The organism is Legionella santicrucis (assembly GCF_001468135.1).
Taxonomy (GTDB): Bacteria; Pseudomonadota; Gammaproteobacteria; order Legionellales; family Legionellaceae; genus Legionella; species Legionella santicrucis.
In genome coordinates, this window is record NZ_LNYU01000024.1 from 258,239 (window position 1) to 373,581 (window position 115,343).

Consider the following 115,343-nt stretch of genomic DNA (forward strand, 5'->3'; position numbering starts at 1 on the left):
TTTAAGGCGGCGATTAGTGGCGCAGGTACAGGCAATATTTGGGGAAATTATGGGGTGGATCAATATACACTTCAATACGAATTAGAGTTAGGAAAACCTTGGTCAAATCCTCAAATTTATATGAAACTCAGTTATCCTTTAATGAAGGCGAATCGTATTAAAACACCGACATTATTTATGTGTGCCAGAATGGATTTTAATGTGCCTTGTATCGGCTCTGAACAGTTATACCAAGCCTTAAGATCACAAAATATCCCTACGGAACTCGTTATTTATCCTCAACAATGTCATTCACTAGACAGGTATGATTTCGAAATGGATCGTTTGCAAAGAATTAAAGATTGGATAGGTTTTTATGTAAAATAAGTCGTGATTTGTTTTTATAATGAGAATCATTGTTACTGACCGTTCAGCCTGGGAAGCACAGCCATTGATTAAGGGTTTTGTCATGTTCGCGAAAGCGGAAATCCCTTTCTATAGGAGCATTGTGTCTTCATCAAAAACATGGGCTCCCGCTTTCGCGAGGATGACTATAATTCATTAAGTCAATGGCGGTTTTTTTTAGCCGAACGATCCAAGAATAGACTCCAGTACTTATAGATTAGTAACCATAATGCACTGTTCCTCCCTCTATAGGTGGGTATAATAATTCATCTTGAGAGGGAGCGGAGGGGAAATAGGCTACTGTATTTGTGTTACCAAAGAAATTACTGTTGCCACTGTAAGATGTTGATACACCCTGTGCTTTATTTAATACAAGACTCATTACATGTTGCTGCTCTTTCACTTTTTGATCCAGCTCAACCAAATATTTTTCTGATTTTTCTATCTTAGTGTTTAGCTCAGTCATTGTAGTTAAACTTAATTCATTAGTCTTTTTCCAATCTTTCATGAGCATGACATCATTTTTCTCAATGACCTGGCTATTTTGTTGCATTTGAATCTCACTGACGTATTTTTGATACTGATATCCTAGGGCAACTACTAGAGCAACAAGCGAAAGCATGGCTAGAGCTCCTGGAATAGTAAAAAATACAGGGCTAATAATTAATGTACTCACTATGCCACTACTTAATAAACTACTGGCACCACTAAAAAAAGAGACATAAAGTGCACTTCTTTTGTAACTTGCTGCGGATTCACTTTTTAGTTGTAAACGCATATTGTCTTCATTAAGTTCTTTATTCTGTTTTATCAGATGAGGTTTAGCAGTAAGATAGTTTTGTAGTTGTCGCGTGCACTCCAGCAAGCTTTTTTGCAATGAGCGTAGATTATGTTGCTCTTCATCTAATGAATGGATTAATACTTTTTCTTTTTCTGCCATTTCTGTTAGATTTTTCATCATGCCTACAATCATCTTTAACGCTGTTTGCTCATTGAACATCATTTGAGTGCTGTTTTCCGAGTGTTGCAATGCTAATTCCAGTTGAGTTAAATAAGTCTTATAACTCATTTCTGCTGCTTCACTCATTAATTGGGTACGTTGATTATCTAATTCACGAGCTTGGATTTCGATTTGTTGTTTCAATGCTTCAAGGCTTTTAGGAGATAATTGCTGAAGGTGGGGATCATAGGCATTTCTTGCTCTGTTTCTGGTGAGTCGCTCTTCGTTCCTTAGATGACGTTGTTGTTCATTTTCAGGGAAAACAATCTCCATTTGATGTTTTATTTCCTGATAACGTCTTTCTGACTCTTTTCTCTCTTGAAGGTACTGAGTTAAATTTTGTTCTTCTTTGGTTCGTTCGCTTTCTTTTGAATTAAGAAGATAAGCCAGTCTTTGACGCTCTTCAACCAGTCTATTTTCTTCTTGTAAAAGCCTATCCCATGTTTGTTGATCCTGTAATGGTGTCATCATAGCCGTGTGAGTATGAATGTTACCCTCTGGATATCGTATTTGGCGCTCATTACGGACTCTATCCAGATTGCTATTAATTCGGGAAATGCTTATTTTAAATTCATTATATTGTCTATTTATTTGGTTATAGTAGTGCTCTTGTTGTGCACATTTTGTTTCAAGTTGCTGAAGTGTGTTTTCTAAATTATATAACTCTCTATCATAATTGATTTTTAGAGTGCTTTCATTTTCCTGCTCTTGTTCATCGTTTATAGCTTCTTGAGAATCATGATTTATTTGTGATTCACAGGCGAGCTGAGTTAAGTAATTTATCATTGCTTGTTTATCGGAGTTACAGTGCTCGAAAAGTAAGGAGCTAATTGGATTAAGTACTCTTAATAGGGGTTTTCTTTCTAGAAGGTATTGCCGAAGAAGGTGGTAATTGGATTCGCTAATGACTGCTTTTGTTTGAGATTGAACTATATCATTGATAACGACTTCTGATAACGCCATGACTCGTGACTCCTCAGTAATAATATTATTAATACTAATTTTTGAAGCGACTGCTCAGGATGTGTTCACCTGATAATACGATGTATTTGTTGTGTCAGTGATAGGCCTCCTTTTAAGTTTGATGTTTAAAATTGAGGGCATTATGACAGACAAATGTTAAGGAATTGTTAAGTAATCGTTAAGAAATTGTTAATTTATTGTTAAGGAAGAACTTCATTTTGACTCATGCCATTATGAGTTAATGGGAAATCAAGTGGCTTATTAACGAGATACAGACATCTATAATCGAAGTTGTCTTATCAATGCTATAAGTTATAATCGAACGTTAGAATGATTAATAAGAGTTTAAAAATGAATAAAAACATTCTTAGTTGTTTTTTTGGTGGTATTTGTTTTTTTATATTGCAATTGTTACCTGGGATTACTTTTGCAGGGCAATCCGCCCATTACATTTCTTTATTAAAAGAAATGTTTGCCAAAGTCACTGTCGCAAAGAATGATAATGCTATTCCTTTATATTACGACAAGGATTTTAAATTATACTCCAATGGAAATACTATGGAGTACCAAGAGTTTTTGCAACTTCATCAGGCAATCTATAAAACACCTATTCAATATAAAATTCGATATGATGAGAAATCATTTGTAGAACAAGGGAATAAAGTTGCTGGGCGATTGTTTATCGCGACTAAAAAGCCCAATGAACCCGAACGAGAAATCGAAGTTATTTTAATCGCCGAATATAAAAAGAATAAGCTTCATCGTGTCTGGGAGCTTACTTATCCAGACTGGTCAAAAATGAAGCGTTTTAAAAAGAACGCTTAAATAATGAAGCGGAACATCTATCTCTAATCAGCATAAAGCATGTGCTTATGCCACATATCGATAATATCTATAGCGTCCCCACTAAATACTAGACAAGACACAAGTAAAGTGAGGTGAAGGAATGTACTCAAGTACATGGCTGAGCCGGACGAGCGTACAATGATGAATAGAACTTAGTAGTGCTGTATTAAATTTTTACTTAGAGTCTGTTGACAATTTGTCTTCCAATACCCCTACGTGCGGCGGCTTGTCCGCAAGATCCAGTAATCTTGATGAATATATATAAGTTTATTGCTCAAACGCAGATCTTTCTGGATTCCGCGGACAAGCCACAGGGTATTGGGCACTGAATTGTCAACAGCCCCAACCTTCGATAAAAAATTTATAAAGGTAATTTTTCTAGAGTTGCGTGTTTATTTCAACCTGTTTTATCAAAAATAGAATAAAAATAGTTTCTTTTTGTTGCAAATGAGAATCATTATCGTTTATATTGAAATGATAATTATTCTCATTTGAGTCCATCAGGGTAATGCAATGAGCCATTCATTATGATGAATAACAACTTAAACAGAAAACAAATGGAAGGATGGTGTATCTATGATTTTATCTAATTCCCACTTTAATGAGTTACGCTACCAATTACATTCATTATTATTGGAGATAGGCCTTCCTTTATCGTCCAAACAAATGGGTCGTTTCCTTCTTGTGTCTTATCAGCAGTGTTTTAATCGGTTACAAAGAGTAGCTCTTTTAGAGGGTTTAATTGATAAAGAAATAACAAGTCAATCGCTTACTTCTTATCTTGATTTTTTGCAGATTCATTCTAAAAATCAAAAAAACTATGGCAAACATTGGCACTTATTATATGAAGAATTAAATGAAAGTATTGCGAATCAAGCGCTGGCCCTTGCTTACCAATATCAATGGGATAAAGCGATTAAGCAGCATGCAACAAGACATTCAAATTTGTGGTCGTGGTTAATTGAACAGTTTAATCAGCAGCAGATACTTCATTTTTTAGAGCAATGGGGGTGTATAGGGCATCCCTCTCATCCTAATTTCCGTGCCAAAATAGGTTTCAATCGTAAAGAAGTGATGCAATATTCTCCTGAATTTAATTCTGAAGTGAGTATTTGTTGGGCAGCAGTCCATCATTCGCGTGCATTTACTTCCACGACTAAGACTGCTTTTCATTGGATATTTAGCAATCATTTTCCCAAGGAATATGGCTTGTGGAGTGATGCACTTCGAGCAAAGCAACTAAACCCGGACGATTATTACCCATTTCCGATGCACCCTTGGCAATGGAAAAATAAATTAAAAATGCTTGCTAAACCTTTGCTTGATACACATCAATTTGTGGTTAACTCTGTATATCAACCTACAAAACCCTCCATGTCGTTTCGTACTATGATGCCACTAACAAAACATGGCCCTCATCTTAAATTAGCTGTCGGTGTGCATACCACTTCCTCTTTGTGTACCGTTTCCCCAGCTTCTGTAAGTAACTCTGCCATACTTTCACAATGGATTAATGAATTACTTGCACAAAATCAATACTATAAGGGGCAATTATTTTTAGCACGTGATTTCGCGGGTATTAATACCTCAGATCCATCAATTCCGGATGATGAAAAGAAACATTTGGCGCTTATTGTACGTGAAAATCCTTTACAATGGATTAGACTAAACCAGAAACTTATACCTCTGGCAGCTCTCTTTAAACGTTCGCCACTAAGCAAAAAATCGTTATTGAGTGAACTTATAGCACTTAGTCATGGCAATCCCGTGGATTATTTTGTGGACTATTGTCGTTGTGTTTTGGCAAGCCAACTGCATTTATCATTATGTTATGGGATTGCCTTTGAAGCCCATCAACAAAACACCTTGGTTATTTTTCAAGCCAATCGCCCTTCAGGTCTGGTGATCCGTGATTTAAGAGGTGTTAAAATTTGCAGTCATTCCCTGTATGACAAGGTGAGCAAACCTACACTTCATCCTGATTCAACAATCATTCGTCCTGAGCTTGCTGAACTAACCAATAAATTTGTTGATAGCAATTTGCTCAGTAATTTAGCTTATGGAATTCATTGCTTAGCGGTAGATCATCATCTTACAAAGCCCTTCCTTTGGCAGAAAGTAAGACAAGTTTTAGATCAACTGTTAGACGAACTTAGGAGTGAATCTGAGCCACACATTCATCATTGGCATAGACAGCAATTGTTGACACAGCCTTGGCAACAAAAATGTTTGCTTACCTCGCGATTCCATGAAGACAAAAGCCAGGACTTATTTTCTATAATTAGAAATCCTTTAAGTAGAAGTTAACCCTAGGTTAGCTTCACTTAATGAGTTTTGTATTTGTTTTGTTGAAGGTAATGTAATTACTTTCTTTTTCCCTGCCAGCGCTTAATACTATCGATATCAATATCAAATAAATCGAGAACACGTCCTATACTATGGGTTACAATGTCATCGATTGTTTGTGGATTATTGTAAAATGCCGGTGTAGGGGGGGCAATAATGGCACCTATTTCTGTTGCTCGTTTCATATTTTCAATATGGCCAAGATGTAATGGTGTTTCTCGAACCATCAATACGAGCCGTCTGCGTTCTTTCAAAATAACATCTGCAGCACGAGTCAATAAATTTGAGGTTGTGCCACAAGCAATTTCTGCCAGCGTTCGCATGGAGCAAGGTGCGATAATCATTCCTGCAGTAATATAAGATCCACTCGAAATACATGCAGAGATGTCGTAAATTGGGTAATGTTTATCAGCAAGCTCAGCAAGATCAGTTGCAGAAAGTTCGGATTCACAAGCACGCGTTTGTTGGGCGGCTTTTGAAACAATGAGGTGGGTTTCATATTCTGTGTTCGCCAACAATTCAAGTAGCCGTATCCCATAAATAATTCCTGAAGCTCCAGTGATGCCAATGATAATACGTTTTTTTTTCATGCTTTAACTCGATATAAAATGCAGATGGATCTGATCATGTACTAAATGCAAGCAAGTTTTAAATCCTCAGATAGACTAGCAATGTTTTTCTTTTTTTCGTTAGAGAACAAGCCTGCCCCAGTTGCTAATAATCCCAAACCTCCCGTTGCCGTAGCTCCAGATGCTAAAAGCCCCACACCAGTTAATGCAAAAGAAACTCCTGCAATCATGACTGCTAACCCCAAAATCATCATTGCAAAACCCAAAGACTGCAACAATGGATTATTATTTTTGGAAAGTACATGAGCATTTTTTTGATATTCAAGTGCAAGTGCATGACGCTTGGGGCCTGGGGACATGGTTAATAGTTGCGTGGTTTGGAAGAGATGTTTGGTCAATGTTTCTGATTTTTCCCCTTGTGCATAAAGATCAAGAATTTTTTCTTTAACGGCAATGGCCTTGGCACGAAGTTCTGGATGAGTCATTCTGATGATGGTTTCATTAAGTTGACCTAATTCAGAATTAAAAGAATCATTTGCCTCTTCAAGTACTTTATAGAGTTCTTGATTGTATTCAGCGACGTAGCAGTATATTCCCAGCTTTTCTAACTCTGGATAATAATATTTGATGGCACTGATAAATTGAGCCGCGCTTTGTTTTTCTGGATTATTAAAAGCACCACATCCTGGCATGACAAAAACGGCAGCCACAGCTTGGTTGATTCCTTGCTCCTTAAAGTATTTTGCTCGGTTAATTGCTGTTTGACATTGAACGGCAATGCCTTTGGTCAATAAGATTCCTAGGGTGCCTTCTGCTTCAGGATGTTGTAAGACTTTATTGGATGTTGCGCGGGCATCCAAAGGAGAGGTTTCTACTTTCCGCAAATCAGGAGCTGCATAGTGCACAATAGTCATTGGCGTTCTTTCATTTTTTTGCAGCTGTTCTACTGTTTTTTCTACAGTGGTTAATCCGGTTGTATCGGTGAACCAATGTGAAGAAACAGAATCCCCTGCAACGGGTACTTCATAGACATTATTTTGCATATCAAAGTAGATGGGTAGTTCATTTTGTGGATTTGGATATGATTTTAATAAATCATTGAAGAACTCTTCTGATTCCAGATAGATTTCTTTTTTTTCAATCAATTTGGCACAAATAGTGAGTACCATTTTTAAATATCGCTTTTGGTAGTCCACAACATCAATTGGGAGGGGTGTATCCGAAAAAGCATATTGATTATTTTCGATATTACGCTGATGGACATTGCAAAAGTGCAACACCATTTTTAAAGCAGAATCAGTATAGCGAGAAAATAATTCTTCTACTGAACCACTCGAATATTTTGCTGCTCCATCTCGATGTGAGTTTGGTGCATTATCAGTGATCACGATGACTCCCTTATCATGCAATTGTTTGATTAACTGCAAGACATCCCCGTGAAATAATTGTATCCCCGATTGAAAGGAAGATTCGGATGTATTTGATTGAAGGTGGGTGGTTTCGATGAGTTCAACGTCGTATTCCAGAAGATTTAAGAATTTGGTCAAATTGCTTGTATCATCTAGGGCAGAAATCAATTGATTGATTGTTTCAAGTAAGGCAGACTCAGATGCAACGGAAACAGGTAATTGAGTTATTTCTTGGATCGTTGCTGAATTATTTTTTATTAACTGCCCCAAAAAGTAAATTTGACTGCACCAATACTGTTTTCTTGCTAAGTTTTGATGGGGTTTATAGTGAAGATTTGCGGCAAAATCAGCGAATGCATAATAACGACTTTTTTGAGCAGCATACATCTCATCTTGTGTTTTGGACGGGCCCAAGATAAGTGCTTCTGCTGTATTAAAACCTGCTTTAATGGCTCCAGAAAAAAATTGAAACATAGAAAGGATCCCTGCTCTCTGTAAAAAAGATTAAATATATCAAAAAATATACTAAAAGGTCAAATTTTAATATTTTGGATGACTATTAAGAAGCAAAATAAATCTGAGTGCGAAAGTCACTTAATCTGGCACAGCGCTCTTAAAAAATAATTGGCAGGGGGTTGGACTATGTGCTTTTTTGTGCACTTGCAGATATTATGAAGCCATGCAATGTTAAATGCGATGGGGCCCATCCATTAGTTAGATGAAAAAATTTGTTTCTGAGCCGCTTGTTCGTCGGCTTTAATAGTTTCTTTTTTCATTTGTTGCATTATACCTTTAAACATAGTTATGGATTCTGTTTTTTTAATGATGCCTAATTCTATAGCTGTTTTCTTAACCTCAGTATAAGATGTTGCTTCGCGAAAATTGAATCCGGTATTTACATGTAAAGCAGGTTCTAATGCATGAAAAAGTTGTGCACATTTTTTCTTGTCATTTAACGGTGGATTTGCGGAGCTTATTTCTTTTGTTATTAGGCCGTAAGCATGAGCTAAATCGGCTGTTTTTTTCACTGATTTAGCGTCCGTTCTTACCTCAAGCCTCAAAATTTCTGATTTAATTTTATCTTTTAAAATCTCATATGAATCTTTTTCTTTAGGCTCAATTAAAGCATTTTGTATTTTAAGGCGAGCTTCAGTATTATTTTGCGCTAAAATAGATAGCCCTTGAGTGAGTTGCCCGATAGTCATATTACGATCAATTACAGCATTATTTGAACCATCTTTAGAAAGAGGTAGTGTTCTTTCAGGCATAATACCCCAAAGATCGCGTAATAATTCAGTGGGTATCAGTTTATTCTTATTTTCTAATAAGCGCGCTTTATCCTCTGCGGAAAATACATAGAATGTTTTATTCTCTATATCTTCATTTTCGGGGAATAAGTTATTTACTGTAAAATTAAGTATTGTTTCATGTAAGTTAGAACTTTCTGTAGACATCACTTGAGCATCAACAGCTTTGGAAGCATAAAAGTCATCTAGATTTAAGAGTGCTTGCACTGCAGATACAGGGCAAATTTTATCCCTTAACGAGCATGCTTCATTATATACCGTTTTAGGATTAGTCGTGGTAAATCCTTTTGCAGGAGCGACTTCCGACACTACCCCATCTCTACCTGCCTTGAGTATAGTTAAAGCAGTACTCGAACAATTATGAGTATATAAGTCATAATGATACCCAGAATTCACTATTTTCCTCATTTGTGCGAGCATAGCAGCAGCATTAAGTTCGTTTGCTCCAGTTCCTAATGGAAGCTGTATTTCTGCGTCAGCTGGCCTACCACGACATAAGTAATCGTCTTGAGTACTAAAAAAGTAAAGACTATCCGTGGTAATTTGATTATTTTCATTTTGATATTGTTGGCATAAATTCTTTAATTTGGCTTTTAATTCCTCTAATTCGTTTGAGTCGGTTAAGATGAGAAGCTCATCTTTTATATTTTGAGGAATTTTTAGCTTCTCTATCTCTGTGGGCAAAATGCCAGGGTTAGAATCATTAACTTTTTCTAAAACAGATTTCAGTGCCTCTATTAACTGTATATTTTCGTCTGTCTTATCTTTTTGTAGCACTTTCTCTTTCAGAACTGATTGTTCTAATTTTAATTGGGCAACTTGCTCTTGTACTCTTTTTTTAATTTCAGACATATTAAGGATGTCATCTAGCTGTTCCCTAGAAAATTCTCCATTAGGTAGAACTATTCCTATTCTGTTAGCCGCAATCAAAATCGTTTTATTATCTGGGTGATAAAAATCAATGTGCTCCTTACCTCCTTTTAAAGCCTCACATTTTTTCTCTAATAGTTCCGCTGTTTTTAGTAAGTCTTCTCGATTTTCAATTTCCTTAACTTTAAGAATATACTGACCCTTAGAGGTAGAAAAATCTAGGGAGCGTCCTTTTTCGGTTAATGAGCAAGCTGGAAATACACGAATAATTCTTTTACTCGCTCTTCTTTCTTCAAGCTCTGAAACTTCTAGATAATGACTGTCTGTAGTATGATGTCCAGCTCTCTCATAACTCGTATCATCTTTATAAGAATAATTTAGAGAGAATGGGGCATTATTACTTGGTATGAAGCTAAATCTAATTACATACTCCATTTCTTCAGTGCCATCACTTTTTTTCTGTTTCTTTATTTCAACGGGAATTTGCGGATCTTTATAGCAAAACTCATTTACAAGTGCGACGTTGTCTGGACTACCTGGAAGCCTCATTTCAAGAGAAGCGTGCCCGATATTTTCTTTACGATAGCGAGCATCTAAAAAATTCATTAATCCAGAATTAGCGTCAGGATATGTTCCCCAGGTTTGCACTTTTACATGAGCTTGAGAACGATCAAATTTAGGCATAATTTTCTCCTAATAACAACTGTATTTATACTGATCATATTGGGTTGATATTAAGATAGCCTGTCATTCTAAGTGCAAGTTTAGTATAGGTTATGCTTAGATTGAATAAAGTCCATGTAGAAGGGTAAGTAGATAGAGAATTGAATAGTTAAATAATAGGCTCTTCTAAATTGGCTTTTATGCCTGAAAAAAAAGCATTTGGTAAGTAATGGATATTCTTTGTAGAATTTTCATAAGATAATTACTTTCTTTTAATCATTTTGTATTTTTATTACTCCAATCATTTATTACCATTTTCCATCCTCTGGCATTAGGTTATGGATAAAAGAGTCGTAGCTTATACGTCTATGCTTAAATAAACAGAACCATCACCAACATAAGAATAGTACTGTTGCTGATGTACATGATGTTTTTATTGTAGTCATATAGCGGCTTTCGCCGCTGTTATGTTTCATTATTTACCTTCCTATCAGGCAAATTGAAGAGGGGCAAGTTGATCATCATATTCTAAATACGCTTCAGCTTGAGATTTAAATTTAGAAAATTCATTTGTTCTTATCGCATATAAAGCTTTCATAGCATCTAGTCCAGTATGACCACCATATACCCCAAAGGATGCACTTGCGCCAAATTGGTTCTCGCCTTTATTTATCATAAAATCAATACCTAATTTAGAGTCTTTAGCAAACCAATCTTCATCTTTGCGTGTCTCGTGATTATAAAATTTCGTACTGGATTGCGGCCTGGAGGTAAATGGTGGCGGAGGATTCCAATGAAAATCCCTAGAGCAATATTCATAGACAACATGCATTGGAAGCTTTCTTTGAACCCCACCAACACCTTCTATCCATTGCTTCTTACTAGCCTCCCAATCTACCTCTGGTAAGTTTAAAGAATCCCATTGGATTTGTAGCTCTTTTATGATAGTGCCCTGAAAATCAAAATGATTCTCGGTAATTGTTTTCCCATCAAGATTATAAGTTACACCGTCTGTACAGACTTTATCATATTGAAAAAGTAACTCTGCTAATACTTTTTTCCCTTCTTCATCTTTAGGTATGCTCTCAAGCATCATTGTCCACATATGTTTATCTAAAGCCCAAAGTGCATATTCGAAGCCACTTATAGACTGAAATTCTCGACCGGAGCAGTCGACTACTCTTTCTCTTTTGAGCATTAAATTTATATCATTTTTTAATAGCTCTTTAACCTCATCATACTGGCTACGTACGACATAGTGCAGTAGTTTGTAAACATCAGCCAGCGGCTTAAATAAAGTCTGGTGTTTGTTTGAAACCATAGAAAGGTTCACCCAATCAGCGGTTGATAATCTTTGTGATGGATTAAGATGAAAATCCACAAGATTTAATGCATCAGGAGTTAATAAATCGTGTACTGATTCATTTTTGATTTCTTGTGGCGATTCATCAAAAGAGTTAATTTTATTTTCCATATTTTTCTCGCTGTTTGATGCTAAAATAGCGTGTATCCCTATTTGAAACCAGAATTCGACGATATAAAAGCTATGTGGATATGAGATAAAGAGGATTTTTACTAAAAAAAGCAATAAAATCAAATGCTTTATCCTTTTATTAAGAACTTTAAGCCTGTTAGCCAAAATTCTAGCCCTGGCCAGATGAAATTGAACTAAAGTGATGGTTTATTTTCAGAAAGCTCCTGAATTGATTTCAAAGAAACTTCATAACAATCGATTTTAGGGTACCGCAAAATGTGAACCTACATGTTAAATTTCTAAAAATCCAAGTTCATTTGATATCAACATGATTCATAATAAATACTTTTTGATTTTATCTTGTTGTAAAAGTATTGCATAAGCCAATTTGATCGTATAAATTACATTTTAGGTCAAATAATAACTAAAGGAATAATATTATGCCAACCTATTTCGATCCGATTATGCAAGAAGATACGTTACTGGACGAAAATACCTGCGTCTATTTGGTGAAGCTCGGTGATACTACATTCAGTATTAAAGGAGTTTCGTCTGGGTTAGAAAAATTGCCCAGTGATCCAACGACTCAAGCAACTGAGTATTGGCCGGTTCCAATAAAAACGTTAATGGGACTTCTAGAGGAGCAAGCTCTCTTTGAAGGCGATAAATTAACTACAAAACCTTTGTCACTAGAACAAGTTATAAAATTTTTTGATTTTGATCCTAATAAGGTAAAGCCTAATTCATTTAATAATGCTATTAAAGAGGAGTTAAAAAATGAATGGGCTGAACAGACAATGCGAGATTTACTAAGACAAGAAGGAGCAATTCCCCATACTTTTTTCTACCGTCCTATATTGATTCAAGAGTTTCGTGCCAATCATGTTCCTCAGGAAGAACAGATCCCCAGTCAACTCATTCCTGCTATTGCAGTATTCCATATGATACCGCAGTCAGTTGGTGATGAAGGTGAGCCAACTCAAGTATTTTTACAGATGTTCATCATGCTTATGAATCAAGAAGAAGATGCATCTGATGAACATGAAGAAGTAAATACTCATCAGTTACATTAAATTGAGAAAAAGTATCAATGAGATCCAACATATGATCATTGGTTTTGATATGTATTTTATGATTTGTGAAGCCATTGTTTTCTTATTTTATATCGAACTGATTTTATTTAGAACTGGCTCCCTTATAAATACGGCGCATTTTATGGGATAACGTTCATTTAGCGACGTCAAAACCTGGAAATGTCTTGACGTTGGACTCACGTTTATAAAATTTCAAGATAGACAGATAATCCTCTAGCATGTGCTCCACAGTTTGTGGATAGGAGAAGTAGGCTTGAATTTGACCTTGAGGATTAATTAGCACTAGATCCATACTGTGATTTAATGGGTTTTGTGAATTAGTATTTAAATGTAATATTTTTTGTAAATGAAGCACTTCATCTATATTGGTACGAGCTCCAATAAAGGCTGGATTGAACGCATGAACAAAAGTTTTAATTTTATTTATCGTGTCGTTTTTAGGATCAACGGAAATAAAAATAACCATTGGTCGTTTTGTAGTTGGTATTTGCTGATATAATTTATTTAACTGAGATAGTGTTGTAGGGCAAATTGACTGGCAACTGGTAAATCCGAAATAAAGAAGTGACCAATGACCTATAAGCCGTTTTTGAGTTAATAACTGCTGCTGTGTGTCTATTAATTTAAAATCATTTAACGCCAAGGCATGAGGCAAATAAACACCATGGATTTGAATGTTGGCAGTGTTTCTATAAAAACCAAAGTAATAAACTAGAGCAATAATTAATATAAAATCAATAAAAAGAAATAAGAAAAATTTTCTTATTAAAGTTCTTTTATTTATCATGTGCTTAAGTTAATAACATAGGCATGAAACATACTATGCTATGATAGTTCTAAGTCAATGACAAGCATTAAAAAAGCAATTAAAGAGATTGTAATGTGTTGTTATTGATAGTACTTATATGGTTAAGGTGAGTTTCGTATTAGAGCACATGATTTTACTACGAGTTGTTTTAGAGGGAGACTGGATCTAAATAGATTCTTTAGCCGAAACTTACGTTAAGATTAGGGAATAGAAGACTACTGAGGACTTATGCTAGAGAATTATTTTCAGCTCACCTCTTCGCCTGCCAATGAGTTATTTGGCAATTATGATTGGCGATTAGTTGCTTTATCATACATCGTAGCAGTTTTTGCTTCTTATATTGCACTGGACTTTACGGATAGATTACGTGATGTAGGTAATACTCGTTTTTCCTCAATGCTGTGGCTACTGGGTGGTTCAATTGCGATGGGCGCTGGAATTTGGGCCATGCATTTTGTCGGGATGTTGTCATTCAGTATTCCTGGCGTGACGCTACGATATGATTTGTTTTGGACAGTGATATCGCTATTGGTTGCGATCTCAGCTTCTGGATTTGCATTATTTTTATTAAAACGCTCTATATTAAATGCCATACACATTATTGCTGGAGGGGTGGTTTTGGGATTAGCTATCGCTTCCATGCATTATACAGGCATGGAAGCGATGTTAATTTCATTAGATATTCGCTATTTGCCCAACATTTTCCTTATATCGATCTTGATTGCTATTATTGCTTCACTTGCGGCTATTTTATTAGCGATTCAAAGCAGTAGATCCATTTTGAGATTGCGATATCGAATTAAAATCATTAGCGCCATTATTATGGGAGTTGCGATTTCTGGAATGCATTATACAGCAATGGCTGCTTCTATTTTCACCCCACTTTGTGAGCCAGTTTTAAATGTTTCTGGAGGCTTAGATCCGGCCTTATTATCTATGGCTGTTGCTTCAGTGACACTGCTGATCTTATGTGTGGCATTTTTTGCATCAAGCTATAAAGAATCTCTCAATCAGCAACAGTATGAACGTGCACGTGAATTAGGTATGGCAGAAATTTCCTCAAGCGTCTTACATAATGTAGGTAATGTATTAAACAGCGTTAATATTTCAGCAGATAGGCTTATTGAAACAATAACTGGATCCCCCATGATTGGGATAGAAAAAATAGCTCATTTATTAAATGAACATAAGGAACATTTAGGCGAGTATGTTACTCAGGATCCACGTGGAGTCTATACGTTAGAATTTATTAATCAGTTGGCTGACTCCTATCAAACAGAAAGAACAATGATTGCTACTGAACTCAATGATTTAAAAAACAGTATCTTGCTTATAAAAAATATTATTTCCACTCAGCAGGACTTATCAAGAACAATAGAATTGAGTCAAATGCTCTCTGTAAACGAGCTTTTAGACGAAGCATTATTAATTACGGGTGTTAATTTAAAAGAAATTCATGTAATTAAAAAATATGAAAAGATAAAGTTGGGCTTGTTTGATAAGGTTAAATTATTACAATTATTTGTTAATTTAGTTCAGAATGCAAAAAACGCATTACTGGAAGCGGAAACCAAGAAAAAAATCCTTACCATTAAAACAAGGCATATGAGTAGTAGGACGATTGCAATAGAATTTAGCGATACTGGGATTGGTATTCGTCCAGAACATATCAATCGAATTTTTAATTTTGGATTTACAACGAGAGAAAATGGACATGGCTTTGGATTGCATACCAGCGCTCTTGCTATTCATGATTTAGGTGGAAAAATTAGTGTTAAAAGCGAAGGAATCAACCAAGGAGCGACGTTTATTGTAGAATTACCTTTACATGTTTGAGCTATTTAAAGTTCATTATTTTTGATTTTTTTAAGCAAAGTCTCCATTTTTTTAGCACTTATAGGATGGCTAAAATAATATCCTTGGAGTTTATCGCAATGCTGAGTTTTTAAAAAATTGACTTGAAGAAGGTTCTCAACGCCTTCTGCTACTACATCAAATGATAAGCTGTTTGCAAGAGAAATGATTGCTTTCACTATAATGGCATCGTTTTGATTTTCATTAATATCTTGCATAAATGATTGATCAATTTTTAATTGGTCAATTGGAAGTGCACGTAAATAACCTAAACAGGAGTTTCCAGTACCAAAATCATCTAATACAATTTTAATGCCTAAGTTTTTTAATTCTTTAATCGATTCGGCTACCGTAGCATTTCTGATAAGGACATTTTCAGTCACTTCAATTTCTAGATATTCCGGTAAAAGTCCGGATTCATTTAGGATTCTTTTTACCATTTGAACAAAATCTGGCTGCATAAATTGTTTCGTTGCGACATTTACTGCTATAGAAAATGGAGGAAAGCCCTTGTCTTGCCATGCTTTATTTTGAATACAGGCTGTTCTTAACACCCATTCTCCAATAGGGACAATTAAGCCAGTATCTTCAGCTAATGGAATGAAATCCATAGGGAGCAAAATACCTTCTCTGGGATGTTGCCATCGAATTAAGGCTTCGACAGCAATTAATTGCTCTGTTTTAACATCATATTGGGGTTGGTATTCTAAGTAAAGCTCATTGGAAAGTAATGCTTTTCGTAATGCCGATTCTTTCTCTAATCTCTCGAGAGATTGCTGGTTTAGCTTCGCAGAATAAAATTGGTATTGATTTCCCCCTAAGGCTTTTGCGTTATACATTGCTAAATCAGCATTGCGGATCAGTTCTTCTACGTTCGAACCATCTTGTGGATAAATACTAATACCCATGCTTGCAGTAATCAAAATTTCTCTATTAGTTATAGTAATTGCTTTTGTAATTGCCGCTAATATTTTGTCGCATATTGTCATGATATCTTCAGGCTTTTTTAGCGACTCAGATAGTAAAATGAAAATAAACTCATCACCACTTAAGCGTGCAATCGTATCTTCTTCGCGCATGATTTCTTTTAATCGCGAAGAAATTTCCTTGAGTAATGAGTCTCCTGCTGCATGACTAAAACTATCATTTATTAGCTTAAACCGATCTAAATCAATAAATATCACTGCGAATAAACTATTTATTCGTTGCGCATGGTTCATGGCATGACGAATTCTGTCAAAAAGGAGCAGGCGATTGGGTAATTCAGTTAATGCATCATGGGTAGCCTGGAATTCCAATTTCGCGGTCAAACTGATTCTTTCACTGATGTCTTGAAAGGACCAAACTCTGCCGACTATTTTTTTATTCATTTTCTGTAGTTGTGAATAGCATTCAAAAAATCGACCATCTTTCAGTTGTAAGGTGGTTGTTTCAGTGGTTTCTGGATTTAGCTGGATTTTTTGAATTTGTTCTTGAAATTTATTAGCGTCAAGTAATTTATCCTGAATATATATTTGGATCTTATCATAGTCTTTACCATCAATGAGTTCGCGAGATAATGACCACATATCTATGAAGTTTTGATTCCAATCAACAACTTTATTTTCATTATTTACTACAACAATCCCATTGATGGAGGATTCCAAAGTAGCTCGGGTTAGTGAGAGTGATTTCTGTAGCATAATGGTGCGATCTTTGACTGTTTTTTCGAGTACATTCATATTGGCTTTAATGTTTTGCATTAATTCCCATTTCTTGGTGAGTGCATAAGTCAATTGTCGAACAGCTACCGAATCAAATGGTTTTTTTAGAATTAACAAACTGTCAGTCATACCTAATTTTTCAATCGTTTCTTCCCAAGAATAATCTGAATAGGCTGTGCAGATTACAATTTGAATATCCTTATCTAATGCCCAAATATGTTTAATGGTTTCAATACCATCCCAACCAGGCGGCATGCGGATATCGACAAACGCAAGTGCATATGGGGTCCCTTGAGCAAGCGCTTTTTCAATTCTTTCGACACCTTCATGTCCTTGTGATGCCATATCAATCTGGAACGTAGGAAATTTAGGGTGCACTTTTTTTAAGTTATTACCAAACAATATCTTATTTAATTTATCTAACTTAGAGCTAGGTTGCTCGAAAGTCAGTATTTTTTTGAAGTCTTGATGAATCGCTAAGTTATCATCAATAACCATTATTCTTAAAGCATTATTACTCTCTCCCCGCATTTTATTGTCCTTTACTACATCAATATAAACTACTCACTGGATTCTTTTATTATGGTTCATTTTTTTGAAATTTTCCTATGCGATCTTGATGTATCTTGATTAGGATATAGGATAGGCTTCATTAAATTCAGATATGAATCCATATAACAATGCTATTTTTGAAGAGCACTAAAAAATTGCAGTATCTGTTGAGGAGTTAATAGTGGTTACAAGAGTAGCTATTGCTTGACAATTTATTGTCTAATACTACTTACTAAGTTCTATACATTGCTGCAAGCTTGCTTGGCTGAGTACTTCTTCACCTCACTTTACTTGCGCTTTGTCTAGAACTTAGTGGAGTATGCTATACTTTTACAACGATTTTTCCAATTTGTTCATTAGATTCCATATAGTGATGTGCCTCAACGATTTGATCTAAAGAAAAAGTACGCGCAATACTAGGCTTAAAATCTCCTTGTTTAATATGCTCAAAAATGTATTTTTCTGCTTCTTTCCTTAAATGGGGATCAGTACTGAGTTCAAACAAAGTATAACCACGTATTGTAAGACCTTTGCTTAAAGCAGCAAAAAGAGGGTAAGGCATAGGTTCGTTGGACAAATTACCATAAACAAAAATAATTCCCTTGTCTGCTGCTGCTTCTGCAAGCTTTTCGATATCCTTTCCGGCAACAGGATCAAAAATGATTCGTGCCCCTTGACCTTTAGTAATTTCTTTTACACGAGAGGGTAAATCTTCATCATTTGTAACAATCACATAATCAGCCCCAAGCTTGAGTAATTCTTCTTTTTTTGCTTGAGTTCTGGTTGTTGCAATACTTATTGCTCCTTGGGCACGTGTAATCTCAATTGCCGCTATGCCAACACTACTACTGGCTGCTGTAATTAAAACATAGTCTCCTTTCGAAACTTTACCATAGTGAATAAGAGCGCCATAGGCGGTCATGTATTGCATCCAAATAGAAGTTGCTTCGACGAAAGAAAGTTTTTCAGGATAAGCTGCAAGGGCATAAGCAGGTAATATAGCTACTTCACCATAAACACCGTATTTTCCTAAATCAAAACAAGGTACAGAACTCAATTTCATGCCGAGCATCTTCTGATCAACACCAGGTCCTACAGCTTCAACAATACCTGATGCTTCATAACCAATTTTAGAGGGGAATTTAGGTGTAACCAGATATTGTCCGAGACGAAACATGACTTCTGCTCGATTTAAACCAATTGCATGTACGCGTAATCGTACTTCTCCATTATCAGGTTCTGGTAAAGCCATTTCTTCTAGTTTTAATACTTCTGGATTACCTGTTTGATGAAAACGTACTATTTTTGCGGTTGTATTTGACATCATATTTCCTTATATCAATAAATAGAATAATTGGATACTGAATTGATTTGAATAAAGTTGGATTATATCTCAAATTAAGTAAATAGGATCTTTTCTTTTTTGTTTCTATTATGAAAGATGGATCTTTTAAAATGGACATTAATAGTTAATTATTTGATCAAGTTGAAATGATTTAAATCTTTTCTTATACTAACCAGAGGCATAAATCCATTGGTTTTTTTGTATTTATACATTGCTAATAGTGCTTAATTTTATAAAAATGAATAAACAATAAGCAACTTTAGAGCGAAAGTAATGAAAATTTGTTGATTTAGATCTCATCTTATGTAAACCTTGTGCCCCTATGAGTAGGAAATTAATTTACACAATATGCGGTATTAGTTGTCTTACGATAAGTTTCGTTGGGCTGTCGCTTTATAAGCATAATAGGCTTCAAGTTCAAGAGAAACCGCTGAATCCTAAAAAAGTGATTATTAAAACCGAACCTGTCAAGACAGCCGAACTCGTCAAAACAGCTTTGGTGGAAAATAATGCGCTTAAGAGTGCTAAAAAGATTGTTGAAAGCACTCCGTATAAGCACGCCTTAAAAAAAGTTAGCATCGAAAAGACTGATTCGAAAACTGTTACTTCGAAAAAGGTAATTATAAAAAGAAAAAATATAGCTTTAACAAAAGTATCTTTTGAAGAATTACCTGGTTGGGATCAGGCAGATGTTAAAAAATCTTTATTAGCATTTCAAACCTCATGCAAAGTGTTTTTGAAGCAGGAACCTTCTCATCCAATTGGTACCCGACATATCAATTTAAAAGCTCGAGATTGGTATCCAGTGTGTAAAGCTGCTTTGGCACTTGATTCTACCTCGGAAGATTCAGCAAAAATATTTTTTGAAAAATGGTTTCATCCTATTGAATTGAAACAGAGAAAATCTTCTCAAAGTTTATTTACGGGCTATTATATGCCACAAATAAAGGGAAACTTAAAGAAAAGCCCTAAGTACAATACACCCATTTATGGACTGCCTAAAGAAGGTTCAACCTCATATACTCGTGCACAAATAGATAATGGTGCTCTTAAAAAGAAAGCACCGGTGATTGCGTGGATTCATAGCCCTGCTGAGCGGCTTTTTTTAGAAATCGAAGGTGCGGGTGTTATCCAACTGCCTAATGGCGAGAACATCTATTTGGGGTATGCTGGCGAGAATGGTGCTCCTTATACGTCAATTGCCAAGATAATGATAAACCAAGGGCTTATGTCTCGAGATACCGCATCGAAAGCAGCGATTATACGCTATTTGGAGGAACATCCTGAAAAAGCAAAAAATATTCTCCATAAAAATAAATCTTTTGTTTTTTTTGAAGATGTAAAGAAACCTATGGCTCTTGGAGTCCAAGGAATGGCTCTTACACCAGGTTACTCTTTAGCGGTGGATAGAAAATGGATCCCGCTTGGTGCGCCTTTATGGTTAGATACAACTCGACCTGATAAAAATCAAGAGGATGAAAAACAATTGCAACGCCTTATGATTGCTCAAGACACAGGTGGTGCGATTCGCGGATTTATGCGAGGCGATATTTATTGGGGTTCAGGAAAACTTGCCACATTTCTAGGTGAGCATATGAAGAATGAAGGTCAATATTGGTTATTATTGCCTAAATATATTTTCAATCGACTCGCTAAAAAATCAGTTTAAAAGTATTTTTAGGTTAGGTTTGTTTACAAACCTTAAAATCAAACAGAAAAATGCTTTTATATGCCTTCTTTATAAAGTATAAATTCTGGTTTTATCCTTTAAATTCAATGAGATTTTTTACTTATTTTTGTAATTCGTAATTTTTCTGTAAAGACGTTATTTGTTAATTAATCCTTAAGCTTTGTTGTCTTAAACTGAAAAAAAGCCAAGAGGAGACTACTATGTCAAACAAAAAACTAACCGAGCGTTTGAACAGAGAGCTAGATGAACTTGGTGTCCCTGCCTTAATGACAGAGCGAGTTCATGTATGTGCTACACTATTTCAAGTTCCAAAATTTAAAATTGAAGCTTTATTAAATGGTGTTGTTGTTTTAGATCCTGAGTCTATGCAAAAAATCGCTAATGAATTAGAGGTAAGTATGGGCTGGTTAATGGGTGAGGAAGAAAGAACAACAACCCATTAATCAGTATCAATGAACCTATTAGCTGGCAATATGACTCTGTTCTAATAAAATAGTTCGATATAAGATATTATATCGAACTTATATAAATTCAGATTAAGAAGAGCTTCACAAAATACATCAATTACTTTTAAGGATCTGGATTTCTTGAGAGGGTTCTTTAACCCAAAGTAATAAAAGAGAACCTACTAATAAATAAACAGGCAATAGTGCTAGAGCCATGTGATAACTAGAGAGAGAAAACTGATGGATACCATTAACGGTATGGCCATCCCATCCCATATCCAATAATTTTCCGATAAGAGGCTCTGTTAGGGCATCAAAAAGAGCATCACTGGTATTGATCATGGCAATAACCGTCGCTGTCAATGCCACAGAGTTTATTTCTTTTCCCATGGCAAAAACCAGCATAAACGCGCCAAGTCCAAAACCAAATATAAATAACAGTACACTTAAAGTTGCAGTGGATAATGTCTGGCTATATAGAACTAATATTAGGGCCGCAGTTGATGCTAAGGTACTAAACAACATGACATAACGTCGATTGCCTAAACGATCGGATAACATTCCTAGGATAGGACTTCCCAGACCTAAACCTACAAAAACTAGTGATAACAGAGAGGATGATTGTGTTTTACTTAAGTGATAAGCTTCTTCTAAAAATGGGTTTCCCCAAAGCCCACCAAATACAGCAACAGGTGAGAAAGCAAGCCCACTGTATAAGGTCAGCAGCCAATTTTGTTTGCTCTTAAGCACCTGAACTACATCTTTAAATGAAATTGGTGTTTTGGGGGTTGTTATTTTTAAAGAGCTTGGGCGATCGCGTACTACCATAAAAAAGAAACAGGATAGGATAACTCCAGAAATTCCTACACTGAATAAGCAGTGACGCCAGCCAAAATGATCAATAAGCCAAGCCAAAGGGGCTTGACCAAAAACCGCACCGGCCATAGCTGCTGTGGCTAAAAGTCCGCTTACGAAGGCATATTGTTGAGGAGAAAACCAGTCCGCTGCGAGTTTCATATAAGAGACTGTCGCAAAGGCAACCCCAACGCCCATTAATGCACGAGCTATAATTGCTACAGATAAGGTTTCTGCGGTTGAAAATAAAAGCACACCTATGGCACAGCAAAAAATAGCAGCTGATGTAAAACGACGAGTACTGTACTTATCTAGCAAAATACCGACAAACAATTGAGTAACCATATAGGAATAATAAAAAGTGGCAGCTAAGTTTCCAAGTCCTGCGCCTGTCAAATGAAATTGCTTCATTAATGGTTCAGTGATAATGCTGGGAAAAATTTGTAAAACATATTTATAAAAAAGAAAACCTGCGGCTAAACTGATAACAACAATAGGGTAGGCTAAAACAGACTTTGCATTGTTCTTTTCTAAAGACATTAACATAATTATCTCTCTTTAATAGGGTTAAAGTGTTCGCTGAATGAAAAGACTTACTGAGCGAGCGTGGTCTTGGAGAGATCCTGCCTTAACGGGCTTATATGGTATTGTTCGCTCACCGTTAAGACAGGCGAATAATGTTAATATTTTGAATAATGTTTTTAAAAAAAGAGGGGAAAAGAGGAGAAATCACAGCACACCAGTCGTTACTGGTACAAGACAACGTTGTGGTGCTGTTTACATTTGTCATTGAGAACTCGATTACAATTCAAAAATATGAACCTTGAAAAATCCTAACACATGAATAAATAGTTTACAACTATTGTTTTTTTTCTTCATTTTGTTTTTGTATGAAAAATACGAGAAATCTGTGGCAACAGTTCATTATCTGCATGTTGCAGATGGAAATGTTGAGTTGCAAAATGCAACTCAACTCTCACCTTTCTCAAGAGCAAAATTGAACACAAGATTTATGGTACTTATACCAAACTGCGAAGTGCTGCCGTTATTGTTATTATTACTCATCATGGTCGAAACGTAGCGAAAATCCAGACCCATGGTTGTAAAGTCATCCAGGTAATAATTAAAGCCTACTATTCCTTGTAGGGCAAAACCACCTTGTGAGTTATTGGAGGTGAATTGGATTGCAGGATCAATTCCAGAATACTCCGTGGATTCGATATTGCCTTGATTTCTGATGAGTGCAGCTCCCAGGCCGAATCCTAAGTAAGGAACAAAACTAATATCAGGATTAGAGGACATAAAATCATAAAAGGCATTGAATAGTCCATAAAAACCCATAGTGTTACCATTGAAGCCTAGTCCAGTCTCTTGAACGTATGCAGGGCATCCTTCATAGCGGCCAACGACATTAGGACTAATGAGTGTACAGGTGCCTACTTGAAATTCTCCATAGTTGTTTATATTGTAGAGAAACTCCGTTTCAAGCCTGAAGTTTTGTATTTTATAACCAATAGAGGCCCCCACTCCTCCACCAACTGGCCCTAAGGTTACTTGTCCAGTATAAGGCACGTTGTTAATAGTAAAAGTAAGATCTGTGTTAGGTGTATGACTAATTTGACCTAATAAACCAAAGTAAAACCCCTGCACGGGTTCTAAACTAAAAGCACTGTTACTTAGAAAGCTTAAAATAAATCCAAATTTAATTATCTGTTTCATTCCATATCCTAAATTAATCCAATGATAAATGGTTGTTTTTCTGTGCTAATGGAGAAACTATATGAAACCATCCTTGGATGCAAATTTTTTTTAATTTCAACTCGACATAAGATGGAACGTATATTAATGAAATGATTGAAAAATACCTATGCAGATACATTATGCTACTTACAAAATTCATCTAGTGAATTTTGTAAGTAAGGTGTTGGCTAGAAATATTCTGAAATATCTCCATATCGGTTTTAGCCCTTAATAGGAAGTCAACGACAATTATTATAACCCCTTTTCAATACAATTAATTATCTCATTCCAAACTTTCATGCGGCATATCAATTACTCTTGCAAATATCATATGGCTTTAATCTGCATCATACAAACTTATAGTTAAGAAGATATGAAGGAGTATGAAAATGCCTAAAAAACGATTAAACAACTATTTCCCAAATCAAGAAAAACAAAGAATACAAGGCGCATTGGATCAAAAATTACTACAAATCGAAGAATGGGGTAGGGAACAACTTAAAACGGCAGGAAAAAAAAATCATCTCTCTAGTGGCGTTATTCATGCAGTAAAAGAGGCTGTTGTAGTCCCAGAAAGAGTAAATGCTGATATGCAACATCTGAAAAATATGTTAATTACATTATCAGGAAACAGTCCAATAACTGATAACGAAGAAAAAATTATTGATAAGTACATCGAAAAAATTGATAAATTATTGGGCTTGTACGCTGATTTAAATGAGCATCATCCATTAATTAATGATAACAACATAAGTCCAGAAGAAGTAATACTAGGATTGAATCAAAAATACAACGATCCTCAATTTTATGAAATGATGGAAACGCTTGCAAGCTTAGAATTTGACAAAGAAAGAATTAATTCTATAGCTGCAAAATATGAAGATGCTTTGAAAAGAAAAAATGCTGCATACAATGAAGCAAGAACCATTTTGACTCCCATGTCAAATCCAGAGAATCCCGCAAGAGGAACTCAAACAAGAGATATCGCTTTTCTTACAAGCATGCCGATGCAAAATTTACCTAGAGTTTCTATGGTGATTAGAGCAATTGATGATCAAATTAAAAAATTTAGAGATACTGATCCAGCACCTGATTACCACGTTGAACAACAAGCACCCAACACACCCAATGCAGCCATTGCCGATTTATTTACACAGACTGCTGGATGTCTTGAACGTTCAGGACCTAAAAACTCTGAACTGCAAAAAAAGATTGGTGAGAAAACAGTTGCAAATCAAACGGAAGCTTTATATTCCAGTAAGGGGTCGGGATCCAGTGCTGAACAGAAACAGGCTTTTTTCTTGCGAGAAATTTTAAATCTTAATTTAAACACACCAAAAGCAAAGAGTGATGAGGCTCGAGTTAAAGATTTTCCAGCTTATTTGGAGGCGGTATTAGTTAAATGCTATCCGGAAACTTTTGCACTTAATGCAAGAGAGGAGCTTTTAATAAAAGCAGGTGCGAATGCTACGAATTATATTAATATTCATAATGCCCTTGATGTTCCTATAATAGGTGAAACGAATAAAATAAAATTAAATCCAGCTCAATTTGATGCTGCAATGTTGGATGAATTATACAATTCAGAGCAAAATGCACTTTGGTTGGTTTTAAAAAGTACCAAACCAATTGATGCCAATTTTACTGCTGAAAATAAAGTAAAAACTTATATTGAATTGGCACAGGCATATAAAGCTCAAAAAATTGGTGACACCGAGAAATATTTAGGTGCTTACAATATGGCACAAGCGGCGCTTGCAATAGCTCAAGAACATCCTGAGTGTCAAGAGTTAGTTCACAATGCTTTTGGTCCTAAAAGCGAGTTAGGACAATGGATCATTTCAAAACACTCCAAGCAGGATCAAGCAAAAATAGGTGAAAACTTATCTCAATACGCACATGCTCAATATCTAAAAAGTGTGGAACCCCCCACCTTTAAAAAACAGGTGATTTCTCCATCACAAGCACTGCTTCTATTAATCGATCATTATCAAGCTCAGCGTGACAAATTAGCTGCTGCCAACGTAGATCCTGAAAAAGTAAAAGCAGCTGTTGAGAAAGTAGCTGAATTGAAAAAACTTTATTTACTGGGTGTGAGAGTAGGAGAAGGTCAAGCGACCGCTAGAAAATTTGACGTAAACGAGAATGATTTAAAAAAGATGGCGCATTATTTGGCTGATCCTTATTTATCATCCTATGAGGTTTCAAAGGACAAAAAAATAATAAACAATGATCCTTCTCGAAGATATTTTGAAACACATCTTGCTTATGAAACAGTCAAAAATCAAATCGATAGCATGGATAAAGATCTTTTACAAACGCACGTGAATAAGTTAACTGAAGCATTAGGTTCACATGAAAAAGAGGCGGAAACTTGCGCGAAGGTATTTTCTAATACGTATGAAGGTGAGAGCCCACTGCACAAGGAATATGCAAATTATATTGCCAAAATTACAAGCAAGGAACTTTATAGCGAGTTAAATGATGAGCAACGAGAAAAAGTACTTTTGGTGGTAAAGAGTTCTTTATTAGGCGTTGCGAATGCATTAGTCAGAGGTGCAGAATTACCTATTAATATTTATAACTCAGCACCACTTTATGGGAATTGGAGAGGAAAAGAATCTATTAAGGAGCAGGATAAAACTGCCAATGCTCATATGGGATTAATGAAAGGATACATGCCTGTTGCTCAGGATGATATTGCTACATCAACCAAGTCTGCACCTCCTGTTAAACCCTCAGATCAAGCTACTTATAAGGAAGAAAAAGGGGAATATATTAAATGGGTAGAAATGAATTTTGCAGGACTTGTGCACCCCTTTTCCAATTCCATATCCGGAACAATGCTTTGTCAATTAAGAAATATGGCTGAACAAAAAAATGGAGATGCAACTAAGGCATCAGGAATAACTGATTCAGCATTTGAAATTGAAAAGTATGCCCGAGTATTTATTGCGGCAATGCTTTATGGCAGTGGTGGCCATACGCTTAATGAATATTCTTTTCCCTTTCAGTTAGAAGAGGTGCAGAATGAATTTGCTGGAGTTGATGGATTTAAAAATATTAATTTAGAGACTTTATTTTTGGATAATAATGATATGGCGCTCAATAAGGCAATAAATGAAGCTATAACATATAACGCACATTTTTTACAAAAACAGAGAATAAATCAAGATGTCAAATTTGTCAGTTCACACCATGATAAACTTGAACTAGCGCAAGCCATTGTTCCTGTAGTCCAAAAGATAGAAAAATATGAGAGTGATGTCGAAAAAATGTTTTTCTCCCAATATAGAACTGCGAGTGAGAAAGTTGACATAATGAAGCCCGCGATCGAACAAATTATCGATGTATTAAAAGAAGGAAAGGTGAAAGATGCGCTAGAGATGTCTGATAGGCTCATGAAGAGGTTAGAACATGACTATGGGACAAAAGGGTTTACTGGGGGTGAAAAAAAATCCTACCAAATTGCTAAAGAAATACATGAAATAATTTCAGAATTAGACAGCAAGTTATTATCAAGAAAAGAAAACATAGCTAGTGCTAATCTTAGTTTTAAAGAACGATTACAACAGTTTAAAGCGCAAGAAAGACCACTAGAAGCAATTTCCGAATCAGAAAACGCATTGCCACGTGGGAATCACTTATCTCAGGTGATTTCAAACTTTAAAGTGCAGATTGCACAGTTCAAAAAAGAAGTGAATGAACATCAAGAAGAGGAAGAAAATAATTGGGATAGGAGCTTATAACTGATGGATTTATTTAAAACGAAATTTTGTTCAAGATCTAACGGTTGTATTGTAAATTCACAAAATGATCTTTACGTACATTTTGTGAATTATTGCCAATAACGAGGAAATAGTTAATGGGCGTTAATCAAGTAGTTCTAGAACTTTTTCAGGCGGACGACCTATTACTGCTTTGTCTTTGCATGTGATAATTGGTCGTTGCATTAAAATAGGTTCTTTCAACATTGCCTGTAGCACGTCATCTTCATTATCCAGGGAGAGTCCCAATTCTTTAAAAATAGGTTCATTGGCGCGCACAAAGTCTTTGAGGGTAAAGTGAGCACGTAATACTTTCAACTGCTGCATATTTAATGGTGTTTTAAGATATTCAATAATGATGGGTGTGATTCCTTTATTTTGAAGTAATTCCAATGTTTGTCTTGATTTAGAGCAGCGAGGATTATGATAAATTGTAATTTTTTGCATGTTTTCTTTTAAAGTGTTCGCTTAAGATTTAACTATAACATTAAAATCAAAAACAAATAAACCCGGATTAGTTGAGATTAATACGGGATTTATTCTATAGACTTTATTTGCTGCAATTTGGGAGAGATGATAGATACATAATGATTGACACCACAAAAAATAAGGTTTAACTCAATCTTAAATTTGTTTGCATTTCTGATAACTCACGTTCATCAAGAGGAAAATTCACAGTCCAGGGTTTTATAGGTTTAGGTAACACTGTTTCAGTACAGTGAATTTTTAATTCATCGGCTGAAATATGATGAATGCCAAACTCTTCAGCTAATATTTGACTTCCTTCTGCAAAATTACTTAATACTTTTTGTATATGGTCTTTTCCATTTTGTTTTGAAAATTTCAATTGTTTCGATGAAACATCCCAAGTTAATGACTTGCGGCCATATTCCGTAATTATTCCGATTACAGTTTTAGTATCGCGAAATGGCAATAGGTGATGGATGAAATCCTAGTTTCAGTAAATTCATTTGCGCATTTTTTGCATTTAATAGAGTAAAATCTGTTTGCATCAAACGAAGCCAGCCTTGGCTTGTTTTTTTCTCAAGAACAGAAACATTATCTGCGGGATAAAATTTGAATACATCTTCATTTTGTACAATAGGCTCATTGACGCCTGTGATCAATATTGGAAACCGAGGAGCTGATGCACCCAAACCCGGATCAAGTAAGAATTTTTTATTATCTATTGCGACTGTTACTATAAAATGTGTAGGTGGTAACGCGAGTATTTCTGGTGCATTAATTGCTGCACCTAAAAGAACTCGTGCTGCACATAACGAGACCTCATAACCTAATTGAGATAACGCATCATAAAGTAATTCTGAGGTTTGAAAACAATAGCCATCATGCTCAGAAGATAATAATGTCTGATAGCTAAAAAAAGACAAAGAACCTCTGCTAAGTGGATGTTGTTTCGCTATTTCACGCAGCTTAAAATTCGAATACGGGAATGTTTTGACGTGAGAAAAATAAATCTCTTTTAGATAATCAATTTTTTCTTCTGTTGTTAAATGTTCTGGAGAATGGTAAGCAGTTTTTATCTTTAAAAGATAATGTTGTAAATTTATTTTCATAAATCCAGTCGAATATATTTTTGTTTATAGCTATATGGTCATATATCGAAAAAATAAATTCAAGTGCACAACCGCGGCAACAGAGCCTAATCAACTGCTTGAAAATCTAGTTCTAGCCTGCTTTAATAGAAGTCTTTGATAAGATAATGTAAAATATGAGCTTAACTCAACCAAGAAGAACGGTCTGCTGTATATTATGTATCGTAATTAAGTAATTATAGCGTTTATTAATTCCTAAGTTTTATAAGCTCAATGATCTTTTAGGAGCAACAAGAAGTATGGAAGGTGCTTTATTCTGCTTAATTCTACTTTTTTTAACAGTATTATCTGGGGTTATTACACGTATTGTCCCTAGGTTACCCCTACCATTGCTTCAAATAGCTTTGGGATGTGTTATTGCCTTTTTATTACCCAATATTCATGTCAAATTAAATCCCGAACTTTTTATGTTGTTGTTTATTCCTCCTTTGCTATTTAACGACAGTTGGCATTTTCCTAAACGCGAATTTTTACTTTATACTAGACCCATAGTGACTTTATCCATTGGATTGGTTTTTTTTACGGTAGCGGGAGTTGGCTACTTAGTGCACTGGTTAGTTCCTGTTATACCATTGCCTGCTGCTTTTGCATTGGCAGCAGCTCTTTCACCAACAGATGCAGTGGCACTTAGATCAATGACTAAAGGAGTGCGCATTCCTGAGCGAATTATGCATATTCTCCAAGGCGAAGCCCTATTAAACGATGCCTCTGGCTTGGTCTCATTTAAATTAGCTGTTGCTGCGATGTTAACAGGTATTTTTTCATTCAAAAGTGCTCTATTGAGCCTTATATTAGTTGGTTTAGGAGGTATGGCTGTTGGGGCAATTCTTACCTATGCCTTTATTTCAATTCTCGGAAAATTGACTCATAACAGCACTCATGAAACGACTACTGAAAATTTATTATTATTGCTGCTTCCTTTTACTGTGTATCTTGCTGCTGAAAAGTTAGGGTTTTCAGGAATATTAGCTGCTGTTTCTGCGGGTTTTACTATTGATCGGGCTGGTTTTTTGGACAGAACTTTAGCCACAATGCGTATTGAAGGTCATTTTGTCTGGGGTGTTTTAGACATCACTTTAAATGGGATTATTTTTATCCTTTTAGGATTGTACTTACCTAAATCAATCAAATTACTTGCGGACACAGGCTATAGTCTATCAGAGTGTATTATAATTGCGGTGATTATCACTGTGACATTGATATTGTTGCGTACATTATGGATTTATTTAACTTTGCCTTTTGAAGCGTTAATTTCTAAGCGTAATCAAGCTTCCTGGCATTTTCCGAGCTTAAAAATAATCAGTACAGTCTCTTTGGGTGGGGTGCGCGGTGCTATCGCTTTAGCTGCAATTTTATCTGTACCTCATTACCTACATGATGGGAGTCCTTTTCCAGCACGACACTTACTCATTATTCTTGTTATAGGTGTTGTTCTTTGTTCTTTATTAATAAGTAGTATTATTTTGCCTTTAATTACTCCTAGTTTGAAAAAACTCATCCATAAACCAAGTCAAGACGAAGAAAAGGAAGCAGTTATTGCATTAACATTTGCTGCTGTGGAGGCGATTCAAACCAAAATGAAAGTTTTATGTGATGAATTAAGTGAAAAAGAAAAGGAACTTTGCCACCAAGTAGCACATAAACTCATGGATACTTTTAACCAGTTTATCATATCGAACCATGGTACAGAAAGTGAAAGGTTGGAAAGCATTTCCGCTTTAACCTTTGAGCGACAATTACGGTTTGCGGCTTTAGAGGGTGCACATCAAGAATTACGCACACTAAGAAAACAAAGAAAAATTAATAATACGACGATGATGAAAATTATTGCCAGATTAGATTTACGACATATCGCTTTGCTCAACGAACATCAGACCATGCTTGAAAAGTAAAAGTTGAGAAAAAGCGTGAAAGGTGCTGGCCTATTAGAAAGTTGAGTATCTATTCTGAGTTGATTTATTGCCGGGGTTTTCTTGAAATCCCTGCATCTTTGATCATTTGCTCATAAATTAAGACCAATGCTGCGCCTTGATGGGCCTCTAAAATAACTTCTGGTAATCGGGTGCGATTAAAACATGAGGTTTTACCTGGAAACGAAAGCTGAGAGCAGTGGAGCTCCCATTGCAAGCCATGTGAAGAAAGGATTGCTGTTGGCATCCCTAGTAACGAAATTTTTGTTTGAACAGGCAATAAAAAATTTTGTTGGGATTTTTCTCTGAGCACAAAACCTCTGACAGGTGGTGAATATAAAAGACAATTCGTTGTCATAAAGATATTAATATTATTGAGTATATGATCCAAAAAACCACCGTTTACTCCTACAATGATCGCGGGTAGTAAGTTATTATCGCTTAAGTAATGCATGGCTTTTTGATAATCACTACTTTCTTGATCGGGCAAATGCAGAAAAGGGTAGCTTTCTAAAATAGGGGTGTTGATAGAATCTAAATCTCCAATAATTAATTGAGGATGAACACCTAATTCAAATAAACGGTTGGCTGCTCCATCAGCTGCAATGATGGGTAAATTCATCGCGATGAAAAAATCGGGCTTGGGTAAATCACCATTGAGGCATAAAATTGACCGATACCCTTTTAAATTAATTACATCGGGCATCATAATGTCGTTTTAGTAGAATAAGCAGCAAACTGATAATCAAGCCTACTATATTAGAACTGATTACAAAAAAAGAATTCGTACTACTTCCATAAATAATCCATGCTAAAGAACAGACCAAGTAATTAATCAACATCATCATAGAAAGGTCTTGAGTTGATCGAGTTTTTAAAGATTTAACAATTTGCGGTAATAAACCAATAAAAGAAGTAATAAAAGCAACAATACCTGAAAGCATAACAATAGACACATTTTCCTCCGCTCAGACTAATGAGATCAGGTTCAAGGGTTGGTGGATCCTCTCAGCCAAAATAGTGAAGCAGGCACCCCTAATGTATAATTATTATTCTACCATGAAAGGGGCTAACAGCAAATGGGGAATCGGTGAATGATAGGGTTAATTCAATAAACATTACTGTTTCTCACATTCATCATTCTTGTTTGCTGGACATAATGCTGCATCAAATACCTCACTGACATCTTTTGCAAAGATAAATTTCATTTCTTTGCGGACTTTGTCAGGTAGATCCTCTAAGTCTTTGTCATTACGTTGAGGAATAATTACTGTTTTTAAACCAGCTCGATGAGCAGCAAGGACTTTTTCTTTAATACCGCCAACAGGGAGCACTCGACCTCTTAACGTGATTTCTCCTGTCATTCCAACATCGCTTTTGATTAAACGATTGGTCATTAATGAGGCAAGTGCTGTTGCCATTGTAACACCAGCACTGGGACCATCTTTGGGAATTGCCCCTACCGGAACATGAAGATGAATATCGCTTTTTTCAAAAATTTTATCCTCTATTCCCAATTGATGTGCTTTGGCTCGGACATAAGAAAGTGCTGCCTGAGCAGATTCTTTCATTACTGTGCCTAATTGACCTGTCACTGTAAAACCTTTGGAACCTGGCATTTTTGTTGCTTCAATAAATAAAATATCGCCTCCCCCTATCGTTACTGCAAGACCGATTGCAACTCCTGGAATGGTGGTTCGCTCTGCAATTTCAGAATAATACTTGGGTTTGCCAAGTAACTCTACAACCTTATCCTTTGTAATTGCGACTGATGTAATTTTCTTCTCTGCAATAAGTGTTGCTACTTTACGGCAAATGGCACCAATCTCACGTTCTAAATTGCGGACACCTGCTTCGCGTGTATAATCATGAGTCATTAATAGGATCGCATCATGCTCAAATTGAATTTCTTCTGGCATTAACCCATTTTCCTTAATCTGGCGAGAGATGAGGTATTTTGTTGCGATGCGTAGCTTTTCATCATCTGTATAGCCAGGAAGAGTAATAATTTCCATGCGATCGCGTAGCGCCGGCTGAATGGGATCAAGTTGATTCGCTGTACAGATGAAAATGACTTGTGACAGATCAAAATCCACATCAAGATAATGATCCGAAAAGGTTTTATTTTGTGCAGGATCAAGGACCTCAAGTAAGGCTGATGAAGGATCGCCGCGAAAATCAGCGCCTACTTTATCTACCTCATCCAGCATCATTACGGGATTACGTGATTCGACACGCTTAATGGACTGAATAATTCTACCAGGTAAGGCACCAATATAAGTACGTCGATGTCCGCGAATTTCTCCTTCATCATGCATTCCACCTAATGAAATTCTGATAAATTTCCGACCAAGTGCTCGTGCAATAGATTGTCCAAGAGAAGTTTTACCTACACCAGGTGGCCCAACAAAGCAAAGAATAGATCCTGTATGTGATTGATATTTATCCTTACGCTCAAGACGAAGTTTGTGTACTGCCAGATATTCAAGAATTCGCTCTTTCACTTCTTTCAAATCATAATGATCTTCATCAAGGATTTTTCTGGCGCTATTGATATCAAGATTATCTTCAGTTGCTTTATTCCAAGGTAATTCAACTAACCAATCTAAATAGGTTTTAATTACTTGATATTCGGCGGCAGAAGTGGGCATTGTTTTCATGCGATTGAGTTCATGTATTGCTTCTTTTTCGGCTTCTTCCGACATCTTTGTTTGGACAATTTTATTTTCATATTCTTTGATTTCAAGATCCTCTTCGTTTTCTTCACCAAGTTCTTTTTTAATCTGTTTTAGTTGTTCTCGAAGCATGAAATAGCGTTCGGTTTTATCGAGTTCATTTTGTGCTTGGGATTGGATTTTTTTTCCTAATTCAATAATTTCTACCTCTCTAGTTAAAAACATATTGAGCTTTATAAGCTTGTCCTCGACTTTATCCAATTCCAATAGCTCCTGTGCGTCTTTTAATTCCAATCTAAAATTTGCGGCAATAAGATATACAAGTTGGCGCGGATCATTTGTATTCAGTGCGAGGGTTAATAAATCTTCCGATAAATGCGGTGTTAATGAAATTAAATGACGTAATAATTCAATAGTATTTCGCATTAAGGCCTCAATTTGTTTGTTTTTAGTATATTGTTCACTTGCAATTTCAATATGTGCTTTGAAATAAGGTTCAACGGAAGTAAATTCTTTAATACAAATTCTCTCTATGCCTCGTACGATCAATTGTACGGAGTTGTCTGATAAGTGAATAAGTCTATGTATTATTGAGGCAGTGCCAATTGTATAAATATCGATAGGACCTGGTTCTTCAACAGTATTATTTTTAATAGCCATGATTCCTATGAAACGAGAAGAACTAATTGTTACGTCATGAGCTAGTTTAATGGAGCGCGACTGGCCTATATTAAGTGGCATTACAGTCATAGGATAGATAACGCTTCCCCGTAATGCTAAAATAGGTAATTCGGAGGGGATGCTCAGTTCCTCAGCTTGCGGTTCTGTTTTTTCCTTGTTTGCTTGAATCTCCATAGAGACTCCTTATTTATTCCTTCTATTATTGGATTTTAGGATAATTATTAGACAAATTTTAGTGAATATAGGGTTATTACTTATTTTTTATTTGAAATTAAATAAAAAGTGGGGATTGACTAGCTGCCGATGTATTTATTATGAATCGATTTGGCTAATTGAGGCATCCTGTTTTTTAGATTTAGGAAGAAGAACATATAAGTAGCCATTTTCATAATTTACTGTGATATGATCTATGTCATATAATCCTTGTATCAGAATTCGTACCTGAAAATTGCCATATGGAATTTCAAGGCAATGATAATTCAATTTGGCTTCAGTATCTATTCTTGTTCCTTGAATTGTTAGGACTTGATCAACAAATGAAATATTAAAATCATCAAGTTTTACCCCGGCGATTTCAGTTTTTACAATTACAGCCCCATCCGTTTCATAGACATCCGTTGATGGGTGCCATAGGTTAGAGCAAGAATAAGGTTGTGAAAAGCTCATGATATCGAGGACTCGAGATATTTGTTGTCTGAATGCTTCAAATTCTTGATCTGACTCTTCACTGGAGTTGCGACGCGCCATAAAGTCACTCCTGAAAAAATATTAAGTAGGAACAAAATCTCATTTGAATATACCCTTTTGACAGTATAGTATTTCATTGAAATTTTTCCTAAAAAAGATAAGAGTAAATGGCTTTATCTAAGATAAATGGAAAACCAGGGCCATTGCTTTCGTCTTATTAGATCATTTATTGGTTGTCAGCTCATGATTAAAAGCACAGTAAAAAATACTTATTCTACTTTCCTATATTGAAAGGGGAGATCATGTTTTATGAAATTTGATACTGTTGTACTTGGTGGGGGAATTGTTGGCGTATCGGTTGCAATTCATTTGCAAATGCGAGGGCGCGAGGTAGCATTGGTGGATTTGACCTCACCAGGAAATGAAACGTCATTTGGTAATGCGGGATTAATTCAACGTGAAGGAGTATACCCCTATGCATTTCCGAGAGATATCACTTCTCTCATGAAATATGCTTTAAATTGCTCACCTGAAGCAAGGTATCACTTCGCATCGTTATTAAGACTTACCCCTTTTTTGTGGAAATATTGGTTTCATTCGCATTCATCTCGACATGCAGAAATAGCTCGTTCCTATGCAACGTTGATCCAACATAGCGTCACGGAGCATCATTTACTTGCTGAAGCAGCTGGAGTTAGACACTTATTGCGTTCAGGAGGATGGCTTAAGGTGTTTCGGACAGCAAAAAAACAAGAAGCAGAAATACGATTTGCTGAAAAATGCAGGGCTGAATACGGTATTCAATTTAAAACTCTGGATGCTGCTTTGTTACATCATACCGAACCTGATCTTGATCTGTCTTTGTTGGGAGCTCTTCATTATACGGAATCCGAAGCGGTTAATGATCCGGGGGCATTAGTTGCCGCGTATGTACGTTATTTTGAGCATCTCGGCGGTCGTTTTTTCTTTGGAGATGCGCTTACATTATCGGGGCAATGGACGATTAAGACAGAGCAGGGACCAATTAATAGTGATTCCGTGGTCATTGCTTTAGGTCCCTGGTCAGATGTTTTATGTTCTCGTTTGGGATATAATTTTCCACTAGCAGTTAAGCGTGGCTATCATATGCATTATGGCGTGAAAGAGAATGCCAGACTTATGCATCCAATACTTGATTTTGAGAAAGGTTACCTCATTGCTCCTATGGTACGTGGCGTTCGCTTAACTACAGGAGTTGAATTCGCAAGACGAGATTCGCAAAAAACCCCAGTGCAACTCAATCAGGTAGAGCCTATTGCACGCACACTTTTTCCCATCACCGAACGACTTGATAAATTTCCTTGGATGGGATGCAGGCCTTGTATGCCAGACATGCTTCCAATTATCGGCCAAGCGCCACGTCATCATGGTCTTTGGTTTGCATTCGGACATGGACATCATGGTTTAACTTTGGGGCCTGTTACTGGGCGTTTGCTTGCTGAGATGATGACTGGAGAACATTTAATAGTAGATCCATTACCATTTAGTGCCAGCCGATTTAGTTGATTTGGAACTCGTATTTCTTAATTAAAAAACTCTCTCTCATCTGAGAGAGAGTTTTTTTTGCAATTAATCTTATTGATAATATAAAAAAGCTATTTCTAGCCACTAGTATAAACGGTACCAGTAGGACCAGCAGTCTCACCTCCACTTGAGCCGAACATGGTTGTTCCGGTGATTCCTAAAATAGAAGGCAGGAATAATAAAGCAGCAGAAATAAACACTAAGGCAATTGGTGTTCCAATTGGAATTTGGGTTGGGTTATCTTTGTGCTGTTTAAATTTCATAATCGCACCAATAGAAAACGCTAAACCAGCTAAATAAGATCCTGCAGTTATTAGCTTAGTCAGGTTGGTAAATGAGGAGGTAATTTGTGATGCCATGGCACCTACACTCATATCTCCTGCAGCTGCATTTTGACTGACTAAAGCCAATACCCCCAAACAAACAATACTGGATAACCATTGTTTATAACTTGATTTACTAATGACTTTATTTTTCACTTTTGTCTCCTCAATTTAATTTACCACCATATTCTTCAATCCATTGATATGTTGTGCCATTAATGGATGATTTCAATATAAATCAACCATGACCAACATCCCCTCCCAAAACTGTTAAGAAATTGATTGTTCACTTGTTTGGATTTCTTGAATACCTAATGTTTGGATTGTTGCTCTATAAGATTGTTTACTACTTAAGTCACTAGACTGATTAGGTTCATTCGCGTTTTTTACAGACATGATCCGCTCTTAATGTTTGTGCTTATTTAAATCATAGCACTTAAATATAAAATCATTAGGATATTTTAATTCCAATTTTGTATAGGGCATTCCTTTAAGTCATAATCCTTTAAGCTACATATTTATTAATAAGGGTTAGAAATGATAAACTGCCGAGTAACGCTTTAAATAAATGGTTATAAAATATGGATATAGTTGAAATAAAATCATTTCTTGCAGTCATTGAATTCCGGTCTTTCACGCTTGCTGCTAAGAGAGTTCATATTACTCAATCTGCAATGAGCAAACGTATTCAAAAAATGGAAAATGAGTTGGGAGTGCGTTTATTTATTGTCGAAGGCTCAAAAATAACATTGACTGACGCTGCAAGTCATTTTGTTCCCTATGCAAGACAAATGTTAGCGACATATAACAGCGCATTAAAATCGTTTAAAGACGATGCGCAAATGTTACAACATCATATAATCGTCGGGGCTTCTGTATTTGTTTCTCATTATATCTTGCCGAATTTCCTCAGTTATCTGAAAACGGTAGATTCTTCGCTTATAATTCACATCAGAGCAATGGGGGAAAATGATATCGAAGATTATTTAAACAGAGGAACAGTAGATGTTGTAATTTGCCCAGAACGGGAGCTTTCTTCCAAAGTGATTACAACTCAATTATGGCAAGAAAGATATTATTTTGTGGTCAATAAAAGCCATGAATTATCTCAAATCAATAGGCTAGTATCGCTTACAGACTTTGTAAACCATCCAGCTATTTTTACTCAAAAAGGTGGTGTAATCCGAGATAAGGTAGAAAAAGCCTTTCATAAGAATCAATTAAACTTAAATGTGAGTTTGGAGATTAGTACGCTTGATGCGATTAAAAGTCTAGTGGAATTTAATTTAGGTTGGAGTGTTTTACCCAGTAAATTGCTTTCTGATCAATTAAAGGTTCTAAATGTTGATACGAAAGATATACTCCTTAATTTTGATGCCTTTTACCTTAAAAAAAGAATGGAAGAGCGTGCAATTACTGATTTTTTACATATTTTTGATAAATGGCAAAGTCAAAATTCTATAGATGAAAAAGCTTCTTAATGAGCAAATTATGAATTATATGACTTGGATTATTATTTTTATCAATTAGGGCACATGAGCAATGATTGATTATGCAAGACTCCTAAGGTAGTTACGCCTTGTTCTCTTAGCCAAAGATTTACTTGTTCGGGATCTGAATAAATTGTTAAGTCATTACGCATGGCTGATTGACGTATGTTCTGTATTATTTCTGGGGATAGGAAATACTTAGGATAGTTCTTCTTTAGATAACATTTCAATCGTTTTCCTTTGCAGGATTGCCAAAACCCTCCGCCGATGGAGGCAGAAATACATGCTTTCTCAATATCTCCAAAACGTGAAAAACTAATCAACTTGTGTATTGAATGTTTACGTACATAATGACAAACATTTGAACCAAAAAAACGAGTTTTATTATAATGTTCTTCAGCTAATGATTTTGGTTTAATAAACCAACCTCGTGCATGATGGTTGGTTTTTGTTTCTAAAATACCCCCAAAAAAGAACCAGGTACCTTCATAACCGGAGTTTCTGCCGGTAGATTGATACCATGGATAACTATTAATTACAGTAATGCGACGATAAGAGGTTCTATTAGGGAAGTTGAAGACAATCATTGTATTATTAGAGAGGATATTTTTATCAGACTCTGTAGAAATCATAGCATATAAAAAATCTTAAATAATATGGGTTCACAATAAATCGATCGTAGACGGGTTGCAATGGGATCTGATTGATTTGCAGAGTATATTTAATGCGTACTGTTATTAATTTTTATAATTTAATGGGACAAATATGGTATTATTTTCTTTTCAACGAACGCTTGTATCCATATATGAAAAGAAAAAGCGTCTTATGCTTCTTATTTGTGAGTATGCAGGTAATCGCTGCTCCTCATTTTGTTCCTGCTGAACCATTACCCGCCTATCATTATGAAATCAATGGTCCTGCTTTGTGTGCGACAGCCAAAGAAACCCTGGCCTATTTAAATAAAGGCAGCAATTATGATCCTCATGTTATTCATGCAGGAAAAGTGTTGCAAATACCACTTGCACAGGTTAAAGCAACTTTAATATTTATTTGCCAACATCAAAATGAACTGAATGATCCCGCTTTTGTTAAAAAACATTTTGATTTTGTACGTTGGTATCCGGATATGGAGCAGGCTAAATTACTTAAGTCAAGTAAATCGTTGGTTGCTCATTTACCTAAAGATGAGATTTTAATGACTAAATATTACGTTCATCGTGCTCAAGTATCAAACAAATTAACGCCAGCTCATCCATTCGCACTTTATGCTTTACCACCAGATGAAGAGTCTTTGACCCTGGAAGAAGCAGATGTAAAACCCGGATTGATTCGCTTTCAATATGGAAAACAAGCAATATTAAAAGGGGCTCTCACTCATAAAAAAGTCCCGGTTTTAGCTTATTTGAGTCGAGATGACTTAGAAGCAGCTTTAATGCAAGGCACTGTGGTTGCAGACTTTGGGAATTCTTCTCATCAGGTAAAAATCTTTAATGTCCATCGTTGCAATAATATTCCTTACAACAAAGCACAAAACCCATATCAACAAGAACGCTATTGGTATTTTAAACCCGTAAATGGCATCAAAGGTTATGGAAAGGATGCTGATCATAAAATTACGGTAAACCCAGAAGTTACTTTTGCGGCTGATCTTGAGCAATTTGGCTTGGGTAAGTTGCTTATGGTGCAATATCCCAATCAGCAAGGAAAAATAGTGACACGCGCAGGTATTTTCGCCGATACTGGGGGTGCATTTGCAAATAATCTTTATCAAGTGGATTTTTTGGCAGGAACTTATGCGGGCAAAGATGCTTTTTATCGTGCAACACGCCATTTACCCAATTATGTGACAGCCTATTTTATGGTATTAAAAAAATAAAATGAAATTACTTTTATTCTGTTTATTTTTTATCAGTGCTCAGGTGCATGCATTTTCGTGCTGTACGCCACAGAAAATTCATCAAGCACCAATCCAATTTAATGAGGAACGGATAGCCTTAACTCGTCAATATCAATTAGTTCATTATGGAATTGATTCAAAATCAATTGAAATTGAACCGAGAATGATTGTATTGCACTGGACTTGTATCCCTACTTTTAAGGCAACTTTTCGTGTTTTTAATTCCCCCACTTTTCCAAAAAATTCACCTCGCATTAAAGAATTGCCCGGGAATTTAAATGTGTCGAGTCACTTCTTAGTCGATCGTGATGGAAGTATTTATCAACTCATGCCAGAAAAATGGATGGCAAGACATGTTATAGGCTTAAATCATTATGCAATTGGCATTGAAAATGTTGGTGGTATAAATGGCAAGGATGATTTAACTGAAGCTCAGGCTAGAGCAAATGCATTCTTAGTGTGTTATTTAAAAAGAAAATATCCGCAGATTAAATATGTTATTGGGCATAATGATTATTTAAATTTTAAAAATACTTCTTTATGGCTTGAACGAGATCCAAATTATCAAACTGATAAAGAAGACCCCGGCCCGTTTTTTCTTCAAAGAGTAATGAAGTTGATCGATGACAATAAAAAAGGGAAATAACAATGGTAATTAAATATTGGGATCAGTGGTAGATCATTAAAATCTTAATGAACATGGAGTGAATATGTCTGATCAGTTATTCGATGTACTTATAGTGGGTGCTGGGCCAGTTGGTTTATTTTGCGCTAATGAGTTAACACGCCAAGGATTAAGTTGTCGAATAATCGATAAAAAGGCACAGCTTAGTGATAAATCTAAGGCATTGGCTCTGCATATTCGAACGCTTGATCTTCTTAGTGATTGTGGCTTTCTTAATGAAATTCTCGATAAAGGACTCAAGGTTGAGGGCGTTTTATTTAAATCTAAAGGGAAAGAATTAATTCATGCAACTTTTGCTAATCTTGAAGCCAATCGCCATTTCCTTATCGATCTTCCTCAAGATAAAACAGAGCGTGTATTTTATAAAGGATTAATTGATAAAGGACTTAATGTTGAATGGCAGACTGAACTTACTGCAATAGAGGAAACATCAAATCATATAGTGTCTACTCTAAAACTCGCAAATGGGCAAAATGAAACCATTCAGTCAAGCTGGGTCATTGCTTGTGATGGGTCACACAGTACGTTAAGAAAGCTTGTTCATGCTGAATTCATAGGTGCTTCTATTAAACAAACTTGGTGGCTTGCTGATTTAATGATTGATTGGGCATTACCCGAAAATAAATTGATTCTTTATGTAAGTGATAAAGGTCCGCTGGCTTGTTTTCCCATGGGAGAAAAGCGCTACCGTGTTGTAATGACTGCGCCAGAAAGAATCATGCATAAAGAGCCTTCAATGGAGGATATAGAGCGAGCTTTTAAATTACGATGCTCCGATAAAGCAACTCTATCAGATCCACTTTGGATTAGTCCGTTTGGAATTGATCACAAACAAATCCAAAAATATCGTTATGGGCGGGTATTTTTTGCAGGTGACGCCGCTCATGTCCACAGTCCTATGGGGGGACAAGGACTGAATACAGGGTTGCAAGATATTTATAACTTGTCTTGGAAATTGGCTCTGGTTCAGAAAGGATTTGCCAAAGATTATTTGTTGGATAGTTATCATAGCGAGCGCCATCCTATTGCCGCTACTGTATTAAAAAAGACAGGATTAATGACTTATATGATCATGATCCAAAATCCGGTGCTTATTTATTTGCGTAATTTTATCATGCATGTGGCTATTTCTTTTGATTTTATTAAAACTGCAGTACTTTATGATCTTGCTGAATTATCAGTAAGTTATTCTAACAGCCCTATAGTAAAAACTTTAGGCAGAAAAACGAATTTCAAAATAGGTGAGTTTCTTAACGATTTTCCTTTAATTGATGCTAAAACAGAAGAAAAGAAAGAATTGCATCAAATTACTCAGGGAACAATGCATCATTTATTGTTATTTACTGGAACTACTGGAAATCAACTCACTCTTCTGATTGAAATAGCTAAGGTAATCGAACAACGATTTGATGGATTGCTCAAAGCACATATCGTGCTTTCACAATCTGAAACACTACTTTCTTCTGATAATATATCAGTGTTTATTGATGAACATCAAAAAATGCATCAACATTTTTCAATCAATCAAAGCATTGCTGTACTGATACGCCCAGATAAATATTTAGGCCTAACCCAAGAGCCTGTGAATAGGGATGAATTATTGAATTATATGGAAAATAGTTATTTGAATAATATTAAAAATAATAATGAATAATGGATTAATACTTTATGAAAATAAAATTATTAACGCAATTTGTAGATGCTTCCAAAATAAAAAATAGCTTACAGTGGATTTTCTTAGGTTTAATCTATTCACTGGATTGTTTTGCTGCTCATAATAGCGATATAGAGCTTTCAAAAAGAATTAATGCTATTGAAAAAAATTCACGTACGGTAATGGGAGTTACTGCTATTCATATCGAGAAAAATAAAATAATCTCTCACAACAGTAACCAACGCTTTTTTATGGCTAGCACCGTTAAGTTACCTATCGCATTAGCTTTTTTGCACCGTGTTGATGAAAATAAAGAGTCTTTGGACCGTGTTATTAAAATGGACACAAAAAATTCTGTGCCAGGTTCTGGAACCTTACATTATTTGTTTGAAAAGAAAAAAATTAATATGTCGTTGAAGCAAGTGCTTATTCACATGATGAGAAACAGTGATAACAGTGCCAGTGACACCATATTAAAAGTGACTAATGGACCAAAATATGTGGCAAGTCGCATGAGTGCATTGGGATTTAAAAATATTTTTGTAAATCGTTCTATCTTGGAAATGTTTTTGGATACCAATCATGTGAATCATTCCTATTTAAAAAAAACACAACCTGTATTTTCATGGCAAAAAGTATTTAATCATGTTCCTCTGGAGGAAAAAAAATTGGCTTGGCAACGTTTCCAAAACGATATGCGTGATACAACTACTTCTGATGATATGGCCAAATTACTTGTAAAATTATATAAAAAACAAGCTCTTTCAGAATCCAATACTAAATTACTTATCGATATTATGGAAAAATGTCGAACAGGACGAAGTAGAATTAAAGGATTACTGCCTGCCCACGTAAAAGTAGCACATAAAACAGGAACTTGGTCTATCTATGAACAAGATTATTTAAGATATCCTGGCTCTAAGAATCTTTATCGTTTTGTGAGTGATGTTGGGATTATTACATTACCTAATAATAAAGGACATATAGCGCTTGCGGTTTATGTTAAATCTCAATCAGCCAGTGATTATCCACGAAGTCGGGCAATAGCATTGGCAAGCCGTGCCATTTATGATCATTTTATGAAGTCGTCGAATGCATAATCTTATTCAATAAATATGCCCAAGAGTGACTATCTACATCCTGTGGGCTTATCTGCAGAATCTCCTTGTACTTGACTTTATTGGATTTGAATACATGCTCAAAAAATATTAGAGCCTGTTGACAATTAAGCCCCTCAGTCTAAGTGTTGTCGCGCTTTATGCGCGATATTTAGCTTTGCTGGAAGACTCATACTGCTTGGATCCTAAGACTTAGAGGTACTATGAATTGTCAACAATCCCTAGAAATGCTTATTCATTTCGTATACCCTGTCACAAAAATATCTTAATAACAAGGAGAGTTTTAATGCAACGCTGTTGGGCTTTAATTCTTAGCGGATTTCTCTGTCTTATGAGTTTTGGTGTGTATGCTCAGTTACCATGCAATTATCAGAACTTATCTTCTGAAGAGAAAAGAGACTTATTATGGGATGAAATTGTTAAGAGTCATGAAGAGGATCCCTTACCGCAACTCACAGGGAATAGTTTCAATGAAGTACTTGCAAAACTTAAAGGTCTGTTCAATTTAAAGCCTACTTTTGACCATGCAAGCGATGAGTTGCCTGAGGGACGAGTAAAGATCATTCATGCCAATGGTTCAGTAGGCAAAATAGCTTTTGTTCCTGCAGCAGGCCACCCATTTACTGGAATTTATCAAACTGGAGGAATTGGTGTAGCACGTCTTTCTCTAGCTACACCTCCTTCTGATGATAACTATATTCCTGGTATGGCGATTAAAATCTTAATCTCGAATCAACCTTCGCTCAATTTACAAGTGATGAATTTGCTTGAGGGACAAAAGGAGAATTGGAATTATTTTGCTAAGGATTTTTCGAATCACATCCCGCATCCAACAGGTTGGACATTGTCAGCTATTGAGAAAATATTTGAATGGACTCGAGATCCCGCAAATAATCTTCCTTTATGGCATTTGGCTGCTTGGACAAGTGAGGGGAGAATAAATGGTATTCCAGTATTCCCTGAACGCATTTATTTCAGGCCTACCAGCGTGGTAAAAGATTTGATTCCTGAAAATTCACGCGAAGACTTCAGAACTTCTTTTTTACAAGTGCCTATGGGACCAATTTATGAAGTATTTGGAGAATACCAAGGAACAGAATATCATGTAGGAACATTAATGCTTGAAAGCCAGTTATTAGCTTCAAATTATGGTGATAAGCACTTATTTTTTCAGCACCAACGATAAAATAATTTTATTTGAATTAAGGAATTAATTTCTTAAAATTAATTCCTTAACTTTTGTCCATAAATAAAATTTTACACGGATTTTAATAAATCATTTCAGTTATTATCAGAGCTTGATGTGGTAATTAAGAAGTTTAGTACGTAAACAAAGCTGATAAAGACTCATTTAGGTTCTATAGATTATCTTCCATTAAAATAAATTTAATAATATGATTTTATTCATTTTTTATTGATCATATTGGAGAAGTAAATGGAAGTATCACACGAATTACCAATCAAACATCACCGTACTATTAAAAGAAATTTTTGGGTTGCTTTAGGCGGGCTTGTTTTTGCCAGTACATCTTATGCAAATACTCATTGCCCAGATTTAAATATTGAAGCATTTTGTCACAATGGTACATGGCAAATAACGATCACTCCTAACGCCCCATACTGGGAATTAATGGGAGACAGTGTTAACGGAAGTCAATGTACTAGCAATGAACAAGCCAATGATGTTCGATGGAATTATGCTTTTTCCTCAGCACGAATGGGAATCGTGGGATGTAATTACAAATTGTTTGATAACACGTTCAATCAAATAGGTCTCATTCAAATTAAGTCAACACAATACATTCGTACAGGAAACAATTGGGAAAAAGAAAGTTATCCGGGTAATTGGACTTGTCATGAATCACAAGAAACATGCTTATTTCGTTAGCCCATGTTGTGACACGGATGTGGCTTATTCTTTGGTTATGTAAGTATTTAAATTAAGGACAAAACTCGTCAAAGTAAGAAGTAAAACGAGTTTGCATCTACCTAGCTCCGTTCGGTTCTGTTTTATTCCTGTAAAAATGGATAAAACAGAGTCCGAACGTGCCGGGTAACCTGCCGCAAACACGGCTTAGTTCCTCTATATGCGGGGTTCTTCATAACTTGTATGTATTATATCGTCATTAATAGCATCCTGATCTATTATTGAACCTCTCAAAGTTGAAGATACTTTAGCCTTGCTAATCGCTTCTTTTAAAGTCTCATTTTCAAATTGCGCAAGCTTTTCCTGTATTGTTACAGGTAAACTCTCTCTCTCTTTAACTTTTTCTAATTGAGAGGAAAGAGCTTCAAGTTCAGTTAATTTTTCTTTAACAGATATTTCACCGGCAGCAATTAGAACCATCGCATTAGCTACTTTTATGAGTAGTTCACTGTGTTTCGAATTCTCCAGTATCTCAAGATCGCTTGACCATGCCATTATGTTGTTTACGGTAAAGAATTCTGGGCGAATTTTATCAGTTAATGCACTGATATTTTGATATGCTTCTTGAAGGATAATTCCTTTCTCTTTTAATTGATCCAATAACTTTTGATTCTCCTCTTTGAAGAGATTTGGAATCTCTTTAGATAAGAGAGTGTCTTTATTTAAAGAACTATTAAAATCAAGATAATGGAGATGGATATAACTTGCCACCTTTATAGCTTCTTGAGAAGACAAAGTTTTGAAAAAATCAATCGCTGAATCTGCATGACAATAGGCAGGCAAATCCTTGACTATTTCTCTAACTTCTTCATTATCTATTTGTGCCAGTTGTTTATTAATTTCTCGAGAAATTTCATTCTGTATTTTATCGGATTCAAAATTAAGTTCGGAATCACATAATACTTGTAACTCAGTACGAAAAGTACGAATTTTCATTTGCAGGCCACTCTTCATCCAATTTCTTTCTCCTGAGATTTCCTTATCAATGCGATCTAATACACTGATTGATTTGACTATTTTATCCAGTACCTCTTCTTTGGATATTTCCTCATTGCAAAGAAGTTTTTTTATTTCAGTAGAAATTTTTAGCAAATCTTCACACTGTTGTTTTCGCGAAGTATTTTGTTTGAACCATTTAAGGAATCTGTGACCTCGGCCTTCGCCCTGTCTGTTATTGTAATTTGTTACTGTATCTTCCAATCCTTTTGCAATTTTACCTAACTCTATATCGACAAGTGATTTTTTTGAATGTTTTTCCCAAGTAATAACAAGCCTATTTTCTGTAGTGACATTTTCTGGAGAAAGTAACCGAGTAAGATAATTTTTTTCAGGCTGAAGGATACCTTCCGATGCTTTTATTTGTTTTTCAATCATGGGCCAATGCTTGCTGAATGCAATAGCGTTTTGTGAATCTAATGAAAGCATTGAGTAATTGGGTATATTAGAAGGGGATTTTGCACTTAAGAAGTCTACTAATTTTTCTGGTTCTTTATTCAGCAATTGCAACACATTTAATTTAAATCGCTCGATATTATCATGCCCATGAACAACTATATTATTTTTATGAGCTAATTTGGCTGATGGAGATTCTAGCTGGAGGGCTTTTGAATAACTTTCAAACTCTTTAGGTAATGGACATTCCTCGTTCGTCTGTTGAATAAAGAAATCTAAAAAGTGGCAACTTATTCTTCTTAAATGTGAATATATAGTATCTGATTTACTTTGATCCAATATGAAGAATTCGTCAAAATGTGGAGAAGATTTAATTTCGTTATAATCTATAACAAATTTCTCAATTATTGCTTTTTGATGTTCTTCCGTTAAGGGCACACTTAAACCAAGTGTTTCCTGATTTTCATTGATGTATTTAAACAAAATAGGTTCAATTGCATCACCTTTGCCAAGCGCATCTATTATTAGTTCAGAAACTTTTGAAGCATGAGGCTCGGTGTCAAAGAACGTACCAAAATTCTGATCTGATAATCCGTGTGATTTACAATAAATATTAATTTGTCCTAACAACAATTGAGTTTTTATACTCATGTAGCCTATGAATCTCTCTTTTTCTAGATCGGCTCTTGCTTCGCCATTTTCTTTGCCATCCACTTTAATTTGAGCATAGTCTGGATCGGTTTTCTCAAAGAAAGTATTCGCTTTGGTTTCTAGATTATCCCATTGCTCAGGCTCAGTGATGCAATCAACAAGCGATTGGATCCATTCTTCTAATTTTGTTTCTTCGTTAGGCATTAAAACCGAATCAACAAATTCTAAATTGATTTTTGCTACCTCGCCATTACTGGCTTTCTTAGCATTTACAGTAATATCTATTTTAAGTTCGATTAGAGCTTCTTCTACACGCTTTTTTAGTTTATTGAAGTTTTCTTCATTACCTTGAACCTTAAAGTTTTCAGCATCTTCCACTTGGGATAAAACTTTTTCTACGAGTTGTTCCTGGGGGGTTTTTGTATTAACTAATTTATTATTTGTTTTAATTTTTTCTAAACTCTGGGTTCGAAATTGATGTCCAAAGCCCTCGGTGATTCGTTTAAAACCACCTAAATGTCTTTCATATTTAGATTGGTTTCTTTTTAAACTAAATAAGGGCTTATCAAAACGTGTAAACGAATCAGGATCATCTGGTGATAAACGAACAGCAAACGCATTTTTAGAGTTTTCAATGACCTTACATACCCCAGAAGGGAGTTCTGGAGCAAATTTTTTATTTAGTCCACCTATTTTTCCATCGTTGTCATATTTTTGTTTTATTATTTCAACTAATTTGATGTACTCTTCGATTTGAGTCAGTCGATGTTTTTTCTCATTCTGAAGATCTTTATAGGCTAATGGCGATAGTTCTTTTTGCATGTCTATAGCCAAAATGTCTTCTTCGAGTTGTTTTTTATAATATGTAAGTTCTTCTATAGCTGATTTTCTTTGTATGCCCTCTTCAAAGAAACCATGAAAAAAACATCTTAATTCAAGCCCGGTTTCGCATGTATTATCAGTTCCAACTCCATCTCCCCCCACAATAGGCATCATTAAATGCACTTTGTTTTGGCTGTCAACATATACATAGTTACAAGCATCTGGTTCTTTAAATTTTAAGTGTTTAGGCATCTCATTGACTCTCAATCAACTATTTTCTCCCCAATAGTATAACTTTTATATATTAAGCTGATATTAAGAAGTACGTAATGACTTAAAAAAGTGTTTTTTGATCAAAAAACAGGATAGCATTCCGTACAAATAAATGTTATTTATATGAAATTGAAATTATTTTTATTTATATGACCTTTTTTTTCAAAAAATAATAAATGTATTTTCATATTGAATAATAATTGATCTTATTGTAAGATATTGAAGATTCTGCTTAGCTTATAAGGAATGCCTAAATGCCCATAACCCTTGATCCCGAAGTACTGAAAGTAGCTGAATATGTTTATGAAAACCTGTTGTCACAGCCTTATACCGAAGTAGGCCCAGAATGGGAATTCAATTATAAGAATCCTACAGCAACTAGAGCACTTGGTGATGGGCATAATTTACAGCGTTCCATTCAAGTAGAGGGTAAAACACTCAATCGCCCTATTCATGGACTTGCTCATACGATGCGTACACTGATGTACAGCCAATTAATGTATGAATCTACACTAAGACAGCTAGAGCCGCATATATGTCACGATGGGCGCACAATTGCAGATCTAACTCCTTTAGATCTTAAAAAGCTGAATATTGCGCAATTGTTTTTTGTTGCAGGTCGTGCGAGTGAAGCTTCATATGGAGATGCTTATCACCGTTATCATCGTTATGGTGCGAAACATTTCGAATCATACGCGCGTCATCATTTGCCTCATTTATTCTCTGAGCAAGAAATTGAACTTTATGCTCGTTGCATCGAAGATCGTGAGGGAGATTATTTTGATTCTACGGCTGAGGGCTACCTCATTCATCTTTCTCATATGATCGATTTAATGCGTTGTAAAAGCCCCGTTGAGGTATTTATAGGCCACTCGCAAGGCAGTAGAGGAATTGTGCCTACATTGATTGATTTGTTTGGGCACGATGATGGTTTGGCTATTCTTCACTATGCCAGAGGATTGTTTGCTGCTACAGGCGAAGGAGTTCCTTATATTGATTCTGCAGAATGGCCTCATTTGGGCATTGAGAATCAGCGAGTTGAAAGAGCACAAAGACTTATTGGTTTTCTTCAAGTAGATGGTCAAGAGGCCGATGCTAAGAAAACGGGACAGGCTGGATTTTCAGTCGAAGGATGTTATGAAGCATTAAAAACTGTAGATACTCCGAGTTGGTATCACCAGAAAGCTATCAAGGATAAAAAAGTTCAAGAGAGTTTTGATATAAAAGAAACGAAGGATGAAGTTATTATTCATTTTCCGCCGCAACAGGAAACCTCAGTTGAAAAAGTGCAAGAAGTTACAGTAACAAGAGAAAAGTCATCTAAAGAGAACGATGGTTGTTTGTCACGATTTTTGAAACAATTGTTTTGGAATGATCCGACTATCAAAACAGATCTTGAGAAGCAAGTTGTTCCTGATTATACGAATATCCTTTAAGGAAATTGGAACGGAGGACTGCTTTATCTTCTAGAACATTAAGGATGTGTTATGTTTGAGTTTTTAAAAAAATTAATCAGTGATTATTTTCAAGGTGTTGTTCTTGAGATTGAAGAGAGCAGGGCCTTGAAGAATGAAGACTTTATAGAAGACTTTGAAAAGCAGGAACGTAGTGACCCTACTGCCCCTGTTCGACAAAAGCAAGTAATAAATACAACTGAAAAAACTATAAAACAAGAGCATCTAAAAAGGGATAAATTAGAGCAGCCCGTAAAGCCCAAGCTCCAAATGAACCACCTAAAAACACCCAATAAAACTGTAAGAAAATTTCGTTTTGCGAGTATGGGAGAAACCGATACTCATGATAAGTCTTTACTACCAGCATCTAAGCTGGTAGGTGGGCGAGCAATTCCATTAAAAGAAATTCCATTTGAAACAACAAGAAGTGAATTGATCCAAATTTATCTTCTATCCATAGATAAATGTATTAAAGCAAACAAATTAAAGGAAATTTCTCCGCAAGCTCTTTCTGGACATTATCTTTTAATTAAATCTTTAGCTGCCGTTGCACAAAATCCAACAGAAAAAAGACAATTACTTGCTTTAGAAAAGCCTTTTGTTAACTATCTTAAGAGTAAAGAATCGAGCATATGGTCTATTGTTAATGATTATACTCGGGACAGTGAATTTCCCATTGTACAATGGTTAAAAAATCAATCATCAAATTCTAATTTTATGGTTTCATTTATTATTGATAGTAATAAGGGAACGTTAACGCGCAATCAAAATGCGTTTATCCAACAATTCAAAGATTCGCCGGCTTTTTTCTTTCCTAATTCGATTTATATGTCATGGATTACTCATGGTTATGAAAAAGATTCAAGTATAAATCCCATGTATAATATCAGTAAAAAAACGCACTATTATCATGCAACTATTACTGATAATTTATTGCTGCGAACTCAACCTAAGCAAGTAACGTTTGCACCAAAACATTATTATGAAAAAGGGAAAGGGATTGTTGACACCGATTTTCGCTATACGATGCATCAAAGTAATTTATTGCGAATACAAGGTAGAACCTTGCTTTTTACTGATGAGTCAGGAGAGTTGATTGCTGTAAAAGTACAAAAAAAAGGTGAGCCTAAATCAAATCTCACTGAAGAGTTTCAAATGGCGGATTATTTGCAAAAACACCAGAGACGTTTAGATTTACAAAGCCAGTTACCAAGACCACTTGGACAATATTCTGTTAAAAGAACAGAGATTCTAGAGCAATGTGTCAGCTCACCTCATTATAAACAGTTTTTGGATCTTATCGGTGATACGAAAGATCTTGAAGTTTATGTCTATAAAGCACCGGTTTCGTATTTTACTTATTTACATGATGAGCATCAGTCCTTTAGAGACTTTACTGCATCAGTTAAAAGAAATGTTCATGATCTTTTTGTACTGCTTAGAGAGGGAATTGTATTTTCTCAATTAGCAGATATATTTCATACTCATTCTGATGAGGAAGAGCGAATAGATAAGGGAAGATATCAAGCATTAGTGCAACTCCTAAGTGTTTTTCAATCGCAATTAGGACGACTTGATAAATGGCAAAAAGCAGTAGAGTTTGTCAATCTACGCGCTAGTGGAATTGCTGATCTTGGTGATAGTCTTCCAATAACGAGTTTACTTACCGGTTCGGAATTTACTAGGAAATACTTTTCAGAATTACTGACTGGTGGATATCATCAAACCTTTTTTGATTCGTCAAGTGGTACGGCAAGCTCCCTTTATACGAGCAAGCGAAAGCTATTTGGTAATTACTTATACCTTAATACCATTGCTGAGTATTTACTAGTCATACAATTAGTACTAGGTACTTATGGAGATAAGGTGACTCGAAAAATAGATGATCCGTCTATAAAACAACATATGTGGCAGCAATTAGCGGAATTGATGTTTGATAGTTGTGCCGAAGCAGTTACTTTAATGACAGGGATTCCCCATTCCAGGGCACTTTCACTATTGCATCAGCGTGCAAAAATAGACAATCATGTGCAACAAACCCAATTTTGGATGACTCCTGATTATGCAGATCTGGATGAAACAGCGATGAGAATGCAACAGTATGTACTTTATCCTGGTGAAGCAGGTTATGAAGTAAATGGTGAAATAATTCCTGGCATCGGTTTATCAGTTGATGGGATTAATCAAGATTTAGGTGGATACAATCAAGAGCTTCCTTTGAAAGAATTAGAAAAGCTCTTGTATGCTACTGTGACTCTTGTTGAAGGAACGATGCAGCTTGATAAAGAGTTTTTCAAGCAGATAGAACAAACTGATGCATTAATTATGAGTAATTGCGGTGCTGAAGATTGCTACCAGGCTGCAGCAAAATTACTGGATCTGGCTAGACCTGGATGTCATTTCCAAAAGAGACTCGCACTCTCATATTATGAGGAAATTAAGCTTAAATATCCTTCTTCATCACAAACAGATATTGATACGCGCTTTGAAAAAGTCGAAAAATATTCTGCGGCAAAGACCATACAAAATTTTTGGCGAAATTATCTAGCACATAAAAAGTTAGTGTCAGGAGAACATACTCTTGCTCCTGCTCATGATGATTCTACAGTAAAAGAGAGCCCATTAAGAGCCTGTTAACAATGTATTCTCATTCGTTTTATCATCTCAAAAACTGCGAGTTTACAGATTTATATGCATCATTTACCCCTAAGCAGTATTTGACAACCCCTTTATGCATTCCATATTAGGAGTTGTCAAAAAGCTCGGGCGTTCATTTTTGATTTCCTGGATGGCTATCCTTCAAACGCCCCACTTTGGGAAGGGTTACTCCAATCATAGTGTCGCGTGTCACTAATGTTTGCAGTTGTTCTTCAGTCCAATTTTCAGTACCTTCAGGACGCATTGGTAAAATCATATAACGCGTTTTTTGATTTGAATCATGAACTCTTACTTCTACATCTTCAGGTATAATTGTACCGAATTCAGCAAGAAGTTGGCGTGGCCAACGGACCATTCTGCGACGATAATTCATGCGTTCATACCATGCTGGTGATGTGCCTAATAAGGGTCTTGGGTAACAAGAACATAGAGTACAAACCATAGTATGATGAATTTTGGGTGTATTCTCGCATACAAGTAAAAAAGTATAGTCACTTGGTGTTCCTTCGCCAGTGGGTTTTAACCAATCGATACCTAATTCAAGGCACGCTGCCACACCATCCTTGAGCAGTCTTTTTTTAAATTCAGGATCAACCCAGGCATGAGCAACGACGCGAGCTCCTCCCATAGGGCCTATACTTTCATACCACTCTACAAAACGTCGATGATCATCGGCTGTAAATAAACCCTTCTCAATACACAGTTCGCGAACAGCCGCTTCTAAAATAGTAAATTCAACAGCTTCCTGACGTTCTTTTATCGGATGCAGGTCGACATACTCATCGCCATGACTGTGTTCATGAAGATGATCGTGTTCCTCACAATAAGTTGAATTTTTAGATTTCTTTGTCATAAAATTCTCCAAATAAATAAACCTTTATATTTGCTCTATCCATCGTTCAGATAATTCTGTATCCAACGTATCAATGGCGGGACCGCCGTAGTCTTCCCACAGCTCCGTCATTTTAAAACGAACCATATAAAATGGTTCCCTACGACCCTCGTATCTGCCCCATGCTTCATCTTCAGGAATAACCCAAGAAGGTCTTATCATGACGACCTCTCCTGTTTTTCCGCGGGTATATCCCTGAGTGCGTGTATGAAATAATGAGGGTAAATCGATAACTTTTACTTTATCACCTACTTTATATTTAGTGCTCATTTACAAGCCTCCTCACGTTTCTTTATTTGATCTAATTTCAACATCAATTCATCAGGGGTTATCAAGCCTTTATCAAGTAACATTTTTGTAGCAGCCAATAACCATCGAGCATAATAAGGTGTTCCACAATAGAGGGTAACGCCCAAGTCATTTTCACGCCGCCTACGTTCCTCTGATACCCAATATCCTCTCCAAGCGAGGCATTCAGAAGTTGCATGCGTAAACATTTCCCAAAGTTCTGTTTCATGGAGCGACTTATCTAGAGGTCCATCAGGTTGACCGCCAATATCATGTACTACATGTAATATGGCTTGGGCATCCTCTGTACTTAATGAAAAGGGTAAATCCATCTCTTGCCGCGACACGGGCACAAGCTTTCTTATTATCTCCACTAAAGATGTGTAATTTTCAGATGTATGAGACATACTAATATCCTCCTATTTCTAAATTATTTTATTCTGTTTTTCATCAACAACTCTTTGCTCCAAAACCTCAAAATTCATCCATTTATAAATAAAAATAGAGACAACCCAGCTCAGAATGAAAAACAAAATAATAAAAAAACCGATACTGTTAAATCGTTCGCTCTGTTGATTGATGAAAACCCAGAACGGACCTTTGAAATTGGATTTTTCTGCAATTAAATTTAACGCTTCGATTCCTCCTATTAAAAAAGCAACCAGAGCTGATGCGAGCGTAATCGTTAAATTGTAATAAAGCTTTCTTACTGGATTTAAAAAAGCCCATCCATAAGCACCGAGCATTAAAACACCATCACTTGTATCAATAAGAATCATTCCTGCTGTAAAAAGAGCTGGAAATAGAAGTATGGACCACATTGAGATCCCCTCTGCTGCTTGTGATGCGGATAATCCAAGAAGTCCTACTTCAGTTGCAGTATCAAAACCAATTCCAAAGAGAAGTCCAAGAGGGAACATTTGCCAGCTATGTGAAATAAGATTTATAAGGCGACGAAAACGTTTAACAAGAAATCCTTGTTGATCAATCAGTTCATTAGTGTCTTGTTCTGTTAATATCTTACCTTGGCGAATTTGTTTGAAAAGCTTGTAGATAACAAAAAAAATCATAATGTTGATTAAGGCAATAAATAAAAGAAATATCGCGGAGCAAGAGGTACATACTATACTCCCTAGTTCATGCCATTTAGCCCAATCGGACTGCATAAATGCTTTAGTCGACAAGGCAATGATTACAGTGGCTATAAGCACAACGGAAGAATGACCTAAAGAGAAAAAGAAGCCTACGCCAATCGGTTGTTTTCCTTCTTGCAACAATTTACGGGTAACATTATCAATGGCAGCAATATGATCAGCATCTACCGCATGACGCAAGCCAAAACTATAAGCCATCACTGCAGCCCCAAATAATAAAGATGAATTATAGAAAGCATAAAAAGCCCAAAACCATACTACAACATTAAATAAAATCAAAAACAGATACATCATTGCTATTTTCTGTCGCAGGTTTTCTTTATGATCACCAAAATTTTTTAAATAACGTCTCACTTAGTTCCTTATAATTATGCGCACCTTATTGTATAATTATGGACCAATTAGAGTATGTTTATTGCATTAAGGTCTTTTTTTCTTGGCCCCGCAGCATTTTTATTGAAAGATAGGATATTTGAACCATCTTGGTTCTGCTTGAACCATAGCCAATGTTTCACTATTCTGTAACTATGACCTTAAAAATTAATGACTATGACTCCATCCATTACCTTTATTACTCTCTATTCTTTAATGCCTGCTGCGTTGATGTTAATTGGCGGTGGAATTGCCAGTTTTTATCAGCCGGGTAATCGGATAACAAGCGCTACCCAACATTTTGCTGCAGGAGTTGTTTTTGCTGCAGTAGCGAAAGAACTGCTACCCAAAATTGGTGCTTACCACGATCCCATTGCTCTTGTAATTGGTTTTTCATTAGGTGTTATTGGAATGTTGTTCTTAAAATGGTTGAGCAGCAGGTTGGAGGATTTTGAGCAACAAAAAACGGGTATATCATGGGGATTATTAACCGCAGTTGGAATTGATTTATTAGTCGATGGTATTTTGATTGGTGTCTCTTTTCTAGCGGGCGAAAAAGGAGGAATTTTGATTGCTATAGCCCTCTCAATTGAAATTTTCTTCTTAGGGTTATCGACCACTTCAACTCTAGGGGTAAGGCAAGTCAGCGCCCCTATTCGTTTGTTATCAAGTTTTATATTAGCCATATTGATACCAATTGGCGCGGGTCTTGGTGCAAGTTTGTTAATTCATTTACCTCAAACGGTGACTAATGTCATTTTATCTTTTGGTGTTGCTGCATTACTTTATCTCGTTACCGAAGAACTATTAGTTGAAGCTCATGAAGTTCGAGAAACACCTTCCATTACTTTATGCTTTTTCGTTGGATTTTTGTTAATTTTATTATTAGAAGGATTGGCAGCCTAACCGGCTGTTCAAAATATTTTTAGTGATGAAGCGCATTTCCTTTTTAATAAGAATTATAATTCAGTTTCTCATCCATATCCCATGCTTTATTATATAGCACCACCCACTAAGTTCTATATGTCATTGCAAGTTCGTTTGGCTCAGTCATGTACTGTGTACGCTCTTTACCTCACTTTACTTACTCCTTGTTGAGAACTTAGTGGATGACGCTATAAAAGATAAATTACAACTCAATTGTTTTTTGGAGTTCTTCCTTAACAACATGTTGCATGGCTGTTTGATTAAGCGCTACTAATACGTCATCGCTTAATTTTGCACGTTCTTCTATTTTAGCGACAAACGTTGTGCTGTGACTTAGATTCTTTAAGAGCGCATGGAGTTTTACAGCACTTTCTGTAGGGATGCCAATTACTTCTTCCAACTCATCAGGACTTCTCTTCGCTAAGATATTAATAAGTTCTTGTATGTTATATTTATCATTATTTAAATCTTTCTTAAACTTATCTAATAATTTTCCTTTCTTAGCTAGGGCGGGCCGTTCATCTGTAGTCAGTCCTATAAGATCAGTAAGTCCTTGCAGCATCCAACGATTTTCAGTTTTTATTTTTCTTGATTTTGCCGAATTAACATGATGAGCTTCGCATAATTCACGTAACTGTATGATTAAGGCCTCACTCTTGAAGTGCAATTGCATCATTGCAGGATAAGCTTTTTGTTTCTCCACAAAGAACTCATTTAATTTCACGATTTCCGCTTTGTGTTTTTGTGATGTATCAGAATCATCCAATGTTTTTGCGAGTTTATCGAGGAGCTGTAAATTGTGTTGCGCTTCTTTCGTTTGTGCGTCAAACGTTGTTACTTCCATTTGATTGAGGGAGACTCTTATATTGCTTATCAACGCTTTAGTTAAGAATTGATTTACCTTTTGTAATCGATCCTTTAATCCATCAACATCGGACAGATTAAGGGGGGCTTTTGATGTCCCGTGTTTTCTTATCTTTTCTTGACGTAACTGTTCCACTTCAGCAAGTTGCTCATTAAAACTAGAAATCATTTCTTTTACAGCGGTCAGATTTTTAGGTTTTTTGTCTTCAAGTAGGTCAATCTTTTCTGTTACCTTAACGACATAGGCATCATATAACTTGTTATGAATGGTTCGTAGTTGTTCTTCTAATTTTTCGACATCAGCAAAGTCAACGGTATCGGTCTCAGAATATAACCGCACTTTTTCATTGCGCAGCACTCTTACTTCTTCGTGTAGGGCATTAGAATTAAATAGTTCCTTCTTAATGCTGGTTACATCATCGAGTTTGGCGGTGTCTAGAGCCGTAGTGCGCTGGGTTATATTCGTTATAAGTGTTTCATAACGTTTTCTTACTTGCTCGGTATCAATGAGCAGGGGAGTAATGGTGGCATGTTGTAACGGCTTCAAGTTTTCGGCCATCTCTTGTTTTGTACGTTGAATTTGTTCCTTTAAGCTGCTGCTTATCGATGATATATTGCTCATGTCATTATCTGAAGGCATGCTTTCAAGTGTTTTTAAAGCCTCAGTGAGTTGTTGTTTTTCCAGAGTATCTTGGCATTTCATTAATGGTGAAAGTTGACGTTGCAGCGCTATTTTCTTTTCAATAAGTGGTCTTAGGTTATCCATTTCCATTTTAGCTGTTTTTGCTGCACCTGATGTAAAGTGAGACCATTTTTTATCTGAGGGAAAGTTTGCTAAAGCACGTTGCAACATATCCATATTATTTAATCTAAGCGCATTATGACATTCCCGTAATTTAGGAATCACTTTTTCATTAAGAAAAATTTTTCGTTCCAGTGATATCTTTTGATCGTCTTTTCCCGAAAAGTAGTGGAGTATTTTATCTAAAAATCCACCTCTAATGGGTAAATGAGATTGCTCTACCATTTTAAGCTGTAACGTAAATAGTTTTTCCTCTAAGTCTTCGGGCACCTCTGTTTTTATGGCGTTTATTGTTTCCACCACTTTTGCGTTTTGTATCTTAATCAAGGAGTTAACGGCAAAACCACTTTCATGCCTTTGAATAAAATCAGGACTTTTAATCGTCGTAAACGTGATAATATATCGATCCGCTCCAGTAGATGTTTTACCATCAAGAGTCACTTTGGTAGGAACTAAAGCGACATCATCAGGCAAATAAAATGAAAATTCATCCTCAGAATCTAGTACATGAGTACCTACCTGTTTTGCTTGCAATAACCCTTCAGGATCATTAATTTCAAAGACGGTATTCGAATCAAAAATTGTTCTTGGAACCTCAATATTTACAGAATTACTCGCGTTTGTTCTGGCGGATATCTTACTTAAGTCATTTAACTTGATTTGCATAAAATCTTGTGCAGACAGATCAGTAAAGAGATGTTTTGCCGAATTTGCAATTATAGTATTGGCTTGATTAACCAGTTTATTTTGAAAGTCTTCTGAAAAACTTAATCCTCGATAGAGTAATTTCGGTGAAGAAGCTCTCCCATGTGTATCCACCAGTGCCTTACTGGTCAGAGGGGTAAGTAATGCAGTAAACATTACTTCTTTAAATGTTGATCCTTTGTCTCTATTTTGGGCAATTGCATTGACGCGGCTGTAGTACCAGGCATCATTTTGCATGAGAAAAATTAAATCATATTTAATCTTATCCCTATATTCGCTCCCTTTTTTTCTAATTTCTTCATTCCAGGTTTCCCCAATTTTAACCGGAACCGCTTTGGGATCAGTTGAATGAAATTCCGTATCTTTTTCATGTTGCATTAAACGATCGATATTATTAATATCGGTATTATTTAATAGAGATCCTACAACGGCCATATCGCATTTAGCCAACAAGTCACGGAAAAATTGTTCTTCCAATTTTTGGCCATTTAAAAGAACATGATCGTCTTGAATCACATCAGGATTAGCCATGATTTGGCGGATAATCTGAGCTGCGGCAATTTCATCTATATTGGCTTGTTTTCTTTTTTTATCTGAAGAAGTTTGTAAAACCTCTTTAACTGCGTTTAGTTTTATTTGTTGGCGAGTTTCTTTGATGGCTCCTAGACATACTGAGGGTTTCTGCTCACATGTTCTTGCAAAATCAGTTGCGGGACTTTCTGTTAATTGGGTATTATAACCAGGAAATTTATTTTGTATCTCAGGAAGGCTATAATATTCTTTTATAGTTACGAGCCGCTCATCTTCTGTTATAAGACTTTTCGAGTTTATAGCTCGAATGTCATTTATAGAATTTAGATCTTTGCCTTTTTTTATAGCGTATTTTTCACCACTATAAGGATTTTCATAAGCACCTCCTTCCTTAAATAATTTTTTAGCTTCCTCAGAATGAATATTATTTTCCTCAATAGTAATATGTTCTCTTATCGTTACAAAACGCTCATTATCATTTAGACGATAATTGGAGGCTACTCGTCGTGCTTCCTCTAACGTATTGATCGTTTTACCTTTTTCTACAACGTATTTTTGAGAAACCATATTCTCATAAGGTTCTTCTGCTCTGAGGTTCTCTTTTGCTTGAGGATTAAATGAAGGGACAGCTGATCCAGTGGCCAAGAAAAATTCTCGATGAGTTCTGAGAACAACTTCGGCTCCTAGAGAACCTACCGAATTTTTAAGCGTATTGTAGGCGCGTTCTACCACTACTTCGGAAGGGGATTTGACTCTCATTAAATCGACCATATGACCTTGATTTATCAGGATATGTGCCGGGGTTTGATCCCAACTATGCCTTTCGTCTAGAACAATCGCAGCATAGAGATCGACCTCTTTTTGATCTTTGAAGATTTTGCCAATGAGCTTATTCTCTTCAACATATTTCCTGAATGCCTGTTCGCTTTTCTTATGATATTCCTCATAAAAATTTCTCTTAAGCTTATCATCATATCCTGAGCGCTCATCATCTCTTCCTACCACAAAAAACGCTTGGGCGATGAGAGTTTTTTTCAGCTCTTCAGGAGTAACATCGGCCAATGTCCGTCCATCTTGTGCTTTCCCTAGTTTTTCTCCTCTGAATTTTGCTTTACGCGCTTCTTCGACCATCACTTCAGCACAGGCCATAGTCCGTATGGTATGTGCAAGGCCATGGGTTGTTCGATCAGGTCCTTCGTTTGGTTGTAGCCGTCCTTCGGTGGGAGCTTTGGGGTTTTTTAATGGCCCAGGGTAAGGGTATCTTAAATATTCTTTATGGACATAATTTACAACACCGTGAACATCGACATCATTATCCAATATGGTACTGTTTAGAATAGTGGAGGGTACTGTTTGGGATACCGTAGAAATGGGTACTTCTTTAGTAGTTGTCGTTTTTCCAGTAAAAATAAGAGTGGGACTGTCTATCTGTAACTCTTTTTCAGTGGCGCGTCTTAAAGCAGTTGCATCAGTTTTTACATCACCTACTGGAAAGTCATTGGCAACGGCCTGTAACCAACCAGCAATTTCCCCGTAACCATTCCCATCGAGTTCATTTTGCATTTCTTGAGTGATGGTTTGGCCTAGATTTTCTAGAGTTGGGGGATTATCACCTGTTAATGCCGTATGTGCTCTTACTCCTGCAGAGGCAACCCAATAGCCGCATAAGCCCATGTTTAATCCAGCACCATTGGGAATCACAGAAAGTGTAGCACCTTGAGGGAGTTTTTTGGTTAGGATGTTTTTATACCCTTTTCCTGAACCTTCACCCAGTGGGTCAAAAAGATAGTATTGATTGCCTTGGCCTTTAATGAGCATGATCCAGTGGCCAGATTCCTGTGTTGGATTTACCCCTGTTAATATGGGCATAAATCCTTGCTGATTCAGGACATCTATTCGTATGTCAGGATTGCCATTGTAAATAATACCGCTGGTAATATCTTGTCCCATGCGTTCAAAAATAGCATGCATGCCATCTTGGGTTAATTCTACCCCTTTTACGTATTTAGGCATTTTGGCTCTCCTCAAAGAATACGAGCAATTAACTTATGTTATGCTGCAAAGATAGGCACTGCGTGTAATTATAACCCAAACTTCATTAAGCTAACGTTAAGTTAATTAAAAAGTCATTTCTCAAAATATCTATTACCTGCTTGATACTTTATGCATCGTATTTTTAGATTTAAATCTCCTTTTTCCATAAAATAGAAGGTTCTGTTTTGGTGTTATACTACTTGGCCTGCAGCCCAACCTGATGACCATGCCCATTGAAAATTATATCCTCCCAACCAACCTGTTACATCCAGGGCTTCGCCGATAAAATAAAGGCCAGATATTTCATGAGACTCCATGGTTTTTGATGAAATGGAATTACAGTCTACTCCACCAATTGTTACTTCTGCAGTTCGATATCCTTCAGTTCCATTGGGTTTTACGGCCCAGGAATTAAATTGTTTTGCTACAGATTCTAGGTCTCGATTGGGTAGTTCAGCCAATTTTTTTTCTGCAATTTCTTGTTTGATAAAAACTTCAATGACGCGCTTAGGTAAGAGCGTGGACAATATTGAATTTAATTGTTTTTGTGGTTTATTGACTCGAGCGGTTTTTAAATATTCAAAAAGATTAATTTCAGGTAATAAATTGATACAAATAGTTTGGCCAACACTCCAATAGGAAGATAATTGTAAGATTGCAGGACCACTCAAACCTCGATGAGTAAATAATGTATGCTCGCGAAATTCGATACAAGCATTTTTAACTAAACTATCAACTCCAATTCCTGAAAGTAATGCGATTTTTTCTTTTTCGACTACATCTAGGGTTAAAGGAACCAGTCCTGCTCGTGTTGGCCATACTTTAATCCCAAATTGTTCAGCAATCTTATAGGCAAAAGGACTCGCTCCCATGGTAGGTATAGATAACCCACCACTGGCAATAACTACGGATTGGCAATGAAAAGCCCCTTTAGTGGTTTGTATTTTGAAACTTTGCGTTTTATGAATTTTTTCAATGCTCGTGTTTAATTGTATTGTAACCCCGGCAACGTCACATTCTTTAAGCAGCATGGAAACAATATCTATTGATTTATTATCACAAAAGAGTTGTCCTAGAGTTTTCTCATGGAAAGGAATCTTATGTCTTTTTACCAGCTCGATAAAATCCCATTGGGTATAGCGGGTTAAAGCCGATTTAAAAAAATGAGGATTATTGGATTTATATTTTTCGGGCTCTATATAATAATTGGTGAAATTACAACGCCCTCCACCAGACATCAAAATTTTTTTACCCACTTTATTGGCATGATCAAGTACTAAAACTTTACGACCGCGTTTGCTTGCTTCAATAGCACACATTAAGCCTGCGGCACCTGCACCAATAATAATAACATCAACTTCTTCCATAATAGGAGCAACTTGTTTTAAACAAAATCAAATATAAGGGTATCATGTGTCATACTCAATTCAAAATAAAAATAAGATCTCTTGACAATTGATCCCCAAGTGCTTTATATGCGGCACCATAATATTGGTTCAAATAGATTCAAATGTTGGGGTGACTGAGTTGCCAAAAAAACTGGTTTGATATTGAAAATTACGATACTTTTTATATTAAACTTACGTCCAACATATTTTTATGTATGTTTTAGAACGTCTCTTAGCAATTTTTTTAGGCATTGTAGCCTTGCCATTACGTGTATTTGCACAACATGCTTTTTATGCAATTATTGCTCTTCTTGTTGGGATTTGTGCTATCCCAGGTTTACCTTTATCACTTGCTTTGACTTTGAATCATGAAGGTATTTCTAAAGCGATTAATATATTAGTGACTCTTTTTCTTGTTTTTCCAATTACGGCAGTAATCATAACCGGTGCCCTTGCTCTTTTAACTGTATTTTTATTGTGTAGTACAATAGTCCATATGGCTGAGGCATTAGGCCTTGGTTTTATAAATAGTCTTCTCTATGGAATGGATGGTTTTTGGAGTACTTTAAGTACGCAACAAATCCTTAGTCAAACTCTTTGGAATTCAATTAAAGCTTTTGTAGGATTTGCCAATACGAATCAATTAAATAGTGATGCTGGCGATCAACGAATTATTGATGGGTTGCAACATTTTGAGATCGTGCATGAAGATTTCGAGATCCCAGATTTACAAAATAAAGAACCACGAGAGCCCCCTATTTTATTTGATGAAACTGAATTAAAAAGAATTGAAGGACTTCTCGCTCACTTAACAAATGTCAAAGAGCCTTTAGCACGGCAAACAAAAGAACAATTAACTATTTTAAAAATCTTATATACTCAATATAAAGATCTTTTTTCCAAATTAGAAGAGGTACATTTGGCATTGCTGAGTAACGAAAAAAGTCAAATTAAGGATGAGCTTATCGCCTACAATAAAGTAAGAATACCTATATTATTAGTCAAACAATATAAAAAAGGGGAGTGCTGGTATCATGTCCCTGCTGCAAGTTATGTTACGGATAGAGACAGTTTCTTGCACTTATTGAAAAAAAACTCTAAGCATCCTTTAAATAGAGATCTCTTTAAAAAGCCAAGATCTTACAATCAAATGGAAACAAGATATCTTTGGTATGAACTAACAGAAAATTATTGTTCTTCCCAGGAATTGAGTGATGGTGTTGTTGAAATCCGTGTTTTGGTGGATGAATTGTTTCAATTAAATGAAATACAAAGAATGAATTTTAGCATGGGTGCTTTTTCTCCAGCATTTTTTGGACCAGCAATTAAAAATAATCCGTATTCTCAGACATTGCAACTGGAGCATAAGAATGGACTACAGCTTTGAGGGTATTCGATAATTTGAGACGTTAACTTTCTTTTTCATAGGATAATTTAAGCTTATACTATAAATAAGCATAAAAATGACTTAATAACGTATGTTTCAGATAAACGAGTGGAATCATTCTCTTGATTCATTCGGGTTGAGGCCGAAACTGACGCTTATTTATAAGGACAGCCATCATGAATGAAGTTGATATTTTAGGTTTATTTTATGATGTAATGAAAGTTCAGGGAGTCACTCGAGATCAAGTCTTTTTAAATATGGAAGATGAATCTGCAGCAATTCTTTCTCAAAAATTAAAAGAGCCTGTTTCATTGCAGCAATTGCAAAAATTAACGGATGTTTGCATCGCTAATGAATGGTTAGAACGAACAACTGCGGATCCAAATTATAAATATTTATCGTTAACTGAAGCAGGTCTTCAAGTTGTTTTAGCTAATCTATACACATAATTGTAAGTCAAGGGTATAAACTTTAAGCAAAACTCGGTAAAATATGTCACTTTATCTTTTTTTGTTGTTACCATGCCAAAACGAACCGATATTAAATCCATTCTTATTCTTGGGGCAGGTCCTATAGTAATAGGGCAAGCTTGTGAATTTGACTACTCTGGCACTCAGGCTGTACGTGCTCTAAAGGAAGAAGGATATAGAGTGATCCTCGTAAACTCTAATCCCGCAACTATAATGACCGATCCAGAACTTGCAGATGCGACCTATATTGAGCCTGTTTCTTGGAAGGAAGTGGCTCGAATCATTGAAATTGAGCGTCCAGATGCTCTTTTGCCTACCATGGGGGGGCAAACTGCTTTGAATTGTGCATTAGATCTGGTACGTGAAGGGATCTTGGCAAAATATAATGTTGAAATGATAGGCGCGACACGGGAAGCAATTGATCGTGCTGAAGATAGGGAAAAATTTCGACAACTGATGATTAAAATTGGTTTGGAGATGCCGCGATCAGCTATTGCGCACAGCATGGAAGAGGCGATACAAGTGCAAGCGCGCTTGGGTTATCCGGCGATTATCCGACCTTCATTTACTATGGGGGGCAGTGGCGGTGGAATTGCTTATAACCGTGAAGAGTTTGAAGAAATTTGTATGCGCGGTTTAGAATTGTCGCCAACCCATGAATTGTTAATCGATGAATCAGTATTAGGTTGGAAAGAGTTTGAAATGGAAGTAGTACGCGACAAAAATGATAATTGTATTATTATCTGTACTATTGAAAACTTTGATCCTATGGGAGTACATACAGGCGATTCAATTACAGTTGCTCCAGCACAAACGCTCACTGATAAAGAATACCAACGTATGCGTGATGCTGCAATTAAGGTATTAAGAGCTGTTGGGGTTGATACTGGGGGTTCCAATGTGCAATTTGCCATTAATCCTGAAGATGGGCGCATGCTTGTGGTAGAAATGAACCCGAGAGTTTCTCGAAGTTCTGCATTAGCTTCTAAGGCAACAGGTTTTCCAATTGCAAAAATCGCGGCGAAGCTTGCTGTAGGATATACTCTTGATGAGTTAAAAAATGAAATTACTGGAGGTAAGACTCCTGCTTCATTTGAGCCAAGCATTGATTATGTAGTGACTAAAATACCTAGATTTAACTTCGATAAATTTCCTCAAACTTCAGATACCCTAACGACACAAATGAAATCTGTTGGTGAAGTTATGGCCATAGGCTCTAATTTTCAGGAGTCCTTACAAAAAGCGATTCGTGGGTTAGAGATAGGTCGTTGCGGCTTACATCCATTGTTTTTAAAAGGTGATTTAGCACGCTTAAGGGGGAATTTGCGTGAGCCTACTCCAGATAGACTCTGGTATATTGCCGATGCTTTCCGGAAAAATATGTCTCTTGAGGAAATTCACCAGGAAAGTCGGGTAGATCCATGGTTTTTGGCACAAATTGAAGAATTGATTACCTTAGAACGTTCTGTTACTGATAAGACATTAAATAATATTGATGCAGCAATGCTGCGCTTATTGAAAAAGCGGGGGTTTGCAGATGCTTATTTAGCCAAGATTTGGTCGTGTACTGAAGAAGAGGTTCGCAAAAAACGCAAGGAATTAGGAATCTTTCCTGTCTATAAGCGCATTGATTCTTGTGCGGGTGAATTTCCCAGTGCTACAGCGTATATGTATTCATGTTATGAAAGTAGTTGTGAGGCTAATCCTGATTTAGACAAGAAAAAGATTATGATACTTGGTGGAGGCCCCAATCGAATTGGTCAAGGAATTGAATTTGATTATTGCTGCGTACACGCAGCTATGGCGCTTAGGGACGCAGGTTGTCAAACCATCATGGTAAATTGTAATCCGGAGACAGTGTCTACTGATTTTGATACCTCGGATCGTTTGTATTTTGAACCAGTGACTTTAGAGGATGTTTTAGCCATTGCTGAAGTAGAAAAACCTGATGGGGTAATTGTGCATTATGGTGGCCAAACCCCGTTAAAATTAGCTCGTGCTTTAGAAGCTAATGGCGTGAAAATAATAGGAACTTCCCCAGATGCAATTGATAGAGCAGAAGATAGGGACCGTTTCCAAAAATTAGTCACTGAATTGAAATTACACCAGCCTGACAATGGCACAGTTCGTAGTGAAGAAGAGGCTATTGCCTTAGCAAATAAAATTGGTTATCCCTTGGTTGTTAGGCCATCTTACGTGCTTGGCGGGCGTGCTATGGAAGTTGTTTATCAGGAAGAAGATTTGCGCCATTATTTGTCCCATGCTGTTGCTGTCTCTAATGATTCGCCAGTATTGTTAGATAAATTTTTAAATGATGCGATTGAAGTGGATATTGATGCAGTTTGTGATGGCAAGGAAGTATTAATCGGAGCCGTAATGGAGCATATAGAACAGGCGGGTATTCATTCAGGAGACTCTGCGTGTACTTTACCTCCTTTTAGTCTTAGTGTTGTTGTACAACAGGACTTAATGGAGCAAATGCGTCAAATGGCATTGAAGTTAGGTGTGGTAGGTTTAATTAATGCTCAATTTGCAATTCAGGCTGATGATATTTATGTTTTAGAAGTTAATCCAAGAGCTTCAAGGACTGTACCTTTTGTATCTAAAGCTACCGGGCTTCCTTTAGCTAAAATTGCTGCTCTTTGTAAATTAGGTGTTAGTCTAAAAGAGCAAGGATTGAGTCAGAATCATCACATGCCATCGTTTTATTCAATTAAGTTGCCTGTATTTCCCTTTATTAAGTTTTCTGGAGTAGATTCTATTCTTGGTCCAGAAATGAAGTCTACTGGCGAAGTAATGGGTATTGCAAGACGTTTTGGACAGGCTTATGCTAAAGCACAATTGGGAGCAGGCAGTAATATTCCCAAACGTCGTCGCGCTTTTGTTTCTGTTCGAGATGCGGATAAAACGCGAGTAGGAGAGATTTCTAAGCGCTTAATTGAATTAGGGTTTGAAATCATAGCAACACGTGGTACTGCTTTGGCTTTGCAAGCGGCTGGAGTTGATTGCCGAAGAGTGTTTAAGGTCAACGAAGGAAGACCACATGTTTTAGACTTTATAAAAAATAATGAAATTGATTTCATTGTAAATACAACAGAAGGAAAGCAAGCTATTGCTGATTCTTTTGCAATTAGACGCAATGCATTGCAACATAAGGTGAGCTACACTACGACCTTGTCAGGTGCTGAGGCTGCTTGTCTTGCAATGAAATATGAAGACAGAGAAACTGTAACACGATTACAGGATTTACATTAAGAAAGGAATTATATTGAGGTAGATATGAGCAAATATCCTATGACAGTACATGGTGCAGAAGCATTAAAAGAAGAATTACACCGATTAAAATTTGTTGATAGACCTCGCATTGTGGATGCGATTGCCACGGCTAGAGCACATGGTGACTTAAAAGAAAATGCGGAATACCATGCTGCTCGTGAACAGCAGAGTTTTAATGAAGGGCGTATTCAGGAGTTAGAAGCAAAATTATCTCATGCTCAAATTATTGATATCAGTAAATTGCCCAACAATGGCAAAGTAGTATTTGGCTGTACCGTGACTATTTGTCATGTGGCCAATGATACAAAATTAACTTATCAAATTGTGGGTGAAGATGAAGCAGATATTAAACAGAATAAAATCTCTTACAGCTCACCTATAGGGCGCGGATTAATTGGCAAAGAGTTAGATGATTCTGTGACAGTAAATACCCCTGGAGGGATGGTCGAATACGAAATTATTGATGTTCAATATATCTAAATAAGAAATACCTATCTAGCGAGGTCTGCTCTATGCTTCGCTTCTATCGCTGAGCGCGCTATGGCGCGCAAATTTATTTCACTTTTGTGATAATTCGCTAGCCCTCTTCTTTGAGTTTGGAAAAAGAGAGTAATTTCTCAATAAGTCCGAGAAAGGGGGGGGACCTCGCATTAATGTAATAATATTTCTGAGTACTCTTTTTTTGGGGGCAATTTAAAATCACCTAATGTTTTCAATTAATTTAAGTATAATTCTTCTTAAATTGTCCCCAGTGAATAGAATTAAGGTGAAAGTATGCAACCCGAATTCGAGAAGTTTAATGAATTGCCACCAGCACTTAAAATGGAAACCGCTCAAAATTTATCAAACCATGATTTAGTAAACTTAGCTCAGACATCAAAATATCATTCGGGGGCGTCTCTCGTTGCCGAAGGGCTTGGGGGCGCGCGGGGTTCGCTGGCGGGGGCTCACGATTTGGACGCCATGACGGCATTATGTAAAGTAAGAACAAACGATTTTATCGATCTCAAATCGTAACTTGAAGCCCAGATGACGCTAGATAATTATCACCAAGTATCTCATATTTGACCGAATTGACATTATGTCGATGAAGAAGCTAGGCGGTGTAAGCTGCTACATGCTCATCCCCGCACCTGAAAAAGCATTTGCTGTTTGCTCCTTGTCTCTTGGCCATAAGTTAAAATTTGGGAAAGTGAGATTTTGGATTCTGTGGACAAGCTAGAATGTAGATGCCCCTTTGCTGTCCAGGCTTATTGAGATGCTATAAAAGAGATATATAACGCTTTGATATGACATATAAACATAATCAATTGGATTGTTTTTGCTCTATATGGCTAAATAATAAATTATGAGTTGATGATTGAGAATGTTGAGATAATAATGACTAGTTTCCCCAAAAAATTCATTTCTGAAGTCGAAGACTTTGAAAGACGATTGCAAAAGTTAAACGAGTTAATGAAAGAAATGGAAGAGAGAGGGCAGACTCAGGGTGAGGAGTTTAAACAAGCTAAGTTATTAAAGACTTATGTTGAGGATAATAGAAACAAAAAAGACTTACTAACTCCTTCCAGGCAAGAAGGTGGCATTCCGGCAAATCTAAAAGCTGATAAAACTAATATCTTGGATGCTTTTGTGAGACATTTTAAGCCATTCATACAAACAATTGGCAATTGTATTAAAAAAATAGGCAAAATTAATACGTCTTTACCCGAAACGATTACAAAACTTAGAGAAACACGAGGAGAATTGAAATGCTCACAACAAAAATTAAAAACGATGGTAGCATATTTAATAAATGCTAGGGAGGAACTAGCTAAGCAGTGTACAACCCTTATAGGTGCGGTGGCGGCGCATCATCAAGAAGGTAACGAGATACAAAAGCAGCGGGCACTTCTACAAAAAATACAATCACCTAATTACTTAATTAAAGACAAAACAATTAATGGTCGAGTAATAAAAGGCGAGGTAATTAAAGACGAAACAATTAAAACGTTGAAAAATAATATCTCAAAGTTACAGAAAAAACATCATGAATTTGGATGTAGTATAAAGGAAAAAGAGCGTCAGTTAAAAGATGCTACTGCAAACTTAAACCTTGCCTATGAAGGTTTGAAAGAGGCTATACTCTTGCATAGAGCAGCAGTCAAAAGTGTAGATAAAGCCATTAAAAATGTGGAACAAGCCACTAAATACGAGGAACAGTGTATCGACAAACAACAACGAATAAAAGAAGTACTTTTAAAGGTCAAAGCAGAATCGGAAGAAGCTAAAGAACTCACGAAATTAACTGAAGAACTATTGGAACCCTCTTATCCAAGGCGGTAGTACCTATCCGAAATTGCTTCTATCTTATATAATTTAAATAAGGCACTTGATGCTTTAAATAAATTAAATTCCAGCGGTTGCGATTACAGGACGTAATAATGAGCAAATTTTCTGAATGGTTTCAAACAACTCCTATTCCAGCAGATGTAATACCTGGCTATTATGATTTGAAGTTAGTAGTTTTGTCTTACGTAATAGCTGTTTTTGCATCTTATGTTGCGTTAAATCTTGTCGGTCGCCTTCGTTCTGAAAAAAATAGTCAAATTCGGTTTTATTGGCTTGCCGGTGGTGCTTTTGCCATGGGTTCAGGAATATGGTCAATGCATTTTGTTGGAATGTTAGCTTTTATCATGCCTATGCCTATGGAGTATGATGTAAGTTGGACAGCCGCTTCATTAATTGTTGCTGTACTCGCCTCTGTATTAGCTTTATTTATTTTACAGAAAAAAGATTACTCCATTTTTCATTTTGCGTTAGGTGGATTAATTGTTGGTCTTGCTATTTCTACCATGCATTATATGGGCATGGAAGCAATGAAGATCCATGTGAACATTCACTATTTGCCCGGCTTGTTTTTTCTTTCAATTGCTATCGGAGTTGCTGCTGCAGAAACTGCAATTTGGCTTGCTTTGCAAAGCAATTATGGTTCAAAGAAAAGACAATTTAATTTGAAAATCATAAGCTCTTTTCTCATGGGATTGGCTATTTGTGGCATGCATTATACAGGTATGGCTGCCGCTGTGTTTACACCCAATTTATCACATAGCATGGTACACGAAAATTCGGCAATAGCACCAAGTTACTTGGCCTATTTTATTACAGGATTCAGTATCTTGATTTTTACAATTGCACTCACCGCATCTGGTTATTACCAGAAAATGATTCTTGCTATAGAAAATGAGAAAGAATTTCTTAACGCAATGCTTGATAATTTAGAAGATGGAATCATAGCGTGTAATGCGGCAGGTAGAATTACTGTATTAAACCATACGATTCAAAAGTATATCAATTCAGACAAGATAAACAAAAATATTAATAATATATTGGATTATTTGAATCTTTTTACTCTAAATAATACGCCAATCAGTTCAGATGAATTTCCACTTAAGCGGGCTCTGAGAGGGGAGCTTGTTCGTGGGGTTGAATTAATGATGCATACTAAAAATGATGGGGTACGGCAGGTAGTGATCGATGGACAAAAAATTATTAATTCAGAGAAAAGCAATTTAGGTGCTGTTATTGTCATCCATGATGTTACTGATCTCAAACAAACTGAGAGATTAAAAGATGAGTTTGTTTCTACCGTAAGCCATGAATTACGCACCCCTCTTACTTCCATACGTGGTTCTTTGGGATTATTAGTGAGTGGGATCATGGGGGCGTTTCCTGAAAAAGCAAAAAAATTGCTTGAAATAGCGAATAACAATTGTGAACGGTTACTTTTATTGATTAATGACATTCTAGATATTGAAAAAATTGAAGCAGGGAAAATGGATTTTGAATTAAAAGTGATCGAATTAAATCAAATAGTTAAAGAGTCAGTAGACATTAATAAAATGTACGCAGAAAAATTTGGCGTAAGCATTGATTTAATCCCCAATGATGAAGAATATTTGGTTTCAGTAGATTCTGGTCGGTTAATGCAAGTTTTAGCAAATCTAATCTCCAATGCGTGTAAGTTTTCTTATGAAAATGAAAAAGTTACTGTTGCAGTAAAACAAATGGACTCATCAGTTCGAGTATCCATTGCAAATAGAGGTATAGGCATATCAACCGAATTTCAATCACGTATTTTTCAAAAGTTTTCTCAAGGAGACTCTTCAAACACTCGAGGAAAAGGTGGAACAGGTTTGGGATTGAATATTAGTAAAACAATTATTGAAAAACTGGGTGGAACGTTACATTTTGAGAGCAAGCCTAATGATCTAACGACTTTCTATTTTGATTTACCGCTAATACAGCAACCACTTGTTTCTCATGAAGAAAATAAACTATTAACTTTAGAAACGAGCAAAAGATTGCTGATTTGTGAAGATGATAGTGATCAGGCCAATTATCTAAAATTACTTTTAGAGTCTGCTGATTTTATTGTTGATGTGGCTATTAATGCTGCTGATGCACGAAAGTTATTAGAAAATCATGAGTATCATGCGCTTTTGTTGGATTTAATATTACCTGATCAAGATGGAATTTCATTCATTAGAGAGTTGCGTACCAATCAAAATACCATGAATTTGCCGGTTATAGTACTTTCAGTTATTGCTCAGACAGGAAAAGAATTATCTAATGGAGATGCTGTTTCAATAATAGATTGGTTAGATAAGCCTATTGATTTTAATAAATTACTTACGGCAATTAATAAAATACAGAAAAAAGATTCTCAAGATTTTCCTCATATATTACATGTTGAAGATAATAAGGATACCCAAGAAATTGTAGAAGCGCTTCTTGAAAAACATGCGAAGGTAACTACAGCAAATAATTTAAAAGAAGCAAAAGAAATGCTGAAAAAAGATAAATATAATTTGATCATCTTAGACTTATTATTGCCAGATGGAAATGGAATAGAAATTTTGCCGATGATCTCGAAATATCATGCACCTGTTCTCGTATTTTCTGATACCAATTTAAATAAGGATTATTCTAGGTTTGTAAGTCAAGCGTTGCTTAAATCCAATTCTTCGAATGAAATTTTACTTAATACGATTAAAAAACTTCTTTAACTAATTAATTAAAGGGATAGAAAATGCCTAAAGAACTTAAAAAGATTTTATATGCAGAAGATGAAGAGGACATAAGAGCAATTGCACAAATCGCCTTGGAGGATATTGGTGATTTTACAGTGAGGTATTGTTCTAATGGTAAAGAGGTTATTGATGCAGCGAAGGAGTTTATTCCCGATTTACTTTTATTAGATGTAATGATGCCTGAACAGGATGGACCAACCACTTTATGTGAATTACGGAAAAATCCTGAGTTTATGGAAATACCTGCTATATTTATGACGGCTAAAATACAAAGTGATGAAATAGCAGAGTATAAGTCTATAGGAGCAATTGATGTTATTAAAAAACCTTTTGATCCTTTGACTCTTGCGATTTCAATAAACAATGCTTGGTTAAAATATCATGGATGAGAAGATACAGAAAAAATTACATAATCTTTTTATGCGCTACCGTAAGCAGCTTCCTGAGCGAATTTATAGTTTAGAGTTGCAATGGCAAGCTCAACTCAAACAATGGGATTTAGCGGGTTTCCAAGAATTCCATCGCAATGTACATAGCTTATGTGGTTCTGCTGGAACCTATGGTTATTTGGAGTTGGGTAAGACTGCTCGGCAGATGGAAATATTATTAAAAAATATACTTGCTAATGGGAAATTAACAGAGGACGATCGAGAAAAAATTACTTCATATTTTAATCAATTAAAAGGCGTATTGGCCCATGAAGACTCGCCACAGTCACTCGTTTTTATCGCTGAGAAAAAATCGGCAGATAATAAATTAGTCTATATTCTGGAACAAGAAACAGCATTAGTCAACGAGTTAAGGGCTAGCCTGCAACAGGCTGGATATGATACACAGCATATAAAAGATATGACATCACTACAGAATTTAATTCAGAAAAATCAACCGATTGCGTTAATTATTGATACTGATTATTTAGATAAATCCTCTATTGAATACCTAACTACTGTAGAAAAACATCAGAAAGGGCTCATTCAATTATTTTGTATTGTTCCTAATGCAGATTTATTACCTCGGCTCACAGCGATACGTGCTGGTTGTGTTGCTTTTTTTCAAAAGCCGCTTGATGTTTCTTATATGATACAAGAAATAAATTTAAATTGTACTTCACCTATTAATGAAGCATACCGAATTTTAATTTTGGATGATTCACAATCATTAGCGGAATTTTATTCGTTGATTTTAAAACAAGCGGATATGATTACTCGAGCTATTACAAAACCTTTGGACTTATTAAAAGAGCTCGAAACATTCCAGCCGGATTTAATTTTGATGGATATTTATATGCCGGAGTGCTCAGGTTTGGAGCTTGCAACGTTACTTAGAAAAGATAGGCGATACACAAAAATCCCCATTATTTTTCTATCTACAGAAGATGATAAAAATAAGAAATTAGCGGCAATTAGTTTAGGTGGAGATGATTTTCTCACCAAACCTGTTTCGCCACAAGATTTAGTTTCCGCAGTAAGATCGCGATCCAATCGTGCGAGTATCTTAAATTATTACATGACCACAGATAGTTTGACTGGTTTATTAAATCATTCCAGTGTTTTAAATCGTTTAAATATTGAAATTTCCAGAGCAAAACAACAGCAGTCATCGCTTTCTTTTGTGATGATTGACATTGATAATTTTAAATTAATTAATGATACCTATGGCCATCCTTTTGGTGATACGGTGATTAAAAAGCTTGCTTCTATGCTGATGATGGGGTTACGTAATCAAGATATTATTGGACGGTATGGTGGAGAGGAATTTGTACTAATATTGCCTGGTGCCAATCTTGAAAACAGCCAAAAAATTTGTAATAACTTGCGCCTTCAATTTTCTAATCATGCTTTTACAATAAATGAGCAACAAGTGCATGTAACGATTAGTATTGGAATTTCGAGTTTGACTCACAGTCATGATTTTAATGATATTGTAAATTATGCAGATCAAGCGTTATATAAAGCAAAGCAAAATGGGAAAAATCAGGTGGTTGTCTATTCTGAACATTTAATCTTAAATTAAATTCTGTTGATGAGTATTGTTATAAGACCTCTTGGCAAACTATGAGAATAATCAATGATAATCCTATTACAGGGCGGATTCTTGTCAAGTCAGTGGAAATATATCTTCGCTTAATAGATAAAAAAATGCATTATAAATAATCATCATGATATTATTTATCCTTTTGTTTAAAAGAGGGTATTATGAGTCAAGAAAAAAGAGCGCAAAAAACTCTTTGGGATGCTTATTCTTTTAGTATGGGATACACAATTTTTACAACATGTATAGGTCATCCAGCAGAAAGATTAAAAGTTGCAATTCAAACAAATCTTGCTCAAAGTTCTTATTCAGTTATAAAACAATTTGCTGGCTTGGAATTAAAGCATTTTTCTACAGGATTTTTATCATGTGTTATTCGTCAACTTGGAAAAGTAGCATATAGACCATTATTGATTACTCATATGCCAAAAGAAATTGATAAGCTCCAGCTTCCTATGCTTTCTGGAGGTGTGCTAAAAGGAGCGATCGCAAGTGTTTTTGATACTGTAGTTGTTAGTCCAATTGAAAACATCAAAACAGTACAAATGAGAACTATTGCAAGTCATACTAAACCTATAACACCTTTCCAAGCAATGAATACTATTTATCAACAAAGAGGTTTGCCTGGCTTTTTTTCTGGAAGTGTTCCTACGTTAGGAAAAGCGTTTCCTAGTTGGTTTTATTTATTTATGACATACAATGCAATTAAAACCAAACGCGAAAAACAAACATTTTTATCAACCATTTTATGGGCAACGGGTGCCTCAGCCCCAGTTGCTTTTGCAACTACGCCTCTTGATGTATTGAAAAGCCAGAAGCAAGCGGGTACGGGTAATAACGCACATCAATCATTAGGACAGCTTGCTTCTCAAATTTATAAAAATCATGGTGTTAGTGCTTTTTTTAGAGGATTCAATTGTCGATTAATGCATAAATCATTGTCTACAGCTGGTGCCTATATGATTTTAGATATGGCACATAAGATGTAATTTTAGGATAAAGATAAATTAACACCTTAACGAAGATAGCGAACTTAGGATTTCACACCAATTGAGTCCATATACGTTGCCTAATAACAGACAACAAAACTTTTTGATTGATTTTAGAGAGTAGTGCCTAAAATCAATCATGAGTCAAAGGGTACTATAAATAAATCAAGGTCCAAAATTAACATACGGTGTTTTGTTTATTGAAATAGACTATTTGTAATTTTCATATGTCTTATAAAAATAATTAATTGGATTTAAATTGTATTTTTTGCTTGAATATTATTCTTTTTGATGTATTTCAATGAGTATGCCAGATAGAAAACGATGATTGCATTAATTGGGATTTCTTAATGAAAATATCTATTCTGCTGAAACTTGTCGAAATAATAAATTAGAAGATAATGACGAACCGAGAATTTGGTGAGTTATAAATTATTTATGAGTAACTAATATGAATGCAGAAGATATAAGACTATTTTTTCAAACCTACTACACCAATCATTTTAATAATCCCCTGCTGTTTGAATCCAGGAATCAAGAAAGAGGCGATGCACTTCAAATTGTTTCATCTGCTTTGAGTAAAAATGATGCAGAACAAGTCGCTAAATATATTAAAATGTTTCTACCCTTAGCTGAGAGCGAGGTAGTTGCATCTAGGAATATAAGAAACCAATTTCGTGCAATCATTTATAATCCTGTAAAAGTGTTTGAAGCATATCTTCAGAATGAAGATAAGATAAGAATATTTTTGCAAACATTATATAATAAGAACACGAATAATCAGTTACAATTTGAATGTCGAACCGTATTAAATAGTATTGGAAAAAAAGAACTTCGAATTGTATCACCTGCTTTGAGCGAAGATGATGCGCAACAGATTGCGACTCATCTTAAAAAACTGTTACCCGCAGCAGCCATAGTAAATGTAGTTAATTCTCTCAAAACTCCAGGGCAATGTCGTGCCATAATTATTAATAGTGAAGAGGTTTTTGGTGTATATGTAAAAAAAATGGTGGACATGCTTAATCGATTTCATCCAATTCCAAGTGATCCACAACGTTTTGGCATGACTCACTTTTGGACCAACCCTTGTAATACAGTCATTGGGTATAAAACCAATATAGCCTCGCTCTATCATAGTGATAGTATGGATCCCAATATACGGAGGCAAGCTCTCGAAGAACTTCATAAGTTTAATGCGGATATAGAAAAATTTTACCCTGGATGCGAAATTAGAACGGAGCATCATAAACATGGGGATGCTTATTTGATTGATGCTTTTTCTTATGTCAATTATGTTTCATTGCAACACCAATTAAAATTAAAGGACTTAGGGGTTTTGTTTTTTTCTAAAAATCAAGATAAGTATAAAAATTCTAAAGCAGAGTTAACAGAGGATCTTCAAAAGGATATTGAGTTTATGGATAAGTCTCGTAAAGTGAATGACTAATACTTTAAGCAAAGGGAGTGTCTTTATTCTAAAATGGGGATTCACTAGAAATCCCCATATTTTGATTTAGAGCACGTAAAGTCTTAAGGTTGGAATACTTCCTGTTGCACACCACCAACAACCCATTGAGAACTATTAGGAAACTGACGGAAATGCCAAATTTCATCGAGCTGATTTATAGGCTCATCATTTTCTTTAACAGAGCCTGTAAAGCGGACACTTGCAATCAATGAGTTAGATTGCTTTGAAACATCCAGTAATTCTGCATCCAAAGTAATCACCTCTGTTTTATTAGGCATGTCGCCTCGCTCATCTAATTGCATTTTAATTTCTGCAAATACTTCCGGTGCGGTAAATTCACTCAAATCTTGAAGATTTTTTTGATCGTATGCAGCTTGTAAACGATTAAAAGTTACTTTAGCTTCACGCAAAAAAGTTTCAGGAGCAAAACCAATGGGGTATCCGGAAGCATTATTGTTACTTCCCATGGAACTATTACTAAATGATTGAGTAAAATTATTTAAAGGATTTTGATTAAAAGGGCTGGATTGTCCTGTTTGAAAACCAGGCTGCATTTTTTTGCGAAAGAATCCAACGATAAAGAAAAGAACTGCGCCTAAAATTAACCAAGATAAAATTCCACTGGTAACGCCATGTCCCATAAATAAACTGGTTAATAAACCACCGATTAATAAGCCACTTAATAGACCACCCCATCTACTCGAGCTTTTAGTGCTTTGCCCAATAACACTCGATTTTTGTGTTTTATTGGTTGAAAATAAACTACTTTGTGAGCGTTGAACACCAAAGCTTCTACCCCCACCAAAGCGTTTAGCAGATGCTTCGTGCACTAGTAGCCCAAAACTTAATAATGCAATAAGTAAATATGAAATAAACGTACGCATAGAAATAACCTTTTTTATTTAAGAACTCTTAGTATATATGAATCAGAGGGAATCTGTCTCTTTGTGTTTTAAATATATACTATTTTTTAGAAAATTATTCGTTTTTTAACTTTGGGGGTACGCGTAAGAATTGTTGGTTACATGCAGTTACTTTCCCAAATAGAAGAAATCATTAGTCCTCTAATAAGCCAGTGTTCACCGAGTAATGTCATTCTTTAATGAGCTAGAGGGTAAAATAGCCATCATTGTGAGCGCTTACCTTTAATAAGAAAACACTCCCTTTTTAAGGGAAAAAGATAATAATCATCAATGATTAAACAATATATTCTTCCAAGTTAAAGCCATTTAAAATCCCGGGTGTAAAGGGGTTCACCTGATTATTTGTTTTTAATAAATAACGTCCTGAATTGCTGTTCACTTCAAAAAGAATTTGTAAGTTGGAGCTATCTTGTTCATCAATAAGTACATTTACCTTTTCTAGAAGTTTGAATAAGGCCCATATTCCTTGTTCAGCGAGTTCGTAATGGTTCCCTTCAATAGAGTCAAGAGCAAGTTTTGCATTGGTTTGAGGCCAGGTAAAGTGAGTCATCGAGTCACTGCCTTGGTTATCCGATAATTTAGTTTGACCAATTTGTAACTCCAAGTTTGCAACTACAGGGTCAAGACTGATTTTCTGCAAACTGAAGTTGATTTTGCTTTCTTCGCCACGGTCGGGGAAAAACATATTTGTAATAATATTGGCCCGTATTAGTGCATCTAATGTTTCTGGGGTGATTGGTAATACAGTATCATTAACCGCTTTTGGTTTCCATTCTGCACTAGAAATATCTAAGAAAGGTTTTACATAGTTTTCAGTAAATGTGTTTAATGTTCCATGAGTGGAGAAAAAACGATTAAAATCATGAATCGCTATTTCCTCACGTTGTGATGAATCAAACGGATAACGTTGTGCAATGGTGGTTTGGAAGTCTCGATAGACGGTTTGTTTCCATTGTTGGTTAATATATTGGCGACTGTCTTTGATTAAAATACTCCAGGCATCACTTGCTAATTGTTTTGACCAAATACTTAAAGGTGTAGGTAACAGTTTTGCTTGATTATAAAGTAGACTTACTGGATCAGATGCGTTGTCACTAGCGAACCGTGTTCTTGTGATATTAAATGCAGTTTTTCCCTCATCATTTATCATGGATAAAGTAGAAATAAAACGTTCTAAATCAACGATTTTTAAGCTAAGCTCTTGAGTGCTAGAATGACTCATCAAATTCAAATCAGTAAATTGACTCGCAATAAACTGATTAAAAGGTGACGAGTTGTTAGTCAAGTCTGCCTTAGTTTCTTGTTGAATTAAGCCTATTATTTTACTTAAAGCATGGGACTGCTCTAAATTTTTAACGACTTGTCGCCCAGCTTGATAATCTTGATAATGAAACGGTTGCGATTTGCGCATAAAGGTTTGCCACCAGGTGACATAATCAAAGCAATAGGCTTGAATCAGCATCTCTTGTAATTGACCTAAATCATTGCGTGCAAGTACCCAATTTTCTTTTTGCAACGCATGGTTAATCTCAGGCATTTTCTGTATCACATCATCAAAACCAGTTCGAGTGAAATAAACAGGTAATTCATTTGTAGCTAAAACAAATCCATTAATCGCAATTTGTTGTTTCATTGTAGGAAAAAACTCTTTGGCAATAGAGTAATACAGATAACTTGTAGGCAAAGCATTAAGATAATTGCGAGCATCGGTAATGATTTGTTGTTTGATTATTATATTTTTTGGTGGTTTATTTAAGAGCCGTTTTAATAGAGTCAAATGCTTTTTTAAGGTGATTTCTGGTTGACTTTTCCAATGAGCAGCAAACCAATCATGTACTTGTATTGTTGAGAAATGTTCTGGTTGGCTAAGCATTAAGTAAATTTTCAACGCATTATATCGAGTAATTGGCGTATTACTTGGGTTATTAATAACTTCTTCGATTTCATTCGTTAGAGAAGATAAAAAATCACCATATAGGCGGTTGTCGGTACTATTTTGCAAATTATTTTTTAGTTGATGTACTGTTGGCAGTGATAAAGAATTACTTGGAATATGGCTCATTGTTTGTGCAGCATTCGATAAATGATAAAGAGCCTGTTTTTGTTTATCCTGTTGATTATTGAGTACGTCATAGGCAAGTAACTCTTTGCTTGCTTCATCCAGCAAGTGCGCTGTTTTATAATAATTGTAACTTAAAATCAGTAGAGCAATTCCAGCAATACTCGCTGTTACTGAAATAATGGTTTTTTGTGAAAACTTTCGTAGCTGTGGAATTTGGCTGCAATGTTCTTGGACTGTCTTTAAGGCACCCTCAACAAAATAGGCTCTGAAATTGGTTGCCTGAGGAAAAGTATCTTGAACGACTAATGCATATTCGTGTTGAATTTTTTTATTGAGACGATCAATACTGATCCCTCCTTGCTCAGCACTCGTAAAATAAATTGAATGCAAATGAAATAGCTTTGTTGAAACTCCATGTATTACTGCATGAATTGGGGTACAGAGGCTTGCCACCTGTAAGGGGAATTCACGAATTAAACTACGTCTCATTGTGGAGCGCGCAGGATGCATCTTATGAATGACTTGTTGATTTAGTTGCTCTATCAGTTGATTAAATTGTAACGCATAAGCTTCTTTCTTTTTTTTAGGCTCATTCATGCAATCAAGAGAAAATCCAAGAGGTTTTGCTAAATCGGTCGCATGTTCTGATTGATAAAACTCAGTAAAACCGGCTAAAGTATCCATTTTGGTAAAAATCAGAGCAAGCTCCACAGGATAACCCAAATTAATACCAAATCGTTCTAACAACTGTAGGTGCGCTTTTTTTTGTTCAGCAAATTGTGTGGGATCAGCAATAAGCAGGTCGTTTACATCAATACATAACACTATGCCGGTAATTTTTAGATATGAGTTACAACGATTTAACTGTTTTAGTGTATTGAGTAAGAGGCTTTTACTGTTGTTTAACCAATTTTCCCCCAACTCAATCATGATCCCTTGCTGATTAAAATAGACTTTTGCATGTTGCTCGCTAAAGACAGGTATTTCCTCCATGTTACCTTGTTTCAATAAGGCAGACTTTCCTTGTGCATTTTTTCCCGTAATCACTATAAACGAGAGTGGGTGGCTTTGGGGCTTTAATTGGGAAAGTATTTTTTTTATAGCATCACACAATGCGCGTAAAGAGTTGTCCATTAGCTCTCCAGAAGAGCGAGTTGTGAATGACCAAATAAAACTGATTTTGCTTTATTCTCTAATAAATATTGGCTAGTAAAAAAAGCAAAGGCTACTAAAGTTACAGCTGTAACCAGAGTGACTATGACTGTCTTATAACTTTTCTTAATAGTTTTAGGCAACGGGTTTTCGTTAAATAAACGGCGTGGCTGGTGAAAACGATTTTGCTGTATTATCTGATAGAGATCCTCGATGTAGTTGTCTAAAGCTTGTCGTCCATCAGGTTTAAGATGATAATGTCCCTCAAAGCCTACAATTAGAAAAAAATAAACCAATTCAATGAGATCGAGATATTGATTGGGTCGCTCTTTAATGTAATTAAGAATTTCAAAAAAACGATATTGAGGTTGAGCATCGCCATTGGTTAGTGGTGTAAAAGCCTTGAATTCGGCATTTATTTGATAAACACGCATGTAATTTTTACCAATGAGTTCATCTATGGTTGCCGTTATTAAATAATGAGCAATGATAATAAAATCCATGGGATACTTAGAAGCATCCATTTTGCTTTGAAACGCAAGCAGTTCGTGCTCAATGTTATCTCTAATATTTTCAATAGGGGGTAGTGAAGGGCTTAAACAAAGTCTTTCCAATAATGATAAAAGAGGGCCTGCTGCAGCAACCAGAGCATTAGTAGAAAAAGGAGCGATAAATAATTTAGAACGATAGTATCCCTGCGGGATAAGTGAAGTTCCCGAGTTGAGGTGATTGTTGACGAGCGAGACCGGATAATGCTCAGCTGTCATGGTCTTGCTCCTAATGAATCTTTGTTCCATGAAGTCAAAGTGCAAATATTCTTAACCCAATAAGGAAGATAATACGTTATGTACTACCTATAGTTCAAGTAGGCCAAGATTTATAATCTGGCCAAAATGATACGTTGCTTACTTTTATAACCACAGACGATTTGATATCTATCCATTCTGTTTACTTTAATGAAAGAATGGGAGGGAGATGGATATAACTTGTGAGAAATGGGCACTTTGAGGAGTGCAGAAACAAAATCTTTCGATTATTTTATTTGCATCACTCCTTAACAATAAGGTACTATTCCTGTTCGCCAGATATAGAACCGTTTTAGTACTATATTTATAGTATGGATAAATTAATAAATCTGGATTTTATCTTTAATTAATATGAGTTCGACCTAAAAAATAAAGTGGTTTTTTATATCGAACTGATTGTATTTAGAGTTGGATAACGTTCGTTTATCGACATCAACGGTGTTTTTATGCCTTTTATGTCGAGCTCACGTTAATTAAGACTTAATTAGTACTAGATTATTCGATTTTGAGGTGTTATGCTGCGCATCAGCAAATTGGCCGATTATGGAACAGTAGTGATGGTTTATCTCGCCAGACACGCGCAAGAATTATGTAATGCTCGTGATATTGCTTTGCATACTCATTTGACTGTACCTACGGTAAGTAAAATTTTAAAACGTTTGACCAGTGCAGGGTTGTTAACCTCGGTGCGCGGAGTAACTGGAGGATACCAATTGCGACATCCTGCTACTGAAATTTCTGTGTCGCAAATAATTTTTGCATTGGAAGAACATCGTGGCTTCACAGAGTGCAGTGCACACCCTAATGGCTGTTCGTTACAAGATGTTTGTACTATTCAGGGTAATTGGCGATTAATTAGCCAAGCAATTGAAACAGCTCTGGATAGTGTGAGTTTAGCTACATTAGCTAAACCCACTTTGCTTGCACGTGATGTGGAGCGGGTTCGACAATTAGCAAGTGGAGTTAATCGTGGCTAAAAGCAGTGAGCAAATTAATTCTCTGCTCGATAGAGAATATCAACATGGTTTTACGACCGACATTGAGGTAGACACTTTTGCACCTGGATTGGACGAAGAGGTTATTCGGCGATTATCAGCTGTTAAAGGTGAACCAGAGTTTTTACTCGAGTGGCGTTTAAAAGCCTACCGACATTGGTTAACTATGTCTCCTCCTCAATGGTCTAGCGTTCATTATCCGCCAGTGGATTTTCAGGATATTTCTTATTATTCAGCGCCCAAGCAGAAAAAAGATGCGCCAAAAAGTCTTGATGAGGTCGATCCCGAATTACTAAGAACTTATGAAAAGCTTGGTATTCCTTTAAGAGAGCAAGAAATGCTTGCTGGTGTGGCTGTAGATGCTGTTTTTGATAGTGTTTCTGTAGCGACCACTTTTAAAGCAAAATTGGCTGAAAAGGGGGTTATTTTTTGCCCAATTTCTGAAGCAGTGCATCAATATCCTGAATTGTTAATGCAATATTTAGGCTCAGTTGTTTCTTATCGCGATAATTTTTATGCTGCTCTGAATTCGGCTGTTTTTAGCGATGGCTCTTTTGTTTATATTCCCAAAGGGGTACGTTGTCCTATGGAGCTATCCACCTATTTTCGGATTAATGCGGCCTCTACAGGACAGTTTGAACGCACATTAATTGTTGCTGATGTTGACAGTTATGTATCTTACCTTGAGGGATGTACTGCGCCCATGCGTGACGAAAATCAATTGCATGCTGCTGTTGTTGAATTGGTTGCTTTGGATGGGGCTCAAATTAAATATTCAACCGTACAAAATTGGTACCCTGGCGATAAAGAAGGAAAAGGGGGTATTTATAATTTTGTGACTAAGCGAGGGGCATGTCGTGGCAAACGCTCTAAAATTTCTTGGACGCAAATCGAAACTGGCTCAGCTATTACCTGGAAATATCCAAGTGTGATTTTGCAAGGTGATGATTCTGTGGGTGAGTTTTATTCAGTTGCTTTGACCAATAATTACCAACAAGCAGATACCGGTACTAAAATGATTCATATCGGTAAAAATACACGATCAACGATTATTTCCAAAGGAATTAGCGCTGGCAAAGCACATAATGCTTATCGTGGTCTAGTTCGTATTGCGCCCACGGCAATCAATGCGCGTAATTATACTCAATGTGATTCAATGCTTATGGGGTCTGAATGTTCTGCACACACGTTCCCTTACATAGAGGTTAAAAATCCGACGGCGCAAGTAGAACATGAAGCAACTACTTCAAAAATTAGTGAAGAACAATTGTTTTATTGTCAACAACGCGGAATTGATACAGAAGATGCTGTGTCAATGATTGTTAATGGTTTTTGTAAGCAGGTATTAAAAGAATTGCCCATGGAGTTTGCGGTGGAAGCAACTAAATTATTGGGCTTAAGTTTAGAAGGGGCAGTAGGTTAGTATGTTAAAAATTAAAGACTTAAATGTTTCGGTAAATGGACAAGCCATTTTAAAAGGTATTGATCTTCAAGTAAATGCTGGTGAAGTTCATGCAATTATGGGCCCAAATGGTTCTGGTAAAAGTACTTTGTCTAAAGTTTTAGCTGGCCATCCTTCTTATCAAGTCACTGATGGAGCGATCTCTTATTTAGAACAAGATTTAAATCCCTTGTCTCCAGAGGAAAGAGCGCGATCTGGGATTTTTCTATCTTTTCAATATCCAGTGGAAATACCTGGAGTGACCAATATTAATTTTCTAAAAGCCTCTGTGAATGCAGTACGTAAAGGCCAAGGGAAAAATACGCTTGATGCTATTGAGTTTTTAACGTTCATTCGTGAAAAATGCCAGTTGCTTGAGATGGATGAGAGCTTTTTATATCGCAGTATTAATGAGGGATTTTCTGGAGGAGAAAAAAAGCGTAATGAAATTTTACAGATGGCTGCTTTAGAGCCTAAGCTTGCAATCCTTGATGAAACAGATTCAGGTTTAGATATTGATGCATTGCGTATTATTTCTCATGGTGTGAATGCGATGCGTTCACCAGAACGTTCCATTATTTTAGTGACCCATTACCAACGGTTACTTGATTATATTGAACCAGATTTTATTCATGTGCTGGTTAATGGGCGTATCATTCTTTCAGGTGATAAATCCCTTGCACTTGAATTAGAGAAAAAAGGGTACAGCTGGCTTGAGGAAACGGTGCAGTGATGAGCGAGATTTTGGATTTTTATCAACAACAAGCAAAAACAAGTTTATCCCCTTTGCCTTGGCTTGCTCAATTACAAACTAAAGCATTAAAGGATTTACATCGTCGTGGTTTTCCGACACGCCATGATGAGGATTGGAAATACACCAGTGTTGATGCTTTATTAAATCAATCTTTTCTGCCTGTGAGTGATTTGGCATGTGCAGCAAAGTCTCGGCATCATGAAATAAAATTTGATTTGCCAATAACAAAACATTTGTTGTTCCAAAATGGGTCTTATTTCAGTGATGAACAGCTTACACGCTCCTTACCTAAGGGAGTGATTGTTCTTCCATTATCAGTTGCAATCATTCAGTATCCTGAATTACTTAAGTCTTATCTGGGAAGTATTTTAAAACAAGAGCATGGCTTTCATTATTTGAATACGGCTATGATTCATTGTGGGATGATGATTTATATCCCAGAGGGAGTTATTCTAGAGGAGCCTATCGCTTTAAGTCATGTGCAAACACACATGAATCAAGCGGTTTATTTACGACATGTTATTGTTGCCGAGGCAAACAGTCGCGCTACGATAATCGAAGATTATCAAGGCTTACCCGATTGTAGTTATTTAACGAATACAGTTACCGAAATTTTAGTTGGTGCTAATGCTCAAATAACTCACTATAAGATTCAACGAGAAAGTAAATCTGCTTATCATGTGGGGCATTTAGCTGTAAAACAATTAGCAGGTAGTGAATTTGCCAATCATTCATTGAGTCTAGGTGGGCAATGGGTACGCTCTGATATTAGTTTGTATTTACATGAAGAAAAGGCTCATTCTTTGATGAATGGTATTTATGCGCCTACAGATGGACAACATGTAGATCATCACACTATGGTGCAGCATTTAGTGCCTAATTGCAGCAGTGAACAAGATTATAAAGGTATTTTAACGGGACGCTCACGTGCCGTATTTAATGGCAAAGTGTTCGTTGCCAAAGATGCGCAACACACTGATGCCAAACAACAAAATAAAAACCTATTACTTTCAGCAAATGCAGAGGTGGACACCAAACCACAGTTGGAAATTTTTGCTGATGATGTATTGTGTTCCCATGGAGCTACAGTTGGACAACTTGATGAAGAAGCATTATTTTATTTAGCAACTCGTGGAATTGATCGACTTGAAGCATCGCATTATTTAATCCATGCTTTTGCTAGTGATAATTTAAGGCTTGTTCCACATCGTGAGTTGGCAGCCTACATGGGTCATTTATTAACAAAACAGTTGGGGTAAGACTAATGGACGCTTTGGATATTGAGGCAATTCGTAGAGATTTCCCTATACTTAATCAAAAAGTGAATGATTTTGATTTAATTTATTTTGATAATGCAGCAACAACGCAAAAGCCTAAAGCCGTAATTGAGGCTATTTCTCGTTATTACGAGCATGATAATGCGAATGTACATCGTGGTGTTCATACTTTAAGTGTTAGGTCTACTGAACTTTATGAAGCTGTTCGCTCCAAAGTGAAACGTTTTATTAATGCTTATTCGCCACGAGAGTGTATTTTTGTGCGTGGAACAACAGAGGCAATTAACCTTGTTGCTCAAAGTTTGGTTGCGCCACGTATTTTGCCTGATGAGGAAATATTAATTACACATATGGAGCACCATTCGAATATCGTACCTTGGCAGATGGTATGCAAAAAAACAGGTGCAAAATTACAAGTAGCACCTATTTCGCTTGATGGTGAAATCTTATTGGATGAATTTGCGAAAAAATTAAATAAGAATACTAAACTGGTGGCAATCAATTATGTTTCCAATGCCTTAGGTACGGTTAACCCAGTGAAAAAAATGATTGAGATGGCACATGAGTATGGCGCAAAGGTTTTATTAGATGGAGCCCAAGCTACAGCCCATTTACCTGTAGATGTTCAGGATTTAGGTTGTGACTTTTATGCTTTTTCAGGCCATAAAATGTATGGTCCAACAGGTATAGGTATCTTGTGGGGTAGAGAAGAACTTTTGGATGCCATGTCCCCCTATCAAGGAGGGGGCGAGATGATCAATTATGTGACTTTTGAAGCAACAGAATATGCACCACTACCTCAAAAATTTGAAGCAGGAACTCCTAATATTGCTGGAGTTGTAGGCCTAGGTGCCGCTATTGATTATTTAGGATCTTTGGATTTAGACGCAATTGCTGCTTATGAAACAAAGTTACTGAACTATGCAACCGCTGCTGTTAAATCAGTAAGTGGATTTAGTATCATAGGTACAGCGAAGCAAAAAGTTCCTATTATTTCTTTTGTGCATGGAACAATTCATGCTCATGATATTGGCACTATTTTGGATAGTGAAGGAATTGCTTTGCGCAGCGGCCATCATTGTACTATGCCATTGATGGACTTTTATAATGTTGCGGCTACTTCACGTATTTCTTTATCATTTTATAACACAACCCATGAAATTGATTCGTGTGTACAAGCATTACATAAAGTTAAAGAGGTATTTGCATGAGTGCTGAATTGCGAGAGTTATATCAGGAAATTATTATTGATCATAATCGGAATCCTCGTCATCACTATGCAATGCAGGATGCAACGCATCAGGCTAATGGTTTTAATCCTTTGTGTGGCGATAAATTAACCGTTTATGCCAAGATTGAAAATGATTTGATTACTGAATTGAGCTTTTTAGGATGTGGCTGTGCGATATCTCAAGCCTCCGCTTCCTTGATGACTGATTCTTTAAAGGGAAAAACAGTGGAAGACGCTCATGAACTATTTCATCGTTTTCACCATATGCTGACTCAAAATGAAGAAGGTCAATTACAGTATATGGATAAATTGACTGTGCTTGCTGGAGTTAAGGCTTATCCGGCGCGCGTAAAATGTGCTACTTTAGCTTGGCATACGTTGGAAGCAGCATTAAATAAAGAAAGTAATGTGGTAAAAACAGAATAGAAATAGTGAACGCTGTAGTTCGTAGTATAGGGATAATGATCACGAATTTGCCTTCATCCAGGCTACAAAAATAGGTAGGTTTATGTTTGGTTTTAAGAAAAAACAGGATCCTGAATTATTGAAAGAGGCCATTATCAATGCCCTTCGAGGTATTTATGATCCGGAGATTCCTGTTAATATTTATGATTTGGGCCTAATTTATGATGTATCTATAGACGATAATGCCCATGTCTTAATTCAAATGACTTTAACTACTCCTGGATGTCCAGTTGCACAAACTTTTCCAGGAACTGTAGAACAAGCAGTCAATCAAGTTGACGGGGTTAGTGATTGTACTGTTGAATTAGTTTGGGAGCCACCTTGGTCTCAAGAACGGATGACTGAGGCAGCACGTCTTGAGCTGGGAATTTTTTATTAATGTGGGAACCGTCTGCATCCATTGAATTATTACGTCAACGTGCTGAATTATTAAAAAAGATACGTTATTTTTTTACGGAACGTGGTTATTGGGAGGTAGAAACACCAATAATGGCACGTTACGGTACAACAGATGTTTACTTAAGTAATATTGAAGCGCTGTTTCGAGGTGAAACCTATTACCTACAAACCTCTCCTGAATACCATATGAAACGTCTTCTTGCTGCAGGTAGTGGTCCTATTTTCCAAATTGCACGTGTATTTCGCGATGATGAATTAGGTCGTTGGCATAATCCGGAGTTTACTTTATTAGAATGGTATCAATTGGGTATTGATCACCATACTTTGATGGAGGAAATGGATTTATTCTTACAAATGATCTTGCGATCTAAACCCATGCTTAAGAAAACCTACCAACAGGCTTTTCTTGAGGCATGTAATGTTGATCCTTTTTGTGCAACGTTGGAAGAGCTTCGGCAGGTATTAGAGTGTTTTAATTTGGATAAAGTGTTGCCTGCGAATGAAGAAGATAAAGACCAGTATTTATTTTTACTGATGAGCCATATAGTGGAACCTTTTTTAGCGAAGGAGAGTGTTCCTGTTGCTTTATATGATTTTCCGGAGTCGCAAGCTGCTTTAGCTAAAATTAATGAGGGAGTTGCTGAACGCTTTGAAGTTTATTATCAAGGGGTTGAATTAGCAAATGGATTTCATGAGCTAACTGATGCTGCTGCACAAAAAAAGCGTTTTGCTCTGGATCAACATCTAAGAAATGAAAAAGGTCTTCGTACTGCTAAGGCAGATCAATACCTTTTAAACGCGTTGGAGCATGGGTTACCGCCGTGCAGTGGTGTGGCTTTAGGGGTGGATAGGCTCCTGGCTTTAGCTCTAAGAAAATCTGAAATAGCGAACGTCATTGCATTTGATTTTTTAAGGGCTTAGGAACGTGTACGTTATTTCGTGCACGTTCCTTAGTGCAATTAGACATCCCCTTACATGGGTATGTTTTGTAGCGGCGCATTATGGCTTTCTTTTTGAAATTGAATATATTTCCATTTTTCCTTTGTATCCATAGATTGAAATTCATTTATTTTAGCAGTAATCCTCTGTATGAGAATTTTTTTGTACTCAGCATAATCCGCAGCTAATTTTACAAAATCTTGCGGGTTATTCAAACAGTAGCTTATATAATTAGGTTGTTCTTTAGTTGCATGAGGAAGAGTGGGTTTTGGAGAGGCTCTAAAAAAGCAGTTTCTTATTGCCTTAGAGAAAGACCAGCTAATCATATCGTGCAATTCTTCGGCGATGAATTTAAATTCTGCTGGTTGCGCTACAGGAATATGATCCAATTCACCGTTAATCATTTCAACGTAATCTGCGACTAATTTTGTGGAAAAAGGCATGTGGTCAACTCATTGATTATATTAATTGCTCGAAGTATAAAATTTTTAATCATAAAATGACAAGAGTCAAGAGATGTAAAATTTGTTTCATCATAGCCACAGTCTTTAGTGATAAAGCGCTAATTGGTCATGACAAACCCACTTGGCTTCAGCAATGATAGAGTACACTTCATTATCACCAATGATGATATGATCCAACAAGCGCACATCAACTAACTCTAAAGCCTCTCGCATACGCTCTGTTACAGCTATATCTTGAGGGCTGGGATCAGATACACCTGATGGATGATTATGAGCAAGTATTAACGCTGCTGCATTAAGCTTAAGGACACGCTCAATAATTGGCCTAGGATGAATCGTTGCAGTATTAATAGTTCCGAAAAAAAGTTCGTCATAAGCAATGATGCGATGTTGGTTATCAAGAAACAAAGCAACAAAAGTTTCATTTTTACAATCACGTAAACGTTTTTTTAAATAGGCATATGTTTGTTTACTGTTCGTAATTTGGGTTTCCTTTTGGATCTGAATAAAATCACTACGTCTGCATATTTCTTTAACAGCTTGTAATTGGACATACTGAACTTCCCCTAATCCTTGTACTTGTTTGAAGCTTTCTGTGTCAGCATTAAGAACAGCACGTAAATCACCTAAATGAATGAGAAGATCACAAGCCAATTGCATGCAGGATTTTTTTTTACTGTCTGAATTGATAAAAATAGCGAGTAATTCTGTATCTGAAAGGTTCTGAGGACCATAAGTGAGTAATTTATCACGCAGATCGAACTGCCATGTTTGGGCGTTTGTCATTTTATATTCCTTTATTGCGAAGTTTATGCTTTGATCGGTGCTATTCTTATCAAAAAAGGTTCGTTATGCAAGATTTTATTGGTAGAAAAATTCTTCTTGGAGTTTGTGGTGGGGTCGGTGCATATAAGTCTGCTTTTCTTGTTAGAGAACTAACTCGAGTGGGTGCCGATGTTAAAGTTGTAATGACCCGATCGGCACAGGAGTTTGTGAGTCCTTTATTAATGCAAGCATTATCGGGTAACGATGTGCGTACGGAGTTATTTGATGCTCAAGCAGAGCGTGCGATGGGGCATATTGAATTAGCGCGTTGGGCAGATTGTTTGGTTATAGCTCCTGCTTCTGCAAATTGTCTTGCTAAAATAACACAAGGCATCGCAGATGACTTGCTGTCTACTTTATATCTTGTTGCAGAAACTCCTATTATCGTTTGTCCTGCTATGAATCGTAGCATGTGGGCTCATCCAGCGACGCAGGCAAACTGTAAGATCTTGCAAGACAGAGGGGTTATTTTTGTTGGGCCAGAAGAAGGTTCCCAGGCTTGCGGTGAATACGGTTTGGGACGAGTCAGTGAGGCAGAACAAATTATCAATGCCATACGTTTACACGAGGTACATCGATTACTACTTGGTAAAAAAGTAGTAGTCACTGCAGGACCTACTCGTGAATCTATAGATCCAGTACGTTATATAAGTAACTATAGTTCTGGTAAAATGGGTTATGCTATGGCAGAAGCAGCAGCAATGGCTGGAGCGCAGGTTACTTTAATTAGTGGACCAAGTACATTAAATGTTGCGACTGCCATTAAGCGGATTCAGGTTGAATCTGCTCAAGAAATGCTGAATGCAGTGATGCAGGAAATGCTGGAGGGGGCAATATTTATAGGAACAGCTGCTGTTGCAGATTATGGGGTTGAGTCGCCCGCACTTGAAAAAATTAAGAAAAAAAATCAGGATGAGCTAACACTTAAACTGGTGAAAAACCCGGATATTCTAAGTCAAGTTGCTGATTCAGCCAAAGCTTCTTATATTGTCGGATTTGCTGCTGAGACTACAAATGTTATACCTTATGCCACAGAAAAATTGCACCGTAAAAAACTGGACATGATAGTAGCTAATTCAGTCGGAAAAGGAATTGGATTTGATAGTGAAGTGAATCAAGTCACTGTAATTACAAAAAGCAAACAAATCGAATTACCGTTAACCCATAAAACACGCTTAGCAGGTCAAATTATTGCAATCCTTGCTGCAAGTCTGCAAAATGAGGCGCATTAAAATTAATAGGAAAAATCATGACCCAGGCTATTCAATTAAAGATTCTTGATTCGAGAATAGGTGATACTATTCCTTTACCTACTTATGCGACTCATGGTTCAGCAGGTTTGGATTTACGTGTTTGCATTAACGAACCTATCCAAATTGCCCCTCAAGAAACAGTATTACTGCCTACAGGCATATCGATTTATATTGCCGATCCTAAACTAGCAGCGGTTATTTTACCTCGTTCAGGCCTAGGCCATAAAAATGGTATTGTTTTAGGAAATTTGGTGGGATTAATTGATTCAGACTATCAAGGTGAGCTCAAGATTTCTTGTTGGAATAGAGGCGTCGAACATTTTACAATAAATCCCGGGGAACGTATTGCGCAATTAGTTTTTATTCCTGTTATCCAAGCTGCTTTTGAAATTGTAGATGATTTTACCGAAAGTGGACGAGGTGAAGGTGGATTTGGTAGTTCTGGGAGGCATTAAGATGAACAATTATCAACAAAAGCAAATTTCTCGTTCTGTTTTTCGTGCTTATGATATTAGAGGCATCATCGGAGAAGAATTGGATGAGCATTCTTTTTATAGTATTGGATTAGCAATAGCCTATCATTTACATGATTTAAAAAAACAACAAATTTTCTTAGCACGTGATGGACGTCTTACCAGCTTAGCCATGGCCTCGGCTTTGAAACAAGGGTTACTGGATAGTGGCATTGATGTACTGGATTTGGGTGAGGTTGCTACACCAGTGATGTATTTTTCTGTGTATACCCAAGGAGTTGATTGTGGTTTGATGGTTACGGGCAGCCATAATCCAGCCAATTATAATGGCATTAAAATGGTTTTATGCGGAAAAACTTTACTGCAGGAAGACATAGATATTCTGTATCGTCTAGTAGCGAAGGGTGAACGAGTTTTTGGTCATGGTAAAGAGAGTACATTTGATATTATACCTAAGTACAAACAACGAATAATGAGTGATATAACAATTAAACGCCCATTAAAAGTTGTAGTTGATTGTGGGAATGGTGTTGCGGGTCCGATAATTCCGCAAGTGCTTCGTGAACTAGGATGTGACGTTATTGGTTTATATTGCGATGTTGATGGTCGCTTCCCCAATCATCATCCTGATCCGACAATTGAAGCAAATTTAGAGGATTTAAAAGCTGCTGTGGCAAGTCATCAGGCAGATTTAGGTTTGGCATTTGATGGCGATGCGGATCGATTGGGTTTAGTGACCAATCAAGGAGAAATGATCTGGCCTGATCGTCTAATGATGCTTTATTCACGTGAGTTGTTAAATAGACTTCCAGGAGCTACGATAGTTTTCGATGTAAAATGCTCCAGTCATTTAGAGTCGGTGATCAAACAGGCAGGTGGTATACCCAAAATGTGTCCTACAGGTCATTCTATAGTCAAACATGTGATGAAAAAAGAGCAAGCTGTTCTGGCTGGTGAGATGAGTGGGCATTTGTTCTTTAAAGATCGCTGGTATGGATTTGATGATGCGTTATATAGTGCCTGCCGTTTACTGGAAATTATTAGTGCATCAGATATGAGCGTAAGCGAACAATTTGCCTCAATTCCTAATAGTGTAAATACTCCTGAATTGAAGATTGCTATTGCTGATGAAGCGAAGTTTCAGTTTATGGAACAATTTAGTGGGATAGCTGATTTTTCAAAAGCACGCATTATTTCTATTGATGGTTTACGTGTTGAATTTGAAAAGGGGTGGGGATTATTACGCGCATCGAATACCACCCCTTGTCTTGTTGCTCGTTTTGAAGCAGATGATGAAAATTATTTGGAGCAAATAAAACAGTTATTTAAAGTACAAATGAAACGGTTGGATGCTACATTGGAGTTACCATTTTAGTGAGGCTGAGTAATCATTTATCTCCTTTTACAAAGGTTGTGATTAATGGCGTCAACTTAAGCCTAGATTAAACGCGGTCGTAATCCGGGAGTTTTGCACTACACCCTCCCTCGGATTACGGCCTTGTCTAATCTAGGCTATAGAAAAATAGGAATCAGGCTTTCCTTAAGTTGGCCCCCTTTCCTGAACAATTATAAAAAAGTCAGTTAATCCGCATTTGGTTATATTCTTCCTCAGTTTTCTCCACTTCATTTATTTCCTCTTGAATTTTTTCCTTATAATTTGTAAATTTCTCATTAAGTGTATCTTTACCAACCAGCTTCTCTTTATCAGCGTGAAGTTCATCATGTAAATAACGAGTAAATGAGTTCGCATTAATACCTGAAGTATTAACTATTTCATGCGTTGCTTTTAATATTTCGACCATAGGCTTGTCCTGCTCAATCATTTTTATTAATTTGTCCGCTTGGTCCCTTCCATAAGAACCATAAGACAAATTAGTGAGTCGCCAGCCTGAAGCGTTTACGCTAGACCATTGTAAGTATTTTTCTGCAGCTGTTTTTACTTTCTCTATGGTTTTGCCGATTTTTTCCTTTTCTGTAAATATTTCTTCAATTTTTAGTCTTTTCTCGTTAATCTTTTGTTGAAGTACAATTTTATCTTCTTCCTTAACCAAGGTATTTTTCTGATTCTCAAGCTTTCTTAATTCTTCGAGTAGATCCTTCTTGCATTCTTTGACCTCTGTCATTGTTTTAGATTTTGCTATTTGTTCAGGTTTGATGGCATTACATTTTTTAGTCAAAAACTCAAAAGCTTGTTTTTCTCTTATTGCAAATGCAGATTCAATTTGTATTCTTGCCTCATCAATCTTTTGTTGAAATTTTTCTTTGAATTCGTTATTAGGGAGGGTACCTTTTTTATTCTCAAGTTTTTTTAACTCTTCCAGTGAGTTGATTGTGAGCTGAATGATTTCTGGGAAGTTGGTAGATGTTCTGATTTGCTCGAGCTTAATAGCATCATTTAATTCTTGATTTAACTTCACAAAGGGATGAAAACCAGTACCCACGATTGCGAGAGCTACTTCTCTTTGTTGTCTTGCTTCTTCTGCTAATTTAGCCAATGCACTTTCATAATTAATTTTATCTGCTCCTGTCAAATTTCTAATCACTTGTTGAATTTCATTATCTGTGCCCTTTTTTAATTGTTCCTCCTCTACTTTTTTTAATATTTTTTCTTCAGCTTCAGATAATCCTGGTCCAGGTACTTTTTTTAGTGCTTCGTTTACCAGTTTAACGGTTTCTATGGCCATTAATACTTGTGGCGTATTGGCTATTGAATCGGGAAAAGGCTTTTCTTTATTCTCAGACCCAGAAGCTATGGCGATTAGTTGACCATAGGTGTACCCATCTACTTTAACTCGCCCGATCTCATTTCCCCTAAATGGACTTCCTTCACATCCAGGTTGAAACGATTGACCCTCCATACCTACCTCATCTACGACGGCGATACCGCCACGATTAATGAAAGTATCATACGATCTATTATTTGTATGGTCTTCGATCCACATATGCTCCGGAACTATATCATCATGTCGGAAACCTCCACAAAGGAACATCTTATCCACAGGTAATACAGTCTCGTATGTTTTAAGTTTAAGAATTTCCCCCATGTTGAACATACGTTCTTGACGTATCTCTTCTGGTGTTGGATTTGGAAACGGCTTTTCGATATATTGGGGATCTAGTTGCTTTTTTCGCCTCTCGGCCAACTCAAATCTATCCTGTTGCTCCATGCGTTCCATTAATTTATCGGTGCCTATATTTGCATACTGTGTGTTCACTGTAGCTCTTGTCTCCCAACTAGGTGAACTAACTACGGCAAATACGTGACAGGACTGCCCCGTATCAACTCTTGGACGAGTTTGATTATACCGATTTAATACAACTAAAGGAGAGGAGTGTTCTTGAAACAGGGCATTGTACGTTGGGGTTGTTCTATCTGATTTAGGCATGATTAGACCTCTGTGATGAATTTAACAACTATTTTTTTAATTATAGATACATATTTATTTTTTTTTGATGCATGAATAAAAAATTTGTAAAATATTGAATTGAGTCAAAACTTAAAATAACCAAAAATCTTCAATGCGCCTTTAGATTAGCTGAGTATCAATCAATTTTGAGTTCCTGTAGTCCATACCGATCTAATATGTGTTGACTAATACTTTGAGCTAATTCCACTTCACTGACAAAATAGGTTCCTTTAATTTCTTGATTTAACAACATTGTTTCTTCTTCATTTTGTGCTCGAATGACTAGTTCAATTCTGGGATTTAATTGTTGAGCTTCCTTTAACGTCTGCCTGATATCAAAAACATCAAAAGTCGTTACAATGAGCATCCCTGCTTGCGCGATATGGGCTTGAATCAGTACTGAAGGATCAGTACTATTTCCAACTACTGCAGTTATTTTTTGGATTCTCAATTGCTCTATAAGTTCACGATTTTGATCAATGACTACATAGTGTATATTATGATTGGTTAATATTGTTCCAATAAGTTTTCCAAGCTGGTTATATCCAACCAGCACCACATGCCCCGACAGATATTTTTCATCGTCAGTAGTTGATAGCTCCATTAACGGATCTTCAGCGTGTTCAAAATTACGAGCCCAGGACGATTTTGCATATATCCATGTTTGTAATGGTTTGACTGCTCTAAATAAGAAGGGATTTAGGGCAATAGAAATTAAAGCGCCGGCAAGAATTAAGTCTTGTCCCTCTATGGATAATAATTTTAGTTGTACTCCATAGGCAGAAAGAATAAATGAAAACTCTCCTATTTGCGCTAAGCTTGCTGCAACCGTCAGGGCGGTATTTAATGGATAACGAAAAACTAATACCAACAAAGCTGCGGAGATAGATTTTCCAATAATAATAATGCTCACTATAATAAGTACGCGTAATGGCTCTTCAATAAAGATATATGGATTAAATAACATCCCCACCGACACAAAAAATAAAACGGCAAAAGCATCCCGTAATGGAAGAGATTCTTCTGCAGCACGGCGACTAAATTTAGACTCTTGAATAATCATTCCTGAAAAAAATGCACCCAAGGATAATGAGAGTCCAAACAATTTTGACGCTCCAAAAGCAATACTAACTGCAGCGGCTATGACACATAAAGTAAAGAGTTCTCTTGAGCCTGTGCGTGCAATTTGCCAAAGCAATTTAGGGAGTATCCAACGGCCAATCAGCAGCATGACAACAATAAAAGATGAGATTTTAAATAGCGCACTTCCTAAGATAAGCCATAAATTGTTATTTTCGCTTCCTGTAGCTGTGTTATCGAACCAATATGTCATGAGTGGTAAAAATAAAAGTGCAATAATCATGGCAATATCTTCAACAATTAACCACCCAACCGCAATTTGCCCATTAATAGAATGTACTATTTTTTGAGCTTCCAATGCTCTTATTAATACCACAGTACTGGCAACAGATAATGCAAGGCCAAAACTATTGAACCCATTAAATTCCAGCCCCATTAGGTAGCAACGCATGCCCCTAGAAAGGTTGTCACAATAATCTGGAGTAAGGCTCCAGGCAAAGCAATTTTTCGGGTTTCAAGCAAGTTATCTACTGAAAAATGAAGGCCAACACCAAACATTAATAAGATTATGCCTATTTCAGCAAGTTCTGCGGCAATGTGTGGATTTGCTACCAAGCCAGGGGTAAATGGACCAATTATTATACCTGCTAATAAGTATCCTACTAATGCTGGAAGTTTAAGTTTTATGGCAATGAGTCCCATTACCAACGCTAAACCAAGAGCTGTTGCAAGAGTCGTAACTAAAGGTAAACTATGGTTCATCTATAAAGTGTTCCCTTTTAAGTGACAGTTTATATTTTTTCCACATTTTTGAATTATAGGCACAGTTTTTATATGGATGCTTATATTTCTTACAGTTAAGTAAGAAAAATAGAGCAAGTGAGTGTTTAAGTTTCAGATCATGGAACGATTTAATAAATACGTCCTAGGTAAATTTATTATTTTCTTATCTATTTTCGATACAGCATAACTTTCAAATACGGCCAACAAACGGAGCAACAAAAGGGAGTTTTTGAAAGAAAAATTAACGTATTTAAAAATCAGTATCATATGACTACCGATACAAGTGAAAATCTTAATCTCAGTTTTTTAGAGATAAACCTGAAGAAGTAAAAAAGGCATTTTGAAGTGCAAACTAAATTGAATGAAGGATTGTATTTTGCAAAAGGGAGGCAACCACAAATCTTCCTGAATTAGAAGAAACGACTCCTGCTCTAGGAATGTAGTTTCTCATTCCAGTTAGAGGCTGGTATTAAATGAGTGCATTCCCCGCTTTTACTTAGATAAAGTTGTCCTGTTGATGATAAATTATCACCAACATCATTAGATCTATTGTTTGTTACAATTGGTTGCGAATAAGAGGTATCTGTAATGCAGCGGCAATTAACTCTGCTCGATTATGGCAGTGGAGTTTATTTTTAGCGGCATTAAGATGATCTTCAACTGTTCTTGGGGACAAATTTAATTGTTGACCAATTTGTTTGATGGTCATTCCTTTGACTAAATAATAGAGGCAATCTATTTGTTTTGCGGTGAGTTGATTGTTTAAGTTTCGAATAGGTAACTGCGCATTTTCAATAATGTTGGGCGTCATAAATGGAATAGTCTCTTGTAAAGCGGTAAGCAATGAAATATCACTATCAATTTGAAAAGAGATTCCTACGATGCCTATAAGCTTTCCATCTCGCGTGCGTAAGGGTGCTTTACGACTCAGGTAGTAGAGTGGACCACTATCGAGTTGGACTGGTTCAATGAATGTTTTCACTTTGTTTTGTTCGATAATCTGTGCATCATTCCTCATCAGTACGGGGGCTTGCTCTCTCCACATCAAGTCAGTGTCTATTTTTCCTTTTACATCATCTATTTGCATTTTAATAGCAGAGGACATGTTATGGTTGCAGTCCAAATAGAGTCCTGTTTTATCTTTTACATATACATTTGCTAACGTAGTATCCAAAATGTCATCTACATTAGTAGTTACAGCATCGTCTGTACACATAAAGCGAGCAAGATTGCGAGTGATCATACTACCTCGACAATAAAGAGTAGCTTTTTATTATAAAGCAATGATTAAATTATGTACATAAATTTACTGATATTAAAGCAAACTTACTCGCGATTGCTCAAAATTATTGACGATCACAGACAAAGTACTTCCTAAACTCCACATACAGCTAAGACAGATAAATGAAAATGCGATCTGAGTAATTGACATATTACTGAAATAAAATATTTGCAGGAACACTGAAAAACAGGTTAAAACCACGCCAAATAAAGTGATATACAAGAGTCCTAAGCGCCCAATTGGTTTTCCTACAAAAAAGGCCAATAAAATAATGTATATTGGAATAGCCACTAGGATGATATCAGACTTATGCGTGATAAGAGTTAAATTGACTGTGGCGAAATCTAAGCAGCGTCCTAAAAACAACAAGAAAACTCCCATAAAAACATACCATTTAATTTGAGATTCATGCATGTGGTCAGTTTTTAAAATTTGTTACAGCATTTTTATTATTTTGCAAATAATTCACAATTTTTGATACCGTATTAATCACGGTGTGTGTTTGTTTTTGCAATTAAAAGCAGTACCTTTATAAAAAAACGTGTCCCATTAAACCATCACATTGAAAAAGATGAAGGGCTGCAAAATTATTCAGTTTAACCATGTGGCATTTTTTAAAATATAAAGCATGACTTCAAGAGGCTGATTATTTTGTTTTCGTGCTGGAATTTTTTCCTGTTTTATCAACTGAAAGTCATGTTGCTCCGCTAACTGACTAATATAATCCGGATGATGACTAAAGCGTGCGCTTGTTTCGAGATGCCAAGGAGTTGATGTACTGATTTCTGCAGTAAAAATAAAATAACCCTGGCGTTTTAAGTGTAAATGAATGGAATGAAATAAGGTATCAAGTTCACCAAAATAGGGGAGAACATCAGCAGCCACAATTAAATCATAAGAGTTTTTGTTTTGCAGAAGAAATTGATTTATTTCTGACTCGAATAAATTGTCATAAATTTCTTTTTCTTTAGCCTGAGCCAACATTTTTGCTGCAATATCGACACCAACTAAATATTTACTCACTTCGCGAAGCACAACACCAGTTAATCCAGTCCCGCAACCAAGGTCTAAAGTATGAGTATTGATTGATAATTCCAATTGATGGATTATGCGAGCAATATGTTGAGGTATGGAGTAATGCAATGTGCCTTTCATATGTTGATCATAATAAAGCGCATAATTATTAAATAAGTTATGCGCATATTCAGGGGTAGTTTGTGCCTGTTCATTCCCTTTAAGGGCGTGGAGCATATGGGCGCTAATTGTATCTTTAGGATTAATTTCTAGAGCGCGCTCTAAATATTCTTGTGCTTTTTCTTTCTGATCCATTTTAATATAAATTGCGGCCAAGTTATTTAAAGTAGATGCATGCTTGCTTTCTAACTGAGTAATATGCTCAAAATGAAGAATTGCTTCATTCAAATGTCCTAAGGCCATTTGAGCCACACCCGAATTATATAAATATTCGAGATTATCAGGATCCTTTTGCAATAAAACATCATAATGCATTAGAGCATTTTCAAACCGGTCGTGATGCATAAATGTTGCTGCCAGATTATTACGCGCTTCGGTATTGTCATTGTCTAGAGCTAATGCTCTACTGAAAAAATCGACTGCTAATTGATTTTGGTGTCTTTTTAATGCAATTACGCCTAAATTTGAAAGTGCCTCTATTTGTTTATCATCCTGTTTCAAAACATTTTGAAAAGCATTTTCGGCTTCAGACAGAGCATTTTTTTCTAAATGCAGGACTCCTAAATAGAAAAGAGCTTCTGTATGTAACGGATTTAAAGAGATAACATTCTTGAATTGAGTTTTTGCTGCTTCTAATTGATTATTTTGGAGCAATAATAAACCTAAATTAAAGTGTGCGGCACTAAAATCGGGTTCAGCATGAACCGCTTTAGTATAGTGAAATAATGCTTTTGAATAGTTATTTTGCATTGCATAAACTGTTGCCAGATTATTGTGAGCTTGCGCATACTCTGGATCGAGTTGGATTGCACGCTGATAATATTCAATTGCCTTATCCAATAGATGTGTTTTTTTATAGGCATTCGCTAGATTATTAAGCAAGCTGACATCATTGGGGTTGATTGCAAAGGCTTGTAATAAGTAGAGAATGGCATTATCCATGTCACTTAACTGAGCATAAATAAGCCCTAAAAAATGTAAGCTATTCAGATGGTTAGGTTCTTGAGCTAATATTTGCTCATAAAGGCTGATGGCTTGGGGGAGTTGTCCTTCATATTGGAGTTTGTATGCTTGCGCAAAAAGTGTTTCTGTATTCATGTGTTCACGCCCCATTCACTGAAAGGTTTGTATGCGCACATCTTGCGTGAAAACAATCTCGGAAATCTTTTACGTTGATTTTAATCAGCATTATTTTTCACGAACCTGAGCTAAATTAACCTTCCATCAAGATTTAAATATACCCTCTGAACAGATACGTGTTCATTATAAATTTTGAATATAGTTACGCAATTGTTTCAAAGCTTGTGCACGATGACTGATATTATTTTTAAGTTTAGCAGGTAATTGCGCCATCGTGCATTGATATTCAGGAAGATAAAATATGGGATCATAACCAAAACCACCTTCACCAACCGGCATTTTATGAATAAATCCCTTACAAATTCCAGTTGCGATGATTGGTGTAGGATCTTTTGCATGTTGGACTAAAGCAATCGCACAATAAAACCATGCTTCTCGCTGTTCATTAGTTAGATAAATCATGTTTTCTAATAAAAGATTGATGTTTTCAACATCGGTTGCATGGCTGCCGGCATAGCGAGCAGAATAAATGCCAGGAGCCCCATCTAAAGCGGGTACTACTAAACCTGAATCATCAGCTAAAGCAGGTTCGCTTGCGTGCAAACTAGCATGACGCGCTTTGATTAGGGCATTTTCTATGAAGCTTAAGCCGTTTTCTACTGCATCTGAAATTCCTAAAGTGGTTTGAGGAATACATTCAATAGGATCTAGTAAAGTATTTAACTCTTTAATTTTACCGGGGTTACTTGTAGCAAGAACAATTTTTTTCATTATTTTTGGCCGTAAAAGTATAAAGATATAGCTGAAAATGAAGGGGCGAGTCTTGAAAGACGAGTTGTCAACAGCCCTTACTAAAAAGTCAATTTTAACGTGCCTAAAAGAAAATAGAAATTAAATTTCTACGAATTTTTCTGGATCCATAATATTAGGGCTCTACCTGTAATTTACTCCAGCATTGATTTCCGATAATGTGCTATATTTACTTTTTTTGAACACAATTGTGAGCAAAAATTACTCTATCTTAATGGCTTTATTGCAGTTTATAGACTAAAATATTGATTTTATTGAGGAGCATGATGATGCCTCTTAAACATCTGTTATTAGCTCTCTTAGTCGTTTTAATTTGGGGGGTAAATTTTCTCTTTGTTTCCTTTGGGCTGGAAGAAATTTCTCCTTTGTTGCTCTGTGCCTTGCGTTTTTTATTGTCGAGTGTTCCTGCTATATTTTTTGTTAAATTACCGAGTTCTTCCTTCAAAATGATTGCCTTATATGGTTTTATTATGTTTGCTTTACAATTTTCATTTCTATTTATTGGAATGAATGCAGGTATGCCAGCAGGAATGGCGTCTTTACTCATGCAATCCCAGGTTTTTTTCAGTATGTTTTTTGCAATAATTTTTTTGGGTGAGCAGCCGAATATAGCACAGATTATAGGTGCATTGGTTGCTTTTACTGGCATTGGTTTGGTAGCGATGCATTTTGATAGTGATATGTCTGTAGTCGGATTTTTGTGTATTCTTGCAGCTGCTGCAACTTGGGGATTTGGTAATCTCATTACTAAAAAAATTAAAGGAAACAGTAATCATATGATGGCTACTATTGCATGGGGTAGTTTTCTTGCTTGTCTCCCTATGTTTCTTCTTTCTTGGATATTTGAAGGACCTTCCAGTTTTGCGTATACCTATGAAAATTTAAGTTGGCGTGGAACAGTTTCATTATTTTATATAGTCTTTGCTTCAACTTGGATTGGTTATGGGGTGTGGAATTGGTTAATTGCTCGTTATCCAGTAGGTATGGTTGCGCCATTTACTTTGTTGGTTCCTATTGTGGCGATTTTAAGTTCTGTTGTGGTACTGGGAGAGCCATTTCAACTTTGGAAGTTAGCTGCTGGATTGTTGGTTATAGGCGGTTTGTGTATTAGTACACTTGGAGCTCGTTTTTTTGTTCCTAAAGAGCAATCTGAAATAGCCTGATTTTAAAAAGCCAATCTATCAGCTCTTTATAAAGCAGAAATGAGATATGATACGTATATATTGCAATAATTTGGTGATTCATCGTGATTGAATCGAAAACCGTAGTGTTGTGCGCGGATGATTTTGGTTTGAATTCTGGAGTCTCAGAAGGAATTTTAAAATTAGTACGTAAAAAACGCCTATCAGCGGTAAGTTGTATGACCAATATGCCTGATTTTGTTTCTTATGGACAACAATTACTTTCCTTAAAGAATCAGGTTAAGATTGGTTTGCATTTTAATCTAACTGAGGGAAACTTAATCGTTCATCCGCAAAGAAAATGTTTTAATCTCAGCGAGTTATTGATTAAATCACATATGCATTCAGTGAGGTTATCTTTTATTGCCCAAGAGTTTTTAGCACAATTGGAACAATTTATAAAAATCATGCAGCGGTTACCTGATTTTATTGATGGTCATCAACATGTGCATCAATTTCCCGTGATTAGGAAAGTTATTTTAGATCTTTATGATCGACGATTAAAAGATAATGGAACCTCTATTCGTTCCGTATGGCCATCCATTAATTTGCCTCAATATCGATTAAAAGCAAAAGTGCTCCATTTAACTGGTGGTAAAGCTTTAGCTCATCAATTAATCAAATTCAAGATACCTCATAACAGTTACTTTTCAGGCATTTATGATTTTGCAGTACATGCGAATTATCGAGATTTATTTAGAAAATGGCTGTGTTTTGCAAAGGAAAATACATTAATTATGTGCCATCCAGGGGAGGGAATAAATACTGCAGATACTATCGCTCTCGCCCGTTTCAAGGAACTGAATTATTTTTTAAGCGATGAGTTTTTAAGCGATTGCAATGAATATCACGTGCGCCTTGCATATCAATATCAAGAAGATTAGCTTCCATTTTTTTTATGTATTATCATTTTAGGTAGGTATCTGGATTAACGAAAGGAGACGTCCTTGAATGATATTTTTTGGATCTCTTGCGGAGCGATTATTGGTGCTAATTTACGTTATTTAGTGAATCATTTTTCTATTAAGTATTTGTCGGCAGATATCCCCTATGGAACTTTTCTCGTTAATCTTACAGGCAGCTTTATTCTCGGCTTCTTTCTTGTTTGGACTTTGGAACGCGTAGACGTTGACCCAAGATGGAGATCATTTGTTGCTGTTGGCTTTTGTGGTGCTTATACAACGTTTTCAAGTTTCAGTTATGAAACGTATCGACTTATAGAACAAAGTGATTATGCACTTGCTGCACTAAATTTTATTTGCAATAATCTTTTTTCTTTACTTGCAGTTATTGCGGGCATAGTGCTCGCTCGGGCAATTTAATATGAACCATGTAAAAGTTTCTGTCTACATTAATGAAGGAGATAAATGGCAGCATCGCCCTTTACATCTTGAATTATTAAATATGCTTGATGAAAATGGGATTGCCGGTGGAACGGTGTTGCGTGGGGTTGCTGGATTTACTTTTAAGGCTCCTATTGTATCCACATCATTGGTTGACATTGGTAGCAAGCTGCCTTTAGTAGTGCATTTCGTTGATACAATCGAAAAAGCAGAATCGGTATTGCCTAAACTCAAGGAAATGGCTAGAGATCGGCTTATTATTCGTGAGGTTGTTGAAGTGATTAGTGGGGCGCATTTTGCTATAGAACAATAAAAAGAGCTAACGACAAGCCCAGGAACGTGAAACAACGAAGGTATAAATAGAAACGAATCCTAATACTAGAATTAAAGCGAATAGATAATTGAATGTGGTGTATTCTAAAAGTAAAAAGAAAAGCAGTTCGTTGATAACTCCTGCAGAAGACGCAACTAGAAAAAAATGAGGCAAACTTAATCTCTTTTCGTCATGTAAATGGGAAAAGGTGAAATATTTATGTCCTAAAAAACTGACATTAAAGGCTATTAAAAAGGCAAATATATTGGCAACGAGTGCTGGGATGTTCAAGAAATTAACCAAAATAAATACGGTACAGAGATGAACTAATGCAGCTGTTCCACCAATTCCAAAAAAATAAATCAGTCTATGCCCTAGACTAAGAGATGTTGTCGTCAAAACTTGATTCCTCATCGATAATATAGTGAGGCCTGTGTTTAACCTCATCAAAGACACGCCCTATATATTCACCTACCACTCCTAAAGCAAAAAGTTGCAAACCACCAAAGAAGCTAATGGTAGTGACAATAGTTGCCCATCCTGGTGTTTCTTTGCCGAAAATCAAGGTACTGAGTATAATCCAAATGCCATAGAGTATTGCGAGTGTAGCAACGCTAATTCCACCTATAGCAATCATACGTAGTGGGAATGCAGTAAATGATGTAATTCCTGTAATCGCCAAATCCAATAGAGAATAGAAGTTCCATTGCGAGTTACCTGTTTTACGTGGTTGCACTTCAAAAGGAATAGCGATTTGTTTAAAGCCAACCCAGCTGTATAACCCCTTCATAAAACGATTACGTTCAGGTAATTTTTGCAACGCTTTAACTATTTTTCGATCAAGAAGTCTAAAATCGCCCGCATTGGCGGGAATATTAATTCGGTTGATTCGTGAAGTAAATTGGTAAAATGCTTTGGCGCAAGTTCTCTTTAACCAAGACTCATTTGTACGGTTTTGGCGAACAGCATATACCATATCATAACCTTCTTCCCATTTGGCAATGAACTGACTTAAGAGTTCAAGAGGATGTTGGAAATCGGCATCGAGCAAAATAACCGCATCTCCTTGTGCATGGTCAAGACCTGCACTTATGGCATTTTCTTTACCAAAATTACGGCTAAAACGAATACAACGCAGAGCGAAATGAACTCTTAACTGTTGAATAATTATTGGTGTGTTGTCTCTACTGCCATCATCCACAAGGAGTATTTCATAAGCATAATCTAGTTTTTTTAGGGTATTAGTCAGGGCAGTAATAAACTCGGCAATTCCTGCTTCTTCATTAAAAACTGGAACGACATAGGAGATACGTTTTGTATGATTTATTGATTTTGACATGTTCGGTTTAAGGAACAACTACTGTAAAAAGAATCTATATTAACCTGAATCAAGCGTTCTCGTAAGTGGATTTAAGTTTTTTTTCATTCTTAATGAATTTTAATAACAAGAAACTGTTACCATAGCGCCAATTTTTGATTTCAGTTTGTGGAAATCGTATGAAGCATGTTGATTTTGATATAATGTTGCGCGATCAAAAAGGTACATTTTTTCTAAGTGAAGAAGTTGCTAAATTTTTATTTAAGCAAAAAGAAGGGGTAAAGTTTCTTTATTCACGAGAAGATTATTTAATTTCAAAAAAGTCATCAAAATTTAGTCCATTTAATTCACCCAAATTTTCATTGAGTCATAATTTAATTTTATCAGGTAAAAATCAATGGCACATCCTTGATAATTCAACTCGAGGTAAAGGAGGCTTCGGTACGGTCAATGGATCAAAATATAAAATCATGGTCACTGGTGATCCTAATAAAAAGCGTTATCAAGCCCAAGTTATTCCCGTAAATGATGTAGTTAAAATACAAAAACCTAATGATGCGCTACCTTATAAACAACTTTTGCAAAGGGCTGCAAAAGAAGCACTAAAACAAAAAAAACATGGCGTCAAAGTCGCAGCGGTTATTGGTGCTGGAGATAAAGTCATTACTGTTGTTGAGGACTGTGGCATTAGTCTGGATAATTTGTTGCCCTTTACTCCTAGCAATAAATATTCATTTCATTATCGACTGCAAGTTGCGGCTAGAATTGCAAGTGAAATGCTATTATTGCAACAAAATGGGGTAGTGCATCGCGATCTTAAACCGGCAAATATTTGTTATAAAAATCTTGAAAAAGAGCTATTCTTTATAATTTTTATCGATTTTGGTTTAGCTGAAGATGCAGACTCGAAAGGCAATTTCAACTCTTCGGGAACACCCTGCTATATGGCTCCAGAAGTTCTTATGTATGACAGAAGCACTTATCAATCCGATATGTATGCTTTAGCAGCAATATTGGGTGAGATATTTGGCGCTACACATATCATGAAATATAAAGAAGCAGCCAACACTCGCGCAGAATTAGCTTATGCTCCTTTTTGTTTTGATGGTTTATTTACTGGTTATGATGTTTCTGAGGTAGATCCTTTTCTTTTGAAAGATATAAAAAATCTATTGTTGTGTTTACAAAGTAAAAAACCAGGAGAACGCCCTACAATTAATCAAGTCAATAAATTTCTTATAACCCTACCGGCCAGGTTGGATGCATATAAGACTTTTAATAATAACTGGGCGGATTTGGTGAAGCACTTTGAGGAATTCGAAGTGTATCATCAATACCTAAATTTATTGAACACCAAACATCATTTAACCAGATTTACAGATAATCTATTTAGTGAAAAAAACGTTCGAAGTGATGTGTTTAATCGAAGAATGCTCTTAAAAAGGATGGTCATTTATAAGGAGATCGCAAAATTTACTTTACCTGCATCTCATTATGAGCTATCTGCGCGTTTAATGAAAGAAAATCGTAGCGTAGATATTCATGATATTGATCGTCCTTATCCTAATTTGGAACAGGTGATTTACTTGTTAGAACAGGAGAATTTGAAGTTTAAAAAGGCACTCAGTAGTTTTCATACTTATGTCAAAGAAGTTTATGATGGCGAAAAATTAACAAAAAAATTTATCAATACAAACAGTACGGGAATGAGAAAAATTGCCCGAATTTTAAGCGATTCAAATTCACCTTTAGAACAATTAAAACAATTACATCAATTAGGGCAAGAAAAAACAGCAAGAGGATTATTTTACTTTTTCAGCCATTCCAAGATTTTTGGTAGAGGTCGACATGAAAATATAGAAAAACTTTATCAAAAACTTGCCAAAATTGATCCAGAAAAAGAACAAGAAGAGTATCTGGCAAAGACTCAACTCGAAGAAATTGCTCAATTTATTCAAAATACGCATTCTTTTACTTATTAGGGCTTATGAACAAATACATTGCCCTCTATAAAATAAGCATAGAGTTACCTATGCTTTGTATACCGTAGTCTAGGCCCAGGGAACCCCGGGTTCCACGATTGCGCTTAGACTACAATGCATCACATACAATGTGAAAAATCTTTCTGTGGATCTGTTACCAAAAACTTATTTCAAATTCAGGTTAATTTAAAGACTCGTGATGGATTTTAATCCAAAAAGTACTGGCTTTTTGAGCGCCCATCTCAATTTGATGTTTCGCTGTGTCGGTACTATTGTGACATAAAAGGCGTAATTGATCGCCATGATCGTCATCAGCAACTAAATGGGTCAGTATAAATTTACCTTGCTCTGGTCCGATATTTAAGCGCACAAAATGAGGCATGACACTGGTTTTTAACAAGCGAGCTACATTTTCCAGCACATATAATGCGCCGACATATTGATATTCTTCTTCTGAAGAAATATTCATCCAAAACTGATCAAACTCTAAAACAACAGATGGGGCTTCAGGCACAGGATGCTTGCCAAAAGTTTTTAAATCTCCTTCAGCGAGACGATAATGATATTGTTCTTCTCGTGCTAATTCAGCAAATACTTTTTTTATTTCTTCATTCTGGGTTTGCCCTGCTGCATGTTGGAGTCTTTTTCCACTGTCTCGAGTATAGTGGTACATCATTTCAAGAAAATTCAGATACTTATTTAGATCAATTTTATCTAATAGAAGAATAATGCTGTCTGCCATGTTTTGGCAGTAAGTATCTAGTAAATTTATGATCTGACTTTGGGATTTATTCATTGATGCTCTCCTAAATTCATTAATGGGCTAATGTGTTGGCAATGACGTATTATTCGGGCTTTAAGTGCTTTTTGAGGATCAGATAATTCATGAAGACATACTACTTGCCTATCCAACCAATGTGATTCTACTGCTTTTGTAGTATAGACTGGAGTTAGCTCAATTTTTTTAATAAAGATTTGTTGATCTTTTTTGACCAACTCAAGTTTAAAAATAACGCCAGTTTTACAAGGTAGAGTTGGCATAATTGTTAAAAAATTCCCTAAAGACCAAGCAATAACTCCCAATCCCTTAGCGCCTGGACGTTCCACTTGTAGAGGACATTGGACATCCATTTTGTTGATAGAAACCATTTCTACCGGTTGTACTACATGTGGTGAATGGCCCAAAATTAAATCAACACCAAGTTCAATGAGTTTCAACGCATGTGTTCTTTGCAATGCATCAGGCCAATATTCATATTCATATCCCCAATGAGGTGAAAAAATAATAAACTCAGCCCCTTGAGATTTCATCTTTTGAATGTGTTCAGCAATTTTAACCCAATCCGGTTCTCTATGAGGACATCCAAATAAATGAATTGGCACTCCGTTAGGTGGGGATTGATTGGTTTTTAAATGATTAATTGCGAAAGTAGACGCCATAAAACCAATTTTTATTCCTTTAATAGTGAGAAGCATAGTGTCTTCATCTTGATTCACTCCCCCAAGACAATGGAAATGAGTTCCTTGTTCCCGTATTGCGTTTCGTGTGGCTTGAAGACCTTCTTCTTTTTGATCGAGTGCATGATTATTACAAATAGAGAATACATGTTGGATGTGGGAAGGTAAAACATTCCAGCTTGTTAAATAATCCTTGGGTGCATTATAGTGAAAAGTTTCATAAACCCACTTTGGTACTTTACGTGCAGGATCGATTGGGGTTTCAAGATTTGTAAGAGTAAGATCTGCATGAGTTAAATGTTGTTTTACCCCGGCAGATAATGCATTGAACCAACCACTACGGATCCACATCATATCCCCCATTGCACAAAGTGTTAGGGCTTGTTCGTCCGATATTGATGGCCATTGATGTTGTTTTAGCCATTGATGCATCGCTAAAAAATGGTTTTTGTCTGCTAGGGTATTTGGATGATACTTATGGTCCAAACTTTTAAGAATATAGGCTAAATCTAAATCAAGTCGCCATAAAGGCCAACGTTGATATTCATAACGAATGGGATGGTACCAGCGTGTCGTCATTGCTAATTCTCATTTTGAAATTTGAATGGGTTGAATTTTCCTTTGCGGTGAACCACTTCAGGGCCTCTAATTAAAGCACGCCACCATATTTTGAAATAACTTGAAAAAAGTGAAGAGCGGTTCTTTTGGAATAATTCTTTGAGATGAGGATGTAATTGTGGCAAGTTATACCCTGGTACTCCTGGAAATAAGTGATGTTCCAAATGATAATTTAATCCGTTCCAGAAAAAGGTAGTGAGAGGATTGCTGGTTACCGTGGTGGCGGTTTTTAGCGGACCTCCTTGCCAATCATTTTGAAAATGGTCTGCAACAGACTTTATTCCATTCCATATTGAAGTAAAGAATACAGGAATTAGCCATGTTTGATAGGCTAAGTTTGTCAGATTTTTTTGAGCCAAAAAAAGCCATACTATGACTTGCACTAATATCAAGAAGCTCAGTTGAAGGAAATGTTTTCGTAATTGATGCCGTTTATAAAATTGTAGTGGATAAAGCACATTAAAATGAATAATCGCTAAGGGAACACCAAATAAAAAGACTCCATAATACAAAAGCACTAAGTCCCAGCTTTTTTTTCCTGTATTATAAGCATCAGGGTCTCGTTCAGTTCTATTATAACGGTGGTGCAGTAAATGCCCGTGTCTAGGAGGATGGTATAAAACAAAAAATAAAAACGACAGCACATGTCCAATAAGACGATTTTGCCATCGTTTAGGGAATAGAGTATGGTGCCAACTGTCATGCACTAATTGAACTAACCCATTAATGAAATATCCCAAAAAAAGCCACAGAATAATTTTTAAACCTATAGAATGCGTTTTTAGAATGCAAAAGCCTAAAAAGCACCAAATGAAAAATAAGAGGCTGAGTTTTGTGATGACGTATATACTTGATTTTTGGTGGGCTTTTTGGAGCACCGCTTGAGGTATCCCCCAGGGATATCTTTTATTATTCATCAGTATTCCTTTACGTTTTGATTAAACCAATATAACGTGGGGCCGAGTTTTTATAAATTAAATAGGCATCGCCAAAACGTTGTGTTAAAAAATGTTCCTCTTCCAAAACCAAAAAATGAATCAGAACGATGATCGTTACTAAAGCAATCCAAACTGGCCATATAAGGCTCCAAAGCGATACGCCAATTAAGTACAGCATCGAAAAAAAATAAATTGGATTTCTTGAATATTTAAAACATCCTTTAGTTTTCAATATATTTTGCGATTGCCCTTTTTTTGATTCTTGGCCTACACGAAATGCTTCGCCCATTTGATATTGGCATACGAGCATTCCACCTAACCCTATAATCGCAATACCCCAGCCATAAAGTGGACTGATTACCGATAAAGGCCAATTAAAGCAACTGTTTCTAAATTCTTGCGAAAGAGCATACAAACTAATACAACTAAACCATACAAGTACAGGCAAAATGAGCCATTGAGAAATTAAATGATGTTGATTATGACTTTTTTTCTGATAACAGATAATTGGGCTTTTACCAAAACGTAACCAATAGCACATACCGGTTAGTCCTTGTCCGCTGAATAAATGGAAACTGATAAATGCTAAATAAATATAGGGGTGATGAATGATTGAGAGCTCGTTCATGATGATACTCCAGAAGGACCATATTGTGATTGAAGCCAAGAGCTGGCCTCAAAACAAAAGTGTTGCATTTGTTCGTAACTCCAAATCTTATCAAAACAGGTATTATTGATGTACAGCGTCTCTTCATAAACGAAACTATTAGAGCCCCAAACCGGTGTATGTGCTTCGAGATTAAGTACTTTGAGGGGAGATGGTGGCTTAAGATAAGAGGTTACGTCACCAAAATGAGTAATCACCAGAGTACTGGAGCGTTTATCAGCTACTAATTCTTCTCGTGCTGCCTTCTTTAACTTTTTTTCAGAACAGAGGTGGCTTATTAAAATGCACTCTAACGCATTGCACAGGTAAATTCGTTTTAATAGTAATTGAGTTAACGTTTTTCTGACTAGTAACCCTAGGTATTCTGGTCTATTTTGATGTATTTGTTTTATTACTTGAAGAGGAAGTTCAATTATGATTGCGGCACAGCCGTTTTCAATTGAATTTTTAGGAACCATCCATATCGACCTGAGATCGACGGGGATACGAAAACGAATTAATCGATTCTCTTTGGTGGATTCAGTGCGATGGATGGCCGCTAAAATGGCAGAATAAAATAACTCGGATGAATTATAATTTTTTAAATGAGAAAGGCTAAATTGTATGCTGTGAAGATAAGGCATACCAATTTCGGTTCCGTGATGAGATAAAGGGCTGGCTCTTCTCGATAATTGTCTGTATTTAGCTTTAAATAGATTGGGTAATACTTTTTTATTTTTTAGGCAATATTGGATAAATTTTTTATCAGTCATTTGGGGGGCTGACAGTTTTTTTCGGCTCGGTGAATGCTGATTTAACTTACAGTTTAATAGATCCCAAAAACGTGCTACACAATGGATTAAAGATTGACCATCACCTGCAGCATGATGAATCTGAAACGCGATGATCCAGCTAAATCCTTCATTATGGATTATTTTGCCTATAGTAATACGAAAAGGTAAAGAGTGTTCAAGATCAATAGGGGTTTGGATTAATGTTTGGATTCGTTCTTGCTTCTCTATGGCTATCTCATCGAACCGATAAGAATCTGCTCTTTGTTGTGAGTCAGGTTCAATGATCTGCCAACCTTTACCTGATTTGGGCCAGATGGATTTCAATCTTGATGTTTCATTGATTAATTCATTCACGCAGGAAAAAAAAGATTCTGAACAAGGAACTTCTTCAACAGTATAAAATAAGCTATTCCAAATAGGGCAAATCGCACCATTAATTTTCATAAGTAGTCGATCTACATAATTTGCAGAACAAGTTTTTGCCATTGCTCAATCTCTTTTAGTGTATTGGCATTTGCGATTTTAATTTCTTCAAACAAATGCATCAGGGTATGTTTGTACTTTGTGACATTTTGAAAAATTAACTCATCAGATTGATGTGTATGTGGCCGCAAACCACAAGGGATATATCCTGATTGAATTAATATAGGAAAAGCAACATGAAGTAATTCAGGATCTTCTAAGGGTAAATGAATCAGATCAGTACGTAACGGACTTGAGGGACAATGAAACTCGGAGGAATGAACACTCTTTTGCACAAGTCGTCTTTGTAAGCCAATGTATGGGTTTGTTTCCATATTTTTTAAATGAAATGGAAGCCTCTCTTGTGAATGCAAATACAATGGATGAATAATTCTTGGGAGCCCTAAATTTTGGTAAATATTTTCTAGCCAAGGTTTAAACACGGCGGGTATAAAGATCTTTTTTTTGACCTGCTGAGGTTGTAATACAGTAGTCATGAGTAATGCATGCATTTTATTCGATGGATGTTTCACTCCTTTAACCGCTTCATTTTCAGCATAACCGAGAATCAATCCACAGTATTTTGCATTCATCAATCGAGTTGCATATCGTTGGGCTAAAAGGTGCAAAGTTGAGTTATGCTGATGAACGAAATGATATTGAGCAGCAAGCTGTTGGAGTGCATTGTGCCAGGCTTTTGGTGTAACGGTAGACTTGAATTTTTTGATTCCCCCAGAGACTCTAAAAGAGCACCCAGATTCAACATAGTCGCTCTTTTTTTCTTTATGCCAAAAGGCAGTATGAGCTAATAAACGGCCCTGGAAATCGAATTCACCATAAGAGGTGATTTTATTGCAATGAATTAATGTTGCAAGACCTCCAGGCTCATATAAAAAAGTATATGAATAACTGTTTCCATAAACTTTGTATAATAGTTTGATAAACTCTTCTTCGTCTTTAGCGGTCAATTGACGAATTAATACCTGGAATTCTAATTTTGCAGCATCAAGGGCAGGATACGTCATGAAAACTCCAATTACATCTCAGCTTTTACCACATTCATGAGGATGTTTTTTTGAGTGCGTAGCGAAATGATGTAATTGGAACTCACATCTTGTCCCGCGATTAAATTAAAATCAAATTGTTGTAAAAAAAGTACTGTCATTAGCTGTAACTCCAATAATGCCAAATTGTTACCAATACATACCCTAGGGCCATTTATAAAAGGTAGAAAAGCGTATTTGTGTTTTAATTTATGATCAATAAAGCGATATGGATCAAAGCCTTCAGGATTAGACCAAAACTCTGGGTGTCGATGAATCATGGCAATATTAACAATAATCATGGAATGAGCAGGGATTAAATATCCATCAATCACATC

Annotated in this window: 95 protein-coding genes (1 of these 95 cut by a window edge); 48 read left to right on the forward strand and 47 right to left on the reverse strand. The window is 36.2% G+C overall.

Features of this window, described 5'->3' with window-relative positions; genetic code table 11:
* Positions 1 to 366 (forward strand): alpha/beta hydrolase family protein (locus tag Lsan_RS22865; RefSeq protein ID WP_237762054.1); only part of this gene is annotated, 366 nt, incomplete at its 5' end.
* Between the two features lie 235 nt (positions 367 to 601).
* On the opposite strand, the gene Lsan_RS05885 is transcribed toward Lsan_RS22865, so the two are convergent.
* Entirely contained in the window at positions 602 to 2,347 is a 1,746-nt protein-coding gene (locus Lsan_RS05885) for a hypothetical protein (protein ID WP_058513569.1), read from the reverse strand.
* Positions 2,348 to 2,698: 351 nt separating this feature from the next.
* On the opposite strand from Lsan_RS05885, the gene Lsan_RS05890 reads away from it, so the two are divergent.
* Together Lsan_RS05890 and Lsan_RS05895 are read left to right on the forward strand one after the other, a co-directional pair.
* Complete coding sequence (locus Lsan_RS05890) at positions 2,699 to 3,172, forward strand: hypothetical protein (RefSeq protein ID WP_058513570.1); 474 nt, start codon at positions 2,699 to 2,701, stop codon at positions 3,170 to 3,172.
* 597 nt (positions 3,173 to 3,769) lie between these two features.
* Positions 3,770 to 5,500, forward strand: coding sequence for an IucA/IucC family protein (locus Lsan_RS05895; protein WP_058513571.1), 1,731 nt, complete (start codon positions 3,770 to 3,772; stop codon positions 5,498 to 5,500).
* A 56-nt stretch (positions 5,501 to 5,556) separates the two neighbouring features.
* Here the strand turns inward: Lsan_RS05895 and Lsan_RS05900 are convergent, their stop codons facing one another.
* The 4 genes from Lsan_RS05900 to Lsan_RS05915 all read right to left on the reverse strand — a co-directional run bounded on the left by Lsan_RS05900 (position 5,557) and on the right by Lsan_RS05915 (position 11,831).
* Positions 5,557 to 6,129: a UbiX family flavin prenyltransferase gene (locus Lsan_RS05900; protein WP_058513572.1), complete on the reverse strand. Its 573-nt coding sequence runs from the start codon at positions 6,127 to 6,129 to the stop codon at positions 5,557 to 5,559.
* 41 nt (positions 6,130 to 6,170) lie between these two features.
* Complete coding sequence (locus tag Lsan_RS05905) at positions 6,171 to 7,991, reverse strand: hypothetical protein (protein ID WP_058513573.1); 1,821 nt, start codon at positions 7,989 to 7,991, stop codon at positions 6,171 to 6,173.
* 236 nt (positions 7,992 to 8,227) lie between these two features.
* Positions 8,228 to 10,378: a hypothetical protein gene (locus tag Lsan_RS05910; RefSeq protein ID WP_058513574.1), complete on the reverse strand. Its 2,151-nt coding sequence runs from the start codon at positions 10,376 to 10,378 to the stop codon at positions 8,228 to 8,230.
* Positions 10,379 to 10,847: 469 nt separating this feature from the next.
* Complete coding sequence (locus Lsan_RS05915; protein ID WP_065236285.1) at positions 10,848 to 11,831, reverse strand: hypothetical protein; 984 nt, start codon at positions 11,829 to 11,831, stop codon at positions 10,848 to 10,850.
* 440 nt (positions 11,832 to 12,271) lie between these two features.
* Here Lsan_RS05915 and Lsan_RS05920 point away from each other — a divergent pair, with 440 nt between their 5' ends.
* A complete protein-coding gene (locus Lsan_RS05920; protein WP_058513575.1) occupies positions 12,272 to 12,904 on the forward strand; it encodes a hypothetical protein in 633 nt (210 codons plus the stop codon).
* A gap of 154 nt (positions 12,905 to 13,058) precedes the next feature.
* Here Lsan_RS05920 and Lsan_RS05925 read toward each other — a convergent pair whose 3' ends face one another.
* Positions 13,059 to 13,712, reverse strand: coding sequence for an SCO family protein (locus tag Lsan_RS05925; protein ID WP_058513576.1), 654 nt, complete (start codon positions 13,710 to 13,712; stop codon positions 13,059 to 13,061).
* 249 nt (positions 13,713 to 13,961) lie between these two features.
* Here Lsan_RS05925 and Lsan_RS05930 point away from each other — a divergent pair, with 249 nt between their 5' ends.
* Positions 13,962 to 15,569, forward strand: coding sequence for an MHYT domain-containing protein (locus Lsan_RS05930; protein ID WP_058513577.1), 1,608 nt, complete (start codon positions 13,962 to 13,964; stop codon positions 15,567 to 15,569).
* 5 nt (positions 15,570 to 15,574) lie between these two features.
* Here Lsan_RS05930 and Lsan_RS05935 read toward each other — a convergent pair whose 3' ends face one another.
* Together Lsan_RS05935 and Lsan_RS05940 are read right to left on the reverse strand one after the other, a co-directional pair.
* Positions 15,575 to 17,821, reverse strand: coding sequence for a two-component system response regulator (locus Lsan_RS05935; RefSeq protein WP_058513578.1), 2,247 nt, complete (start codon positions 17,819 to 17,821; stop codon positions 15,575 to 15,577).
* 343 nt (positions 17,822 to 18,164) lie between these two features.
* Complete coding sequence (locus Lsan_RS05940; protein WP_058513579.1) at positions 18,165 to 19,166, reverse strand: zinc-dependent alcohol dehydrogenase family protein; 1,002 nt, start codon at positions 19,164 to 19,166, stop codon at positions 18,165 to 18,167.
* Positions 19,167 to 19,509: 343 nt separating this feature from the next.
* Here Lsan_RS05940 and mltA point away from each other — a divergent pair, with 343 nt between their 5' ends.
* A complete protein-coding gene (gene mltA, locus Lsan_RS05945) occupies positions 19,510 to 20,856 on the forward strand; it encodes a murein transglycosylase A (protein ID WP_237762055.1) in 1,347 nt (448 codons plus the stop codon).
* A 221-nt stretch (positions 20,857 to 21,077) separates the two neighbouring features.
* Positions 21,078 to 21,320 (forward strand): hypothetical protein, encoded by a 243-nt coding sequence (locus Lsan_RS05950; RefSeq protein WP_058513580.1) that lies wholly within the window; start codon positions 21,078 to 21,080, stop codon positions 21,318 to 21,320.
* Between the two features lie 117 nt (positions 21,321 to 21,437).
* Here Lsan_RS05950 and Lsan_RS05955 read toward each other — a convergent pair whose 3' ends face one another.
* Positions 21,438 to 22,724: an MFS transporter gene (locus Lsan_RS05955; RefSeq protein ID WP_058513581.1), complete on the reverse strand. Its 1,287-nt coding sequence runs from the start codon at positions 22,722 to 22,724 to the stop codon at positions 21,438 to 21,440.
* A gap of 37 nt (positions 22,725 to 22,761) precedes the next feature.
* Between Lsan_RS05955 and Lsan_RS21975 the strand changes: the two genes are divergently transcribed.
* Positions 22,762 to 22,971 carry a hypothetical protein gene (locus Lsan_RS21975; protein WP_133134212.1) on the forward strand — a complete coding sequence of 70 codons (210 nt, stop codon included), beginning with the start codon at positions 22,762 to 22,764 and terminating at the stop codon, positions 22,969 to 22,971.
* Between the two features lie 176 nt (positions 22,972 to 23,147).
* Here Lsan_RS21975 and Lsan_RS05960 read toward each other — a convergent pair whose 3' ends face one another.
* The gene (locus tag Lsan_RS05960; protein ID WP_058513582.1) at positions 23,148 to 23,897 is read right to left on the reverse strand and encodes a P44/Msp2 family outer membrane protein; all 750 of its coding nucleotides are present in this window, start codon (positions 23,895 to 23,897) and stop codon (positions 23,148 to 23,150) included.
* Between the two features lie 410 nt (positions 23,898 to 24,307).
* Between Lsan_RS05960 and Lsan_RS22590 the strand changes: the two genes are divergently transcribed.
* On the forward strand, positions 24,308 to 27,667 hold the full coding sequence (locus tag Lsan_RS22590) for a hypothetical protein (protein ID WP_065236278.1): 3,360 nt from the start codon (positions 24,308 to 24,310) through the stop codon (positions 27,665 to 27,667).
* 123 nt (positions 27,668 to 27,790) lie between these two features.
* Here Lsan_RS22590 and arsC read toward each other — a convergent pair whose 3' ends face one another.
* The 3 genes from arsC to Lsan_RS05975 form a co-directional block, all read right to left on the reverse strand.
* Positions 27,791 to 28,132 carry an arsenate reductase (glutaredoxin) gene (gene arsC / locus Lsan_RS05970; RefSeq protein ID WP_058513583.1) on the reverse strand — a complete coding sequence of 114 codons (342 nt, stop codon included), beginning with the start codon at positions 28,130 to 28,132 and terminating at the stop codon, positions 27,791 to 27,793.
* 166 nt (positions 28,133 to 28,298) lie between these two features.
* The gene (locus Lsan_RS22870; protein ID WP_237762056.1) at positions 28,299 to 28,532 is read right to left on the reverse strand and encodes a hypothetical protein; all 234 of its coding nucleotides are present in this window, start codon (positions 28,530 to 28,532) and stop codon (positions 28,299 to 28,301) included.
* Between the two features lie 67 nt (positions 28,533 to 28,599).
* Entirely contained in the window at positions 28,600 to 29,262 is a 663-nt protein-coding gene (locus Lsan_RS05975) for an arylamine N-acetyltransferase (RefSeq protein ID WP_237762057.1), read from the reverse strand.
* A gap of 278 nt (positions 29,263 to 29,540) precedes the next feature.
* Here Lsan_RS05975 and Lsan_RS05980 point away from each other — a divergent pair, with 278 nt between their 5' ends.
* On the forward strand, positions 29,541 to 31,193 hold the full coding sequence (locus tag Lsan_RS05980) for a Na+/H+ antiporter (protein ID WP_058513584.1): 1,653 nt from the start codon (positions 29,541 to 29,543) through the stop codon (positions 31,191 to 31,193).
* Positions 31,194 to 31,257: 64 nt separating this feature from the next.
* Here Lsan_RS05980 and Lsan_RS05985 read toward each other — a convergent pair whose 3' ends face one another.
* From Lsan_RS05985 to Lsan_RS06000, 4 genes are all read right to left on the reverse strand, one after another.
* Complete coding sequence (locus Lsan_RS05985) at positions 31,258 to 31,917, reverse strand: thiamine diphosphokinase (protein WP_058513585.1); 660 nt, start codon at positions 31,915 to 31,917, stop codon at positions 31,258 to 31,260.
* Positions 31,901 to 32,167: a SemiSWEET family sugar transporter gene (locus Lsan_RS05990; RefSeq protein ID WP_058513586.1), complete on the reverse strand. Its 267-nt coding sequence runs from the start codon at positions 32,165 to 32,167 to the stop codon at positions 31,901 to 31,903. Before Lsan_RS05990 ends, Lsan_RS05985 begins: the two co-directional genes overlap by 17 nt.
* 162 nt (positions 32,168 to 32,329) lie before the next feature.
* The gene (gene lon / locus Lsan_RS05995) at positions 32,330 to 34,741 is read right to left on the reverse strand and encodes an endopeptidase La (RefSeq protein ID WP_058513587.1); all 2,412 of its coding nucleotides are present in this window, start codon (positions 34,739 to 34,741) and stop codon (positions 32,330 to 32,332) included.
* Positions 34,742 to 34,879: 138 nt separating this feature from the next.
* A complete protein-coding gene (locus Lsan_RS06000) occupies positions 34,880 to 35,314 on the reverse strand; it encodes an Hsp20/alpha crystallin family protein (protein WP_058513588.1) in 435 nt (144 codons plus the stop codon).
* Positions 35,315 to 35,563: 249 nt separating this feature from the next.
* Between Lsan_RS06000 and Lsan_RS06005 the strand changes: the two genes are divergently transcribed.
* Entirely contained in the window at positions 35,564 to 36,799 is a 1,236-nt protein-coding gene (locus Lsan_RS06005; RefSeq protein ID WP_058513589.1) for an NAD(P)/FAD-dependent oxidoreductase, read from the forward strand.
* 95 nt (positions 36,800 to 36,894) lie between these two features.
* Here Lsan_RS06005 and Lsan_RS06010 read toward each other — a convergent pair whose 3' ends face one another.
* Both Lsan_RS06010 and Lsan_RS23300 read right to left on the reverse strand, forming a co-directional pair.
* A complete protein-coding gene (locus Lsan_RS06010; RefSeq protein WP_058513590.1) occupies positions 36,895 to 37,296 on the reverse strand; it encodes a hypothetical protein in 402 nt (133 codons plus the stop codon).
* Positions 37,297 to 37,410: 114 nt separating this feature from the next.
* A complete protein-coding gene (locus Lsan_RS23300) occupies positions 37,411 to 37,536 on the reverse strand; it encodes a hypothetical protein (RefSeq protein ID WP_272947137.1) in 126 nt (41 codons plus the stop codon).
* Between the two features lie 185 nt (positions 37,537 to 37,721).
* Between Lsan_RS23300 and Lsan_RS06015 the strand changes: the two genes are divergently transcribed.
* Positions 37,722 to 38,621 (forward strand): LysR family transcriptional regulator, encoded by a 900-nt coding sequence (locus tag Lsan_RS06015; protein ID WP_058513591.1) that lies wholly within the window; start codon positions 37,722 to 37,724, stop codon positions 38,619 to 38,621.
* Positions 38,622 to 38,662: 41 nt separating this feature from the next.
* Here the strand turns inward: Lsan_RS06015 and Lsan_RS06020 are convergent, their stop codons facing one another.
* Positions 38,663 to 39,262, reverse strand: coding sequence for a hypothetical protein (locus Lsan_RS06020; protein WP_058513592.1), 600 nt, complete (start codon positions 39,260 to 39,262; stop codon positions 38,663 to 38,665).
* Positions 39,263 to 39,435: 173 nt separating this feature from the next.
* On the opposite strand from Lsan_RS06020, the gene Lsan_RS06025 reads away from it, so the two are divergent.
* From Lsan_RS06025 to Lsan_RS06050, 6 genes are all read left to right on the forward strand, one after another.
* Positions 39,436 to 40,506: a hypothetical protein gene (locus Lsan_RS06025; RefSeq protein ID WP_058513701.1), complete on the forward strand. Its 1,071-nt coding sequence runs from the start codon at positions 39,436 to 39,438 to the stop codon at positions 40,504 to 40,506.
* A 1-nt stretch (position 40,507) separates the two neighbouring features.
* Positions 40,508 to 41,173, forward strand: coding sequence for an N-acetylmuramoyl-L-alanine amidase (locus Lsan_RS06030; RefSeq protein WP_058513593.1), 666 nt, complete (start codon positions 40,508 to 40,510; stop codon positions 41,171 to 41,173).
* A gap of 64 nt (positions 41,174 to 41,237) precedes the next feature.
* Positions 41,238 to 42,866 carry an FAD-dependent monooxygenase gene (locus Lsan_RS06035; RefSeq protein ID WP_058513594.1) on the forward strand — a complete coding sequence of 543 codons (1,629 nt, stop codon included), beginning with the start codon at positions 41,238 to 41,240 and terminating at the stop codon, positions 42,864 to 42,866.
* A 14-nt stretch (positions 42,867 to 42,880) separates the two neighbouring features.
* The gene (bla, locus tag Lsan_RS06040; RefSeq protein WP_058513595.1) at positions 42,881 to 43,966 is read left to right on the forward strand and encodes a class A beta-lactamase; all 1,086 of its coding nucleotides are present in this window, start codon (positions 42,881 to 42,883) and stop codon (positions 43,964 to 43,966) included.
* A gap of 304 nt (positions 43,967 to 44,270) precedes the next feature.
* Positions 44,271 to 45,170: a hypothetical protein gene (locus Lsan_RS06045; protein WP_058513596.1), complete on the forward strand. Its 900-nt coding sequence runs from the start codon at positions 44,271 to 44,273 to the stop codon at positions 45,168 to 45,170.
* Between the two features lie 249 nt (positions 45,171 to 45,419).
* Positions 45,420 to 45,872, forward strand: coding sequence for a hypothetical protein (locus Lsan_RS06050; RefSeq protein ID WP_058513597.1), 453 nt, complete (start codon positions 45,420 to 45,422; stop codon positions 45,870 to 45,872).
* A 195-nt stretch (positions 45,873 to 46,067) separates the two neighbouring features.
* Here Lsan_RS06050 and Lsan_RS06055 read toward each other — a convergent pair whose 3' ends face one another.
* The gene (locus Lsan_RS06055) at positions 46,068 to 49,028 is read right to left on the reverse strand and encodes a hypothetical protein (RefSeq protein ID WP_058513598.1); all 2,961 of its coding nucleotides are present in this window, start codon (positions 49,026 to 49,028) and stop codon (positions 46,068 to 46,070) included.
* 275 nt (positions 49,029 to 49,303) lie between these two features.
* Between Lsan_RS06055 and Lsan_RS06060 the strand changes: the two genes are divergently transcribed.
* Both Lsan_RS06060 and Lsan_RS06065 read left to right on the forward strand, forming a co-directional pair.
* Positions 49,304 to 50,485 (forward strand): SidE phosphodiesterase domain-containing protein, encoded by a 1,182-nt coding sequence (locus Lsan_RS06060; RefSeq protein WP_058513599.1) that lies wholly within the window; start codon positions 49,304 to 49,306, stop codon positions 50,483 to 50,485.
* A gap of 51 nt (positions 50,486 to 50,536) precedes the next feature.
* Positions 50,537 to 53,140 carry a SidJ family T4SS effector polyglutamylation protein gene (locus tag Lsan_RS06065; protein ID WP_058513600.1) on the forward strand — a complete coding sequence of 868 codons (2,604 nt, stop codon included), beginning with the start codon at positions 50,537 to 50,539 and terminating at the stop codon, positions 53,138 to 53,140.
* 133 nt (positions 53,141 to 53,273) lie between these two features.
* On the opposite strand, the gene scnC is transcribed toward Lsan_RS06065, so the two are convergent.
* Genes scnC through Lsan_RS06085 form a run of 4 tightly spaced genes read right to left on the reverse strand, consistent with a single transcriptional unit; the run spans position 53,274 to position 55,849 of the window.
* The gene (gene scnC / locus Lsan_RS06070; RefSeq protein ID WP_058513601.1) at positions 53,274 to 54,014 is read right to left on the reverse strand and encodes a thiocyanate hydrolase subunit gamma; all 741 of its coding nucleotides are present in this window, start codon (positions 54,012 to 54,014) and stop codon (positions 53,274 to 53,276) included.
* A gap of 24 nt (positions 54,015 to 54,038) precedes the next feature.
* On the reverse strand, positions 54,039 to 54,323 hold the full coding sequence (locus Lsan_RS23305; protein WP_058513602.1) for an SH3-like domain-containing protein: 285 nt from the start codon (positions 54,321 to 54,323) through the stop codon (positions 54,039 to 54,041).
* A complete protein-coding gene (locus tag Lsan_RS23310) occupies positions 54,320 to 54,748 on the reverse strand; it encodes an SH3-like domain-containing protein (RefSeq protein WP_058513603.1) in 429 nt (142 codons plus the stop codon). Before Lsan_RS23310 ends, Lsan_RS23305 begins: the two co-directional genes overlap by 4 nt.
* A gap of 18 nt (positions 54,749 to 54,766) precedes the next feature.
* The gene (locus tag Lsan_RS06085; protein ID WP_058513604.1) at positions 54,767 to 55,849 is read right to left on the reverse strand and encodes a HoxN/HupN/NixA family nickel/cobalt transporter; all 1,083 of its coding nucleotides are present in this window, start codon (positions 55,847 to 55,849) and stop codon (positions 54,767 to 54,769) included.
* Between the two features lie 195 nt (positions 55,850 to 56,044).
* Here Lsan_RS06085 and Lsan_RS06090 point away from each other — a divergent pair, with 195 nt between their 5' ends.
* The gene (locus Lsan_RS06090; protein WP_058513702.1) at positions 56,045 to 56,773 is read left to right on the forward strand and encodes a ZIP family metal transporter; all 729 of its coding nucleotides are present in this window, start codon (positions 56,045 to 56,047) and stop codon (positions 56,771 to 56,773) included.
* A 223-nt stretch (positions 56,774 to 56,996) separates the two neighbouring features.
* Here Lsan_RS06090 and Lsan_RS06095 read toward each other — a convergent pair whose 3' ends face one another.
* Both Lsan_RS06095 and Lsan_RS06100 read right to left on the reverse strand, forming a co-directional pair.
* Entirely contained in the window at positions 56,997 to 61,709 is a 4,713-nt protein-coding gene (locus tag Lsan_RS06095; RefSeq protein WP_058513605.1) for a SidE phosphodiesterase domain-containing protein, read from the reverse strand.
* A 212-nt stretch (positions 61,710 to 61,921) separates the two neighbouring features.
* Complete coding sequence (locus tag Lsan_RS06100; protein ID WP_058513606.1) at positions 61,922 to 63,097, reverse strand: BaiN/RdsA family NAD(P)/FAD-dependent oxidoreductase; 1,176 nt, start codon at positions 63,095 to 63,097, stop codon at positions 61,922 to 61,924.
* A gap of 232 nt (positions 63,098 to 63,329) precedes the next feature.
* Between Lsan_RS06100 and Lsan_RS06105 the strand changes: the two genes are divergently transcribed.
* From Lsan_RS06105 to Lsan_RS06155, 11 genes are all read left to right on the forward strand, one after another.
* Positions 63,330 to 64,505: a hypothetical protein gene (locus Lsan_RS06105; RefSeq protein WP_058513607.1), complete on the forward strand. Its 1,176-nt coding sequence runs from the start codon at positions 63,330 to 63,332 to the stop codon at positions 64,503 to 64,505.
* Between the two features lie 176 nt (positions 64,506 to 64,681).
* Positions 64,682 to 64,954 carry a hypothetical protein gene (locus tag Lsan_RS06110; RefSeq protein ID WP_058513608.1) on the forward strand — a complete coding sequence of 91 codons (273 nt, stop codon included), beginning with the start codon at positions 64,682 to 64,684 and terminating at the stop codon, positions 64,952 to 64,954.
* Between the two features lie 72 nt (positions 64,955 to 65,026).
* Positions 65,027 to 68,230 (forward strand): carbamoyl-phosphate synthase large subunit, encoded by a 3,204-nt coding sequence (gene carB / locus Lsan_RS06115; protein WP_058513609.1) that lies wholly within the window; start codon positions 65,027 to 65,029, stop codon positions 68,228 to 68,230.
* A gap of 24 nt (positions 68,231 to 68,254) precedes the next feature.
* A complete protein-coding gene (gene greA / locus Lsan_RS06120) occupies positions 68,255 to 68,731 on the forward strand; it encodes a transcription elongation factor GreA (RefSeq protein WP_058466527.1) in 477 nt (158 codons plus the stop codon).
* Between the two features lie 294 nt (positions 68,732 to 69,025).
* Positions 69,026 to 69,268 (forward strand): hypothetical protein, encoded by a 243-nt coding sequence (locus Lsan_RS22595; RefSeq protein WP_058513610.1) that lies wholly within the window; start codon positions 69,026 to 69,028, stop codon positions 69,266 to 69,268.
* A gap of 339 nt (positions 69,269 to 69,607) precedes the next feature.
* The gene (locus tag Lsan_RS06130) at positions 69,608 to 70,576 is read left to right on the forward strand and encodes a hypothetical protein (protein ID WP_058513611.1); all 969 of its coding nucleotides are present in this window, start codon (positions 69,608 to 69,610) and stop codon (positions 70,574 to 70,576) included.
* A gap of 98 nt (positions 70,577 to 70,674) precedes the next feature.
* Positions 70,675 to 73,299, forward strand: a complete 2,625-nt coding sequence (locus Lsan_RS06135; protein ID WP_058513612.1) for an MHYT domain-containing protein — start codon at positions 70,675 to 70,677, stop codon at positions 73,297 to 73,299.
* 23 nt (positions 73,300 to 73,322) lie between these two features.
* Positions 73,323 to 73,712, forward strand: a complete 390-nt coding sequence (locus Lsan_RS06140) for a response regulator (RefSeq protein ID WP_058513613.1) — start codon at positions 73,323 to 73,325, stop codon at positions 73,710 to 73,712.
* Positions 73,705 to 75,336: a diguanylate cyclase gene (locus Lsan_RS06145; protein ID WP_058513614.1), complete on the forward strand. Its 1,632-nt coding sequence runs from the start codon at positions 73,705 to 73,707 to the stop codon at positions 75,334 to 75,336. The genes Lsan_RS06140 and Lsan_RS06145 overlap by 8 nt, the downstream gene beginning before the upstream one ends.
* A 182-nt stretch (positions 75,337 to 75,518) precedes the next feature.
* A complete protein-coding gene (locus Lsan_RS06150; protein ID WP_058513615.1) occupies positions 75,519 to 76,343 on the forward strand; it encodes an MC/SLC25 family protein in 825 nt (274 codons plus the stop codon).
* 451 nt (positions 76,344 to 76,794) lie between these two features.
* Positions 76,795 to 77,793 (forward strand): hypothetical protein, encoded by a 999-nt coding sequence (locus Lsan_RS06155; protein ID WP_237762058.1) that lies wholly within the window; start codon positions 76,795 to 76,797, stop codon positions 77,791 to 77,793.
* A gap of 83 nt (positions 77,794 to 77,876) precedes the next feature.
* On the opposite strand, the gene Lsan_RS06160 is transcribed toward Lsan_RS06155, so the two are convergent.
* From Lsan_RS06160 to icmH, 3 genes are all read right to left on the reverse strand, one after another.
* On the reverse strand, positions 77,877 to 78,698 hold the full coding sequence (locus Lsan_RS06160; protein WP_058513616.1) for a Tim44 domain-containing protein: 822 nt from the start codon (positions 78,696 to 78,698) through the stop codon (positions 77,877 to 77,879).
* A 313-nt stretch (positions 78,699 to 79,011) separates the two neighbouring features.
* A complete protein-coding gene (gene icmF / locus Lsan_RS06165) occupies positions 79,012 to 81,933 on the reverse strand; it encodes a type IVB secretion system protein IcmF (protein WP_058513617.1) in 2,922 nt (973 codons plus the stop codon).
* Positions 81,933 to 82,718 carry a type IVB secretion system protein IcmH/DotU gene (icmH, locus tag Lsan_RS06170; protein WP_058513618.1) on the reverse strand — a complete coding sequence of 262 codons (786 nt, stop codon included), beginning with the start codon at positions 82,716 to 82,718 and terminating at the stop codon, positions 81,933 to 81,935. The genes icmF and icmH overlap by 1 nt, the downstream gene beginning before the upstream one ends.
* Positions 82,719 to 83,272: 554 nt before the next feature.
* Between icmH and Lsan_RS06175 the strand changes: the two genes are divergently transcribed.
* The 8 genes from Lsan_RS06175 (at position 83,273) to epmA (ending at position 90,240) form a co-directional block, all read left to right on the forward strand.
* Positions 83,273 to 83,734 carry an SUF system Fe-S cluster assembly regulator gene (locus tag Lsan_RS06175; RefSeq protein WP_058513619.1) on the forward strand — a complete coding sequence of 154 codons (462 nt, stop codon included), beginning with the start codon at positions 83,273 to 83,275 and terminating at the stop codon, positions 83,732 to 83,734.
* Positions 83,727 to 85,175 carry a Fe-S cluster assembly protein SufB gene (gene sufB / locus Lsan_RS06180; protein ID WP_058513620.1) on the forward strand — a complete coding sequence of 483 codons (1,449 nt, stop codon included), beginning with the start codon at positions 83,727 to 83,729 and terminating at the stop codon, positions 85,173 to 85,175. Before Lsan_RS06175 ends, sufB begins: the two co-directional genes overlap by 8 nt.
* Before the next feature lies 1 nt (position 85,176).
* Complete coding sequence (gene sufC / locus Lsan_RS06185; protein ID WP_058513621.1) at positions 85,177 to 85,926, forward strand: Fe-S cluster assembly ATPase SufC; 750 nt, start codon at positions 85,177 to 85,179, stop codon at positions 85,924 to 85,926.
* The gene (gene sufD, locus Lsan_RS06190) at positions 85,926 to 87,206 is read left to right on the forward strand and encodes a Fe-S cluster assembly protein SufD (protein WP_058513622.1); all 1,281 of its coding nucleotides are present in this window, start codon (positions 85,926 to 85,928) and stop codon (positions 87,204 to 87,206) included. The genes sufC and sufD overlap by 1 nt, the downstream gene beginning before the upstream one ends.
* A gap of 5 nt (positions 87,207 to 87,211) precedes the next feature.
* Complete coding sequence (locus Lsan_RS06195; RefSeq protein ID WP_058513623.1) at positions 87,212 to 88,435, forward strand: cysteine desulfurase; 1,224 nt, start codon at positions 87,212 to 87,214, stop codon at positions 88,433 to 88,435.
* Entirely contained in the window at positions 88,432 to 88,881 is a 450-nt protein-coding gene (gene sufU / locus Lsan_RS06200; RefSeq protein WP_058513624.1) for a Fe-S cluster assembly sulfur transfer protein SufU, read from the forward strand. The genes Lsan_RS06195 and sufU overlap by 4 nt, the downstream gene beginning before the upstream one ends.
* 82 nt (positions 88,882 to 88,963) lie before the next feature.
* Complete coding sequence (locus Lsan_RS06205; protein WP_058513625.1) at positions 88,964 to 89,299, forward strand: SUF system Fe-S cluster assembly protein; 336 nt, start codon at positions 88,964 to 88,966, stop codon at positions 89,297 to 89,299.
* Positions 89,299 to 90,240, forward strand: coding sequence for an elongation factor P--(R)-beta-lysine ligase (epmA, locus tag Lsan_RS06210; protein ID WP_058513626.1), 942 nt, complete (start codon positions 89,299 to 89,301; stop codon positions 90,238 to 90,240). Before Lsan_RS06205 ends, epmA begins: the two co-directional genes overlap by 1 nt.
* A 50-nt stretch (positions 90,241 to 90,290) precedes the next feature.
* Here the strand turns inward: epmA and Lsan_RS06215 are convergent, their stop codons facing one another.
* Both Lsan_RS06215 and radC read right to left on the reverse strand, forming a co-directional pair.
* On the reverse strand, positions 90,291 to 90,701 hold the full coding sequence (locus Lsan_RS06215) for a hypothetical protein (RefSeq protein WP_058513627.1): 411 nt from the start codon (positions 90,699 to 90,701) through the stop codon (positions 90,291 to 90,293).
* Positions 90,702 to 90,806: 105 nt separating this feature from the next.
* A complete protein-coding gene (radC, locus tag Lsan_RS06220; RefSeq protein ID WP_058513628.1) occupies positions 90,807 to 91,508 on the reverse strand; it encodes a RadC family protein in 702 nt (233 codons plus the stop codon).
* Positions 91,509 to 91,573: 65 nt separating this feature from the next.
* Between radC and coaBC the strand changes: the two genes are divergently transcribed.
* The 3 genes from coaBC to Lsan_RS06235 are packed head-to-tail and all read left to right on the forward strand — an operon-like array spanning position 91,574 to position 94,648.
* A complete protein-coding gene (coaBC, locus tag Lsan_RS06225) occupies positions 91,574 to 92,779 on the forward strand; it encodes a bifunctional phosphopantothenoylcysteine decarboxylase/phosphopantothenate--cysteine ligase CoaBC (RefSeq protein WP_058513629.1) in 1,206 nt (401 codons plus the stop codon).
* Positions 92,780 to 92,796: 17 nt separating this feature from the next.
* Entirely contained in the window at positions 92,797 to 93,255 is a 459-nt protein-coding gene (gene dut, locus Lsan_RS06230; protein ID WP_058513630.1) for a dUTP diphosphatase, read from the forward strand.
* Position 93,256: 1 nt separating this feature from the next.
* Entirely contained in the window at positions 93,257 to 94,648 is a 1,392-nt protein-coding gene (locus tag Lsan_RS06235) for a phosphomannomutase/phosphoglucomutase (protein WP_058513631.1), read from the forward strand.
* A 202-nt stretch (positions 94,649 to 94,850) separates the two neighbouring features.
* Here Lsan_RS06235 and Lsan_RS06240 read toward each other — a convergent pair whose 3' ends face one another.
* The 6 genes from Lsan_RS06240 to rdgB all read right to left on the reverse strand — a co-directional run bounded on the left by Lsan_RS06240 (position 94,851) and on the right by rdgB (position 102,870).
* Positions 94,851 to 96,659 carry a hypothetical protein gene (locus tag Lsan_RS06240; RefSeq protein ID WP_058513632.1) on the reverse strand — a complete coding sequence of 603 codons (1,809 nt, stop codon included), beginning with the start codon at positions 96,657 to 96,659 and terminating at the stop codon, positions 94,851 to 94,853.
* A gap of 157 nt (positions 96,660 to 96,816) precedes the next feature.
* Positions 96,817 to 98,211 (reverse strand): cation:proton antiporter, encoded by a 1,395-nt coding sequence (locus Lsan_RS23315; protein ID WP_272947138.1) that lies wholly within the window; start codon positions 98,209 to 98,211, stop codon positions 96,817 to 96,819.
* Positions 98,196 to 98,522 carry a cation:proton antiporter domain-containing protein gene (locus Lsan_RS23505; RefSeq protein ID WP_272947139.1) on the reverse strand — a complete coding sequence of 109 codons (327 nt, stop codon included), beginning with the start codon at positions 98,520 to 98,522 and terminating at the stop codon, positions 98,196 to 98,198. Before Lsan_RS23505 ends, Lsan_RS23315 begins: the two co-directional genes overlap by 16 nt.
* Positions 98,523 to 99,099: 577 nt before the next feature.
* Positions 99,100 to 99,786, reverse strand: coding sequence for a helix-turn-helix transcriptional regulator (locus Lsan_RS06250; protein ID WP_058513633.1), 687 nt, complete (start codon positions 99,784 to 99,786; stop codon positions 99,100 to 99,102).
* A gap of 630 nt (positions 99,787 to 100,416) precedes the next feature.
* Entirely contained in the window at positions 100,417 to 102,117 is a 1,701-nt protein-coding gene (locus Lsan_RS06260) for a tetratricopeptide repeat protein (RefSeq protein ID WP_058513635.1), read from the reverse strand.
* A gap of 165 nt (positions 102,118 to 102,282) precedes the next feature.
* Positions 102,283 to 102,870 (reverse strand): RdgB/HAM1 family non-canonical purine NTP pyrophosphatase, encoded by a 588-nt coding sequence (gene rdgB, locus Lsan_RS06265; RefSeq protein ID WP_058513636.1) that lies wholly within the window; start codon positions 102,868 to 102,870, stop codon positions 102,283 to 102,285.
* A gap of 308 nt (positions 102,871 to 103,178) precedes the next feature.
* On the opposite strand from rdgB, the gene Lsan_RS06270 reads away from it, so the two are divergent.
* The 4 genes from Lsan_RS06270 to Lsan_RS06285 all read left to right on the forward strand — a co-directional run bounded on the left by Lsan_RS06270 (position 103,179) and on the right by Lsan_RS06285 (position 105,746).
* A complete protein-coding gene (locus tag Lsan_RS06270) occupies positions 103,179 to 104,072 on the forward strand; it encodes an EamA family transporter (protein WP_058513637.1) in 894 nt (297 codons plus the stop codon).
* An 83-nt stretch (positions 104,073 to 104,155) separates the two neighbouring features.
* Entirely contained in the window at positions 104,156 to 104,974 is an 819-nt protein-coding gene (locus Lsan_RS06275) for a ChbG/HpnK family deacetylase (protein ID WP_058513638.1), read from the forward strand.
* Positions 104,975 to 105,037: 63 nt separating this feature from the next.
* Entirely contained in the window at positions 105,038 to 105,412 is a 375-nt protein-coding gene (gene crcB, locus Lsan_RS06280) for a fluoride efflux transporter CrcB (protein ID WP_058513639.1), read from the forward strand.
* 1 nt (position 105,413) lies between these two features.
* Positions 105,414 to 105,746: a DUF190 domain-containing protein gene (locus tag Lsan_RS06285; protein WP_058513640.1), complete on the forward strand. Its 333-nt coding sequence runs from the start codon at positions 105,414 to 105,416 to the stop codon at positions 105,744 to 105,746.
* Between the two features lie 6 nt (positions 105,747 to 105,752).
* On the opposite strand, the gene Lsan_RS06290 is transcribed toward Lsan_RS06285, so the two are convergent.
* Positions 105,753 to 106,160, reverse strand: a complete 408-nt coding sequence (locus Lsan_RS06290) for a GtrA family protein (RefSeq protein WP_058513641.1) — start codon at positions 106,158 to 106,160, stop codon at positions 105,753 to 105,755.
* Positions 106,126 to 107,085 carry a glycosyltransferase family 2 protein gene (locus Lsan_RS06295; RefSeq protein ID WP_058513642.1) on the reverse strand — a complete coding sequence of 320 codons (960 nt, stop codon included), beginning with the start codon at positions 107,083 to 107,085 and terminating at the stop codon, positions 106,126 to 106,128. Before Lsan_RS06295 ends, Lsan_RS06290 begins: the two co-directional genes overlap by 35 nt.
* Positions 107,086 to 107,243: 158 nt before the next feature.
* Between Lsan_RS06295 and Lsan_RS06300 the strand changes: the two genes are divergently transcribed.
* Positions 107,244 to 109,046, forward strand: coding sequence for a protein kinase domain-containing protein (locus Lsan_RS06300; RefSeq protein WP_058513643.1), 1,803 nt, complete (start codon positions 107,244 to 107,246; stop codon positions 109,044 to 109,046).
* A 181-nt stretch (positions 109,047 to 109,227) separates the two neighbouring features.
* Here the strand turns inward: Lsan_RS06300 and Lsan_RS06305 are convergent, their stop codons facing one another.
* The 7 genes in view from Lsan_RS06305 to Lsan_RS06335 are tightly spaced (at most 11 nt apart) and all read right to left on the reverse strand, a layout consistent with a single transcriptional unit that may run on beyond the window.
* Positions 109,228 to 109,842, reverse strand: coding sequence for an iron-containing redox enzyme family protein (locus Lsan_RS06305; RefSeq protein WP_058513644.1), 615 nt, complete (start codon positions 109,840 to 109,842; stop codon positions 109,228 to 109,230).
* Entirely contained in the window at positions 109,839 to 111,083 is a 1,245-nt protein-coding gene (locus tag Lsan_RS06310) for a CapA family protein (RefSeq protein WP_058513645.1), read from the reverse strand. The genes Lsan_RS06305 and Lsan_RS06310 overlap by 4 nt, the downstream gene beginning before the upstream one ends.
* Before the next feature lie 2 nt (positions 111,084 to 111,085).
* Positions 111,086 to 112,039 carry a fatty acid desaturase family protein gene (locus Lsan_RS06315; protein ID WP_058513646.1) on the reverse strand — a complete coding sequence of 318 codons (954 nt, stop codon included), beginning with the start codon at positions 112,037 to 112,039 and terminating at the stop codon, positions 111,086 to 111,088.
* A gap of 10 nt (positions 112,040 to 112,049) precedes the next feature.
* Positions 112,050 to 112,688 carry a methyltransferase family protein gene (locus Lsan_RS06320; RefSeq protein WP_058513647.1) on the reverse strand — a complete coding sequence of 213 codons (639 nt, stop codon included), beginning with the start codon at positions 112,686 to 112,688 and terminating at the stop codon, positions 112,050 to 112,052.
* Complete coding sequence (locus tag Lsan_RS06325) at positions 112,685 to 113,986, reverse strand: condensation domain-containing protein (RefSeq protein ID WP_058513648.1); 1,302 nt, start codon at positions 113,984 to 113,986, stop codon at positions 112,685 to 112,687. The genes Lsan_RS06320 and Lsan_RS06325 overlap by 4 nt, the downstream gene beginning before the upstream one ends.
* Entirely contained in the window at positions 113,956 to 114,987 is a 1,032-nt protein-coding gene (locus Lsan_RS06330) for a hypothetical protein (RefSeq protein ID WP_058513649.1), read from the reverse strand. The genes Lsan_RS06325 and Lsan_RS06330 overlap by 31 nt, the downstream gene beginning before the upstream one ends.
* 11 nt (positions 114,988 to 114,998) lie before the next feature.
* A protein-coding gene (locus Lsan_RS06335; protein WP_058513650.1) for a cytochrome P450 crosses the window boundary here: on the reverse strand, positions 114,999 to 115,343 show its end. The gene runs 1,005 nt beyond the window's last position; 345 of the gene's 1,350 nt are visible here — the last part of the coding sequence; its start codon lies off the right edge, out of view; its stop codon occupies positions 114,999 to 115,001.

What these genes read in the sequence shown, in the direction of transcription:
- Lsan_RS05885 (WP_058513569.1), bottom strand. Translation starts at nt 2,347, where the DNA reads ATGGCGTTATCAGAAGTCGTTATCAATGATATAGTTCAATCTCAAACA.
- Lsan_RS05890 (WP_058513570.1), top strand. Translation starts at nt 2,699, where the DNA reads ATGAATAAAAACATTCTTAGTTGTTTTTTTGGTGGTATTTGTTTTTTT.
- Lsan_RS05895 (WP_058513571.1), top strand. Translation starts at nt 3,770, where the DNA reads ATGATTTTATCTAATTCCCACTTTAATGAGTTACGCTACCAATTACAT.
- Lsan_RS05900 (WP_058513572.1), bottom strand. Translation starts at nt 6,129, where the DNA reads ATGAAAAAAAAACGTATTATCATTGGCATCACTGGAGCTTCAGGAATT.
- Lsan_RS05905 (WP_058513573.1), bottom strand. Translation starts at nt 7,991, where the DNA reads ATGTTTCAATTTTTTTCTGGAGCCATTAAAGCAGGTTTTAATACAGCA.
- Lsan_RS05910 (WP_058513574.1), bottom strand. Translation starts at nt 10,378, where the DNA reads ATGCCTAAATTTGATCGTTCTCAAGCTCATGTAAAAGTGCAAACCTGG.
- Lsan_RS05915 (WP_065236285.1), bottom strand. Translation starts at nt 11,831, where the DNA reads ATGGAAAATAAAATTAACTCTTTTGATGAATCGCCACAAGAAATCAAA.
- Lsan_RS05920 (WP_058513575.1), top strand. Translation starts at nt 12,272, where the DNA reads ATGCCAACCTATTTCGATCCGATTATGCAAGAAGATACGTTACTGGAC.
- Lsan_RS05925 (WP_058513576.1), bottom strand. Translation starts at nt 13,712, where the DNA reads ATGATAAATAAAAGAACTTTAATAAGAAAATTTTTCTTATTTCTTTTT.
- Lsan_RS05930 (WP_058513577.1), top strand. Translation starts at nt 13,962, where the DNA reads ATGCTAGAGAATTATTTTCAGCTCACCTCTTCGCCTGCCAATGAGTTA.
- Lsan_RS05935 (WP_058513578.1), bottom strand. Translation starts at nt 17,821, where the DNA reads ATGCGGGGAGAGAGTAATAATGCTTTAAGAATAATGGTTATTGATGAT.
- Lsan_RS05940 (WP_058513579.1), bottom strand. Translation starts at nt 19,166, where the DNA reads ATGTCAAATACAACCGCAAAAATAGTACGTTTTCATCAAACAGGTAAT.
- mltA (WP_237762055.1), top strand. Translation starts at nt 19,510, where the DNA reads ATGAGTAGGAAATTAATTTACACAATATGCGGTATTAGTTGTCTTACG.
- Lsan_RS05950 (WP_058513580.1), top strand. Translation starts at nt 21,078, where the DNA reads ATGTCAAACAAAAAACTAACCGAGCGTTTGAACAGAGAGCTAGATGAA.
- Lsan_RS05955 (WP_058513581.1), bottom strand. Translation starts at nt 22,724, where the DNA reads ATGTTAATGTCTTTAGAAAAGAACAATGCAAAGTCTGTTTTAGCCTAC.
- Lsan_RS21975 (WP_133134212.1), top strand. Translation starts at nt 22,762, where the DNA reads ATGAAAAGACTTACTGAGCGAGCGTGGTCTTGGAGAGATCCTGCCTTA.
- Lsan_RS05960 (WP_058513582.1), bottom strand. Translation starts at nt 23,897, where the DNA reads ATGAAACAGATAATTAAATTTGGATTTATTTTAAGCTTTCTAAGTAAC.
- Lsan_RS22590 (WP_065236278.1), top strand. Translation starts at nt 24,308, where the DNA reads ATGCCTAAAAAACGATTAAACAACTATTTCCCAAATCAAGAAAAACAA.
- arsC (WP_058513583.1), bottom strand. Translation starts at nt 28,132, where the DNA reads ATGCAAAAAATTACAATTTATCATAATCCTCGCTGCTCTAAATCAAGA.
- Lsan_RS05975 (WP_237762057.1), bottom strand. Translation starts at nt 29,262, where the DNA reads ATGAAAATAAATTTACAACATTATCTTTTAAAGATAAAAACTGCTTAC.
- Lsan_RS05980 (WP_058513584.1), top strand. Translation starts at nt 29,541, where the DNA reads ATGGAAGGTGCTTTATTCTGCTTAATTCTACTTTTTTTAACAGTATTA.
- Lsan_RS05985 (WP_058513585.1), bottom strand. Translation starts at nt 31,917, where the DNA reads ATGCCCGATGTAATTAATTTAAAAGGGTATCGGTCAATTTTATGCCTC.
- lon (WP_058513587.1), bottom strand. Translation starts at nt 34,741, where the DNA reads ATGGAGATTCAAGCAAACAAGGAAAAAACAGAACCGCAAGCTGAGGAA.
- Lsan_RS06000 (WP_058513588.1), bottom strand. Translation starts at nt 35,314, where the DNA reads ATGGCGCGTCGCAACTCCAGTGAAGAGTCAGATCAAGAATTTGAAGCA.
- Lsan_RS06005 (WP_058513589.1), top strand. Translation starts at nt 35,564, where the DNA reads ATGAAATTTGATACTGTTGTACTTGGTGGGGGAATTGTTGGCGTATCG.
- Lsan_RS23300 (WP_272947137.1), bottom strand. Translation starts at nt 37,536, where the DNA reads ATGTCTGTAAAAAACGCGAATGAACCTAATCAGTCTAGTGACTTAAGT.
- Lsan_RS06015 (WP_058513591.1), top strand. Translation starts at nt 37,722, where the DNA reads ATGGATATAGTTGAAATAAAATCATTTCTTGCAGTCATTGAATTCCGG.
- Lsan_RS06020 (WP_058513592.1), bottom strand. Translation starts at nt 39,262, where the DNA reads ATGATTTCTACAGAGTCTGATAAAAATATCCTCTCTAATAATACAATG.
- Lsan_RS06025 (WP_058513701.1), top strand. Translation starts at nt 39,436, where the DNA reads ATGAAAAGAAAAAGCGTCTTATGCTTCTTATTTGTGAGTATGCAGGTA.
- Lsan_RS06030 (WP_058513593.1), top strand. Translation starts at nt 40,508, where the DNA reads ATGAAATTACTTTTATTCTGTTTATTTTTTATCAGTGCTCAGGTGCAT.
- Lsan_RS06035 (WP_058513594.1), top strand. Translation starts at nt 41,238, where the DNA reads ATGTCTGATCAGTTATTCGATGTACTTATAGTGGGTGCTGGGCCAGTT.
- bla (WP_058513595.1), top strand. Translation starts at nt 42,881, where the DNA reads ATGAAAATAAAATTATTAACGCAATTTGTAGATGCTTCCAAAATAAAA.
- Lsan_RS06045 (WP_058513596.1), top strand. Translation starts at nt 44,271, where the DNA reads ATGCAACGCTGTTGGGCTTTAATTCTTAGCGGATTTCTCTGTCTTATG.
- Lsan_RS06050 (WP_058513597.1), top strand. Translation starts at nt 45,420, where the DNA reads ATGGAAGTATCACACGAATTACCAATCAAACATCACCGTACTATTAAA.
- Lsan_RS06055 (WP_058513598.1), bottom strand. Translation starts at nt 49,028, where the DNA reads ATGCCTAAACACTTAAAATTTAAAGAACCAGATGCTTGTAACTATGTA.
- Lsan_RS06060 (WP_058513599.1), top strand. Translation starts at nt 49,304, where the DNA reads ATGCCCATAACCCTTGATCCCGAAGTACTGAAAGTAGCTGAATATGTT.
- Lsan_RS06065 (WP_058513600.1), top strand. Translation starts at nt 50,537, where the DNA reads ATGTTTGAGTTTTTAAAAAAATTAATCAGTGATTATTTTCAAGGTGTT.
- scnC (WP_058513601.1), bottom strand. Translation starts at nt 54,014, where the DNA reads ATGACAAAGAAATCTAAAAATTCAACTTATTGTGAGGAACACGATCAT.
- Lsan_RS23305 (WP_058513602.1), bottom strand. Translation starts at nt 54,323, where the DNA reads ATGAGCACTAAATATAAAGTAGGTGATAAAGTAAAAGTTATCGATTTA.
- Lsan_RS23310 (WP_058513603.1), bottom strand. Translation starts at nt 54,748, where the DNA reads ATGTCTCATACATCTGAAAATTACACATCTTTAGTGGAGATAATAAGA.
- Lsan_RS06090 (WP_058513702.1), top strand. Translation starts at nt 56,045, where the DNA reads ATGACTCCATCCATTACCTTTATTACTCTCTATTCTTTAATGCCTGCT.
- Lsan_RS06095 (WP_058513605.1), bottom strand. Translation starts at nt 61,709, where the DNA reads ATGCCTAAATACGTAAAAGGGGTAGAATTAACCCAAGATGGCATGCAT.
- Lsan_RS06100 (WP_058513606.1), bottom strand. Translation starts at nt 63,097, where the DNA reads ATGGAAGAAGTTGATGTTATTATTATTGGTGCAGGTGCCGCAGGCTTA.
- Lsan_RS06105 (WP_058513607.1), top strand. Translation starts at nt 63,330, where the DNA reads ATGTATGTTTTAGAACGTCTCTTAGCAATTTTTTTAGGCATTGTAGCC.
- Lsan_RS06110 (WP_058513608.1), top strand. Translation starts at nt 64,682, where the DNA reads ATGAATGAAGTTGATATTTTAGGTTTATTTTATGATGTAATGAAAGTT.
- carB (WP_058513609.1), top strand. Translation starts at nt 65,027, where the DNA reads ATGCCAAAACGAACCGATATTAAATCCATTCTTATTCTTGGGGCAGGT.
- greA (WP_058466527.1), top strand. Translation starts at nt 68,255, where the DNA reads ATGAGCAAATATCCTATGACAGTACATGGTGCAGAAGCATTAAAAGAA.
- Lsan_RS22595 (WP_058513610.1), top strand. Translation starts at nt 69,026, where the DNA reads ATGCAACCCGAATTCGAGAAGTTTAATGAATTGCCACCAGCACTTAAA.
- Lsan_RS06130 (WP_058513611.1), top strand. Translation starts at nt 69,608, where the DNA reads ATGATTGAGAATGTTGAGATAATAATGACTAGTTTCCCCAAAAAATTC.
- Lsan_RS06135 (WP_058513612.1), top strand. Translation starts at nt 70,675, where the DNA reads ATGAGCAAATTTTCTGAATGGTTTCAAACAACTCCTATTCCAGCAGAT.
- Lsan_RS06140 (WP_058513613.1), top strand. Translation starts at nt 73,323, where the DNA reads ATGCCTAAAGAACTTAAAAAGATTTTATATGCAGAAGATGAAGAGGAC.
- Lsan_RS06145 (WP_058513614.1), top strand. Translation starts at nt 73,705, where the DNA reads ATGGATGAGAAGATACAGAAAAAATTACATAATCTTTTTATGCGCTAC.
- Lsan_RS06150 (WP_058513615.1), top strand. Translation starts at nt 75,519, where the DNA reads ATGAGTCAAGAAAAAAGAGCGCAAAAAACTCTTTGGGATGCTTATTCT.
- Lsan_RS06155 (WP_237762058.1), top strand. Translation starts at nt 76,795, where the DNA reads ATGAATGCAGAAGATATAAGACTATTTTTTCAAACCTACTACACCAAT.
- Lsan_RS06160 (WP_058513616.1), bottom strand. Translation starts at nt 78,698, where the DNA reads ATGCGTACGTTTATTTCATATTTACTTATTGCATTATTAAGTTTTGGG.
- icmF (WP_058513617.1), bottom strand. Translation starts at nt 81,933, where the DNA reads ATGGACAACTCTTTACGCGCATTGTGTGATGCTATAAAAAAAATACTT.
- icmH (WP_058513618.1), bottom strand. Translation starts at nt 82,718, where the DNA reads ATGACAGCTGAGCATTATCCGGTCTCGCTCGTCAACAATCACCTCAAC.
- Lsan_RS06175 (WP_058513619.1), top strand. Translation starts at nt 83,273, where the DNA reads ATGCTGCGCATCAGCAAATTGGCCGATTATGGAACAGTAGTGATGGTT.
- sufC (WP_058513621.1), top strand. Translation starts at nt 85,177, where the DNA reads ATGTTAAAAATTAAAGACTTAAATGTTTCGGTAAATGGACAAGCCATT.
- sufD (WP_058513622.1), top strand. Translation starts at nt 85,926, where the DNA reads ATGAGCGAGATTTTGGATTTTTATCAACAACAAGCAAAAACAAGTTTA.
- Lsan_RS06195 (WP_058513623.1), top strand. Translation starts at nt 87,212, where the DNA reads ATGGACGCTTTGGATATTGAGGCAATTCGTAGAGATTTCCCTATACTT.
- sufU (WP_058513624.1), top strand. Translation starts at nt 88,432, where the DNA reads ATGAGTGCTGAATTGCGAGAGTTATATCAGGAAATTATTATTGATCAT.
- Lsan_RS06205 (WP_058513625.1), top strand. Translation starts at nt 88,964, where the DNA reads ATGTTTGGTTTTAAGAAAAAACAGGATCCTGAATTATTGAAAGAGGCC.
- epmA (WP_058513626.1), top strand. Translation starts at nt 89,299, where the DNA reads ATGTGGGAACCGTCTGCATCCATTGAATTATTACGTCAACGTGCTGAA.
- Lsan_RS06215 (WP_058513627.1), bottom strand. Translation starts at nt 90,701, where the DNA reads ATGCCTTTTTCCACAAAATTAGTCGCAGATTACGTTGAAATGATTAAC.
- radC (WP_058513628.1), bottom strand. Translation starts at nt 91,508, where the DNA reads ATGACAAACGCCCAAACATGGCAGTTCGATCTGCGTGATAAATTACTC.
- coaBC (WP_058513629.1), top strand. Translation starts at nt 91,574, where the DNA reads ATGCAAGATTTTATTGGTAGAAAAATTCTTCTTGGAGTTTGTGGTGGG.
- dut (WP_058513630.1), top strand. Translation starts at nt 92,797, where the DNA reads ATGACCCAGGCTATTCAATTAAAGATTCTTGATTCGAGAATAGGTGAT.
- Lsan_RS06235 (WP_058513631.1), top strand. Translation starts at nt 93,257, where the DNA reads ATGAACAATTATCAACAAAAGCAAATTTCTCGTTCTGTTTTTCGTGCT.
- Lsan_RS06240 (WP_058513632.1), bottom strand. Translation starts at nt 96,659, where the DNA reads ATGCCTAAATCAGATAGAACAACCCCAACGTACAATGCCCTGTTTCAA.
- Lsan_RS23315 (WP_272947138.1), bottom strand. Translation starts at nt 98,211, where the DNA reads ATGCGTTGCTACCTAATGGGGCTGGAATTTAATGGGTTCAATAGTTTT.
- Lsan_RS23505 (WP_272947139.1), bottom strand. Translation starts at nt 98,522, where the DNA reads ATGAACCATAGTTTACCTTTAGTTACGACTCTTGCAACAGCTCTTGGT.
- Lsan_RS06250 (WP_058513633.1), bottom strand. Translation starts at nt 99,786, where the DNA reads ATGATCACTCGCAATCTTGCTCGCTTTATGTGTACAGACGATGCTGTA.
- Lsan_RS06260 (WP_058513635.1), bottom strand. Translation starts at nt 102,117, where the DNA reads ATGAATACAGAAACACTTTTTGCGCAAGCATACAAACTCCAATATGAA.
- rdgB (WP_058513636.1), bottom strand. Translation starts at nt 102,870, where the DNA reads ATGAAAAAAATTGTTCTTGCTACAAGTAACCCCGGTAAAATTAAAGAG.
- Lsan_RS06270 (WP_058513637.1), top strand. Translation starts at nt 103,179, where the DNA reads ATGCCTCTTAAACATCTGTTATTAGCTCTCTTAGTCGTTTTAATTTGG.
- Lsan_RS06285 (WP_058513640.1), top strand. Translation starts at nt 105,414, where the DNA reads ATGAACCATGTAAAAGTTTCTGTCTACATTAATGAAGGAGATAAATGG.
- Lsan_RS06290 (WP_058513641.1), bottom strand. Translation starts at nt 106,160, where the DNA reads ATGAGGAATCAAGTTTTGACGACAACATCTCTTAGTCTAGGGCATAGA.
- Lsan_RS06295 (WP_058513642.1), bottom strand. Translation starts at nt 107,085, where the DNA reads ATGTCAAAATCAATAAATCATACAAAACGTATCTCCTATGTCGTTCCA.
- Lsan_RS06300 (WP_058513643.1), top strand. Translation starts at nt 107,244, where the DNA reads ATGAAGCATGTTGATTTTGATATAATGTTGCGCGATCAAAAAGGTACA.
- Lsan_RS06305 (WP_058513644.1), bottom strand. Translation starts at nt 109,842, where the DNA reads ATGAATAAATCCCAAAGTCAGATCATAAATTTACTAGATACTTACTGC.
- Lsan_RS06310 (WP_058513645.1), bottom strand. Translation starts at nt 111,083, where the DNA reads ATGACGACACGCTGGTACCATCCCATTCGTTATGAATATCAACGTTGG.
- Lsan_RS06315 (WP_058513646.1), bottom strand. Translation starts at nt 112,039, where the DNA reads ATGAATAATAAAAGATATCCCTGGGGGATACCTCAAGCGGTGCTCCAA.
- Lsan_RS06320 (WP_058513647.1), bottom strand. Translation starts at nt 112,688, where the DNA reads ATGAACGAGCTCTCAATCATTCATCACCCCTATATTTATTTAGCATTT.
- Lsan_RS06325 (WP_058513648.1), bottom strand. Translation starts at nt 113,986, where the DNA reads ATGGCAAAAACTTGTTCTGCAAATTATGTAGATCGACTACTTATGAAA.
- Lsan_RS06330 (WP_058513649.1), bottom strand. Translation starts at nt 114,987, where the DNA reads ATGACGTATCCTGCCCTTGATGCTGCAAAATTAGAATTCCAGGTATTA.